Annotated in this window: 126 protein-coding genes, 16 tRNA genes, 2 rRNA genes and 1 other RNA gene (1 of these 145 cut by a window edge); 122 read left to right on the plus strand and 23 right to left on the minus strand. The window is 52.8% G+C overall.

Going from position 1 to position 110,770, the window contains the following annotated elements; all coding sequences use genetic code 11:
- The 17 genes from NFU03_RS11610 to NFU03_RS11690 form a co-directional block, all read left to right on the plus strand.
- Positions 1 to 96, plus strand: a 23S ribosomal RNA gene (locus NFU03_RS11610); the annotation flags it as partial.
- 264 nt (positions 97 to 360) lie between these two features.
- Positions 361 to 476: ribosomal RNA gene (gene rrf, locus NFU03_RS11615) — 5S ribosomal RNA — on the plus strand.
- A 30-nt stretch (positions 477 to 506) separates the two neighbouring features.
- Positions 507 to 581: transfer RNA gene (locus NFU03_RS11620), tRNA-Asn, on the plus strand.
- Positions 582 to 585: 4 nt separating this feature from the next.
- Positions 586 to 677, plus strand: a tRNA-Ser gene (locus NFU03_RS11625).
- 27 nt (positions 678 to 704) lie between these two features.
- Positions 705 to 779 (plus strand) — tRNA-Glu (locus tag NFU03_RS11630).
- Positions 780 to 1,001: 222 nt separating this feature from the next.
- Positions 1,002 to 1,077, plus strand: a tRNA-Val gene (locus NFU03_RS11635).
- Between the two features lie 80 nt (positions 1,078 to 1,157).
- A tRNA-Met gene (locus NFU03_RS11640) sits at positions 1,158 to 1,232 on the plus strand.
- A 3-nt stretch (positions 1,233 to 1,235) separates the two neighbouring features.
- Positions 1,236 to 1,311 (plus strand) — tRNA-Asp (locus NFU03_RS11645).
- Positions 1,312 to 1,330: 19 nt separating this feature from the next.
- A tRNA-Phe gene (locus NFU03_RS11650) sits at positions 1,331 to 1,403 on the plus strand.
- Between the two features lie 11 nt (positions 1,404 to 1,414).
- A tRNA-Thr gene (locus NFU03_RS11655) sits at positions 1,415 to 1,490 on the plus strand.
- A gap of 8 nt (positions 1,491 to 1,498) precedes the next feature.
- A tRNA-Tyr gene (locus tag NFU03_RS11660) sits at positions 1,499 to 1,583 on the plus strand.
- Between the two features lie 8 nt (positions 1,584 to 1,591).
- A tRNA-Trp gene (locus NFU03_RS11665) sits at positions 1,592 to 1,665 on the plus strand.
- 36 nt (positions 1,666 to 1,701) lie between these two features.
- Positions 1,702 to 1,774: transfer RNA gene (locus NFU03_RS11670), tRNA-His, on the plus strand.
- Between the two features lie 14 nt (positions 1,775 to 1,788).
- Positions 1,789 to 1,860, plus strand: a tRNA-Gln gene (locus tag NFU03_RS11675).
- Positions 1,861 to 1,866: 6 nt separating this feature from the next.
- A tRNA-Gly gene (locus tag NFU03_RS11680) sits at positions 1,867 to 1,941 on the plus strand.
- Positions 1,942 to 1,951: 10 nt separating this feature from the next.
- A tRNA-Cys gene (locus NFU03_RS11685) sits at positions 1,952 to 2,025 on the plus strand.
- 34 nt (positions 2,026 to 2,059) lie between these two features.
- Positions 2,060 to 2,140 (plus strand) — tRNA-Leu (locus tag NFU03_RS11690).
- A 146-nt stretch (positions 2,141 to 2,286) separates the two neighbouring features.
- Here NFU03_RS11690 and NFU03_RS11695 read toward each other — a convergent pair.
- From NFU03_RS11695 to NFU03_RS11705, 3 genes are read right to left on the minus strand one after another with little or no spacing between them, the layout of a single operon-like run.
- Entirely contained in the window at positions 2,287 to 3,384 is a 1,098-nt protein-coding gene (locus NFU03_RS11695; RefSeq protein WP_251638863.1) for a tyrosine-type recombinase/integrase, read from the minus strand.
- Between the two features lie 14 nt (positions 3,385 to 3,398).
- Positions 3,399 to 3,863, minus strand: a complete 465-nt coding sequence (locus NFU03_RS11700) for an ImmA/IrrE family metallo-endopeptidase (RefSeq protein ID WP_251638865.1) — start codon at positions 3,861 to 3,863, stop codon at positions 3,399 to 3,401.
- Positions 3,864 to 3,868: 5 nt separating this feature from the next.
- Positions 3,869 to 4,180 carry a helix-turn-helix domain-containing protein gene (locus tag NFU03_RS11705; protein ID WP_251638867.1) on the minus strand — a complete coding sequence of 104 codons (312 nt, stop codon included), beginning with the start codon at positions 4,178 to 4,180 and terminating at the stop codon, positions 3,869 to 3,871.
- A 351-nt stretch (positions 4,181 to 4,531) separates the two neighbouring features.
- Between NFU03_RS11705 and NFU03_RS11710 the strand changes: the two genes are divergently transcribed.
- The 49 genes from NFU03_RS11710 (at position 4,532) to NFU03_RS11950 (ending at position 37,440) form a co-directional block, all read left to right on the plus strand.
- Complete coding sequence (locus NFU03_RS11710; RefSeq protein ID WP_251638869.1) at positions 4,532 to 4,744, plus strand: helix-turn-helix domain-containing protein; 213 nt, start codon at positions 4,532 to 4,534, stop codon at positions 4,742 to 4,744.
- A complete protein-coding gene (locus NFU03_RS11715; RefSeq protein WP_251638871.1) occupies positions 4,732 to 5,055 on the plus strand; it encodes a DUF771 domain-containing protein in 324 nt (107 codons plus the stop codon). Before NFU03_RS11710 ends, NFU03_RS11715 begins: the two co-directional genes overlap by 13 nt.
- A 4-nt stretch (positions 5,056 to 5,059) precedes the next feature.
- On the plus strand, positions 5,060 to 5,203 hold the full coding sequence (locus tag NFU03_RS11720; protein ID WP_251638873.1) for a hypothetical protein: 144 nt from the start codon (positions 5,060 to 5,062) through the stop codon (positions 5,201 to 5,203).
- A 15-nt stretch (positions 5,204 to 5,218) separates the two neighbouring features.
- The gene (locus NFU03_RS11725; RefSeq protein WP_251638875.1) at positions 5,219 to 5,440 is read left to right on the plus strand and encodes a hypothetical protein; all 222 of its coding nucleotides are present in this window, start codon (positions 5,219 to 5,221) and stop codon (positions 5,438 to 5,440) included.
- A complete protein-coding gene (locus NFU03_RS11730) occupies positions 5,437 to 5,619 on the plus strand; it encodes a hypothetical protein (protein WP_251638877.1) in 183 nt (60 codons plus the stop codon). Before NFU03_RS11725 ends, NFU03_RS11730 begins: the two co-directional genes overlap by 4 nt.
- Positions 5,620 to 5,888: 269 nt before the next feature.
- Complete coding sequence (locus tag NFU03_RS11735) at positions 5,889 to 6,074, plus strand: hypothetical protein (protein WP_251638879.1); 186 nt, start codon at positions 5,889 to 5,891, stop codon at positions 6,072 to 6,074.
- Positions 6,075 to 6,089: 15 nt separating this feature from the next.
- The gene (locus tag NFU03_RS11740; RefSeq protein WP_251638881.1) at positions 6,090 to 6,413 is read left to right on the plus strand and encodes a helix-turn-helix domain-containing protein; all 324 of its coding nucleotides are present in this window, start codon (positions 6,090 to 6,092) and stop codon (positions 6,411 to 6,413) included.
- Positions 6,414 to 6,429: 16 nt separating this feature from the next.
- A complete protein-coding gene (locus NFU03_RS11745) occupies positions 6,430 to 6,744 on the plus strand; it encodes a hypothetical protein (RefSeq protein ID WP_251638883.1) in 315 nt (104 codons plus the stop codon).
- A 69-nt stretch (positions 6,745 to 6,813) separates the two neighbouring features.
- On the plus strand, positions 6,814 to 7,266 hold the full coding sequence (locus NFU03_RS11750) for a hypothetical protein (protein ID WP_251638885.1): 453 nt from the start codon (positions 6,814 to 6,816) through the stop codon (positions 7,264 to 7,266).
- Complete coding sequence (locus NFU03_RS11755) at positions 7,266 to 7,745, plus strand: siphovirus Gp157 family protein (protein ID WP_251638887.1); 480 nt, start codon at positions 7,266 to 7,268, stop codon at positions 7,743 to 7,745. The genes NFU03_RS11750 and NFU03_RS11755 overlap by 1 nt, the downstream gene beginning before the upstream one ends.
- 16 nt (positions 7,746 to 7,761) lie before the next feature.
- Positions 7,762 to 8,118, plus strand: coding sequence for an organic solvent tolerance protein OstA (locus NFU03_RS11760; RefSeq protein WP_251638889.1), 357 nt, complete (start codon positions 7,762 to 7,764; stop codon positions 8,116 to 8,118).
- 15 nt (positions 8,119 to 8,133) lie between these two features.
- The gene (locus NFU03_RS11765) at positions 8,134 to 8,835 is read left to right on the plus strand and encodes an AAA family ATPase (RefSeq protein ID WP_251638892.1); all 702 of its coding nucleotides are present in this window, start codon (positions 8,134 to 8,136) and stop codon (positions 8,833 to 8,835) included.
- The gene (locus tag NFU03_RS11770; protein WP_251638894.1) at positions 8,832 to 9,290 is read left to right on the plus strand and encodes a DUF669 domain-containing protein; all 459 of its coding nucleotides are present in this window, start codon (positions 8,832 to 8,834) and stop codon (positions 9,288 to 9,290) included. The genes NFU03_RS11765 and NFU03_RS11770 overlap by 4 nt, the downstream gene beginning before the upstream one ends.
- Before the next feature lie 69 nt (positions 9,291 to 9,359).
- A complete protein-coding gene (locus NFU03_RS11775; RefSeq protein ID WP_251638896.1) occupies positions 9,360 to 9,710 on the plus strand; it encodes a hypothetical protein in 351 nt (116 codons plus the stop codon).
- Positions 9,707 to 10,093 carry a MazG-like family protein gene (locus NFU03_RS11780; protein WP_483882473.1) on the plus strand — a complete coding sequence of 129 codons (387 nt, stop codon included), beginning with the start codon at positions 9,707 to 9,709 and terminating at the stop codon, positions 10,091 to 10,093. Before NFU03_RS11775 ends, NFU03_RS11780 begins: the two co-directional genes overlap by 4 nt.
- A 16-nt stretch (positions 10,094 to 10,109) precedes the next feature.
- Positions 10,110 to 10,490, plus strand: coding sequence for a zinc-finger-containing protein (locus NFU03_RS11785; RefSeq protein WP_251638898.1), 381 nt, complete (start codon positions 10,110 to 10,112; stop codon positions 10,488 to 10,490).
- The gene (locus NFU03_RS11790; RefSeq protein ID WP_251638900.1) at positions 10,487 to 12,817 is read left to right on the plus strand and encodes a phage/plasmid primase, P4 family; all 2,331 of its coding nucleotides are present in this window, start codon (positions 10,487 to 10,489) and stop codon (positions 12,815 to 12,817) included. The genes NFU03_RS11785 and NFU03_RS11790 overlap by 4 nt, the downstream gene beginning before the upstream one ends.
- 298 nt (positions 12,818 to 13,115) lie before the next feature.
- Complete coding sequence (locus tag NFU03_RS11795) at positions 13,116 to 13,358, plus strand: primase-like DNA-binding domain-containing protein (RefSeq protein WP_251638902.1); 243 nt, start codon at positions 13,116 to 13,118, stop codon at positions 13,356 to 13,358.
- Positions 13,355 to 13,795 carry a hypothetical protein gene (locus NFU03_RS11800; protein WP_251638904.1) on the plus strand — a complete coding sequence of 147 codons (441 nt, stop codon included), beginning with the start codon at positions 13,355 to 13,357 and terminating at the stop codon, positions 13,793 to 13,795. The genes NFU03_RS11795 and NFU03_RS11800 overlap by 4 nt, the downstream gene beginning before the upstream one ends.
- 1 nt (position 13,796) lies before the next feature.
- On the plus strand, positions 13,797 to 14,225 hold the full coding sequence (locus NFU03_RS11805; protein ID WP_251638906.1) for a YopX family protein: 429 nt from the start codon (positions 13,797 to 13,799) through the stop codon (positions 14,223 to 14,225).
- A complete protein-coding gene (locus tag NFU03_RS11810) occupies positions 14,222 to 14,761 on the plus strand; it encodes an ERCC4 domain-containing protein (protein ID WP_251638908.1) in 540 nt (179 codons plus the stop codon). Before NFU03_RS11805 ends, NFU03_RS11810 begins: the two co-directional genes overlap by 4 nt.
- Before the next feature lie 33 nt (positions 14,762 to 14,794).
- Entirely contained in the window at positions 14,795 to 14,995 is a 201-nt protein-coding gene (locus NFU03_RS11815; RefSeq protein WP_251638910.1) for a hypothetical protein, read from the plus strand.
- Positions 14,996 to 15,044: 49 nt separating this feature from the next.
- Entirely contained in the window at positions 15,045 to 15,440 is a 396-nt protein-coding gene (locus tag NFU03_RS11820) for a hypothetical protein (RefSeq protein ID WP_251638912.1), read from the plus strand.
- Between the two features lie 215 nt (positions 15,441 to 15,655).
- Entirely contained in the window at positions 15,656 to 15,946 is a 291-nt protein-coding gene (locus NFU03_RS11825; RefSeq protein WP_251638914.1) for a hypothetical protein, read from the plus strand.
- 53 nt (positions 15,947 to 15,999) lie between these two features.
- Positions 16,000 to 16,527, plus strand: a complete 528-nt coding sequence (locus NFU03_RS11830; protein WP_251638916.1) for a hypothetical protein — start codon at positions 16,000 to 16,002, stop codon at positions 16,525 to 16,527.
- A 374-nt stretch (positions 16,528 to 16,901) separates the two neighbouring features.
- A complete protein-coding gene (locus NFU03_RS11835) occupies positions 16,902 to 17,222 on the plus strand; it encodes an HNH endonuclease (protein ID WP_251638918.1) in 321 nt (106 codons plus the stop codon).
- A gap of 58 nt (positions 17,223 to 17,280) precedes the next feature.
- On the plus strand, positions 17,281 to 17,670 hold the full coding sequence (locus NFU03_RS11840; RefSeq protein ID WP_251638920.1) for a P27 family phage terminase small subunit: 390 nt from the start codon (positions 17,281 to 17,283) through the stop codon (positions 17,668 to 17,670).
- Entirely contained in the window at positions 17,667 to 19,418 is a 1,752-nt protein-coding gene (locus NFU03_RS11845) for a terminase large subunit (RefSeq protein WP_251638922.1), read from the plus strand. The genes NFU03_RS11840 and NFU03_RS11845 overlap by 4 nt, the downstream gene beginning before the upstream one ends.
- A 13-nt stretch (positions 19,419 to 19,431) precedes the next feature.
- A complete protein-coding gene (locus NFU03_RS11850) occupies positions 19,432 to 20,637 on the plus strand; it encodes a phage portal protein (RefSeq protein WP_251638923.1) in 1,206 nt (401 codons plus the stop codon).
- Positions 20,630 to 21,211 carry an HK97 family phage prohead protease gene (locus NFU03_RS11855; protein WP_251638925.1) on the plus strand — a complete coding sequence of 194 codons (582 nt, stop codon included), beginning with the start codon at positions 20,630 to 20,632 and terminating at the stop codon, positions 21,209 to 21,211. The genes NFU03_RS11850 and NFU03_RS11855 overlap by 8 nt, the downstream gene beginning before the upstream one ends.
- Positions 21,201 to 22,514 (plus strand): phage major capsid protein, encoded by a 1,314-nt coding sequence (locus NFU03_RS11860; RefSeq protein ID WP_251638927.1) that lies wholly within the window; start codon positions 21,201 to 21,203, stop codon positions 22,512 to 22,514. The genes NFU03_RS11855 and NFU03_RS11860 overlap by 11 nt, the downstream gene beginning before the upstream one ends.
- A 19-nt stretch (positions 22,515 to 22,533) precedes the next feature.
- Entirely contained in the window at positions 22,534 to 22,779 is a 246-nt protein-coding gene (locus NFU03_RS11865) for a hypothetical protein (RefSeq protein WP_251638930.1), read from the plus strand.
- Positions 22,757 to 23,089 (plus strand): hypothetical protein, encoded by a 333-nt coding sequence (locus NFU03_RS11870; protein WP_251638932.1) that lies wholly within the window; start codon positions 22,757 to 22,759, stop codon positions 23,087 to 23,089. The genes NFU03_RS11865 and NFU03_RS11870 overlap by 23 nt, the downstream gene beginning before the upstream one ends.
- A complete protein-coding gene (locus NFU03_RS11875) occupies positions 23,076 to 23,384 on the plus strand; it encodes a phage head closure protein (RefSeq protein WP_251638934.1) in 309 nt (102 codons plus the stop codon). Before NFU03_RS11870 ends, NFU03_RS11875 begins: the two co-directional genes overlap by 14 nt.
- Complete coding sequence (locus NFU03_RS11880; RefSeq protein WP_251638936.1) at positions 23,371 to 23,733, plus strand: HK97 gp10 family phage protein; 363 nt, start codon at positions 23,371 to 23,373, stop codon at positions 23,731 to 23,733. Before NFU03_RS11875 ends, NFU03_RS11880 begins: the two co-directional genes overlap by 14 nt.
- Positions 23,730 to 24,044: a hypothetical protein gene (locus NFU03_RS11885; protein ID WP_251638938.1), complete on the plus strand. Its 315-nt coding sequence runs from the start codon at positions 23,730 to 23,732 to the stop codon at positions 24,042 to 24,044. The genes NFU03_RS11880 and NFU03_RS11885 overlap by 4 nt, the downstream gene beginning before the upstream one ends.
- 1 nt (position 24,045) lies before the next feature.
- Positions 24,046 to 24,621 carry a major tail protein gene (locus NFU03_RS11890; RefSeq protein WP_251638940.1) on the plus strand — a complete coding sequence of 192 codons (576 nt, stop codon included), beginning with the start codon at positions 24,046 to 24,048 and terminating at the stop codon, positions 24,619 to 24,621.
- Positions 24,622 to 24,639: 18 nt separating this feature from the next.
- On the plus strand, positions 24,640 to 24,987 hold the full coding sequence (locus NFU03_RS11895) for a hypothetical protein (protein ID WP_251638942.1): 348 nt from the start codon (positions 24,640 to 24,642) through the stop codon (positions 24,985 to 24,987).
- 227 nt (positions 24,988 to 25,214) lie between these two features.
- Positions 25,215 to 29,633 carry a phage tail tape measure protein gene (locus NFU03_RS11900; protein ID WP_251638944.1) on the plus strand — a complete coding sequence of 1,473 codons (4,419 nt, stop codon included), beginning with the start codon at positions 25,215 to 25,217 and terminating at the stop codon, positions 29,631 to 29,633.
- Positions 29,634 to 29,646: 13 nt separating this feature from the next.
- A complete protein-coding gene (locus NFU03_RS11905; RefSeq protein WP_251638945.1) occupies positions 29,647 to 30,516 on the plus strand; it encodes a phage tail family protein in 870 nt (289 codons plus the stop codon).
- 11 nt (positions 30,517 to 30,527) lie between these two features.
- Entirely contained in the window at positions 30,528 to 32,825 is a 2,298-nt protein-coding gene (locus NFU03_RS11910) for a hypothetical protein (protein ID WP_251638947.1), read from the plus strand.
- On the plus strand, positions 32,825 to 33,028 hold the full coding sequence (locus NFU03_RS11915) for a hypothetical protein (RefSeq protein ID WP_251638949.1): 204 nt from the start codon (positions 32,825 to 32,827) through the stop codon (positions 33,026 to 33,028). Before NFU03_RS11910 ends, NFU03_RS11915 begins: the two co-directional genes overlap by 1 nt.
- Entirely contained in the window at positions 33,018 to 33,155 is a 138-nt protein-coding gene (locus NFU03_RS11920; protein ID WP_251638951.1) for an XkdX family protein, read from the plus strand. Before NFU03_RS11915 ends, NFU03_RS11920 begins: the two co-directional genes overlap by 11 nt.
- Before the next feature lie 44 nt (positions 33,156 to 33,199).
- On the plus strand, positions 33,200 to 34,360 hold the full coding sequence (locus NFU03_RS11925) for a siphovirus ReqiPepy6 Gp37-like family protein (protein ID WP_251638955.1): 1,161 nt from the start codon (positions 33,200 to 33,202) through the stop codon (positions 34,358 to 34,360).
- Positions 34,361 to 34,437: 77 nt separating this feature from the next.
- Positions 34,438 to 35,235: a hypothetical protein gene (locus NFU03_RS11930; RefSeq protein WP_251638957.1), complete on the plus strand. Its 798-nt coding sequence runs from the start codon at positions 34,438 to 34,440 to the stop codon at positions 35,233 to 35,235.
- Positions 35,236 to 35,706: a Panacea domain-containing protein gene (locus tag NFU03_RS11935; RefSeq protein WP_251638958.1), complete on the plus strand. Its 471-nt coding sequence runs from the start codon at positions 35,236 to 35,238 to the stop codon at positions 35,704 to 35,706.
- A 131-nt stretch (positions 35,707 to 35,837) separates the two neighbouring features.
- A complete protein-coding gene (locus tag NFU03_RS11940; protein WP_251638960.1) occupies positions 35,838 to 36,374 on the plus strand; it encodes a phage holin family protein in 537 nt (178 codons plus the stop codon).
- Positions 36,371 to 36,637, plus strand: coding sequence for a holin (locus tag NFU03_RS11945; protein WP_251638962.1), 267 nt, complete (start codon positions 36,371 to 36,373; stop codon positions 36,635 to 36,637). Before NFU03_RS11940 ends, NFU03_RS11945 begins: the two co-directional genes overlap by 4 nt.
- A gap of 2 nt (positions 36,638 to 36,639) precedes the next feature.
- Positions 36,640 to 37,440 (plus strand): N-acetylmuramoyl-L-alanine amidase family protein, encoded by an 801-nt coding sequence (locus tag NFU03_RS11950; protein ID WP_251638964.1) that lies wholly within the window; start codon positions 36,640 to 36,642, stop codon positions 37,438 to 37,440.
- A 149-nt stretch (positions 37,441 to 37,589) separates the two neighbouring features.
- Here NFU03_RS11950 and NFU03_RS11955 read toward each other — a convergent pair whose 3' ends face one another.
- A complete protein-coding gene (locus tag NFU03_RS11955) occupies positions 37,590 to 37,799 on the minus strand; it encodes a helix-turn-helix domain-containing protein (protein ID WP_251638966.1) in 210 nt (69 codons plus the stop codon).
- A gap of 172 nt (positions 37,800 to 37,971) precedes the next feature.
- On the opposite strand from NFU03_RS11955, the gene NFU03_RS11960 reads away from it, so the two are divergent.
- On the plus strand, positions 37,972 to 38,823 hold the full coding sequence (locus tag NFU03_RS11960; RefSeq protein WP_251639213.1) for a helix-turn-helix domain-containing protein: 852 nt from the start codon (positions 37,972 to 37,974) through the stop codon (positions 38,821 to 38,823).
- Between the two features lie 233 nt (positions 38,824 to 39,056).
- On the opposite strand, the gene NFU03_RS11965 is transcribed toward NFU03_RS11960, so the two are convergent.
- On the minus strand, positions 39,057 to 39,776 hold the full coding sequence (locus NFU03_RS11965; protein ID WP_251638968.1) for a B3/B4 domain-containing protein: 720 nt from the start codon (positions 39,774 to 39,776) through the stop codon (positions 39,057 to 39,059).
- A 55-nt stretch (positions 39,777 to 39,831) separates the two neighbouring features.
- Here NFU03_RS11965 and queG point away from each other — a divergent pair, with 55 nt between their 5' ends.
- The 3 genes from queG (at position 39,832) to NFU03_RS11980 (ending at position 42,598) form a co-directional block, all read left to right on the plus strand.
- Entirely contained in the window at positions 39,832 to 40,986 is a 1,155-nt protein-coding gene (gene queG / locus NFU03_RS11970; protein WP_251638970.1) for a tRNA epoxyqueuosine(34) reductase QueG, read from the plus strand.
- Positions 40,986 to 41,459, plus strand: a complete 474-nt coding sequence (gene trmL / locus NFU03_RS11975) for a tRNA (uridine(34)/cytosine(34)/5-carboxymethylaminomethyluridine(34)-2'-O)-methyltransferase TrmL (RefSeq protein WP_251638972.1) — start codon at positions 40,986 to 40,988, stop codon at positions 41,457 to 41,459. Before queG ends, trmL begins: the two co-directional genes overlap by 1 nt.
- Positions 41,460 to 41,767: 308 nt before the next feature.
- Complete coding sequence (locus NFU03_RS11980; RefSeq protein WP_251638974.1) at positions 41,768 to 42,598, plus strand: aldo/keto reductase; 831 nt, start codon at positions 41,768 to 41,770, stop codon at positions 42,596 to 42,598.
- 41 nt (positions 42,599 to 42,639) lie between these two features.
- Here NFU03_RS11980 and NFU03_RS11985 read toward each other — a convergent pair whose 3' ends face one another.
- Genes NFU03_RS11985 through NFU03_RS11995 form a run of 3 tightly spaced genes read right to left on the minus strand, consistent with a single transcriptional unit; the run spans position 42,640 to position 44,407 of the window.
- A complete protein-coding gene (locus tag NFU03_RS11985; RefSeq protein WP_251638976.1) occupies positions 42,640 to 43,482 on the minus strand; it encodes an RluA family pseudouridine synthase in 843 nt (280 codons plus the stop codon).
- A gap of 23 nt (positions 43,483 to 43,505) precedes the next feature.
- On the minus strand, positions 43,506 to 43,979 hold the full coding sequence (locus tag NFU03_RS11990) for a thioredoxin family protein (protein WP_251638978.1): 474 nt from the start codon (positions 43,977 to 43,979) through the stop codon (positions 43,506 to 43,508).
- A gap of 2 nt (positions 43,980 to 43,981) precedes the next feature.
- Positions 43,982 to 44,407, minus strand: a complete 426-nt coding sequence (locus tag NFU03_RS11995) for a disulfide oxidoreductase (protein ID WP_251638980.1) — start codon at positions 44,405 to 44,407, stop codon at positions 43,982 to 43,984.
- A gap of 116 nt (positions 44,408 to 44,523) precedes the next feature.
- On the opposite strand from NFU03_RS11995, the gene NFU03_RS12000 reads away from it, so the two are divergent.
- Positions 44,524 to 46,083 carry a carbon-nitrogen hydrolase family protein gene (locus NFU03_RS12000; RefSeq protein ID WP_251638982.1) on the plus strand — a complete coding sequence of 520 codons (1,560 nt, stop codon included), beginning with the start codon at positions 44,524 to 44,526 and terminating at the stop codon, positions 46,081 to 46,083.
- Between the two features lie 50 nt (positions 46,084 to 46,133).
- Here the strand turns inward: NFU03_RS12000 and NFU03_RS12005 are convergent, their stop codons facing one another.
- Positions 46,134 to 47,489 (minus strand): hemolysin family protein, encoded by a 1,356-nt coding sequence (locus tag NFU03_RS12005; RefSeq protein ID WP_251638984.1) that lies wholly within the window; start codon positions 47,487 to 47,489, stop codon positions 46,134 to 46,136.
- A gap of 546 nt (positions 47,490 to 48,035) precedes the next feature.
- On the opposite strand from NFU03_RS12005, the gene NFU03_RS12010 reads away from it, so the two are divergent.
- From NFU03_RS12010 to NFU03_RS12020, 3 genes are all read left to right on the plus strand, one after another.
- Positions 48,036 to 49,778 (plus strand): ABC transporter ATP-binding protein, encoded by a 1,743-nt coding sequence (locus tag NFU03_RS12010; protein ID WP_251638986.1) that lies wholly within the window; start codon positions 48,036 to 48,038, stop codon positions 49,776 to 49,778.
- Complete coding sequence (locus NFU03_RS12015) at positions 49,775 to 51,520, plus strand: ABC transporter ATP-binding protein (RefSeq protein WP_251638990.1); 1,746 nt, start codon at positions 49,775 to 49,777, stop codon at positions 51,518 to 51,520. The genes NFU03_RS12010 and NFU03_RS12015 overlap by 4 nt, the downstream gene beginning before the upstream one ends.
- A 173-nt stretch (positions 51,521 to 51,693) precedes the next feature.
- On the plus strand, positions 51,694 to 52,953 hold the full coding sequence (locus NFU03_RS12020) for an MFS transporter (RefSeq protein ID WP_251638991.1): 1,260 nt from the start codon (positions 51,694 to 51,696) through the stop codon (positions 52,951 to 52,953).
- A 63-nt stretch (positions 52,954 to 53,016) separates the two neighbouring features.
- Here the strand turns inward: NFU03_RS12020 and NFU03_RS12025 are convergent, their stop codons facing one another.
- Together NFU03_RS12025 and NFU03_RS12030 are read right to left on the minus strand one after the other, a co-directional pair.
- Complete coding sequence (locus NFU03_RS12025; RefSeq protein ID WP_251638992.1) at positions 53,017 to 53,160, minus strand: hypothetical protein; 144 nt, start codon at positions 53,158 to 53,160, stop codon at positions 53,017 to 53,019.
- Between the two features lie 54 nt (positions 53,161 to 53,214).
- Positions 53,215 to 53,418, minus strand: coding sequence for a YheE family protein (locus tag NFU03_RS12030; RefSeq protein ID WP_251638993.1), 204 nt, complete (start codon positions 53,416 to 53,418; stop codon positions 53,215 to 53,217).
- A 72-nt stretch (positions 53,419 to 53,490) separates the two neighbouring features.
- On the opposite strand from NFU03_RS12030, the gene NFU03_RS12035 reads away from it, so the two are divergent.
- The gene (locus NFU03_RS12035) at positions 53,491 to 53,883 is read left to right on the plus strand and encodes a ferritin-like domain-containing protein (protein WP_251638994.1); all 393 of its coding nucleotides are present in this window, start codon (positions 53,491 to 53,493) and stop codon (positions 53,881 to 53,883) included.
- A gap of 281 nt (positions 53,884 to 54,164) precedes the next feature.
- Here NFU03_RS12035 and NFU03_RS12040 read toward each other — a convergent pair whose 3' ends face one another.
- Positions 54,165 to 54,974, minus strand: a complete 810-nt coding sequence (locus NFU03_RS12040) for an ABC transporter substrate-binding protein (protein WP_251638996.1) — start codon at positions 54,972 to 54,974, stop codon at positions 54,165 to 54,167.
- A 160-nt stretch (positions 54,975 to 55,134) separates the two neighbouring features.
- Between NFU03_RS12040 and NFU03_RS12045 the strand changes: the two genes are divergently transcribed.
- The 5 genes from NFU03_RS12045 to NFU03_RS12065 all read left to right on the plus strand — a co-directional run bounded on the left by NFU03_RS12045 (position 55,135) and on the right by NFU03_RS12065 (position 60,086).
- Positions 55,135 to 56,283, plus strand: a complete 1,149-nt coding sequence (locus tag NFU03_RS12045) for a DUF445 domain-containing protein (protein ID WP_251638998.1) — start codon at positions 55,135 to 55,137, stop codon at positions 56,281 to 56,283.
- Between the two features lie 18 nt (positions 56,284 to 56,301).
- The gene (locus NFU03_RS12050) at positions 56,302 to 56,652 is read left to right on the plus strand and encodes a YlbF/YmcA family competence regulator (RefSeq protein WP_251639000.1); all 351 of its coding nucleotides are present in this window, start codon (positions 56,302 to 56,304) and stop codon (positions 56,650 to 56,652) included.
- 102 nt (positions 56,653 to 56,754) lie between these two features.
- Positions 56,755 to 58,260, plus strand: coding sequence for a coproporphyrinogen III oxidase (locus NFU03_RS12055; protein ID WP_251639002.1), 1,506 nt, complete (start codon positions 56,755 to 56,757; stop codon positions 58,258 to 58,260).
- Positions 58,261 to 58,346: 86 nt separating this feature from the next.
- Positions 58,347 to 59,126, plus strand: coding sequence for an enoyl-CoA hydratase (locus NFU03_RS12060; RefSeq protein ID WP_251639003.1), 780 nt, complete (start codon positions 58,347 to 58,349; stop codon positions 59,124 to 59,126).
- Positions 59,127 to 59,267: 141 nt separating this feature from the next.
- Complete coding sequence (locus NFU03_RS12065) at positions 59,268 to 60,086, plus strand: STAS domain-containing protein (protein WP_251639004.1); 819 nt, start codon at positions 59,268 to 59,270, stop codon at positions 60,084 to 60,086.
- A 21-nt stretch (positions 60,087 to 60,107) separates the two neighbouring features.
- Here NFU03_RS12065 and mgsA read toward each other — a convergent pair whose 3' ends face one another.
- Both mgsA and NFU03_RS12075 read right to left on the minus strand, forming a co-directional pair.
- Positions 60,108 to 60,542, minus strand: a complete 435-nt coding sequence (mgsA, locus tag NFU03_RS12070; protein WP_251639005.1) for a methylglyoxal synthase — start codon at positions 60,540 to 60,542, stop codon at positions 60,108 to 60,110.
- Between the two features lie 56 nt (positions 60,543 to 60,598).
- The gene (locus tag NFU03_RS12075; RefSeq protein WP_251639006.1) at positions 60,599 to 60,784 is read right to left on the minus strand and encodes a YhzD family protein; all 186 of its coding nucleotides are present in this window, start codon (positions 60,782 to 60,784) and stop codon (positions 60,599 to 60,601) included.
- A gap of 184 nt (positions 60,785 to 60,968) precedes the next feature.
- Here NFU03_RS12075 and NFU03_RS12080 point away from each other — a divergent pair, with 184 nt between their 5' ends.
- The 8 genes from NFU03_RS12080 to yhaM all read left to right on the plus strand — a co-directional run bounded on the left by NFU03_RS12080 (position 60,969) and on the right by yhaM (position 69,203).
- Complete coding sequence (locus NFU03_RS12080; protein WP_251639215.1) at positions 60,969 to 61,166, plus strand: helix-turn-helix transcriptional regulator; 198 nt, start codon at positions 60,969 to 60,971, stop codon at positions 61,164 to 61,166.
- A 2-nt stretch (positions 61,167 to 61,168) separates the two neighbouring features.
- Positions 61,169 to 61,480, plus strand: a complete 312-nt coding sequence (locus tag NFU03_RS12085; protein WP_251639007.1) for a DUF2178 domain-containing protein — start codon at positions 61,169 to 61,171, stop codon at positions 61,478 to 61,480.
- Positions 61,481 to 61,493: 13 nt separating this feature from the next.
- A complete protein-coding gene (locus NFU03_RS12090; RefSeq protein WP_251639008.1) occupies positions 61,494 to 61,796 on the plus strand; it encodes a DUF2178 domain-containing protein in 303 nt (100 codons plus the stop codon).
- A gap of 57 nt (positions 61,797 to 61,853) precedes the next feature.
- On the plus strand, positions 61,854 to 62,753 hold the full coding sequence (locus NFU03_RS12095) for an ABC transporter ATP-binding protein (protein WP_251639009.1): 900 nt from the start codon (positions 61,854 to 61,856) through the stop codon (positions 62,751 to 62,753).
- Positions 62,746 to 64,005 (plus strand): ABC transporter permease, encoded by a 1,260-nt coding sequence (locus NFU03_RS12100; RefSeq protein WP_251639010.1) that lies wholly within the window; start codon positions 62,746 to 62,748, stop codon positions 64,003 to 64,005. The genes NFU03_RS12095 and NFU03_RS12100 overlap by 8 nt, the downstream gene beginning before the upstream one ends.
- 146 nt (positions 64,006 to 64,151) lie before the next feature.
- On the plus strand, positions 64,152 to 65,351 hold the full coding sequence (locus NFU03_RS12105) for a metallophosphoesterase family protein (RefSeq protein WP_251639011.1): 1,200 nt from the start codon (positions 64,152 to 64,154) through the stop codon (positions 65,349 to 65,351).
- 13 nt (positions 65,352 to 65,364) lie between these two features.
- Positions 65,365 to 68,265, plus strand: a complete 2,901-nt coding sequence (locus tag NFU03_RS12110; RefSeq protein ID WP_251639013.1) for an ATP-binding protein — start codon at positions 65,365 to 65,367, stop codon at positions 68,263 to 68,265.
- The gene (gene yhaM, locus NFU03_RS12115; RefSeq protein ID WP_251639015.1) at positions 68,262 to 69,203 is read left to right on the plus strand and encodes a 3'-5' exoribonuclease YhaM; all 942 of its coding nucleotides are present in this window, start codon (positions 68,262 to 68,264) and stop codon (positions 69,201 to 69,203) included. The genes NFU03_RS12110 and yhaM overlap by 4 nt, the downstream gene beginning before the upstream one ends.
- Before the next feature lie 335 nt (positions 69,204 to 69,538).
- On the opposite strand, the gene NFU03_RS12120 is transcribed toward yhaM, so the two are convergent.
- Positions 69,539 to 70,474 carry a peptidylprolyl isomerase gene (locus tag NFU03_RS12120; RefSeq protein WP_251639016.1) on the minus strand — a complete coding sequence of 312 codons (936 nt, stop codon included), beginning with the start codon at positions 70,472 to 70,474 and terminating at the stop codon, positions 69,539 to 69,541.
- A gap of 143 nt (positions 70,475 to 70,617) precedes the next feature.
- On the opposite strand from NFU03_RS12120, the gene NFU03_RS12125 reads away from it, so the two are divergent.
- Positions 70,618 to 70,719 (plus strand): YjcZ family sporulation protein, encoded by a 102-nt coding sequence (locus NFU03_RS12125; protein ID WP_116020236.1) that lies wholly within the window; start codon positions 70,618 to 70,620, stop codon positions 70,717 to 70,719.
- A 48-nt stretch (positions 70,720 to 70,767) separates the two neighbouring features.
- On the opposite strand, the gene NFU03_RS12130 is transcribed toward NFU03_RS12125, so the two are convergent.
- The 4 genes from NFU03_RS12130 to NFU03_RS12145 all read right to left on the minus strand — a co-directional run bounded on the left by NFU03_RS12130 (position 70,768) and on the right by NFU03_RS12145 (position 72,585).
- Positions 70,768 to 70,959 (minus strand): hypothetical protein, encoded by a 192-nt coding sequence (locus tag NFU03_RS12130; RefSeq protein ID WP_398290311.1) that lies wholly within the window; start codon positions 70,957 to 70,959, stop codon positions 70,768 to 70,770.
- Between the two features lie 53 nt (positions 70,960 to 71,012).
- Positions 71,013 to 71,600 (minus strand): HTH-type transcriptional regulator Hpr, encoded by a 588-nt coding sequence (locus NFU03_RS12135; protein WP_251639026.1) that lies wholly within the window; start codon positions 71,598 to 71,600, stop codon positions 71,013 to 71,015.
- A gap of 138 nt (positions 71,601 to 71,738) precedes the next feature.
- Entirely contained in the window at positions 71,739 to 72,095 is a 357-nt protein-coding gene (locus tag NFU03_RS12140) for a YtxH domain-containing protein (RefSeq protein WP_251639028.1), read from the minus strand.
- A 67-nt stretch (positions 72,096 to 72,162) separates the two neighbouring features.
- On the minus strand, positions 72,163 to 72,585 hold the full coding sequence (locus NFU03_RS12145) for an HIT family protein (protein WP_251639030.1): 423 nt from the start codon (positions 72,583 to 72,585) through the stop codon (positions 72,163 to 72,165).
- Positions 72,586 to 72,705: 120 nt separating this feature from the next.
- On the opposite strand from NFU03_RS12145, the gene NFU03_RS12150 reads away from it, so the two are divergent.
- The 18 genes from NFU03_RS12150 (at position 72,706) to NFU03_RS12235 (ending at position 91,820) form a co-directional block, all read left to right on the plus strand.
- On the plus strand, positions 72,706 to 73,455 hold the full coding sequence (locus tag NFU03_RS12150) for an ABC transporter ATP-binding protein (protein WP_251639032.1): 750 nt from the start codon (positions 72,706 to 72,708) through the stop codon (positions 73,453 to 73,455).
- The gene (locus tag NFU03_RS12155; RefSeq protein WP_251639034.1) at positions 73,439 to 74,647 is read left to right on the plus strand and encodes an ABC transporter permease; all 1,209 of its coding nucleotides are present in this window, start codon (positions 73,439 to 73,441) and stop codon (positions 74,645 to 74,647) included. The genes NFU03_RS12150 and NFU03_RS12155 overlap by 17 nt, the downstream gene beginning before the upstream one ends.
- 76 nt (positions 74,648 to 74,723) lie before the next feature.
- Positions 74,724 to 74,957, plus strand: coding sequence for an IDEAL domain-containing protein (locus NFU03_RS12160; protein ID WP_251639036.1), 234 nt, complete (start codon positions 74,724 to 74,726; stop codon positions 74,955 to 74,957).
- 130 nt (positions 74,958 to 75,087) lie between these two features.
- Complete coding sequence (gene uvrB, locus NFU03_RS12165; protein WP_251639038.1) at positions 75,088 to 77,070, plus strand: excinuclease ABC subunit UvrB; 1,983 nt, start codon at positions 75,088 to 75,090, stop codon at positions 77,068 to 77,070.
- Positions 77,071 to 77,076: 6 nt separating this feature from the next.
- Positions 77,077 to 79,950, plus strand: coding sequence for an excinuclease ABC subunit UvrA (uvrA, locus tag NFU03_RS12170; protein WP_251639040.1), 2,874 nt, complete (start codon positions 77,077 to 77,079; stop codon positions 79,948 to 79,950).
- 72 nt (positions 79,951 to 80,022) lie between these two features.
- On the plus strand, positions 80,023 to 81,282 hold the full coding sequence (locus NFU03_RS12175; RefSeq protein WP_251639042.1) for a DUF4097 family beta strand repeat-containing protein: 1,260 nt from the start codon (positions 80,023 to 80,025) through the stop codon (positions 81,280 to 81,282).
- Positions 81,283 to 81,459: 177 nt separating this feature from the next.
- Complete coding sequence (gene hprK / locus NFU03_RS12180; RefSeq protein ID WP_251639044.1) at positions 81,460 to 82,413, plus strand: HPr(Ser) kinase/phosphatase; 954 nt, start codon at positions 81,460 to 81,462, stop codon at positions 82,411 to 82,413.
- A 1-nt stretch (position 82,414) separates the two neighbouring features.
- Positions 82,415 to 83,221, plus strand: a complete 807-nt coding sequence (gene lgt / locus NFU03_RS12185) for a prolipoprotein diacylglyceryl transferase (RefSeq protein ID WP_251639046.1) — start codon at positions 82,415 to 82,417, stop codon at positions 83,219 to 83,221.
- Positions 83,211 to 84,176 (plus strand): nucleoside recognition domain-containing protein, encoded by a 966-nt coding sequence (locus NFU03_RS12190; protein ID WP_251639048.1) that lies wholly within the window; start codon positions 83,211 to 83,213, stop codon positions 84,174 to 84,176. Before lgt ends, NFU03_RS12190 begins: the two co-directional genes overlap by 11 nt.
- A complete protein-coding gene (gene ppaX / locus NFU03_RS12195; protein WP_251639050.1) occupies positions 84,169 to 84,822 on the plus strand; it encodes a pyrophosphatase PpaX in 654 nt (217 codons plus the stop codon). Before NFU03_RS12190 ends, ppaX begins: the two co-directional genes overlap by 8 nt.
- Complete coding sequence (locus NFU03_RS12200) at positions 84,819 to 85,343, plus strand: acyltransferase (protein WP_251639052.1); 525 nt, start codon at positions 84,819 to 84,821, stop codon at positions 85,341 to 85,343. The genes ppaX and NFU03_RS12200 overlap by 4 nt, the downstream gene beginning before the upstream one ends.
- A gap of 92 nt (positions 85,344 to 85,435) precedes the next feature.
- A complete protein-coding gene (locus NFU03_RS12205) occupies positions 85,436 to 86,962 on the plus strand; it encodes a tetratricopeptide repeat protein (RefSeq protein WP_251639054.1) in 1,527 nt (508 codons plus the stop codon).
- A gap of 105 nt (positions 86,963 to 87,067) precedes the next feature.
- Positions 87,068 to 88,024: a thioredoxin-disulfide reductase gene (trxB, locus tag NFU03_RS12210; protein WP_251639056.1), complete on the plus strand. Its 957-nt coding sequence runs from the start codon at positions 87,068 to 87,070 to the stop codon at positions 88,022 to 88,024.
- A gap of 197 nt (positions 88,025 to 88,221) precedes the next feature.
- The gene (locus NFU03_RS12215) at positions 88,222 to 88,689 is read left to right on the plus strand and encodes an 8-oxo-dGTP diphosphatase (protein WP_251639058.1); all 468 of its coding nucleotides are present in this window, start codon (positions 88,222 to 88,224) and stop codon (positions 88,687 to 88,689) included.
- Positions 88,690 to 88,697: 8 nt separating this feature from the next.
- A complete protein-coding gene (rapZ, locus tag NFU03_RS12220; protein WP_251639060.1) occupies positions 88,698 to 89,585 on the plus strand; it encodes an RNase adapter RapZ in 888 nt (295 codons plus the stop codon).
- 4 nt (positions 89,586 to 89,589) lie between these two features.
- Positions 89,590 to 90,576: a gluconeogenesis factor YvcK family protein gene (locus NFU03_RS12225; protein ID WP_251639063.1), complete on the plus strand. Its 987-nt coding sequence runs from the start codon at positions 89,590 to 89,592 to the stop codon at positions 90,574 to 90,576.
- 25 nt (positions 90,577 to 90,601) lie between these two features.
- Positions 90,602 to 91,546 carry a DNA-binding protein WhiA gene (whiA, locus tag NFU03_RS12230; protein ID WP_251639065.1) on the plus strand — a complete coding sequence of 315 codons (945 nt, stop codon included), beginning with the start codon at positions 90,602 to 90,604 and terminating at the stop codon, positions 91,544 to 91,546.
- 16 nt (positions 91,547 to 91,562) lie between these two features.
- Complete coding sequence (locus tag NFU03_RS12235; protein WP_251639067.1) at positions 91,563 to 91,820, plus strand: HPr family phosphocarrier protein; 258 nt, start codon at positions 91,563 to 91,565, stop codon at positions 91,818 to 91,820.
- A gap of 43 nt (positions 91,821 to 91,863) precedes the next feature.
- Here the strand turns inward: NFU03_RS12235 and clpP are convergent, their stop codons facing one another.
- Complete coding sequence (gene clpP, locus NFU03_RS12240; RefSeq protein ID WP_251639069.1) at positions 91,864 to 92,469, minus strand: ATP-dependent Clp endopeptidase proteolytic subunit ClpP; 606 nt, start codon at positions 92,467 to 92,469, stop codon at positions 91,864 to 91,866.
- 182 nt (positions 92,470 to 92,651) lie between these two features.
- On the opposite strand from clpP, the gene NFU03_RS12245 reads away from it, so the two are divergent.
- From NFU03_RS12245 to ssrA, 15 genes are all read left to right on the plus strand, one after another.
- Positions 92,652 to 92,723: transfer RNA gene (locus NFU03_RS12245), tRNA-Arg, on the plus strand.
- Positions 92,724 to 92,904: 181 nt separating this feature from the next.
- A complete protein-coding gene (locus NFU03_RS12250; protein WP_251639071.1) occupies positions 92,905 to 93,480 on the plus strand; it encodes a LemA family protein in 576 nt (191 codons plus the stop codon).
- The gene (locus NFU03_RS15735; protein ID WP_285835444.1) at positions 93,480 to 94,304 is read left to right on the plus strand and encodes a TPM domain-containing protein; all 825 of its coding nucleotides are present in this window, start codon (positions 93,480 to 93,482) and stop codon (positions 94,302 to 94,304) included. The genes NFU03_RS12250 and NFU03_RS15735 overlap by 1 nt, the downstream gene beginning before the upstream one ends.
- A gap of 84 nt (positions 94,305 to 94,388) precedes the next feature.
- On the plus strand, positions 94,389 to 94,622 hold the full coding sequence (locus tag NFU03_RS12260) for a glutaredoxin family protein (protein ID WP_251639072.1): 234 nt from the start codon (positions 94,389 to 94,391) through the stop codon (positions 94,620 to 94,622).
- Positions 94,623 to 94,747: 125 nt separating this feature from the next.
- Complete coding sequence (locus tag NFU03_RS12265) at positions 94,748 to 95,806, plus strand: sugar-binding transcriptional regulator (protein WP_251639074.1); 1,059 nt, start codon at positions 94,748 to 94,750, stop codon at positions 95,804 to 95,806.
- A 77-nt stretch (positions 95,807 to 95,883) separates the two neighbouring features.
- Entirely contained in the window at positions 95,884 to 96,891 is a 1,008-nt protein-coding gene (gene gap, locus NFU03_RS12270; RefSeq protein ID WP_251639075.1) for a type I glyceraldehyde-3-phosphate dehydrogenase, read from the plus strand.
- 145 nt (positions 96,892 to 97,036) lie between these two features.
- Positions 97,037 to 98,224, plus strand: coding sequence for a phosphoglycerate kinase (locus tag NFU03_RS12275; RefSeq protein WP_251639076.1), 1,188 nt, complete (start codon positions 97,037 to 97,039; stop codon positions 98,222 to 98,224).
- Between the two features lie 12 nt (positions 98,225 to 98,236).
- Positions 98,237 to 98,998, plus strand: coding sequence for a triose-phosphate isomerase (gene tpiA / locus NFU03_RS12280; RefSeq protein WP_251639077.1), 762 nt, complete (start codon positions 98,237 to 98,239; stop codon positions 98,996 to 98,998).
- Positions 98,991 to 100,511 carry a 2,3-bisphosphoglycerate-independent phosphoglycerate mutase gene (gene gpmI / locus NFU03_RS12285; protein ID WP_251639078.1) on the plus strand — a complete coding sequence of 507 codons (1,521 nt, stop codon included), beginning with the start codon at positions 98,991 to 98,993 and terminating at the stop codon, positions 100,509 to 100,511. The genes tpiA and gpmI overlap by 8 nt, the downstream gene beginning before the upstream one ends.
- A gap of 18 nt (positions 100,512 to 100,529) precedes the next feature.
- The gene (eno, locus tag NFU03_RS12290) at positions 100,530 to 101,822 is read left to right on the plus strand and encodes a phosphopyruvate hydratase (protein WP_251639079.1); all 1,293 of its coding nucleotides are present in this window, start codon (positions 100,530 to 100,532) and stop codon (positions 101,820 to 101,822) included.
- Between the two features lie 107 nt (positions 101,823 to 101,929).
- Positions 101,930 to 102,157: a preprotein translocase subunit SecG gene (gene secG, locus NFU03_RS12295; protein WP_251639080.1), complete on the plus strand. Its 228-nt coding sequence runs from the start codon at positions 101,930 to 101,932 to the stop codon at positions 102,155 to 102,157.
- A 363-nt stretch (positions 102,158 to 102,520) separates the two neighbouring features.
- Complete coding sequence (locus tag NFU03_RS12300; protein ID WP_251639082.1) at positions 102,521 to 103,267, plus strand: alpha/beta hydrolase; 747 nt, start codon at positions 102,521 to 102,523, stop codon at positions 103,265 to 103,267.
- 44 nt (positions 103,268 to 103,311) lie between these two features.
- Positions 103,312 to 105,687: a ribonuclease R gene (gene rnr, locus NFU03_RS12305; protein ID WP_285835446.1), complete on the plus strand. Its 2,376-nt coding sequence runs from the start codon at positions 103,312 to 103,314 to the stop codon at positions 105,685 to 105,687.
- 46 nt (positions 105,688 to 105,733) lie between these two features.
- Positions 105,734 to 106,201, plus strand: coding sequence for an SsrA-binding protein SmpB (smpB, locus tag NFU03_RS12310; RefSeq protein ID WP_251639084.1), 468 nt, complete (start codon positions 105,734 to 105,736; stop codon positions 106,199 to 106,201).
- Positions 106,202 to 106,309: 108 nt separating this feature from the next.
- Positions 106,310 to 106,669, plus strand: a transfer-messenger RNA (tmRNA) gene (gene ssrA, locus NFU03_RS12315).
- A gap of 294 nt (positions 106,670 to 106,963) precedes the next feature.
- Here ssrA and NFU03_RS12320 read toward each other — a convergent pair.
- From NFU03_RS12320 to arr, 3 genes are all read right to left on the minus strand, one after another.
- Positions 106,964 to 108,439, minus strand: coding sequence for an amidase (locus NFU03_RS12320; RefSeq protein ID WP_251639086.1), 1,476 nt, complete (start codon positions 108,437 to 108,439; stop codon positions 106,964 to 106,966).
- 207 nt (positions 108,440 to 108,646) lie between these two features.
- Positions 108,647 to 110,062 carry a M1 family metallopeptidase gene (locus NFU03_RS12325; RefSeq protein ID WP_251639087.1) on the minus strand — a complete coding sequence of 472 codons (1,416 nt, stop codon included), beginning with the start codon at positions 110,060 to 110,062 and terminating at the stop codon, positions 108,647 to 108,649.
- A 444-nt stretch (positions 110,063 to 110,506) separates the two neighbouring features.
- A protein-coding gene (gene arr / locus NFU03_RS12330) for an NAD(+)--rifampin ADP-ribosyltransferase (RefSeq protein ID WP_251639089.1) crosses the window boundary here: on the minus strand, positions 110,507 to 110,770 show its 3' portion. Its footprint extends 153 nt past the window's final position; the window shows 264 of its 417 coding nt (coding positions 154–417); its start codon lies off the right edge, out of view; its stop codon occupies positions 110,507 to 110,509.

Consider the following 110,770-nt stretch of genomic DNA (forward strand, 5'->3'; position numbering starts at 1 on the left):
TAAGATCCCTCAAAGATGATGAGGTGGATAGGTCTGGTGTGGAAGCGTGGCGACACGTGGAGCTGACAGATACTAATCGATCGAGGACTTAACCTATAAAGCGGAAACGCCTGCTTAGCTGCGACAAGCATAAGACGGCTCGTCGGAGTGGCGCTTTTTGCCACGCAGTCGAGATGGCTTATGACCTCGAGCAGCTAGGCGTTGGAGCTGGATTACGCGAACGAAAGCGCCGTAAGGTGGTCTTGATGATATTCAATGTTGGTTTTATCCAGTTTTGAGTGATTAATTTAAAAGAAATTAAATTAACACTTGCACTTACAACTCCAGTGTGTTATAATAATACTTGTGTTGTGAAAAATGTCTGGTGATGATGGCGAAGAGGTCACACCCGTTCCCATACCGAACACGGAAGTTAAGTTCTTCAGCGCCGATGGTAGTAGGGGGCTTCCCCCTGTGAGAGTAGGACGTCGCCAGGCTGTCGCTTTTAAAGCGAAAGATATGATTTTTCCGCAGTAGCTCAGTGGTAGAGCAATCGGCTGTTAACCGATCGGTCGTAGGTTCGAGTCCTACCTGCGGAGCCATAATGGAGAGCTGTCCGAGTGGCCGAAGGAGCACGATTGGAAATCGTGTAGACGGTTAACGCTGTCTCAAGGGTTCAAATCCCTTGCTCTCCGCCATTTACCTTTCCTTATTAAAACAAGTACGGCCCCTTGGTCAAGCGGTTAAGACACCGCCCTTTCACGGCGGTAACACGGGTTCGAATCCCGTAGGGGTCACCATCTTTCAAAATGCAGTGTCAGGAAGGAGCGTACTCACGTACGTGACTGACTGAGCGAATGCAGCTGACGCAACAATGCGAAGCTTATCACGACTTCCGTAAAATTGGGAGAAGCGAGCAGTGCAAGGAAGCAATTGAGAGAAGGAAGGAGCGTACTCAGGTACGTGACTGACTGAGCGAATGCAGCTGACGCAGCAATGCGAAGCTTATCGCAATTTTACACGGAGGATTAGCTCAGCTGGGAGAGCACCTGCCTTACAAGCAGGGGGTCGGCGGTTCGAACCCGTCATCCTCCACCATAACACTTCTACTGCAAGAGCATCTTGCATAGCATTAAACAACGAGCGTGAAAGCTCGGTTGCGGAAGTATTAACATTATCGCGGGGTGGAGCAGTGGCAGCTCGTCGGGCTCATAACCCGAAGGTCGCAGGTTCAAATCCTGCCCCCGCAACCAAATGGTCCCGTGGTGTAGCGGTTAACATGCCTGCCTGTCACGCAGGAGATCGCCGGTTCGATCCCGGTCGGGACCGCCATTTTTCTTATAACCTGTATGGTTCAGTAGCTCAGTCGGTAGAGCAAAGGACTGAAAATCCTTGTGTCGGCGGTTCGATTCCGTCCTGAACCATCTTACATAATGCCGGTGTAGCTCAATTGGTAGAGCAACTGACTTGTAATCAGTAGGTTGAGGGTTCAATTCCTTTCGCCGGCACCATACCCTTTGGTGGGGTAGCGAAGTGGCTAAACGCGGCGGACTGTAAATCCGCTCCCTCCGGGTTCGGCGGTTCGAATCCGTCCCCCACCACCATTCTTTACAGGGGCATAGTTTAACGGTAGAATAGAGGTCTCCAAAACCTTTGGTGTGGGTTCGATTCCTACTGCCCCTGCCAATATTCTCTGGTCTGGCAACTTAATACTTTATTATGGCGGTCGTGGCGAAGTGGTTAACGCATCGGATTGTGGTTCCGACATTCGGGGGTTCGATTCCCCTCGGTCGCCCCTTTTTTTACTTTTGGGGTATAGCCAAGCGGTAAGGCAACGGACTTTGACTCCGTCACTCGTTGGTTCGAATCCAGCTACCCCAGTTTTAAGCGGAAGTAGTTCAGTGGTAGAATACGACCTTGCCAAGGTCGGGGTCGCGGGTTCGAATCCCGTCTTCCGCTCCACTTTTTCTACGGCGGCATAGCCAAGCGGTAAGGCACGGGTCTGCAACACCCTTACCACCGGTTCGATTCCGGTTGCCGCCTCCAATCTATGTGATCCGTTATCTTTGAACTTATTTATGCCCGAGTGGTGGAATGGCAGACACGTCGCACTCAAAATGCGATGCCGCGAGGCGTGCCGGTTCAAGTCCGGCCTCGGGTATCACCTAGTCATTATTGGATGGCTTTAATGGCTACCAAAAACCCTGTGAATGTTGTTAACTCAACGTTTGCAGGGTTTTTTCTATTTTCGAGGATGGCTTTGAATAATGTAGGATGTGAAAAGTTTTTACACATATTTTACACACGCTACACAGCCATGCTTTCGAAAATAGAAACGGTTGCCTGCTCGTCCTGTTCCCGCATTTCTTCGAGGATGTGGGAATACGTCTTCCAAGTGGTCTCCACGTCTTTATGGCCGAGACGCTCGCTGACGTAGTTCATGGACACTTTCTGATACAGCAGCACGCTGGCATGGGTATGTCGGAGACCGTGCATGTTGACTTTCTTGATACCGAGATCCGTGAGCGTCTTGCCCAGCAGTTTGTTCGCGTTCGCATTGCTGATCACTTTGTATTTCGATGCCTGGCTGAAGAAGACAAGCTGATGGATGTTTGTGGGCAGCCTCTTAAATAATTTCTTGAAGCAATCCATCGTGAACTGATTCACTTTCAGGACCCGGATCGATTCCTCATTCTTTGTCGGGCCGAAGCCTTCCGGTGAATTCTTCGAGTAGCCCCAAGTTTTGTCGATGTTGATCGTGCATTCTTCAAAATCGAAGTCCTTCCTGGTCAATCCGACTAACTCCCCGAATCTCAATCCTGTGGACAGCCCCAGCAGCAGGAGATAATAGCCGAGACCGGTGTCCAGACGCACCACGAGCTCCTGGAACAGGGCTTTGCTATCGTTGTAACCCAGATGCTTATCCTCCGACCTCTTGGCCTTCACCGTGTACGTTAGATGGACTTTACGGGTGAAGTCAAAGGGGATGATCATATCTTCCACAGCGTCCCGTACACACGCCCTGCAGTGATAGTTCAGCTTGTCCACCGTCTCTTTGCTCCTGGTGCTGCCGTATGCGTTGATGAACGCCTGGTAATCATGACGGGTAATGCGCTGTAGCGGGGTATCTCCGAAATAGTCCTCCACAACCTTTAGGGACCGGCTGTAATGATACATGGTCTGTCCTGAGATATTCATCTTGTAAAGATCGATCCACTTCTTGAAATAGTCCGCGAAGGCTACTTCCCGCAAAGTCGGGATGATGCCGCGCTGCAGATTCATTTCCACTTCAGCAGCGGCTACCTGCGCTTCCTTCTTCGTTGCAAATCCACCTTTGCGGATAGGCTTGCCTTTGTTGCTCACCGTGTACTGCCACGTCTTCCCGCGCTTCGTAAATGATGCCACTTAAATGACTCCCTTCAATAATGGAATTTCTCTAATACAGCCAGCGGCTCAAAATAGACCACACAACCTTCTGTTGCTTTGAAGAGACCATACTCTTCTTTGTAACGATCCAGTGTCTCTTCTAAAAAAGATTCGGTCACGCCCAAGAAGAAAGCCAGTTCATACCGATTTCGAATGCCAATCTTACTTGCCTCTATAATTTTTGACAGAGGAATCAGTCGTTTGTATGCCCAGTTTCGGGCTCGTTTCTCCTGTTTTCGATTCAGCAGTTTCGACTGGTCAATGATGTCTCCGCTACTCGTATGGTGATGGCCAAGTTCTTCAGCCAGCACACAACCTTTTTCTATAGAGGTAGGCAGGTACTTGTTGATCTGAATAATTTTGTCCCCGTACAAACCTTTTATTCTTCCTTTGAGTGGCTTCTCATACACTTCCACTTCCAACTCAAACGCTTCGTGCAGTAATTCTTCATACAGCAAATAAATCACTCCCGGTCTTTTCGCTTCATCCGGACAAATTCCTTAAAGCGTTCGATTTCCTCGCGTTCTTCATCAGTCCACTCTTCGCCATCGTGGTGAGCGGCAATGGTTTCGATATATGGCTCTTCCGTTCGGCCAATCAGATAGTCCACAGACACATCGAAAAAGTCTGCAACTTTACGGACGTTCTCCGTCTTAGGAGAAGATACATCCCATCTCCTAATCTGTCCGTTCGAGATCCCTGTTTTTCTTTCAATCTCAGCAAATGTTACTTTCCTGGCATCGCTCAACGATTTTATCCTGTCGACTAAACTCACTCATATCAACCTTTCGTGAGCTTATGCAAACATATTTTAGCTTTCGCGCTATTTATCTATTGACTTATAGCGTATACGCTACTATACTGTGTTCATAAGCTACTTTATTCGCTAAAAAGAGTGCAAAAAAGACAACCACATAAAATGACATTTAACGTTGGGGAACGGGCAAATGTTGTATTTGTAGGCTTTTTGAAGTCTTATTTAGCTATGCATTGATAATAGCATTTACGCTAATTGGCGTCAATAGAATTAGCGAATAATTTAGCTTTACCAATTCGACGATGCGCTGTGACACCGAGCCAATGACGGTGTAATCAATTCCAATAGCAAAGGAGAGGAGTGGAAAGCATGCCGCAAGATCTGAGCATCATGGTTCGTTCTGAACTGTACAAGAAAAAAATGAGCCAGAGAGAGTTGGCGCAGATGCTCGGGATTTCAAGCCCGTATCTGTCCGACATCATCAACGGCCGAAAAGACGGTCCGAAAGCGCAGGAGCATATCAAGCACATCCGCAAGATCCTGAATATCTTAGAAGGGAGGGAGGATGTATGCAGCAGCTGAATGTTAGTCTGTCCATTCCGATTCCGGCCGATCAGGTGCTGATCAGCAAGATTGAATTGGAGGAACTGCGCAAGCAAGAACTGTCCGGCGTCTACTGGAACATGAAGGACCTGGAGAAACGGACGAACAAAGGCCAGCAATGGCTGAAAGAAAATCTGCTGTACAAGCCACGGTTTAAAAAGGAACTCGATTGTAAGTCCGGTGGGTTCGTGTACTATCCGGAAGTTCGCGGGGAGACATGGAGTTTCCATGCTGGCAAGATGGCGAAGTTTCTGGACAAGAATTTTCATCTGATTTTTAACGGGAGGTAACTGCATGAACGACTTCGACAAACACTTCAAACGCACTGGAAAGTTGATCGGCTTCATCTTCATTGCGCAGGCAGTAATGGCACTGGCGATTCTATCCGGCATCACTTACGTCGCTTATCTGCTGCTTAAGCACTTCGGAATTCTATAAGAAAGGGGAAACGGCATGACGACATTCATCGGCGTCTTCGGCAGCCATGACACACTGTCCGACCGCTACCAGCCGATCAGCGCAGCAACGGAAGCGGCCGCCGCAGAATTTATGGACCAGGCGCACGGCAAGAAATACTACCGCATCTATACAGTCGCTGAATTCATCCAGGAACGGAAAGCCGAGAAGTTCGGCGACATCCGCCCGCTGCCATGGATCGGGGAGGGATACAGTTGAAACTTACGCCATTCGAAATCTTTGAAACTCGTTTCGACGACATCGTCACCAGCCTGGTCGAACATATACGATCCACACGGCTGCAGGTGCTGCTGTCTGACATGCAGGACTACTACGATGGCCGGCCGACTTATAGGGCGCGTCAACTCATGAAGCTGATCGAGAGCGAGCTATGCTGACATGGCGAGATAAGGCAGTTGGATGGGCAGCACTCTTCACAGTCTCCGCGCTGATCCTGTGGATGATTCTCACAGTAGTCGTCAGACCCATCGTCTACGTGCTGGAAATTCTCTTGATCACTATTTTCTGCAGGGGGTGACGAGGTGAATAAGAAACGCCGCAAGCGCTGGATCCGGAATCGGCAAAAAGACTACCGGCGGACGAAGTTTGTACAGGCTTTCCGTGAGCATTTTGTTCGGAGAGGAATTCTGTGAAGGGAGGCGAGGTAATGAAATCGCTAAGTCCATATCTAACTAAGAAATTGCTGGCTGATTTGGAGCAGCTGGCAGTCGAAGCTGAACAGGAAAAAGACCAGGTCAAAGATGAGCATATGAAGTCTGTCTATCATGGCATAGCGGTAGGGTATCGGATGGCTGCAGAACGGCTGAAAGATGCTGTGAGCAAGAATTTTTGAAAGGAAGTGGAGTTTATGAGTCAGAATTATTTTGGTGAACGGATACGTGAGCTGAGAAAAGCAAAGGGTCTAACGTTGACGGAGTTAGGAGATTTGGCTGGTTGTTCAAATCCTTATTTATCTCAAATAGAAACCGGCTATCGAAATGCTCCTGCTTCTCCAGAGTTTCTGACTAAGCTGTCCGGAGCTTTGGGTGTCTCAAAAATTTATCTATATCGGATAGCGGGGCTTCTCGAAGAAACTGACATCCTCGAATTAGTAGACGAAAACAAACGACTACGTGAGGCGCTACAAAATGCGTGTAATTCACTTGGCGCCGACATTGAAGATTATCTATGAAGGGAGGTGAGCACAGATGAAGATTACCAATCCAGAAGATATGCGAAAAATATCCGTAGATGGGCAGATGGAATATGAAAAAAGTGTAATGGAGGGGCCGTTGTTCAAAAGCATTATGGCGGAAATGGAGCAAGCAGCGCTTGAAGGATACAGCGGCTTCAATCAAACCATTACGGATAGCGCCGATCTCCGCGATTACTATGTTATCCAAAAGGCTTTCACGGATGCCGGCTACAAATGTGAAATTGAAATCGAACGCAGAAAAGGTCTTATGAATATCCCTTACGTCATTCGAAAGTTTTTCGTGTCTTGGGATAACGACAAAAAATGACCGTCCGGCAAGACGGCCAATTGAAAAACTTATCAAACTCAATATATCACAAAACGGGAGGAAATATTCATGAAACCCATTTTATATACTGACGGTTCCGCTTTGGAAGTCGTCGGCATCAATTTCTATGCAGGTGAAGTGTCCAGTGTTTCCGTCAGAAATGAAGACGGCAAATTTGTCACTTACGACGATACGGAAAACGGGTCATATACAAGTAATCCGCTGAAGACAAATCTGAAAGAAGCGCTCGTCTTCCCGGAAATTCAGGAAACCATCGAGAAAAAATTCGATGATCTCATAGCTCATCTTGACCAAATGTATGCCAGTGAGAATGATGATTTGGTCGGTATTGCGATCGACGCAATGGAAGACAGAGAACAAGTTCCGTTCGCCGAGCTATCTCTGCTCGAGCAGCAGAAAAAATACAAGCTAGCCCAGCAGCGCGTCTTTGGGATCCTAGACACCATCGAAGAAGTCAAGGCACATCACGAAGGCTTCTATAACAAAAAGGAGGAAAACTGATGGCTACTTTATACGAACTGCAGGGGATGTATGCCCAGCTGCAACAACTGATCGAGGATGGCGGCGAGGGCCTGGAAGACACTCTGGAATCTGTGGAGGGCGCGCTGGAAGAAAAGCTGGAATCCTACGCCATGGTGATCCGGAACATTGAAAGTGATGTGGATGGTCTGAAGGCGGAAGAAAAGCGTCTGGCCGATCGTCGCAAGTCAATGGAAAACGGAATCAAGCGGATGAAAACGGCCATGCAGGATGCCATGTCTTCCACAGGAGAACGGAAGATCAAAGGTGAAAAATTCACGTTCACGATCCAGAAGAATCCTCCGTCGCTCAAAGTCTTGGATGAATCGGTTATCCCTTCAGAGTTCTTCATCCCTGCTGCTCCGTCGCTAGATAAGAAAGCCGTTATGGAATTGCTGAAATCAGGTCAAGAAGTCGCAGGCACACAAATCACACAAGGCGAATCCCTTCGGATTCGATAAAAAGGAGACTACCAAAATGACAAAAGAACAGTTGAATCAAAAAGAACAGCACTATGCAGGCACTCGTGAGGAAGCAGAAGAAATCGTACTGGCGGCCAAGGATAATATTTACCTCACCATGCACAAAATCGCTGAAAAGCATAACAAGTTCGGCACGTACTTCCTCGTCGATCTGACGTACAGCTACAATGTGCCGCGCGACATCATGGAGGGTGAAGCAGACCGCGGCCTGGAAGACGAGGGACCGGCTCACGAGGGCGTGAAGGTCACGACGAATGGTGATGGCACCTATCAGGTGGATCCTAATCAAACGACCATTGACGACTTCGAGGAGACGCCAGAAGAAGCGGAAGACGGCAGCGTGCCATTTTAATAGGGGGATAGGGCCATGCAAATTACAAACGGTGCAGACGTGAAGCGCAGTGCGAAAGCCAAGATTATTATCTACTCCAAGCCGGGTGACGGTAAGTCGACAGTCGCCGGCCTGCTGCCTGGTAAGACGCTTGTGTTGGACATAGACGGGACAAGCCAGGTGCTCGAAGGATATGCCAATGTGGACATCGCCAAGATTGATCCGGAGAACGTCCATGACAGCATCTTGCAGTTTTATGCGCACGCCAAGGCGAACATCAGCAACTACGACAATATTTTTGTCGATAACCTGACTCATTATCAGAAACTCTGGCTCGTGAATAAGGGAGAAAAAACGAAAAGCGGCATGCCCGAACTGAAGGACTATGCACTGTACGACAACCATCTTCTAAAGCTGATCGAGGTATTCAATGCTCTGGATGCCAACGTCATCTATACGGCATGGGAAACGACACGCAGCATCATTCACGATGACGGCCAGCAGTACAATCAGTTCGTTCCGGACATCCGTGACAAGATCGTGAATCACGTCATGGGCATTGTCCATGTCGTCGGCCGGCTCGTCAGGAAAGCAGATGGCACCCGTGGTTTTATCTTGGAAGGTACACAAAGCATTTTCGCCAAGAACCACCTGGACAACCGGAAGGGTTGCAAGCAAGAGGATCTGATCTTGTCCTCCACACCAACAACACAATCAGAAGGAGACGATAAACAATGAGTTTTTTCAAAATGGATGAAGTCGAAGAAGTAAAAGGGTTCCAGCTGCCGAAGCCAGGGAAGTACGAAGCGGTGATCATCAATGCCGTTGCGAAAAAGACGCAGGCCGGAAAAGATATGCTCGTAGCGGACTTTGAAATCCGTTCCGACGTGCCGCAGGAGTCACAGGGGGCCAAGGTGCTCTACAACAATTTCACGTTCGAGCATCCGACAGCTCGGGGGATCGCTAAGTCACTTTGTGTGGCGGCCGGCTACCCACCGAATCACAATTTCTCTTCTTGCGAAGAAATGGCGAACGGGTTGATCAATCGAAATCTGGAAATCGGCGTGAAGCATGAAAAGGGCAATGACGGAAATGTCTATGCCAAGTCCAGCTATTACAATCCGTCTACTGCCAATCCACCTGCGCAGCCATCCCAGTCATTTGAAGTGAATGACGACGACCTGCCTTTCTGATAACAAAAGCATAGAGAAGTCTATTTCGGTGGACTTCTCTTTTTTATACCCAAAAAGGAGTTGTGAGTGATGGTTACCGAGACAAATACAGAGCGGTTGCAGCGGATAAAAAGCGTACTGCCTCCTCTGCATGACGTAAATAACAATTTAATTGTGCAGCACGAAGATTGGGAATGGCTTATCCGACGAGCTGACTTACTTGAACAGGCGGGGGAAGCTGCTAGGTTTTCACACAACTTGCAAGCTGAGCGCATCGGCGTTCTACAATCAGAAAACGCTCGTCTTCAGAAAGAAATCCAAACCATGCGCCACCACATTCTCACCGTCTGTAATAACGTCGGCGCATTTCCGAAAGCGACCGTGAAAGGTTATGTGCACGGTGTGTTCGCAGACTACCTACCGAAAGGAGAACCGAAATGAATCCAAAATACAAACAGCTCTCCCAGGAGACTAAGCAAAATGCACTTGATGAAGCATTCGCAATGATGACGGCTCCTGACCTGCAGGATACAACAGACCGTATTCGTACTTGGGCGATTGTCCGGGAACTGGATGCAGCCGATCCATTCAAGCAAATGCTGAAACTGATGGAGGAAGTCGGGGAGATTGCTGCAGCACTCGCCCGGGGAGATATGGCAGCAGTCAAAGATGGCATTGGTGATGTCCATGTCGTTCAAACGATTTTGTCCATGCAGCTAGGAACGAGCATCGAAGAATGCGCCGGCCTGGCCTATGACGAAATCAAAGACCGGAAAGGCAAGATGGTCGATGGCGTTTTCATCAAGGAAGAAGATTTGCAGTAAATTTAGGAGGACAGCCATGAGTGCTATAAAAAATTGCCACAACTGTGGCTCCGAAAATGTGAAAAAAGAAAGCAATTCTATTATCTATGGGCGGGAGTATGGGAACGGAAAATGCTACTACTGCCATTCCTGTAGGGCAAGTGTCGGCACGCACGACAGCGGAAAGCCACTCGGCACATTGGCGACAAAGGATGTCCAGATCTTGCGAAAAGCCTGTCACGATATTTTTGACAAGCTATGGCGCTATGAGCGCATTGCAAGCCGCGGCCAACTTTATCAAGATCTTGCACGCCGGTTAGGAATCACCGGTCGAGAATGCCATTTCGGCATATTTCAGCGTGAGCGCTGCTTACAGGCTCTTTCCATTATCACGGAAGAAAAATGGTGGAATTCATGAAAGAAAACTACGATTTCAACAGTATTCCATCTGAACTGAAGGCACTCCCTCAATGGATCCTGTGGAAATCAGAGAAGAAAAGCGGTCGGTATACAAAAGTGCCGTACCAGGTCGACGGGGAAATGGCGCAAGCCAATAACCGTCGTACCTGGTCCACCTTTGCGACAGCCGTGAAATTCTATCTGCAGGGCGACTATGACGGCATAGGCTTTGTCTTCAGCCGGCAGGACAATTACATCGGGATCGACATCGACAATTGTGTTGTGGATGAAAAGCCGAATAGCTTTGCTACGGAAATCATCGACACGCTTGACAGCTACACGGAATTTTCTCCAAGCGGCAAGGGGCTGCACATCATCATCAAAGGCGGTCTTCCACAAAATGTCATGGGAACCGGTCGGAAGAATACACAGCACGGTCTGGAAATTTACTCATACGGCCGGTATTTCACTTTCACTGGTAATCGGGAAAATTCCAATGACGTGTACGATCGGACCGACGAGCTGGCCGAGGTGTTCGAAAAGTATTTCGACGACAGCGACATACAAGGACGCGTCAATCTGGCCGACTTTGAGAAAGACGAAATCAAGATTTCAAACGAGACACTTTGGGAAAGAATGTTCCGCTCGAAAAGCGGTGACGAGATCCGCAGCCTGTACAACGGCGATCTGATCAACGGTGACCATTCTGCCAGCGACATGGCCTTGTGCAACTACCTGGCCTTCTGGACCGGTAAGTCGGCCACTCGAATGGACGCCATGTTCCGGGAAACCGGCCTGCTGCGTGACAAATGGGACGTTATCCACTTCCGAGAGACCAATGAGACGTATGGTGAGCGGACGATCGCAGAAGCCATCTCCTCCACGTCCTCCACAATTTTAGACCAACAGCAGTACGATGAATTTTCTTTCGACTTCCTGGAGGGTGAGACGGATGCTGCAGATAAGCCGAAAAAGAAATTCCGTCTCACCGAACTCGGGAATGCCGAGCGGATCGCCTACGAATACGGCCACACGATCAAATACGTCGGTGACATGGGCTGGCTGATCTGGGACGGCAAGCGGTGGAGGATCGACACGAAAAAGGAAATTGAGCGGATCACCAATAAAGTGCTGCGCGGCCTGTACAAGTCAGAAGACGAGATGGAGGTCAAATGGGCGCGTATGTGCGAGCGCCGCAATATCCGGATGAATAGCATCAAGGACCTCATGCCGCTGGTCCCCGGAGAGCGTGAAGACTTCGACCGTCACAAATTCCTCTTCAATCTGGAAAATGGCATCCTGAATCTTAAAACGGGCAAGCTGCAGCCGCACGATCGGGAGCTGAACCTGACCAAGATCACCAATGTAGAATACGACGAAAAAGCCGAGTGTTCTGTCTGGAAAAACTTCCTGAATCAGATTTTCAAAGGTGACGCCGCGTTGGTCGATTACATGCAGCGGCTGGTCGGCTATTCCATGACAGGTGACACGTCGGAGCAATCCATGTACTTCCTCGTCGGTGGTGGATCGAATGGTAAGTCCACATTCGTCAACACGATCAAAAAACTAATGGGCGATTACGGTCTGCAGACGAATTCCGACACGTTTATCAAGAAAAAGAACGACGGAGCCAACAACGACATCGCCAGGCTTGCCAGCTCCCGCTTTGTTTCCGCTGTAGAGTCGGAGGAAGGGGAGAAGCTGCAAGAGTCGCTCGTCAAGACTATAACGGGCGGTGAGGCCATTCTCGCGCGTTTCCTGCGTCAGGAGTTCTTCGAGTTCATTCCTGAGTTTAAAGTTTTCTTTACGACGAATCACAAGCCGATCATCGGTGGTGTGGATGAGGGGATCTGGCGACGGGTCAAGATCATTCCGTTCACGCTCAGTCTCAAGCCGCACGAACGCGATAAAAAGCTGGAAGAGAAATTGTCCCTTGAAATGCCTGGCATCCTAAATTGGGCCATTGAGGGTTGTCTGAAGTGGCAGCAGTCAGGGTTGAAAGAACCGACCATCGTGACGGACGCAACTGGCAGCTATAAAGAGGACATGGATATTCTCGCTCCGTTCCTGAATGAAATCTGCTACATCGATGAGCCGAAGAATGAAGCCATCCAGATTGAAGCTAAGGAATTGTACAACGTCTATGACAACTGGTGCTTCAAATCCGGTGAGCGCACGCTGGGGAACCGGTCGTTCTACCGTATGCTCGAGACAAAAGGGTTCGGAAAAACGAAGGGAACCGGAAATAAGACGTTTTTGACAGGTATAACCATAAAAGAACGTCGTCCAGTTACTGAAGGAGTTACTGATAATGGGTCTAAAGGCTTCTTTAAGCTCACCCAGTAACTTCTAAAAAAGCTTTAGTAATTGTAAGATTTTTTAACAAACCCAGTGTTATCAAGGGTTTAACTTACTATATTTTTTTGTTGTTATTGTAGTTATCAACAAAAACAATAAATATAAATATCATTACTATTTAAAACACCTAAATCGTAAAGTAGTCAGCTTGATGACAATACCTGATAACCTCAGTAAAAAAACATCAATAAACAGCGTGGTTAAGCAGTTTTAAAGGGTTTTGCTTAATAACTCACGTTACTGAGCAGGGGTTCTCATAAAGTTTGATAACTAGGAGGTGCATCAAATGGAGATTTATGCAAAGCCATATGTCAAACACCGGATATCGATGTTTACTGGCAATAGAGTGTTAAAACGTGAAGGCTTTAAATGCCAGGGGATGGAGATTTATAACGCCTATAAAGAATGGTGTAGGAAATCAAACACGTTACCGTATCCGAAAAATAAGTTGTATTCGACGCTTGAAAAGAAGTATAGGAAAACCAAGCTCAACGGAAGAATTTATTTCTTGGATGTGGAAGTGTTATGACTGAAAAACTTAGGGTGCTTTCTCTGATCTGGAAGTCCGGTGCTGAAATTTACCGCGATCCATCAGACGGTCGTCTGGCGTTGAAAAATGCCAGTCAGATCCCGCCGGCTGTCCTGCAGGCTGCAGAACCGATCTTCGGTCAGATTGATAAATGGTACAAGTCATGGGAAAGTGCGGTCGGTCCGGACGTGACAATCCGGAAAGCACTTCATTTGTTCTGCGGCTGGCAGACGAATGAGAAAATGAGTGACTGGCTTTGTAAGGATGAAGAGTCCTTGTCCATTCTTTATGACTGGACCGTGGCACTCACGTTGAACGATTGGCTGGATATCTACGAAGATTACCGGCTGTATGAAAATGAAAAGTCGAATGAGCTAAAAGCCAGGTTTTATGAACGGGCTGTTTCATGGTCCAGTAAATCAAAGGGAGGTCAATAAATTGAGAGAGATTAAGTTTCGAGGTTATTTAAAAACGGAGAAGAAAATGCTTCCGGTATGTGATTTGAATTTCAACGGTGTTGATCAATATGCTGTCGGACTATCCACTTGTGGTCGTCTGGATTGTGGTTTGTGTGAAGATTACTATGAAAGCATAGATGTAGAAGTTATGCAGTACACCGGCCTGAAAGACAAGAACGGCGTGGAGATTTATGAGGGGGATGTGCTCTCGTATTGCATCGAAGAATATCCCGGTGGTCACTATCGCGAACGACAAGAGACGCGTGTAGTTGCTTTCTCAGACGGTTGCTACTGGCTCATAAGCGATAAAGGTGATGATGCTTTATTTTTTGTACATGAAGTGGATTGTGAGATTGAAATCATCGGCAACATTCACGACAACCCAGAGCTGCTAGGTGTTGCAGAATGATCCGTTACCATTACACAGAAAACGAACTGAACAAACTGCTGAAGACCATGACCATAGTTGTCGACACGCGCGAAAACGTGAATGGCCATATTCTCGACTATCTGCGCAGCAAGAAAATACCCGTCAAAATACAGGCGCTGAAGACAGGTGACTATTCCGCCATGCTGCCGGCCAATCCGGATCTTGGCATTCATCGTGATCTCTATTTGAATAGCTGCCTGGAACGCAAGGCGCACATAGACGAGATCACGGGGAACCTTCAGAAGGACACACGGACGGCATTCGAAAATGAATTGATCCGGGCCAGTCAAAATCCGTTTGTCCTGATTGTGGAAGACAAGGATGGCTATGAAAAAATGCTGAAAGGGCAGTACCGGTCCAAGTACGATCCGAAAGCGTTGCTCGGCACGCTGAAGACGTTCGAAGCTCGTTACAATTTCTCGATCGTGTTCCTGGACAAGCTGTATTCCGGTAATTACATCTACCATCATTTTTATTATCAGATGAGAGAGCACCTAAAGCGTGGGGCGTTTTAGACGGAGAATATGTAAACGGAAAGGGAGATGAAAATGCCTAAATACAGCATCTACGGCGTTGTAATAGGAACAAAATATATCGGTGAATTTGAGGCTGATAGCAAAGAGGAAGCGGAAGAAATGGCGTGGGAGCACGACAATGCTAGCGTTTCACTTTGTCATCACTGCGCAGGAAAAGAAATTGATGAGCCGGAAATTGACAGGCTAGTAGTGGAAGAAAGCGAAGTCGAATGACGTATTCCGAAGATACAGCGAAGCAAAGAAAAGGCAGGTGGGACATGCAGTGTATGAATGGTTGAAAGACTATCGCAAGTTAGAAGACGAGATTGCCTACATTGAATTCAATCTTGAACGGTCGGAAAGGGAATTGAAACGGTGGGAATCGGGCGATCTATCCGGTGTGAAATTGACTGCTGAATCGGACGGCGCTCAATTAGAGGAATCGATCGAGCGCATTAAGAAAGAGCTGCTGCATAAAAGGGCCGATCTCCAAAGCTTGATCAGTCTCATCGGGACATTTCGAGGACTGGAGAACAAAATCCTTTATAAGAAGTACATCGAGGGAAAGACACTGGTCTCCATCGCTGATGAATTGAACAGGAGTCCCAACTACATCTATAACAAGCACGCCCAGATGATGCGCATGATGGAATATGCACATGAATACAGGTTAACATGATGTCAAGTTGTGCAAACACGATAGAATACCTTGTAAATCCGCGATATAGTAAGAGCATAAAGAACTGAGCCAGGTTCTTTATATTCCCCCTGAATAGCCACCTTCGCGATAACTAACCAATGTGTTATGTCCATCGTGTAGGTGGTTTTTGTTTAAGGAACATTTGTTCTTCTTTTGTGGTATAATGCAAGCACCACATTCTCGGGGGGATTAATATGATCGATAATGATTCATATTTTGAGGAACTTGAAAAGTTCGCCGGTAGTCAAGATTATAGAAAATTGCCAAACGATATCAAATTGACGATAACTTACGTCACAGGCGAAAAAGAAGTATTCAATGTCTCGATTAATTTCTGGGCCAATTCCTTGCTGGCTACAAAGAGGAGATTGAAATATTTCTATATCAACTCTGTCATTATTAATCTGGATCATGTAGTCAAGATGGAGTACGTTGGTCTTGAAAAATACCACAGTAAGATGCGTAAAGGTTCTTCTCATGAATAATCCATTTTCTTTTCCTGCTCAATTGGTTATGATTAGGAGCAGGGGGGATTGACTTGAAACGTATATTATTACTGACAGCTATTATCCTATTACTTGTTGGGTGTGTTCGGTACAAGGATGGTAAGCCGGTGAATGAACCTGAGAAAAAGGAAGAGCCGGTTGCCATAGAAGAGCCGAAGGAGACTCCGGAAGAAAAAACCAATAAGGCGTTGAAAGAAAACAAATACGCAGACGTCATTAGCGTAAATGGTCAGTTCGAGGCCGAACCATACACCGTACATGTAGAGTTGCAGGGACAAGAGAGTCTCACGACGAACATGACGGTGAAGAGCATGAAGCTGGCTATTCGCGAAGTGCTGTACTCTGTGAAGGGTCTTGATCTGAAGTTCAGTAACGTCGGTGTCAGTGTTAAGTATCCGTTGACGGATCAGTACGGTAACAGCAACGATGAGTTCGTTATCAAATCAAACTTCGGTGCTGAAACTATTGGCAAGATGAACAAAGATAAGAATAAGCTGGACGCTGACAACCTGCCTGTCATCGCTGATGAATGGTGGGAGCATCCGGCTCTATCCAAATAAACCTGAAGGCATCCGAGTAATCGGGTGTCTTTTTGTGTGGAGAGATATAGATGATCACAGTCGGTATATTCATGACGCTATTCATTACGTTGCCCTTAATCGCCTTGGCAATCATGATTAAGAAAAGGAGATGAGCACAATGCCGAGTCTGAACAAATTAGTATTGGACCTAGACACTTCTCGTCTGCAGCAGAAGCTCCGTGCAATGAGCAAACACTTCGGTGCATTGGCCGATGAGCTGGCAGACATCGAAGCAAGGAAGTGCAGTGAGTGTGGAGGCAGCAACCTTGAAGTTGAAGAGCTGGTAACCGACAACATGTTACTGTCCCGATCAATCAGATGCCGATCATGCGGTCACGAAGAGAGCGAGTCCTTTGGTTAATCCATTCTACAAGTCATCACGCTGGCTAAAGAAACGGGACCGCGCGCTCCGTCGGGATCATTATGAATGCCAGGAATGCAAACGCTACGGCAAGGCGACGCCAGCGACGACTGTCCATCATATTCTCCCTGTGCAAGACTATCCTCAGTATCGTCTGCTCCTGGCGAACCTGCTCAGTCTCTGCAGCACCTGTCACAACCAGATGCACGATCGAGTGACTGATGCTTTGACGGAAAAGGGGATCCGGTGGCAGGAAAGAACAGTACTCCCCCCTCCCATTGTGTGTAATTCAGACACAACTCTGGACCGGTGAGGGGAGCTTTTTCCAATAGAGCGACTTATTTTATTTCAAAAGGGGGTGTGCCAGCATCTTGGCAAAGCTACCTTCAAGAAAACAGTTGAAAAAAAGCGTGATTGATAACATGAAACACTTGGGTGTTTACCGGGAAAATTTCGATCACACGATTGATGTCTATGTCGGGATGCTGGCACAGTACCAGGCTTTTGAGAAACAATTCGAGGAATCTGGTTATCAGATTACCGTCGAATATACGAACAAAGCCGGCGCCACGAACGACCGGAAGACGCCGACCTATTCGGCGATGGAATCGCTCAGAAAAGACCTGGCGACCTACTCGAATTTGCTCTGTATCAATCCAAAAGCATTTGAAAGCATCAAAAAACGTGAGGTTCCAGTCCGGAAAAAGGAAACGGAAAAACCTCAATCCAAGTTAGTTCAGGCATTAGGTGAGGATCCGTGAGCAAATTTCTAAATCAAGATATCGTCTTTGACTACGCCTCCTCAATTGTGGAGGGCAAAAAGGTCGCGTGCCGTGAGACCAAGCAGATGTGCGAACGGTTCTTCCGTGATCTCGAGAATCCTCTGTACGATTTCAATCCGAAAAACGCTGAATTTGTAATCAGGATCATCGAAAAAACATTCGTTCATCAAAAAGGCGAGGACATGGACGGCTATCCTCTCCGAGGGAAGCCGTTTTTACTGCAGCCATGGCAAAAGTTTACGGTCTACAGCCTGCTTAGTTTTTTTCACAAAGGCACGATTCTCCGGAAGTACAAAGAAGCCTTCATCATGCTCACTCGGAAGCAGGGGAAGACGCCTTTCATGTCTGCGCTTGCCTGGGGCCTCGGTCTTCTGGAAAGAAAGTCCGGCGCTGAAATCATTGTTGTCGGAGCGCAGCTGAAACAGGCCATGCAGAGTTTCAACTTCCTCCTCTACAATCTGAAGGAAATGGGAGAGGCGGAAAATTTCCGAATCCTCGACAACAACCAGGAGCACAGCATCAGCGGCAACCTCGGGGATGGCTACATGAGGATTGAGACGATCGCCGGAAACAGCGATCGAATGGACAGTTTGAACACTCTCATTCAAATTTTGGACGAGCTGCATCTCTATAAGAATGCCAGCCAGTACAATACCATCCGGGAATCCGGTAAGGCTTACCGGAATAGTCTTTGCATCGGCATCACGACGGCCGGCGACAATCCGAACAGTTTTTGCTTCAATCGGATGAAATACTGCCAGAAGGTTTTGGATGGCACGTCGAAAGACGAGCAGCTTTTTGTCTTCATCACGAAAGCAGATGAGGATGAAAACGGTGATGTTGATTATACGAATGCAATCGAACACGAAAAAGCCAATCCGAATTATAACGTATCCGTCTCCGCTGCCGAATTGATGAACGATGCGATTGAAGCGCAGAATGACCCGCAGCAGCGGAAATCATTTTTGGCAAAGTCGTTGAATATCTACACTTCTGCCATGAAAGCATATTTCAATCCTGATGAATTCATCGCGTCAAACAAGAAAATTGAAGAGCAGTTGAAATTGACTGACATGACCACTGATCAGAGACTGAAAGCTCTGACCAAGTTGCCTATCGAGTGGTACGGCGGGGCCGACTTGTCCAAGCGTCATGACCTGACAGCGACGGCCATCTACGGCCACTACAAAGGCATCGATATCGTCATTCCACACGCCTTCTTCCCGGTTGTCGCAGCAACAGAAAAAGCGGACGTAGACAATATTCCTCTGTTCGGCTGGCGGGATGACGGCTGGCTGACGATGTCGAACAATCCGATTGTGGATTACCAGGAAGTCGTGAAGTGGTTCATGCAAATGAAGAAGCTCGGCTTCAAAATCAAGCAAGTTGGATTTGATCGGAAGTTCGGTCGGGAATTTTTCCTCACGATGAAAAAAGAGGGCTTCCGGATCGAAGACACGCCGCAACTGTTCTATCTGAAATCAGAAGGCTTCCGGCGAATTGAAACCAAGGCGAAGGACGGGAATTTTTATTATCTCGGTTCCGAAGCCTTTTTATATTGCCTGCAGAACGTCCGGGGCATCGAACAGACGGATGACGCAATCAAGTATGAAAAGGTGCTAGACACGCAGCGCATCGACGTGTTCGATGCAGCCGTTTTTTCGTGCATGCAGATGCTGAAAAATCTGGAGCGCGCCGGCACGGCCAGCAAATGGCTGAACAGCTGAAGGGGGTGAATGTATGAAATGGACAGAGCGTTTAGGATTTCGCAGAAAAGAGACACGGGCAGCGCCGGCAGAGGATGCGGCCAGGAGCTGGTTCCTCTCGCAGGATGCCTATGACACATTATGCGTACCGGGCTATACCCGTCTTTCGGACAATCCGGAAGTGCGAATCGCTGTCGACAAGATTGCTGATCTGGTTTCCTCCATGACGATCCATCTGATGCAGAATACTGATGACGGTGATATCCGGGTGAGAAATGAGCTGGCCCGTAAAGTGGACATCAATCCTTATAGCCTGATGACCCGCAAAGCCTGGATGTACAACATTGTCCGGACGCTCCTCCTCGAAGGGGACGGCAATTCTATCGTCTATCCGAAAATGGAGGCCGGTTTGTTGGATGAACTGATTCCGCTGGCACCGTCGAAAGTGACATTTCACACGACAGAGACGGCATATAACGTCCGGTACAACAATCGTCTGTACAGCTATGACGAGGTCCTCCATTTTGTCGTCAATCCGGATCCGGATAAACCGTGGATGGGAACCGGCTATCGGATTCCGCTGAAAGAAATCACGAAAAACCTGAAGCAGGCGACAGCTACGAAAAACTCATTCATGGCTGGGAAATACATGCCGACCCTAGTGGTAAAAGTTGATGCGATGAGTGAGGAGCTGTCCACACCTGAGGGGAAAAAGGCAGTCTATGAAAAATACATGGCAGCCCATGAAGCGGGCGCACCGTGGATCATTCCGGCCGAGCTGCTGGACATCGAGCAAGTCAAACCGCTTACACTCGAAGACTTGGCCATCAACGACGCTGTCGAATTGGACAAGAAGACTGTCGCCGGAATTATCGGCGTCCCCGCCTTCTTCCTCGGTGTGGGTAAGTTTGACGCGAAAGAATATAACAGCTGGATCAATTCCAAAATTCTCCCGCTCGCCAAAAGTATTGAGCAGGAGTTGACCCGGAAGTTGTTATATAGCCCGGACTTGTATTTTAAGTTCAACCCACGCTCCCTGTATGCCTACGATTTGAAAGAGCTAACAGACGTAGGTGTTGTACTGTACCGAAACGGTTTAGCACCAGGAAATGAAGCAAGAGATTTGATTGGCCTTCCTCCTAAAGAAGGGTTGGACGAGCTTGTGATTTTGGAGAACTTTATACCGGTGGACAAAATCGGAGATCAAGGAAAGCTGAAAGGCGGTGAGAAAAATGATTGACCGTGAAATGCAAAGGCAAACTCGCAGCCTTTCTACCGATCTGCAGACACGTGCAGAAGAGGACGAGATGGTCATCGAGGGGTATTTTGCTGTGTTTGGCAGCGAGACAACTCTGTGGCCGGGCGCCTTCGAAGAAATCGCGCCAGGCGCGTTTGACAAGACACTGAGTAATGACGTGCGCGCCCTGATCGATCATGAGACCCGTGCCGTCCTCGGCCGGACCAAGTCGAACACATTGACGCTGAAAGTCGACAGCCGTGGCCTATGGGGATCCATCCGCATCAATCCGGATGACTCGGATGCTGTCAACCTGTACCAGCGTGTAAAGCGCGGCGACGTGGACCAGTGTTCATTCGGTTTCAATATCGTTTCTGAGACAACGGACTGGCGAGAAGACGGCACTGTCAAATGGATCATTGAAGAAGTTGATCTGCATGAAGTTTCCGTCGTCACATTCCCTGCGTACTCCGACACCGGCGTACAGGCGCGGAAGCAGGAAGTCGAGCAGCACGATAAGCGCATGTTCGAGCAACGAAAAAACAAACTGAAGGAGAGATTGAAGCATGGCTCTTAAACAAATTTTACTCGCCCGCAAGATTGAACAGCGGAAAGCACTCCTCACCTCGCTGGCCGAGCGTGACGCCGATTTTAAAAAGCGCTCCGCTGATTTGGAAGCGGCGATCAATGAAGCGGACACGGACGAGGACCTGGCAGCTGTGGAAGAAGAGGCGGACAAACTGGACACCGAAAAGGCTGCCCACGATGAAGAAAAGACGACTCTGGAAAGCGAGATCACTGAGCTGGAAAATGAGCTTTCTGATATGAATGCGAATGCGCCGACCAATACGGACGATCAGCGCGGCCAGGCACCTACCCACCACACCCGCAAGGCGGAAGGAGAGACAAGAATGAAAGTGAACAAATACGAGACGCGTTCCGAAATGCTGGATCGCCTGAACATCCAGGAAGTTCGTGACTTCTACTCAAAAGTGTCGGAGGCTGCGAAAAACAAGCGAGCTCTGACAGAAACAAATCTGCTCATCCCTGAGCAGGTCATCAACATGATCCAGACTCGCCTGGGCGACTACTCCACGCTCTACAAAGAGGTCACGGTTCAGACGCTGAACGGTACGGCACGGATCATCATGGACGGCGCTATTCCGGAAGCCATCTGGACGGAAATGTGTGATCCGGTAGAAGAACTCGCGACTTCGTTCAGCCAGACGGAATTGGACGGTTTCAAAGTCGGCGGCTTTATTCCGGTCTGTAACGCGGTTCTCGAAGACAGCATGATCAACCTGGCGAACTTCATCGAGGAACGGCTGGCTATGGCAATTGCAAAGTCCCTCGATAAAGCCATCCTCATTGGCGAAGGTGCAACACAGAAACAACCTACTGGAATTGTCACTGCTCTGGCTGCAGTAGGCCAGGAAGCTCGAAATACGAAGTCAGACGGCCAACTAGGTGATATTGTCGGCAATATGGCGTTGCTTGACACTGGGAATGACGGGGCCGCAATTGGTGAAGTCATCGCAGTCATGAAGCGCAGCACCTACTATGCAAAACTGGCTCCTCAGACGTTCCTGCCGACTGCTGACGGCCGTCTGGTTGTTCAGACGGCACAAGCACCGCGGCTGCCGGATGGCACGCGAATCGTCTTCTCCCAGTACGCTCCGGAGGACAAAATTGTCATGGGAGACTTCAAGAAGTATCTCCTCGGTGAGCGCGCAGGCGTGAAGCTGGCTGTTTCTACTGACGTCCGTTTCATTCAAGATCAGACCGTCTTCAAAGGAACTGCCCGTTATGATGGCAAGCCGATTTACACAGACGCATTTGTTGTGATCTCCATCGAGGAAGCTGTCGTTCCTGTACCTTAAAAATGAGAGGATGATTGAAATGAAATTTGTTGTATTGGAAGACTTCAAAGAGCGGTTCGATCACAATCGAATTTATGAAAAAGACGGGGAATATCCTGTTGGTGGATTCGAGCCTACAGAAGAGCGCATCAAAGAGCTATCGACCAAAAAGAACGACTACGGCCGACCCTTCATCAAAGCGTTGAAAGCTGACAAAAAGAACGCCCAGAAACCTGAAGGGGAAGAGGGCGACGGCAAAGTAGATGAAAAAGATGACAGAGGATGAATTCCTCACCGCTGCATTGACTCTGGCAAAAGCGCGTCTCGGCATCACGTCTTCTGTTCGGGATGCGCTTTTGAAAAATGCCGTGGAGTCGGTTGTGGAGGAGTTGGAAAGCGAGAAGGGACTGACCCTCGACTTTTCCAGCGCCCTGCAGCTGGATTTTGTGAAAGACTATGCAGTCTGGCGTTATCAGTCGGTCGGAGATTCGCAGCTGTCCGCTGCCCGTGTTCCGCTTGCCATGCCACGCCACCTGCAGTTCCGTCTGCATAATCTCATCATCAGTCAGGCAGGTGGTCAGCATGTACGACCATGAGCTTGTCCTGCTGTCCGGCGGCTACACGGAGGATGACCTGGGCAACCAGGTCCCTTCAGTGATCCGGCGGACAGTCCTTTGCAAAAAGGAATCTGTCGGCCGAAACGAATTCTATTCTGCCGCTGCAGCTGATCTGCGGCCGGAACTCACGCTCATCATCCATCAATACGAGTATGAGGACGAGAGCAAGGTGGAATTCGAAGGCCAGCAGTATTCTGTGATCCGTACGTATAAGACCGGTATCGAAGAAATCGAGCTGACTTGCGAGAGGGTGGGCGCCGATGTCAAGAGTTGATATTGACGGTCTGTCAGATGCCATCACGCAGGCGCTGCAGGAGTTCACGACCGAGGTCGAGGATGGTCTTGAGAAAGCGAAGGAAAAGGCGGCCAAGGACGGTGCCAAGACATTGCGTGCGTCCAGTCCGAAGCGATACGGCAACTATGCGAAAGGCTGGACGGCCAAGCTGGAAGGCAAGGCGTGGGTCATCCACAATGCAAAACGTGGTCAGATTACGCATCTGCTCGAAAAAGGGCATGCCAAGCGCGGCGGCGGTCGAGTGCCTGCCCGGGTCCATATCGCCCCTGTGGAAGAACAGGCCATCAAGCAATTCGAAGATGAAGTGAAGAAGGTGATTCGCGGATGACGCTCGCCGAATTGAAAAAGTTACTTGATGCTACCGGCTATCCGGTGGCTTATTCGCATTTCATGGAACCAAAACCCGTTCCGTTCATCTGCTACCGCGTTGCCTATTCGCCGAACTTCCAAGCGGACAACAGGACATATCACAAGATCGATTCCGTCGACATTGAACTGTACACGGATAAGAAAGATCTGGTTGCAGAGGCCGCGCTGGAAGCTGTTCTGGATGCCAATGAAATTCCCTATGATTCTGATGAAACGTTCATCGAATCTGAAAAGCTGTTCCAAAAAATATATGAAGTGAGGTTGATTTGACATGGCAGGAAACAAAGTAAACTACGGACTGAAAAACGTCCATTTCGCCACTATCACGGAAGGGGACGGAGCGCTCACTTATGGCACGCCCGTCCGGATCCCGGGTGCTGTATCGCTCTCCCTGGAGCCGCGTGGCGACATGGTGGAATTCTACGCGGACAACATGCTCTACTACTCGGCATCGTCCAATGATGGATATGACGGGACGCTGGAAATCGCCAACATCCCTGAACAGTTTGCCATCGATGCGCTCGGGGAGGAAAAGGATACAGATGACGCTGTCCTGACTGAGAAATCGGACGCCAAGCAAAAGCCGTTCGCTTTGCTCTTCGAGTTTGACGGTGATCAGAAGGCGACGCGGCACGTTCTATATAGCTGCTCGGCCAGCCGTCCGACTGTCAGCGGTGAGACGACGACCAACTCGAAGGAACCGAAGCCGAACGAACTGTCCTTCATCGCGTCGCCGCGGTCTACCGACTACGCAGTCAAGACGAAAACTACTGCTGAAACAAAAGCCGGCGTCTACGATGCTTGGTACTCGAAAGTCTACGAAAAAGCTGTCATCCCTGGACCTTAATAGAGGAGGAATTCACACATGGAAAAAGTAATCACAATTGACGGCCGCGACGTACGATTCAAGTCGACGGCCGCAACACCACTCCGGTACAAAGCACAGTTTCAGTCAGATTTCTTCGTGGACTTAATGGCGATGAGCGCGCTATCCCGATTGCAAAAGAAAAATGGTGAACTCGATATGGCGACACTGAAGAACCTCGATTTCGACGTCTTCTATAACTTGTTGTGGGTATTTGCGAAGACGGCCGACAAGGACCTGCCGGATCCGATGACCTGGCTGGATGGTTTCGAGGAATTTCCTGTTTTCGAGATAGTGCAGGACATTCAGGAACTCATTGAAAAGAACCTGCAAAGTAAAAAAAAATAAGTGAAGACACAGGAGAGGATTCTGGTGACGAGCTCACCACGGATTCTTTCCTTTTTATTTGCAAAAAAACCGGTCTCGCTTTGGAGGACATGGAGATCATGACGATCGGCATGTGCCTGGACTACGCAGATGAGTATTACGAGCAGCACGATCCGGATAAGCCGAAACGGGCGAAAAAAGCGACGCAGAAAGACTTTGACGAGTTTTGACGGAAAGGGTGAGGATGAATGGCTAGTCGTATCAAGGGAATTACAATTGAACTGGATGGCGACACGAAGGGACTAGACAAGGCCTTATCCGACGTCAACAGTCGGTCAAGTCAGCTGCAGAAAGAATTGCGGGACGTCAACCGGCTTCTGAAATTCAATCCGGGGAATGCCGAGCTGATTGCTCAAAAACAAAAGTTGCTGGCTGAACAAGTTGAGAATACGCGTGAAAAATTGAAGCGGCTCCAGGCGGCCCAGGCGGACGTGGACCGGCAATTTGCAGAAGGCAAAATCAATGAAGAACAGTACCGGGCGTTCCAGCGTGAATTGACGGAGACGGAATCCAAGCTGAAACACCTTGAAGGACAGCTTGCTCAGACGCAATCCAAGTTTACCGAGTTTGGAGAAAAGGCAACAGCAGCTGGCGAAAAGATGAAAAAAGTCGGCGGCCACATGACATCAGCAGGCAAGGAACTGACGACAAAGGTCACTCTTCCACTCGTTGGTCTTGCGGCGGCGGCTGTAAAAGTCGGTACCTCTTTTGAACAAAGTATGTCCAATGTGGCAGCCATTTCAGGGGCCACTGGCAAGGATTTTCAGCTGCTTGAAAGCAAGGCAAGGGAAATGGGCGCGACGACCAACAAAAGCGCCACAGAAGCCGCAGACGCGATGTCCTACATGGCACTTGCCGGCTGGGACACGCAGCAGATCATCGGCGGAATCGAACCGATTCTGAAATTATCCGCTGCCGGTAATATCGACCTTGCTCGTACTTCCGATCTGGTCACGGACTCCATGGCAGCCATGCAGCTCCAAGTAAGCGATCTACCGGGGTTCCTGGATATGGTGGCCCGTGCATCGCAGAAGTCCAACACCGACATCGACAAGCTGATGGAAGCCTTCCTGGTTGCGGGCGGTACCATGGCGTCGTTCAATGTGCCTCTTGAAGAATCTACCGCGGTGCTTGGCATACTAGCAAACCGAGGGTTCAAAGGTGCTGAAGCAGGAACGGCGATGAACGCCATCTTTACCAACCTCACAAGCGGTCTAGGGAATTCCGGAAAGGCAATGAAGGAACTCGGTATCTCTGCCTTTGATTCGAATGGTAAGTTCAAAGGACTTGAAGCCGTCCTGATGGAAGTCAAAAATAAGACTGAGGACATGACTGATAAGCAAAAAGCACAGTACATTTCCATGATTGCCGGTAAAGAGCACTTGAAGTCGTTTAACGCCATCCTCGCTGGTCTTGGCGATGAATATGGTGATCTAAAAGGTGAAGTCTCGAACGCCTCCGGTGCTTTGCAAGAAATGTATGAAGTCATGACCGATAATCTGAAAGGCCGGTGGGATGAATTCACGTCTGCGATGGAAGAGGCGGGGATTTCTATCTTCAAAAATCTGCAGCCGGCACTTGAAAGTTTGCTCGGTTTCCTGCAGAACCTCACCGACATGTTCAATAATCTATCTCCGAAAGTACAAAATACAATTGTTATTTTAGCCGGTATCGCGGCAGCTATCGGACCGATCCTTGTCGTAGTCGGTACGTTGATCGGTGCTGCCGGATCCCTTCTCATAGCCTTCGGCACCATTAGCAGTGCGATCGGTGTCGTCACGACCGGCGTGGCCGCGGCTACTCCGGCAGTCGGCGCTCTTGCATCCATCTTTGCATTTATTACAGGACCGATCGGATTGGCTATTGCGGCCATTGTCGGAATTGGTATCGCCATGGTCGCAGCCTATGCAAAATTCGAAGGCTTCCGGGAAGTCGTGCAAAATGTCTTCTCTGCCGTGAAGTCGGCAATCATGACGGCGCTCGATGCGGTAGTCGCCTTTATCCAGGAGAAACTGGCGTATATCCAGCAATTCTGGACAGAGAACGGGGCGCAAATCAAAGAAGCAGCCATGAATGTATGGAATGGCATCTTGGCGTTCATACAGTATGTCATGCCGGCCATTGAGCAGGTCATCTCCCTTGTGTGGATGGCCATCCAGATAGTCGTCATGTCCATCTGGGAGAACATCAAAGGTGTCATCAGCGGGGCGCTGGATATCATTCTTGGACTGGTCCAGACGTTTGGGGCATTGTTCACCGGTAACTGGTCTGGTGTCTGGGACGGAGTCAAGCTGCTCTTCAGCGGGGCAGTTGAATTCTTGTGGAACCTCGTCCAGCTTATGCTCTGGGGCAAGCTGTTGAAAGGTGTCGCCGTCTTTGCGGGGACATTCCGGACAGCGGTCACCGGTATGTGGACGGCCATCAAGGGAGCGTTCACGTCGTCCATTAATGCGATCAAAACGTTCTTCACTGCCGGCTTTGATGCCATGAAGGCAAGCGGAACGACGATCATGAATGCGATCAAGACAGTCATTTCGACAGTGTGGGCAGCCATTAAGACGGTGTTCTCCGTGACGGTCAATGCGGTCAAATCCCTCTTCACCAATGGATTCAACGCCATCAAATCGGCTGGCCAGTCCATCATGAATGGGCTAAAGAACGTCATTTCGACCGTTTGGAATGCTATCAAATCGGTTTTCGTCAGCACCATCAACGCAGTGAAGAATACAGTGGTTTCCGGATTCAACTTGATTCGAAGCACTATTTCTTCCGTGATGAACGGTATTCGGTCTGTCATTTCCTCCATCTGGAATGGCATCCTTTCTACAATCAGCGGCGTGGTCAATAGTATCAAGTCGGCCGTCAGTTCCGGCTTTTCCGGTGTCGCCAGTGCGATCCGTACCAAGATGGCCGAAGCGGTCCGGACGGTCGCCACAAAGATGACTGAAATGCTTGGCAAAGTAACCGGTGCAGCTGGCAAGTTCCTGAGTGCCGGTAAGGATCTGATTCGTGGGTTGATCAATGGTATCAAACAGATGGGCGCACAGGCCGTTGCGGCGATTACCGGCGTAGTGGACAGTGTGGTCAACAAGGCCAAGTCCTTGCTCGGCATCAAGTCGCCGTCCCGTGTGTTCAAGGCGATCGGTGAGTTTACCGTCGAGGGATTGGCCGTCGGTATTGCCAGCACGCAGAGCAAAGCAAATGATGCCATCAACGGCGTGCTGCAGGCGTTGAATAAGACTGCAAAGGATAACGCCAAGGAAGTCACCAAGATTGCCACGGACGCCGAGAAACAGCGTACGGCCGTCCAGAAGGAATATGCCCAGAAGCGCGCCGAGCTGGCGAAGAAGACAGACGAGTCGGCCATCGCGGCTATCAAGAAGACGAAGAATAAGAAAGGCCAGATCATCGTCACCGGTACGCAGAAGGCGCAGAAGATCCGTTCCGACGCATCTGCCAAGTTGATTAAGCTGCAGGAAGATGAGCATAAGAAACTGTCGTCCATCAATAACAAGGCGTCGTCTGACATGCAGAAAAAGGAGGCGGAGTTGGCCAAGTCTCGTCTTGAAACCGTGAAGAGTTTCGTCGAGGAGAAGAAATCCGTTGAGCAGCTATCCCTGATCGATGAAGTCAACATTTGGCGTCGGTCCATCTCCTTCTTTGCTGACGGCACTAAGGAGAAAATCGAAGCCCAGAAAAACTACAAGAATGCGATTGAGGCGGTCAATAAGGAAATCACGTCCATCAATAAAGAGTACGAAGACGAGATGCAGAAGATCAATGAGAACCTTATCAAAGGCATCGATGACGTCAGCAAGGCGTACCAGGACGCGGAGGACAAGCGCACGCAGTCCCTTCAGTCGTTCGCGGGTATATTCGATTCATTCTCCTGGGAAGTCGAAAAGTCCGGTGAAGAGCTGACGCAGAATCTGCAGTCGCAGGTTGAAGGCTTCAAGACGTGGCAGGTGGAAATTGAAAAGCTAGCATCGAAGGCTGTGGATGATGGTCTGATTGCCGAACTGCGTGAGATGGGGCCGAAAGCCTTGCCGCAGTTGCTGGCGCTGAACGCCCTCACGGATGAGCAGCTGACAGCCTACTCGGATTTGTATCGAGAAAAGATGGCACTCGCTCGTCAGCAGGCGCAAGGTGAGTTGATCGGTATGAAAGCCGATACCGAGAACCAGATTGCCGAGATGCGGAAAGCGGCCAATGAGAAACTCGGCGCGCTGCAGGCGGACTGGGCAGCCCGTGTGAAGGCCATCACGAAGAAGACAGATGATGAGTTTAAAACGCTCACCGGCATCGGTAAGCAGGCGGGGCAGAACCTCCTGGACGGTCTGGCGAGTATGGAGTCCAGTCTTGTCGCGAAAGCCCAGTCGATCGCTGCAGCCGTCAACGCAGCCCTGCAGAGTACCCTTGGCGGATCTGCGAACATCAGCATCCCGACTGTTCCGCAAGCCCGGAGCTTGAGCTCGAATGGCGTCACGAACAACACGACGAATAACAGCCCGACTGTCGTCAACAACTACTACCAGCCAGTCGACCGACCGTCCGAGTTGGCCCGCAAGCAGACGCAGACCATGCGAGACCTGGCTGCCCAATGGTGAGTGAGGTGAAAACGTGAGAATAGCAACCTATACAAATGCACGAGGCGACTCCCTGACATTCCGTCCGGGGTCGCCTTTTACGTTGTCCGACGTACAGGGCCTAGGCGACGTAGACGCGACAGTCCAGCTGCAGCAGGCGCCCTACCAGGACGGCGGCAGCTACATCGACAGTCTACTGTCCCCGCGAGCGATCAGCTTCCGAGTATGGATAGACGGCACGGACGACTCGGACATTTCCCGGAAGAGGTCGCAGCTGTCGGCTCTATTTAATCCGAAGTTAGGACCCGGCGTCTTCCGGTACCAGTATGGTGACCAAGTCAGGCAAATCGCCGCAGTCGCCGAGCATGTCCCGTCATTCCCCACAGGCTTCGACAGCAGAGGGAGACGGCATCAGGTGGCTGTGGTCGACTTGCTCTGTCCGGACCCCTACTGGCGGAGTCTAACCGTGACGGAGGAGCCGATGGCCGCGTTCGTCGAACTGTTCGATTTTCCGTCTGATCATTGGGAAGTCGGAGCGGACGGAGATCTGTATTTCGAAATGGGCATCGAGGGACATACCCGGACCTTTATGAATAACGGGGATGCTGAAATGCCGATCAAGATCACCATCCGCGGCCCGGCCGTCAATCCGAAGCTGACTAACCTAACGACCGGAGAGTTCATCCGGATACGGCGCACGCTTACCGCTTCAGACGTTTTGGTCATCGACACGGAAGACAGCAGCGTCCAGCTGAATGGAGAGGATGCCTTCCCGTGGATCGATCTGTCTTCAGCATTCTGGAAGCTAGCGATCGGCTCGAATGACGTGCAATATACGGCGGATGCCGGGCAGGAAAACGCCACGCTTACGATCGAGTGGCAGGAAAGATACAACGCAGTATAGGAGGCGATACCGTGGCAGAACGCTATTTATTTTTCAACAGCACGCTGAATGACCGGAGACGATACCAGGCGTCCGACATGGCTGACTACTGGGAGTCCTTTTTATCCTCCGGGCTGGTTCATGAAAATGGACAGCCGCAGTTGGCCGTTAATGCAAACGGCCTGAATCGAAATGTGACGATCCCAGTCGGCCGCGCTGTCATGCAAGGCCACCTGTATATCAATGATGCTGATCTGCATAAGCGCATTAGCGATCCGGATTCTTTACTTGATCGGATCGACCGGGTGATTCTGCGCTATGACAACGCATTGGAAACTAGAAGTATTAAATCATTCGTATTAGAAGGGGATGCCTCCCCGAGCCCCGAGCCACCCGCATTGACCCGAGAAGGGGATGTCTACGAGATTTCCCTAGCTCAAATCCGCGTGGTGGCCGGGAAGTCGTTTATTGAGCAGTCGGACATTCTGGATGAACGCCTAGATGAATCTGTTTGTGGCTTGGCGTCCTCGCTCGTCAGCGTCCCCACGGATATATTTTTCAAGGAATGGAATGATTGGTTTTCTGCAATCAAAGACAGCACGTACGTAACGACTGGGGAATTCAAGAAGTCGGAGAGGGCGCTACAGAAGGAAGTATCCAACTTGAATCTGCAAATGGAAGCAGCACAGCGCATTAAGAGTGGTTTGACGTTCGGCACGGACTTTGATACGTCGTTCGGCATGGACATCGATTTCACGCGTTCCATCACGACCACTGTACTGGAACCTGGACAGACAAATTTGCATGTTGAAATCGCAGAAGGGTTTGACGTCGGTCAAGAGGTGTCCATCTATGATGATGTGCATCTGGAAAGACGGACGATCGTGGAAATCCGGAATCAAAATCTCATCATTGACCGGCCGTTGACGCACTCATACAAGGTGGAAACCAACGTCGCTCGTAGCATGGCGGTCGTTGACAAATTCAGTAAGTCGCTCAAGTTCGGTGTGTGGGGTGTTTACGAGCCGGCAAGCTTTGAGTCGAAATTTTCTACATTAGGAAACGTCATAAAATCTAATGTAACCGACCGCCCGTTCGAAATTGCGAACGGAAAGATGATGTGCATGGGTCGCAGAGATGCAACGAACATGTCTATACACACCAAGTCTATTGACCAAGATAATGAGGCTCCTTGGAAAGAAGTTTTTGCTCGACCGACATCCAACGACGTAAACTGTCGTTTCGTATTTTTGCCCTATAAGAAATCAGTTATCTCCTTTACGAGAACTGGTATCACGGACATCATCGTTCATGAAATAGGGGTAGATGGAAACCTTACCGTTCTGGCAAATCTACGCACTACCTATGCTATATTCTCTTTGAAAGTGTTGGAAAAAGACGGTGTGTTTTATATTTTTACATGCTTGGGAAACCAGAACTACGACGCACGCCAGACGTTCATGTATAAGATCACCTATGACGAAATGAAGCAGACCAATGGGGCAAACACATTGCTGGCGACCCCCGAGAATATCCTGACGTCCCAGACATTAGCCCAGGTATTAAATGCCGGTTTCTGTGGCGACACAATCTTTGTTCAGGTCGGGGGTAGGTTCTTCTTTAGAAAAACCAGTGGTGTATGGGAAGAGATTGTTGGCGTGGCTGCTGCTCGTCAACGTGTTGTAGGGACAGGCATTTTCGGAGATAAAGTGTATGTGCTATTGGAAAAGGACACAAGTCCGTTCGATTTGTACTCCTGCTACATCCAACCAAACGGCTTCAAATCCATTCCGAAACTAGTCGCGGAAACTGAAAAAGGGTTTGCCATCGAGCAAGTCCAAAGCACAGTGGATTTGCTAGGGAATTGCAGATTTTACTACTCTCGCGGGAACAACTCTGTGTTCCAGCGCTATATAATAGTGAACCCGGCTACGGATACCATCTCAGAAAGTTTGCTCAATCCGCTTGACTCCCGTCTTTATTACCATTCAAGCGACCGGATGGAAATGAAAACGCCAGTCCGCATAGAACTCACCACCCTCAAAGGCAGTTGGATTTACGGGAAAGGCAAACCGTTGACCGAGAACGATATCCGTTTCCGGTTCAAAGAAACGAATGAAGCAGTCGCGTGGATCGAGCATTCCAATTCTGTGTCTGTGACTGCGGGTAAGTTCGGACCGTATCCGATGGACGTCACGTCTGTTCCGGGTGAAAGCCAGCTCGTTGGTCACGACGTTATGACAAAGCACCCAGAACTCATGCTGACGATGACCCGGCCGTCTGTTGATACGGATGCAGAGGTTACAAAAATATTAGGAGGTGTCGAGTGATGCCCGTGCAGTATATAGACATCAATAATTCTCAAGTTGAATTTGTGAATGGAGAGAAGGATCCAGCCAAGAAAGCGGAAGCTCTCGAAGCAGAAAACGCGGATCTCTGGTTCCAGACCATGTCATTGGAAAGCAAGATGGATGAAGAAACAGCAGCAATCTGGTTCGAACTTATGAAAGGTGGAATGGAAGATGTGGTATGAACGAATCAAACGGTTTTATGATGCAGACTTGTGGACGCTGGACATGGTAGCGGAGGGCGTACGCTGCCGGAAGATTACCGAACAGGAATTCAAGACCATTACCGGCCAAGATTACGCGGCAGTCTGACACCCATTGAGGTGTATTTTTTATGCCAGAAATGAGGTGATCCAATGGCGAACATGCCACTCCGCATCATGACAGACGACTTCCAACTGCTGGACGAAATCACGCAATACGGCTCCCTGCAGCTGGTCCGATCCTGGACCGGTATCGGTTCAATCGAACTCCGAATAAACCGGTATCTGAAAGGAGCCGACAAGCTGCAGCGCGGTCATATCATCTTCCCACAGGCCCATCTGAACAAAGCCTTCCAGATTCGGCATAAGGAAATCGAACTCGACGAAAACGGCAAGGCCACGGAAAACTGGATCATCCGTGCGCCGGCGCTGAAGTCTTGGTTTAGCGATCGGCTCACCATCCCGCCTGCAGGTAAGTCGCATGACAGCATCAAGGCGGATGCCGAGTCCGTCATGTACCATTACGCTGACACACAGGCTATCCACACAGCTGACCCATCAGATTCCCTGCCGGTCATTGCCGGCGTCAGCCAGCAACGCGGGGAAGTAGTAGACTGGCAATCCCGTTACAGAGATCTGGCCGAGGAGATGGCAGCCATCGGACAACTGTCCGGCCTTGGTTGGAATATCGGCATTGACTACGACGCGCAGGCTTTCCGCTTTGACGTGCTGCTGGGGAGGGATCTGACTGCCGGCCAGTCCGTCAATCCTCCTGCCATCTTCAGCACGGAATTTGGCACGCTTCAGAGCCTTTCTTATATGGAATCCGATCTCGACTTCAAAAACGTCGCTGTCGTGGCCGGCCAGGGTGAGGGCGTCGATCGCCGGATCGTCACAGTAGGCGACCTGACCGCGACCGGATTAGACCGCCGAGTGCTGTTTGTGGATGCCCGGGACGTTGCCGAGGAGACAGAAGACGAGACACCGGTTCCGCGTCCCGTAGCCGACATTATTCGGGATCTCGAAAACCGGGGGGTGCAGAAACTGGCCGAGCATCAGCAGGAAATCTTCCTGGAAGGCCAGGCGCTGCCGGTCTCCCGTCTGGTGTACGGTAAGGACTACGACCTGGGCGACCTGGTCACGTTGCAAAACAAAGAATGGGGCGTCACGATGGATGCGCGCATCACGGAGATCAAGGAAATCTATGAGCCGGGCAAGACGGGGATTGAGCTGATGTTCGACAATAGCCGGCCGACGCTCGTCTCGAAGATTAAGCAGGAGTTGGCTGGGGTGAGGAATGAGATTGTGAGGTAGATTTTGAATTAATGGTAGATTTATGAAGGTATTTCCCGTAATATAGCGAATTAGAGAGTATGCGGGAGGTACTTACTTTGAAAAAAAGTGGAATGCTCAAGAGGATAGGGAGTACTTTAAGATTTTTATCGGAAGTTAAGAATCTCAAATATTATTGGAGTCAAGTTATAATTGTTATAATCCCAATAATACTTGTTATTTTCCCTAACTTACCAAGTGTTATCAAAAAATCTTGGGTTTCTGTCTCTATATTTATCATAGCAATGGGAATTACAGTAATATTTTCTTTGAAAATCCCTGAAAATTATTCAAAGAAAGAAAAAATAATAAGTGATTATGAAAATGAAATAGCTGGTTTGCGCTCTTTTTTGGAGAGTACTCCCGAACGAGTGATTAAGTCAATATTTAACTACTTAGGTTTTGGTTATGGTGAAAGGATAACTGTCTATAGATACGAAAGTGCATATTTTGTGCCCGTGGGCAGGTATTCTAAAAATCTAGAGTTCAAAAAATTAGGGAGAGACCGATATGATTATACAGAAGGTTTCATTGGATTAGCATGGCAACAGGGTGAAATAGTTGTAGAAAATTTACCTGATCCAGAGAAACAAGCAAAGGGTTATATTAGAGAAGTTAATACCCAATGTAAAATTGAAGAGGAAACTTTGAGCAGTATGTCAATGAAAAGCAGGAGTTATTATTGTATAAACCTCGATGATAATCATGAACCAATAGCTGTAATAGTTTTTGAATCAATGAAACACGTACTGCCGAAAAATATAGACGAGATAAAAAAACTTATGGAGAGTTCAATTGGAAAATTAATAGTCGACGTAATAAACATGAATATACCACCAGGAAAGGAGGGGGAGTAAGTGGTAAGAGTAAAATATATTCTTAGGTATTTTGCATCGTATTATCCTTATAAATCTGAGTTATCTAAAGCTAGAATAACTAAAATGGTTTATTTGGCAGATTGGTATTCTGCCAAGAAGTACGGTAAACAATTAACTAAGATAAATTGGTATTTTGACCACTATGGCCCCTTTGTTTCTGATGTCTATGAGGAAGCTTTGAAAGATAAAGAATTAATAGTCAAAAAAGAACTCACAGCTTTCGGAAGTCCTAAAGAGACCATTTATCTTAAAACAAATTCAGTAGACGATCTTAAACTTAATCGTATCTCGGAGAAAGAAGTAAAAATACTTAACGAGGTGATAGAGGACACGAAAATGTTTAATTGGTCAGAGTTTATTGACTATGTTTATAACACGGAGCCAATTAAAAATTACAAGAGATATAACTATTTAGATTTAGAAAGGATAGCTAGTAAACTTGAACATTAATATTCACTGTTACAAGTAAAACATGAAAAACAAAAATACTATTTCATTCAAGACCATCTGAGGGCACTTGCGCGTGCTCTTTTTTAATACAGACAAAAGGGGAGTGGCAACAATGAAGGGAGTTGAGGAAGGTGACGCGTTTGCAGGTGACCGGCTTTAAAAGTATCGGCGCATTAGTCGCCAGTTTTGCCATGTACATGCTGAACGTCATCAACGAGGCGGTCGTCGTTCTGTTTTTCTTCATGCTGTTGGACGTCATTACCGGTCTTTTGCGGTCCTATATCACTAAGTCGTGGGACAGCACGATCGGTTTCGCCGGTGTCGTGAAGAAGCTGGGCGTCTTTGTAATGATTGGCATGGCCGCGGCCATTGAATTCATGGTGATGTCGGTCGGCCAGGATTCGCACGGATTGGTGCTGCTCGGCGTCACGTCTTTCTTCATCGTGAATGAAGGTATCAGCATACTTGAAAATTGCGCACAGTTTGGGCTGCCGATTCCGGCGGTCCTTTTTAATGCGCTCGAAAAGATGCACCGGGATCCGTCCGGCAAAGAGCAGCGGCTGATTCGTCATCCCATGCTGGACCGAATCGACAAGAAAGAGTTGCTGAAGGAGAACGAAGCGCTGCTCAACAAATTGAATCAGAAAGAGGAGGAGAAAGAGGAATGACAGATGTATTGATTTTTGCCACCATCCTGGCGCCCATCATCCTGGCCGTCACGGAGCTTTTCAAACGCACACTCGACCTGCCGAAGAAGGTGATCCCTGCGATCGCTTTTGCGGTAGGTCTTTTCATTGGATTCGCAGCATCGCCGTTTACGGACTTGGATATCGTCCTCCGGCTATGGTCCGGCGGATTGGCCGGCCTGGCAGCAACGGGACTCTTCGAACTTGGCACACCAACTGAAGGTACTACGAAAGGGGATAAATAATCATGGCTAAAATTTTCATTGATCCAGGACACGGCGCACACGACCCGGGAGCGATCGGCAAGAAATCGAAGGAGAAAGACAACGTACTGAAAGTCGGCCTGCGTCTGAAAACACTGCTCGAAGCTGCTGGCCATATCGTCAAGATGTCGCGATCGACAGACGTCTTCATTCCGCTGTCTACCCGCGCCAGCATGGCGAACAGCTGGGGCGCCGACTACTTTGTCAGCCTGCACAACAACTCGGCTACAGCTGCGGCGTCGGGCTTCGAGACGTTCATCCACAGCGGCCCTGTCCAATCTAAGACGTCCGGTTTCCAAGCTGCCATCCACAAGGCGATCGCTGCCCATATCAGCATCAAGGACCGCGGCCAGAAGCGTGCCAACTACGCTGTCCTCCGGGAGACACGAATGCCGGCCGTCCTGATTGAGTATGCGTTCATTTCAAATTCATCGGACGAGGACATCCTCATCAATAAAGTCGAGCAGCTGGCACAGTGGACGGCAGAGGGTATCACGGCTTATGCCGGCGGATCTGTTAAGCCTGCAGCCACAAAGCCGATACCGGCCAAGCCTGCTCCTGCAGCACCGCAGACATCGGCTGCAGAGGAACTGTACAAGCCGTCAGCTTCTGCCATGGTCAATTCGACTGCTACTGTCTTGCGCCGGCTGGAAAACAAAGCTGATCAGCCGCTGGATCCTGTGTGGAGGGAGAAGCTGCTGGCAGGTGAGATGACCGTCTCGGATGCCATTGGTGCCATCTATGTCGCGCTAGATCGCGGCCATATCGTCGGCAAACCTGAATAACGGAAAAGCCCTCCTATCCATTGCGGACGGGAGGGCTTTTTTTGTTGCGCAATAAACAGTCATCTATTGTATAGGATCATGATTAACCAAAACAGAAGGAAATAAACCGAAAGGCGACTTCTCCTAATTGAGCGGTCGTTTTTTGATGATTAAAATTTGCGTCCATCCTCTAATACAAAGTGCGCTTCGTATTTGGCTCCAAGCGATTCAGCGATATCCTTAAGTTCATTTTCACTGAAATTGTCGCGTTTCAATTTGTTCGAGAGATTGGATTGTGAAGTTCCAATCATCTCAGCAAGTTTTGAAGCAGTTACTTCACGTTCAACCATTAACAACTTTATCTTCTTCGCCATTCCCATACGTTCAACACCACCTTATATGTTATATTATCACTATTATACACCTTGCTTTCACTAAAACAAACAACAATTACACTATAAAGTGAATTTATTGTTTACAATATCACTTATTCAATGTATATTGTTGTTAACGGGTGAAAATATTTCACTGAAAAGTGTAAGCGAGGTGAAAATGATGGCGTTTGAATACTTGGCAGCATACAAGACGTTTGAAAGCGTAGCAGAGATGGACAAGAGTGTGGAGGACCATATTTCCGCACATTACTATGACCTAACAGATTCAGAGCGCGCCGTTGTTTTCACAATCGCTTCCCGTTCGCTCATGTATCCAGGTGCAAGCCACCTGAAGGCAGCTACTATTGCCGAAACATTGGAGATCAGCACCAAGACAGTCTACCGATCCATTAAGCGGCTGGCCGAGCTGGGTATCATCGAGAAGGTCCCTGGAACAAAGTTGAACGGCATCAAGGGGGCAAGCATTTACAAGATTCTACCTTTCGATTGTAATGTCCCAACGGAAGTGTCTCAACGGGTAACAGAGGATGAAGCCAGCAACGACGCGGCCCATCCTCCACAATCCGAAAACCAATCATTTAGTTCTTTTAATCACTTAAGTTCTAAACAAGCAAGTAATATTATAAGCGCCGGGGAAGAATTGGTTTTAAAGGCTGAAAAGAAAAAGGAATTCATGAATGAGTTGCAAGTTATGTTGTTCGACTTCCTCCACAGTTTGCCGATGTGCGATGAGCTGAAGGACCAATTGCATAATGTAGTATTGGCGTCTCGCCTGAATGACACCAGAGATTTTGTACGCGCTAAAAATGTCATGCTGAATATCGTGCGTGATATTCATGACGGCGTGCTTACGGTGACCAGCACGTTACGTGCAGTCTTCTCAGGAGCGTTCAGCAAAGCGGAAGAGCGCGCAGGCAGTTTGGTATCCGGCAGGTACGTCAGCGTAGTAGACAAGCCGCGAGCTGTAAAACCGGCACCGTTTTATAACTGGCTGGAGGATCGCGGGTAAGCTAAATAGAAGAAAACAAAAAAGAGAGCGCAAGGCTCTCTTCATACACAGGGTAAGTCTTTACACAAATTTTACACAAGGGGATTCCAAACCCTTGATATGACAAGGCTGAACAAGGTATAATCGAAACCGGCCTCGGGTATCTACGAAAGGACAACTTCGGTTGTTCTTTTTTTGTTTCGTCCGCCGATCTTCAAAAACCCATCTGCTCGTCAGAACAGATGGGGCGTCAGTCAGTCGGTCAGCTGCTGGCTTGATGACACCGGCAGTTGGATAGAAGGGTCTGCCGCTTCCAGAACATACGCGGCAGCGTCCCCTCCGTTTATACTGGTGAACATGCTGCCGCATGCTTCCGTCAGACGCTTCGCCTCGTCAACCGGCAGGGAAGGGCGCAGGTAGAGGACGTGCAGGATCTCTTTCGTCTCCTCTGTAATTGCGCTCCGTACCGAGTCGACATACGGACTGCCGAACGGGCTGTACTGGTCTTTCAGGATGAGCAGTCCGTTCAGTGAGTTATAGCGGCCGTTCAGTCCATCGTATCCTTCCTCAGGCCGGCTGATGGTCACCTGGACATCCCCGACGAGTTTGCTGGCGTCATACATGCCGGTCGGAATGCCGTATTGCAGGCTGAATAGCGTGTTCAGGTCAATGGCGCTTGAGTGACTTTCCAAGTACTCCTGTTTTCGGATCCGACGATACAGGGATTCGACAGAGGAGCGATAACGACCTGGATCGGCACCGAAGGCTTTCCAGATGGCCCGCCATTCCTGTATGCCCTGGATGTCCGTCAGCTGCCGTTCCTCCAGTTCGAAGAAGAGCTGCTCCTGGAAGAGCTGGAGACGGCCTTTCAGCATCTGGGGAGATTCCGATACGGTTGTTTTGTTATAATGGATGATACCTAATTTAAAGTCGGGAATCGCGTCAATGATGGGCGCGGTCAGTTCGATTTTCATGGAATCACCTTGTTCCTATTTTTTCTCAAGCTTATCATAAGGGAGGCGGCAACTGGTGAATATCGCTCAACTGCAGCGTGACGTAGTCGCATATGCATCTGACATCGGCATCGATAAAATCGGGTTTACGACGGCCGCCCCTTTCCTCGAATTGAAAAACCGTCTGAAGCGGCAGCAGGAACTGCGCTATCAGTCGGGATTCGAGGAGCCGGACCTCGACAAGCGGACGACTCCGGCGCTGCTGCTGGACCGGGCAGAGAGCATCATTTCGATTGCCATCGCCTATCCTTCCAAAATGCAGGATGCACCGAAAGGGAAGAGGGGGGAACGGCGCGGTATGTTCTGCCGGGCTTCTTGGGGAACTGACTACCATACTGTCTTACGGGAAAAGCTGGCACTGCTTGAAACCTTCCTGTTGGAACGTGTTCCTGATGCGAAGATGCGATCGATGGTGGATACCGGTGAATTGGCGGACCGGGCTGTCGCAGAACGTGCCGGAATCGGCTGGTCGGCAAAGAATTGTTCAATCATCACACCGGAATTCGGTTCGTATGTCTACCTGGGTGAGATGATCACCAACGTGCCGTTCGCACCTGACGTACCGATGGAAGATCAATGCGGCGATTGTACGCTCTGTCTCGACGCCTGCCCGACAGGCGCGCTGATCCAGGGCGGCCAGCTGAACGCCCAGCGCTGTATCGCATTCCTAACGCAGTCGAAGCAGCCCATGCCGGATGAGTTCCGGAAAGAGATCGGCAACCGGGTCTACGGCTGTGATACATGCCAGACCGTCTGTCCGAAGAACAAACGTAAGTACAACCTGGAACAGCCTGCCTTCACGCCTGAACCGGAACTCGTGAAACCGCTCCTCCAGCCGCTTTTGAAATTGTCGAACCGGCAGTTCAAGGAAACATTCGGGCATATGTCCGGTTCCTGGCGAGGGAAGAATCCGATCCAGCGCAATGCGATCCTGGCACTGGCGCATTTCAAAGAAACCGAAGCAGTTCCGGAACTTGCTGAATTGCTGAATTCAGATCCGCGCCCGATGATCCGCGGGACGGCTGCCTGGGCGCTTGGTGAGATTGGCACAGTTGCAGGGCGCGAGGCGCTCAGACAGGCGCTTGCAGCGGAAACTGATACGGAAGTTAAGGCGGAAATTGTGAAGGCGTCCGGGAAACTGGATGGAACTACTGAAAAGGAAGTGGACTAATGACGATACACGTTGCATTATTTGAACCGCTCATACCTGCGAACACCGGCAATATTGCCCGTACATGTGCGGGAACCGGAACGAAACTCCATCTGATCGAGCCACTCGGGTTCTCGACAGACGATAAGATGCTGAAGAGGGCCGGCCTGGATTACTGGGAGCATGTCGACATTACATACCACGCCTCCATCGATGCGATGTTCGGGAAGTATGAGGATGCTGAATTTTATTTCATCACGAAATTCGGCAAGCAGACGTACTCCGACTTCGATTTTGCGGACAGCGCGAAAGACATCTTTTTCGTGTTCGGGAAAGAGACGACCGGACTGCCGGACGACGTGACGGCAGCCCATCCGGATACGTGTCTGCGCATCCCGATGAACGACCATATCCGGTCGCTGAACCTCTCCAATACGGCGGCGATCCTCGTTTACGAGGCACTCCGCCAGCAGGGATTTCCGGCGTTACACTAAAAAAAGATGCAGCCCGCGGGCTGCATCTTTTTTTAGTATTATTTTTTCACTTTGCCCGGCTTGTCTTCATAACCGCCAGTGAAGATTGCGGAAAGGAATGCGAAGCAGACACCCATGATTAAGATGAGTCTCATTAGATACCCTCCTGTTGAATCACTTGTACTTTCCTCATTATACCGGAACAGCGGGCAAAAAGAAATGACCGGCTTAATTATTTGTGACATGATACCGACAAATCGCCGGCATAATCGTTTTCAGGCAGCGCCTTCAATGGTAGCATATGGAGGAGACGATAAGGAGGAATGATGATGTCATCGATCTATACAGGAACGAAACAGCTGAAGAATGGCGTGGAGATGCCGCGCTTCGGACTCGGTGTCTACAAGATGACTGACCCGGAACAAACTGTCGAGGCGATTACGTACGCGCTCCGTAACGGCTACCGCGCCATCGACACTGCTGCCATTTATGAGAACGAAGCAGAAACCGGGGAAGCGATCCGGATGTCCGGTCTGGACAGAAGTGAACTGTTCATCACCTCGAAAGTGTGGAACACCGACCAAGGCTACGATCAGACATTGCGGGCATTTGAGACGTCCCTCAAGAAACTGGGGCTCGATTACTTGGATCTATACTTGACGCATTGGCCGATGCCGGGAACGTTCGCGGACACGTACCGGGCGATCGAGCGCCTTTACGATGAAAAACTGATCCGGGTGCCGGGTGTCTCCAACCACCATATCCATCATCTGGAGGAGCTTGCCGTGACTGCGAACGTTGCCCCGATGGTGAACCAGGTGGAACTTCACCCGCTGCTGACACAAGTGCCGCTGCGGGATTACTGCCTCGACCATGGCATTGCTGTTACGTCGTGGTCGCCGCTCGCGAGAGGGCAGCTGCTCGACAATACGGTGCTGACTGAAATCGGTGAAGCACACGGGAAGACGGCGGCACAGGTGATCATCCGCTGGCATCTGCAGCATGACCTGATCGTCATTCCGAAGTCGGTCACACCGGAACGGATCCTCGAAAACAGCCAAGTCGGCGATTTCCAGCTGACTGATGAAGAAATGGTGAAGATCGACGGACTGAACCGCAACGAACGGACAGGCACCGATCCGGACACGATCGGACGATAAAAAAAGCGGCATGGATCGATATCCATGCCGCTTTTGTCTGTTCATTCAGCTGTGATCGTCACTTTCTCGCCGGTGAATGGGTGGACGAACGACGTTTCCGCCGCTGTCAGACGGTACGATCCGTCCGGCAGCGCCTGTGCTCCGTACAAGTTGTCACCGACAACCGGGTGTCCGAGGTGAGCCATGTGTACACGGATCTGATGGGTGCGCCCTGTGTCGAGTGTCGCTTCGATGTTAGTCGATTCCTCTGTCCGTCCGGTTACGGTGAAATGTGTCACCGCCGACTGGCCGGACATGGAGATCCGTCTGCGCGATGCATGATGGCGGTCGCGGCCGATCGGCAGGTTGACCATGCCGCGCGTCTTTTTCAGACGGCCTTCGAGCTCGGCACGGTAGACCCGGCGGATATCGTTTGAAGCAAGCATCCGGTCGAACATCGCTTTGGCCATCGGATGCTTCGCGATGAGGACGATGCCGGCTGTCCCTTTGTCAAGACGCTGGATATGCTCCGCATATTCACCGCCGTCAGCCCGGACGTGTGCGATGACAGCATTCATCAGAGTCGGTTCACTGCTCGCGCCGTCGGGGTGGACCGGGATGCCGGCCGGCTTGAACGCCGCCAGGTAATGGTCGTCCTCCTGCAGCACCCGCACACCGGGGACGTCTTTCGATTCATAGTCGGATTGCGCTGCGGGAAGGGTGAACGTCAGCACAGTTCCTTCCCCGAGCGGCAGGCGCCAGGAAACCGGCTCACCCGTTTCACCGGTGACGCCGTCGGCCATCCGCAGTTCGTGGATATTTTTCTTGCCGGCCTGCCATTCATCACGCAGCAGCTGCTCGAGTGTCTGGCTGCCGTCTTGGACGGTGTATTTGAAAGTTGTCATAGTCTGTCCTCTTTTCCGATCTGTCACTTACCGTAATACGTATTGAAGAATTCGTGGATGTTCTCTTCCGGCTGAAGCCCGACGAGACGGCCGACTTCTTGGCCGTTTTCGTACTGGACGAGCGCAGGCCAGGCGTCGATGCCGTACTTCTCTTTTGCCTGATCACCGAATTCCAGCATGTTGAACTGGTTCACTTTCACGCCTTCTTCCTTCGCGATCGGCATGAGGATCGGTGTCATCTGCATGCAGTAATGGCATTCCGGATGGAAATAATAGACCGTCGTCGGCTCACCCGACTCAATTTTCTTGAATACGGCATCCGGCAGTACGATGCTGTCATAATTTTCGTTGCCGATCAGGTCGACCGTCGATTTCGCCAAGTCATCTGTCCCGTACGGGTTGTCTTTCAGTTTGCTTTTGTTCGAGGCATTGGTGAGAGCGATGATCGCGACAAAAAATACGACGACGATCCCGCCGATAATGAGCAGTTTCTTCAATTTCAGTTCCTCTCCTTCGGGTGCATAAGCATAAGGATGCTTGCTATCAGTATAAAGATGAATGCCGTCAACGCCATGAATGGGATCGTGATGAATCCAAGATAATTCACGTATTGGGCTGTGCACGGCACTTCTCCGCACGTGCCTGCATGATTTTGCAGGAGGTTCACTTTCTGCAGTGCATAATGGTAGCCGGACAGCAGGACGCCGATTCCGCTGAAAACAGCTGTCGTCACAGCAATTCGGCTGTTCTTCTGGATCAGGGCAACCCCTGCAATCAGTATGATCGGATACATGAGGATCCGCTGGTACCAGCAGTACAGACAAGGAACGTACCCTTTCACTTCGGAATAGTAGAGCGATCCGGCAGTGGCGACCAGCGCGACCGTCCAGATGAACACTAAAAGATTTTCTTGCCGTTTTTCCATTTGCCTGCTCCTCTCAGCTGGGTTCGCTCCCCATTATAAAGGGTAAACCACTTTTTCGCTATTGTTCGGCATATTCGCCTGGAAAGTGGGTATACAAGGTTACGAGGTGATTTTTGTTGAGTGAGGAATTCGATTTATCATCATTTGAAACGAGCATGGTCGTCCGTCAGATGCAGTTGTCGGACATACCGGAAATACTGGAAATGCAGATAGCCTGCTTCCCTGGCATGGAACCTTGGGAGAAGGAGCATCTGGAGAGCCACTTGGCGATTTTCCCCGAGGGGCAGTTTGTCGCGGAACTCGACGGGCGGATCATCGGCTCCTGTTCAAGCCTGATCGTCAACTTCGCAGAATACGACGACCGCCATACGTGGGATGACATTTCAGACAACGGTTACATAACGAACCATAACCCCGAAGGCTACAACTTATACGGCATCGAAGTGATGGTGCATCCCGGATACCGCCGCATGCGGGTCGGCGAGCGGCTGTATGAAGCCCGGAAAGAGCTGGCCCGGCAGCTGAACCTGAAGTCGATCATCATCGGCGGACGCATCCCGAATTACCATAAGTTTGCGGACGAAATGTCGCCGCGCGAGTATGTCGATGCTGTGGCGCGCCACCGCATCTATGATCCGGTCCTGACCTTCCAGATCATGAATGACTTCACCCTGATGCGCATCAATCCGAACTATTTGCCGGATGATAAGGCATCGAAGCGGTATGCGACACTTATGGAATGGAACAATATCGACTACCGGGCCGTCACGAAACGGCATTACAAGACGAGCTACCCGGTGCGTATTTGTGTCGTCCAGTATCTGATGCGCAAGATCTCCTGCTTCGACGAACTCGCGTCACAAGTGGAGTATTTCGTCCGCGTCGCGGCGGATGCGAACTCGGATTTCGTCGTCTTCCCGGAAATCTTCACGACACAGCTCATGTCGTTCCTGGATGAGCCGTCCGCAAGCCAGGCTGTCCGGAAGATCGCGACGGAGTATACGGAAGACTATATCGAGCTGTTCAACAGCCTGTCCGTACGCTACAACGTCAATATCATCGGCGGCTCCCACTTCGTCGAGGAAGAGGATGAAGAGATCTACAATATCTCCTACCTGTTCAGACGGGACGGATCGATCGACAAGCAGTACAAGCTGCATATCACCCCGAACGAGAAGAAGTATTGGGGGATCAGCGCAGGGGATTCCGTCCGCGTTTTCGATACGGACTGCGGAAAGATCGCCATCCAGGTCTGCTATGACATCGAGTTCCCGGAGCTTGCCCGTATCGCGACCGACAAAGGGGCGAACATCATCTTCACTCCGTTCTGTACGGAAGATCGGCAAGGCTATTTACGTGTGCGCTATTGTGCGCAGGCGCGGGCCGTGGAAAACCAGATCTACACGGTCATTTCCGGAACGGTCGGGAACTTGCCGCAGGCGGTCAATATGGATATCCAGTATGCCCAGTCCGCCATCTTCGCACCTTCCGATTTCGAGTTTGCGCGTGACGGCATCGTCGGCGAGACGAATGCGAATCTTGAAACGGTGCTGATCGGCGATGTCGATCTGGAGATTCTGAAGCGCCAGCGTCAGGAAGGGACGGTCAAGCAGCTGAAAGACCGCCGGCATGATGTGTACAAAGTGGAATACTTCTCAAAGAACCCGGGACAATGAAAAGACGGCTGCAGAGTGTAAGCTCTGCAGCCGTCTTTTTCTAATGCGGATCAGTCGTCCGCTTCTTCCTGTGTCAGATCGGAGCCGTCCGGGACGAGTTTCTCCGCTTCCAAGTAGAGGATATGATGACCTTCCACGTCTTTCACGGAGAACTCATAACCCTGTTCGATGATCTTTTCACCGGGGATGGCCTCGAACCGCTGGGACATGATCCAGCCGCCGATCGTATCGATATCCTCTTCATCGATGTCGATGCCGAGAGTCGTGTTGACGTTCTCGATCAGCATTTTCGCGTCGAGGATATAATGGTTCTCCCCGATCACCTGGACATCCGGCAGTTCATCTTTGTCGAATTCATCCTGGATCTCGCCGACGATCTCCTCGAGGATGTCTTCGATGGTCACCAGCCCGGAAGTACCGCCGTATTCGTCCATTAGGATCGCCATATGGATCCGTTCCCGCTGGATCTTCAGCAGCAGATCCCCGATGGCCATCGTTTCGATGACACGGATGATCGGCTGCATATATGCAGCAACGGGCAGTTCGCCGTTTTTCGGATTCTTGATGTATGCCGTCAGCAAGTTCTTCATATTGATGAGCCCGATGACATGGTCTTTGTCCCCGTCCGTGACAGGGTACCGTGTGAATTGCTCCACACCTTCCATATTGAACAGTTCTTTCGACGTCATTTCCTTACTGATGGATATCATTTCAGTCCGCGGCACCATGATCTCTTTTGCGACCCGGTCGTCGAACTCGAAGATCTTGTTCACGTACTTGTATTCGGACTGGTTGATCTCCCCGCTTTTCAGACTGTCGGAGAGGATCATCCGGAGCTCTTCCTCCGTATGGGCGACGTCCGCTTCCGACATCGGCCGGAAGCCGAACATCCGGGTGACGAAGCGTGCACTGATGTTCATGAGCTTGATGATCGGATACATCGTACGGAAAAACAGAATGAGCGGCTTGGCGAGGGACAGTGTGATACGCTCCGCTTTCTGGATGGCGATCGTCTTCGGCGCAAGTTCCCCGACAACTACATGCAGGAACGTCACGATGATCAGCGCGATGGCGAATGACAGAAAAGCGGTCAGGCTCTGCGACAGATCCAAGCGGTAGAATACCGGCTCGAACAAGAGGGCGACCGTCGGCTCCCCGAGCATCCCGAGGCCGAGTGCTGTAATGGTGATGCCGAGCTGGCAGGCGGACAGGTAATCATCCAGATTCGTCACGACGCGCTGAGCGTCGATCGCTTTCTTATTACCTTCCAATGCGAGCTGGTCGATCCTCGTCATCCGAACTTTCACTATTGCAAACTCAGCTGCCACGAAAAAGGCAGTGAGGGCGATTAAGGCAGCAAATGCTGCCAAGCGTATGGGAATATCCAAATAGGTGCTTTGTTCCATGCCGCACGCGGGAGAAACAAAGCGTACACCTCCTGTAGTTTTAAAATAGGGTAGATGATTCAATGATAAGGTAAAAACAGCGGAAATTCAATGATTTTTCCTCGGTGTGTCCATCCGTGCCGCTTGGAGAACCAATTTTCGAAAGATTGCAAGAAAGTGTTGACAATATTCAAAAGAGCATGCTAATCTGGAATTATTCGAAACTCGAAAGAAAGGAGTGCTTGACATGACTGCAGCTGGAAAAAAAACAAACCGACAATTTCAAGCACTCCCTTTTGAATAGGCGATTTCTGGCTGCACGGCAGCGGAACGCTTGAACGGAAGGGACACGTCCCCGTTTCAGACACACACTTCTGAATAGGAGCGTGTGTCTTTTTTTCTGTTTTTGAAATGGATGTCTTCACGCTTCTGCGTGCTGCATAGAGATGAATGGGAAAGGGGCGTTATCGATGTGATGAAACCAATCGGGCAAGTGAAGAGTACGGGGAAAAAGGAGACAGGTGATGGCGGATAGCCAGCCGTCTCCAGGAAAGGTCGTAGAAAAGTATGTTTTCGGTTTTAGGGAAATTAAGTTGGTTTTTTAAGGAGAATAAAACACGGTACACTGTTGCACTGCTGCTGCTCATGCTGACAAGCGTGCTCGCAATCGTACCGCCATGGATCATCGGGAAGGCGATCGACGGGATCCACCTGAACACGATGACCTCAGAAACGCTCTGGACGTACATCGGGATCATGCTGCTCATCATCGTGGTCGGCTATGTCGGGGACTTCGTCTGGCAGTACCAGCTGTTCGGCGGCGCCAACGTCATCGAACGGAAATTGCGCGGCAATCTCATGCGCCACTTCCTGAAGATGACACCGTCGTTCTACCAGCGCAACAAGACCGGTGATCTGATGGCCCGCTCGACGAACGACTTGCAGGCGATTTCAGAGACAGCCGGCTTCGGGATCATGACACTGATCGATTCGACTGTATATTTGTCCACGCTGATCGTCATGATGGGCTTCCTCGTATCATGGAAGCTGACATTGGCGGCGATCCTGCCGCTTCCGATCCTCGCGTACCTCATGCAGGTGCTCGGCAAGCGGATCCATCTGAAATTCGTCACAGCCCAGCGCGCGTTCGGTGATCTGAACGACGATGTGCTCGAAGCGGTGGCAGGGGTGCGCGTTGTCCGTGCCTACGTCCAGGAGCGTGCCGAAGAAGGGCGTTTCGCGGAGGCGACGGAAGACGTCTATCAGAAAAATATGGACGTCGAGCGGATCGATGCACTGTTCACACCGATTTCGAAGATCATGACATCACTGTCGTATATGATCGGACTCGGCTACGGAGCCTATCTCGTGTCGGTGGAGGAAATGACGCTCGGAGGACTCGTGACATTCAACGTATATCTCGGCATGATCGTCTGGCCGATGTTCGCAATCGGCGAACTCATCAACGTCATGCAGCGCGGCAATGCGTCGCTCGACCGTGTCCAGGAAACGCTGGACGCAGCCGAAGATGTGCGCGATCCGTCCATGCCCGTGCAGATGGAACGGCCGGGGATGCTCGGTTTCGACGAAGTGAGCTTCAGCTATCCGACGTCGCACCGTAAAAACCTGGACAGTATCCAGCTGAAACTCGGCGGCGGCCAGACACTCGGCATCGTCGGGAAGACGGGAAGCGGGAAGACGACATTCGTCAAGCAGCTGCTGCGTGAATATCCTGCGGGTGAAGGTCTGCTGACATTCGACGGCAGGCGGCTCGACGACATGACGAAAGAACAGGTCCGCAGCTGGGTCGGCTACGTCCCGCAGGATCATGTCCTGTTCTCCCGTTCCGTGCGGGATAATATCCTGTTCGGTAAACCGGATGCGACGGACGCAGACATCGCAGAAGCGATCCGCCTCGCGCATTTCGAAAAGGATCTGGAAATGCTTCCGGAAGGGCTTGCGACGCTCGTCGGCGAAAAAGGTGTCGCGCTGTCCGGCGGGCAGAAACAGCGCATTTCGATTGCCCGAGCCATCGTGAAAAATCCGGAGATCCTCGTGCTGGACGACTCGCTTTCCGCAGTCGATGCGAAGACGGAAACGAGGATCATCGAAAATATCCAGAATGAGCGGAGCGGGAAGACGACAATCATCACGACCCACCGATTGTCCGCCGTCCAGCACGCCGACTGGATACTTGTCCTCGAAGACGGCCGTGTCATCGAGGAAGGGACACATGAAGACCTGCTGGCAGCAAACGGCTGGTACAAAGAACAATATGACCGTCAGCAGATTGGAGGTGACGAGTCATGACCACAGGTAAACGTCTCGTCAATTATGCACTGCAATTCAAAGGTTATTTCATCGGCGGCATGGCACTCCTTGCTGTCGCTGTCGGTGCCGACCTGCTCGGCCCAATCATTGCGAAACAGATCATCGACAACCATATCGCAGGAGCGGAAACCGGCGGGATCGACTTCACTCCGATTGCGAAACTGCTGGCGATCTTCTTCGCACTCGCCGTCGTGACGGCCATCTTCCGTTACGGCCAGTATATTATGCTGCAGGCGACTGCGAACCGGATTGTCCAGAAAATGCGGAATGAGCTGTACCAGCATATCCAGACGCTGCCGATCAGCTATTTCGACAACTTGCCGGCCGGTAAAGTCGTCGCGCGGGTGACGAACGATACAGAGGCCATCCGCCATCTATACGTCACCGTCGTTTCACAGTTCGCGATCAGCGGCATGTACATCATCGGGATCTATATCGCGCTGTTCAGCCTTGATCCGAAAATGGGGGCTATCCTGCTGTTCGTCCTGCCGCTGCTCTATATATGGATGATCCTCTACCGCAGATTCGCGTCGAAAGTGAATCATGTCATCCGCTCGAAAGTGAGTGACATGAACGGGATGATCAACGAATCCATCAACGGGATGACGATCATCCAGGCGTTCGGACGGGAAAAGCAGATGGAGGAAGAATTCGAAGAACTGAACACGACCCATTACGAATATCAGACGAAACTGCTGAAAGTGGAAGCGGCGACGTCACACAACCTGGTCAACTCGATCCGGTCGCTGACATTCGTCATTTTCATCTGGTATTTCGCAGGGGCTTCGTTCGATGCGGAAAGCGTCATTTCCGTCGGGATGCTCTACGCATTCGTCGACTACATCACCCGTCTGTTCAACCCGGTGACAGGGATCGTCAACCAGTTCGCACGTCTCGAGCACTCACTCGTCGCAGCGGAACGGGTCTTCCAGCTGATGGATCGCGAAGGCGAGCCTGTCAGCGATGACCGGATGGAGCGCTACGAAGGGAATGTGGAATTCAAAGACGTCTGGTTCGCTTACAAAGAAGAGGAGTACGTGCTGAAGGACATCACATTCGAAGCGAAGCGCGGAGAGACGGTCGCCCTCGTCGGCCATACCGGCTCTGGGAAAAGTTCGATCATGAACTTGCTGTTCCGGTTCTATGATCCGGTGAAGGGGAAGATCCTGATCGACGGGCAGGACATCATGTCGCTGCCGCGTCAGACGATCCGCAGCCATATGGGCATCGTCCTGCAGGATCCGTACTTGTTCACAGGGACGGTCGAATCCAATATCAGCCTGAGCGACCCGCGTATTTCACGGGAAACGGTGCAGGCGGCTCTGGAGGCTGTCGGCGGGGAGCGGGTGCTCGAACACCTGCCGGGCGGCGTCGACGAGCCTGTCGTGGAAAAAGGCAGCACGCTGTCGAGCGGCCAGCGCCAGCTCATCTCGTTCGCGCGGGCGCTTGCGTTCGACCCCGCAATCCTCATTTTGGATGAAGCCACGTCGAACATCGACACGGAAACGGAAGAGATCATCCAGCACGCCATGGATGTCCTGAAAAAAGGGCGTACGACATTTATCATCGCCCACCGTCTGTCGACCATCAAGAACGCCGACCGCATCCTCGTCCTCGACCGCGGGGAGATTGCGGAAAGCGGCACGCACGACGAACTGGTCGCACTCGACGGCCAGTATGCACAAATGTACAAACTGCAGTCAGGCATGTCGGTTTCCTGATTCCCGACTGCTGCGGCCTTAGTGCCCGGGACCTCCAGCTGGAGCGTCCCGGGCACTTTTTCATGCCTGCTTTCCAGGATGATGAAAAATCACCGGCAAAATGATTGCCTGGCGGCTGAAAAACACATATATTTAGAGTATCGAAATGTTTAGAAAAGAAAGTGGGGCATCACGTGACTCTCCTGAGAGACTGGAAACAGACCATTCTGTCATATAACCGCAATATAAAATACTTCCTGCTCGCCAATGTGTTCATCCAGATCGGGCTCGGTGTGTTCATGGTCATGTACAACCTATATATCCGGGAACTCGGCATGCCGGAGACGGTCAACGGGAAAGTCATTTCGATGACGGCGCTTGCGACAGCCGTCATGCTCGTGCCGGCTGGGTACTTGAGTGACCGGTTCGGCCGGAAGTGGATGATCGCGGGCGGAGCGGCTGTTGCGATGGTGACGCTGTTCCTGCGGAGTGCCGCCGTCCTGGAAGGGCCGATCGTCTACATGTCGCTGCTGACCGGTGTATTCATGGCCTTCGTGCAAGTATCAGGGATCCCGTTCCTGGCGGAGAACTCCTCGCCGTCCGAGCGGGTCAAGCTGTTCAGCATCCAGTTCGCACTGGTGACGGTCGCCCAAGTGTTCGGCAGCCTCGCAGGAGGACTGCTTGCGGATGCATTCGAAGCGCTGTTCCGCATGGCGACAGTGGACGCGATCCGGTGGTCACTCTATGTCGGAGCGGGCGTCTTTGCCCTCGGCCTGCCGCCGCTGCTCGTACTGCGGGATCAGCCGCCGGTTCCTGTGCAAGTGAGGGGGACGGCTGCAGCGCCCGACGGGGACCCGGCGGACAGCAGTTTCAGAAGGAACTTCACACTGATCCTCCATTTCTCGTTCGCCGGCCTGCTGATCGGGCTCGGTTCCGGTCTCGTCGTCCCGTATTTGAACTTGTACTTCGCGAACCGCTTCGGGGCATCCAACTCGACGATCGGCCTCGTCCTGTCGCTCGGTTCCGCGATGACGGCGGTCGCCGTGATGATCGGACCGCTGCTCGTCAAGAAAGTCGGGAAAGTCAAGGCGCTCATCATCTTCCAGCTGCTGTCGATCCCATTCCTGCTGCTGACGGCATTCACGCACTCCCTGCTGCTCGCGTCGCTCGGATTCCTGCTGCGCCAAGCGCTCATGAACGCCGGGAATCCGATCCAGAGTGCCATTGCGATGGAACTCGTGACGGACAAGTACAGAGGGCTTGCCAATTCCATGAACCAGACCGTGTTCCAGCTCGGCTGGGCATCGATGGGTCCGATCGCCACAGGCCTTGTCGTCGCGCAAGGGTTCTACTGGGGCTATGCGGTCGCCTTCACGATCACCGCTGCCCTGTACATCGTGTCATCGGTCTACTATTACATCGTGATCGGCAGGCAGAAGCTGTCCGCTGAATGACAAAAACGGCCCGGCATGTCATCATCGACATGCCGGGCCGCTTTTTTCAATGAACACCATGTGTCACCGCTTCGGCTGTGTTTCCTTCCAGGCGTTCTGCTCTTCCGGAACGCGGCTCTTGTCCTCGAAGACATTCTCGGTCTTCTGGTCCTCCACGCGGAGCTGCGCTTGTTCCTTCTTCAATTGTTCAGGAGTTTTCCCGTCCATCCGTCATCCCTCCGCATTCTGTGATCACATCTAGTGTGCTCGCCAGCTTGGGGATTATTCATACACATGGAAGGTCATCAGTTCGTGGATCATCCGTTTGACCTCTTCTTCGTCAGCAGGCGGTGCGGATGTCCAGCGGATCGTACCGTCTGGCATGTAATCACCCGTACAGCGCGCAGAACTTATGTAAAACGAGAACGTCCAGCCCGGCAGCTGGCCCCCGGCGAACATCGGCTGAACCTTGAAATGCTGCAGCATATGCTTCGTCTCCTTTCATGTTTCCTGCAGGTCCCGCATACAATCGCTGTAAACGATACGGGAGGGCAAGAAGTGTTTGTCTCCAAGCTGAAACAGGCTATCCAGGATGAATACCAGGCATATTTCCTCTATAAGTCGCTCGAGCAGCAAGTGGAAAAGCCAATGTGGAAAGATTTCATCCGCCATATATATGAAGACGAAAAAAGTCATTATGAAATGTTCCAGCAGCTCCATTATATGCTGACGGGCAGCTACGTTGCCAACCCAAAGCGCCTGGCGCCGTGCTATGACGTGAAGTCATGCGTCCAGAAAGCCCTGCTCGACGAACTGGAAGGTGTCGAGACGTATAAGGAGATGCTGCTGTCCGTCCCGATCCAGGAGGCCTACAATCCGCTCTTCATCGCCATGCAGGATGAGATGGAGCATGCGATCCGGCTGTCGGTCATTTACAACGGCCTCCCCTGAAACGAAAAACCACCGGCCGCATGACGCAGCAGGTGGTTTCTTCAAGAACTATATAGAAGGCAAAAATGAATTCCTGAGGCCAATCAGAAACACATCATGTGTAAGACAGCATGCTGTCAATGTAGTGCACGCAGAATGCATCGGGGAGATCAGTACCACGGTTCGTTACTAAAAGCCCTGTAAAACGTCACCGCTGCATGATAAAAGATCTGCCGACTGAATTACTATAGCACTAAAAAGGAGTTGTGTAAATATGGAGGCGAAAGGAAAAAAACGGTAAGTCATTCCCGCCGCTGAGACAGTTCCTGAGACAGGCGGGAGAAGGTCTTCTCGAAGTACGGCACGGCCTCAAGCATCCTCGGACCGTACCAGAACATCTCCCCGTCGACCGGCACGATCTGTGCAGTAGGCAGCAGTTCTTGGAACTCATCTATATGCTTCTCCTTGAAAGGATACGGTTCCGACGCTAAAAGGACTAGGGACGAGTCCGCGTTTTGAATGTCTATCGGCTCAAGTGCAGGATAGCGGCCGTCGAACGGTGCGGATGCATTCGTGAAGCCGAGATGGGCGAGGACCGAGTCGATATATGTCTTGTTCCCCGCGGCCATATACGGTTTTTTCCAGATCATATATAAGACGCTCCCTGATGAAATGCCTTCGATTGCACGGAATCCGGTTTCGATCTGCCGGACGAGTGCAGCCGCCTCGCTGCCGCGAGCAGTCACGTCGCCGAGTGCTGTCATCATTCCGTATGCTTCACCGACTGTCTGGACTTCGGCCACATAGACAGGGACATGCGATGCGAGCGTATCGACCATCTCCTTCGTATTCTCTTCCTTTTCCGCGATGACCAGGTCGGGCTGCAGCTGAAGGATCTGATCGAGCTTCATGTCTTTGGTCCCTGCGACAGCCGGGATATCAAGGACTTCCGGCAAGGGATGGATACAGAACCGGGTGCGACCGGCGATTTCGTCTTTCAGGCCGAGTGCAAGCAGTGTGTCTGTGATGCCCGGACAGAGGGAGATGATGCGTTTGGGCGGATACGAATAGGTGACCGTCCGGCCAAGTGTGTCTAGTACAGTGCGTTTCATCGGAATCATCCTTTCCTGCGGTTAGTTCCACTTCTTCCATCCTACATGAAAGCGGTTGGGAAATCTGCAGCTCTGCCTGTTGGAGCCGGCCCTAATCGTTGGGCGGCGTCCGCTGTTCTGGTATACTGGGAAAGAAATCGAACAGGAAAAGGTGAGGCGAATGGATTTTTTGTGGACACTGCTGTTTATGGCGCTGATCGGGGCTCTCATCGGGGGCTTCACGAACCACCTGGCGATAAAAATGCTGTTCCGTCCGCATGAAGCAAAATACATCGGCAAGTGGCGTGTGCCGTTCACACCGGGGCTCATCCCGAAACGCCGTGACGAACTGGCCGTCCAGCTCGGGAGGACGGTGACGAATTACCTGCTGACACCGGACACATTCCGGAAGCGCCTGCTGACGCCCGACATGGCGGCGAAAGCGGAAGCGTTCGTGCAGGGGAAGCTGGAAAAGGAGATCCTGATGTCGGACCGCACGCTCGCCGAATGGCTGGCGCTTGGCGGAGTCCATGACCTGGATGCTGTCATTGACAGGAAGGCCGGCGAACTGATCGACGAGCGGTTCCAGTCCTTCAGACAGTCCATCCTGTCCGGCACAGTGGAGGAGACGGTCCCGGAGAAATGGCTCGAGCAGGCGGAGCAGCATATCCCGACACTCACTGCCTACGTGTTGGGCAGGGCAGACGGCTTCGTCGATTCGTACGAAGGCAAGGTCATGTTCCAGCGGCTGATCACAGACTTCCTGGAATCGAAAGGCACGCTCGGCGGCATGGTGAAAATGCTGTTCGGCGACTCGACGTCGCTCGTAGAGAAAGTGCAGCGTGAAGCGAAGAAGTTCATCGCAGCTCCTGGAACTGCTCAGCTGGTCGAGACGATGCTTGCAACGGAATGGGGGAAACTGAAACGGCGGCCGATGGCGGAACTCGCCGGCGGATTCGACTGGGACGGACTCCAACTTGCACTTCGTACGTATGCGCTTCACGAACTGGACACCGCAGGCCGGCTGGCGCAGCCGATCCGCCACTATTGGAAGGACGGCGCAGCCTGGACTGCCGAGCACCTGACACCGCAGCTCATCGAGTTTACGTTCTCCCAGGCGGAAGTCCAGCTGGAACAGTCGCTGAAGAAACTGAAGCTCGACCAGATCGTCAAGGAACAGGTCGATACATTCCCGGTATCCGTCCTGGAAGACCTCGTGCTCGGCATTTCGAAGCGCGAGTTCAAGATGATCACCGTCCTCGGCGCACTCCTCGGAGGTATCATTGGAATTGTGCAGGGACTCATTGTATACTTTACCAATCTGACGTAACTTAGGAGGAACATACACATGGCAGTCAACATTTACGACGACATTAACAAACTGGAAGAATCCCTTCGCGCGACCGAGGAATTCGCGGGCGTCAAAGAAGCGATCGCAGACGTGAAGGCAGATCCGGAAGCACTGGAACTGTTCCGCAGTTTCCGTGAAGTGCAGATGAGACTTCAACAGAAACAGATGGCAGGCGAGGAAATCCAGCCGGACGAGCTGGAACACGCGCAAAAGACCGCCCAGCTTTCCCAGCAGAACCCGAAAATCATGGGAATGCTCGAAGCGGAGATGAAGCTCAGCGGCATCATCGATGAAATCAACCGCATCCTCATGAAACCGGTGCAGGATCTTTACGAAACGATGAACTGATCACAAAAACCAGCCGGACAGGCTGGTTTTTTGTTTTCCGGATTTGTTATACTGGGGAGCAGAGAAGACCGGCGCAGATGACCGGAGAAAGTTGGGCTTACCATGAAAATGATCGCGCTGCACGGCGATTTCAAAGAAGATTGGAACCGGATGTTCATCCACTTGGCGAATCTGTTTTTCGAAGAAACGCACGTTTGCAAAGCAGGGGAAACCGGCGACTTGGTCTTACGATTCGAGGAACGGAACGATGAGGGACAGCTGACCGTCGAAGGGACGCTGACCGCGGAAGGCAATACGTATCAGGCATCCTTCATGGAAACTGCCGAAGACGGGACGGAAAAAGAACGGAACCGCCAATGGAAGCGGCTCTATTCGCACGTCTTCCTCGAGTTGCTGGAAAACTGCACAGGCATGACACAGGAATGGGGCATCCTGACGGGGATCCGGCCGACGAAACTGTATCACAAGTACCGCCAGCAGGGAATGGAGCCGGATGAAGTCAAACAGCTCCTCATGACGAAACACCGGGTGTCGAGAAGAAAAGCCGATCTGCTGGAAACGATCGCCGACATTCAGCTGACCGCTGTGCCGGATCTGTACCAGCTGCAGAACGAAGTGAGCATCTACATCGGCATTCCGTTCTGCCCGACGAAATGCGCATACTGCACATTCCCCGCGTATGCGATCCACCGGAAGAACGGCCGCGTGGAAACGTTCCTCGACGGGCTGCACGAAGAGATCCGCCAGCTCGGTGAATGGCTGCAGGACCGCGGGATCCGGGTGACGACAATCTATTTCGGCGGCGGCACCCCGACGTCGATCGAAGCGGAAGAGATGGACGCGCTGTATGAAGTGATGGCGCAATCGTTCCCATTCATGGAACACGTCCGGGAAGTGACCGTCGAAGCCGGCCGACCTGACACGATCACGCCGGTCAAGATCGACGTCCTCAAAAAATGGGGCATCGACCGGATCAGCGTCAACCCGCAGTCGTATACGGATGAAACACTAAAAGCGATCGGGCGTCATCATACCGTCCAGGAGACGATCGACAAGTTTAAGCTGTCCCGCTCGATGGGTATGCGCAACATCAACATGGATCTGATCATCGGCCTGCCGAACGAAGGGCTTGACGAATTCCGTCATTCGCTCGCGGAAACGGAGAAGCTGCAGCCGGAATCGCTGACGATCCATACGCTGTCATTCAAACGGGCGTCCGAGATGACCCGCAACAAGAAGAAATACGAAGTGGCGGACCGGCCGACCGCTGAACAGATGATGAAACTCGGGGAAGAGTGGACACAAGAGAACGGCTACGTCCCATACTACTTGTACCGGCAGAAAAACATACTCGGCAACTTGGAGAATGTCGGCTACTCGAAACCCGGCGAAGAAAGTATCTACAATATCATGATCATGGAAGAAGTCCAGCCGATCATCGGCATCGGCTGCGGGGCGTCAAGTAAATTCCGGGATCCGGAAACCGGACGGATCACACAGTATCATAATCCGAAAGATCCAGCCGCCTATATTTTGTCGTATCAGGAGTCGATTGAGAAGAAACTCGCCCTGCTCGACGAAATATTTCCGGAAACCATCTTGAAATAAAGGGAATCAGCCGTTTATCCCGAATAGGAAATGAACGGCTGTTCACTTGTAGCTGTTCATCTGAGATCGAGCTAGGAGGAAATGGAATGTATGAAACGATAGAATTGAGGAAAGACGGCAGGAAGGCAGTGCTGACACTGAACCGGCCGGCGTCCATGAATGCGATGGATGATGTCATGATGAAAGAACTGGCGGAAGCGCTCGAGTCGCTGAAAGGCGATTCAGGTACGCAGGTGCTGATCATCAAAGGAGAGGGACGCACGTTCTCCGCAGGCGGCGACATCAAGAAGATGGCGGATCCGGAAGCCCCGCTCGACATGACGGAAATGATGCAGTACATCACCCGTCTGTCCAAAGCGATCTACTTCCTTCCGCAGATCACAATCGCTTCGATCCACGGCTCGGCAGCGGGTCTCGGCTTCACACTGGCGCTCGCCTGTGACATCATCATTGCGGAAGAAGACAGCAAACTGGCCATGAACTTCATCGGAATCGGCCTTGTCCCTGACGGCGGCGGTCATTTCTTCCTTCAGGAACGGATCGGCTCCGTGAATGCGAAGAAGATGATCTGGGGCGGCGAAGTGCTCGATGCGAAAACGGCGAACGCGGCAGGTCTCGTGGACGATCTCGTGCCGAACGGCCAGGCGGACCGGGCGGCGGACGAAATTGCGTCTTCCCTGCTCCATGCTCCGGTGTCAGCGATGATTGCGACGAAACACATTCTCCACGAAAGCAAACGGGCTGAACTGGAAGCGGTGCTGAGTCATGAGGCCGACGCGCAAATTGCGATGCGTCAGACTAACGACCATCAGGAAGGGATCCGGGCGTTCATCGAAAAACGGCAGCCGGAGTTCAAAGGTAACTGACAGGACAGCAGCGGCACCCCGGAAGCGGAATACTTCTTTTCGTGGATGAGCAAAATATAGGTTTGTTTATCAGGAAAGAGGGTATATTAATCGTGTTTGCTATGAACACATACAGATTAGCGGAATTTAGGGGGGCTCATTGTGGGTAATGGGGTAATTCAGCCGGAAATTAAACAATTCATCGATGACCATCACCAGGAGTTCGAACAGCAGTTACTGATACATGCGGTTACGGTGAATGACAAAATAGAAGAAATCTTGAGGATCGGCAATATCGATCTCATTAATAATGCGCATAAGCTGGTGACCTTCGTCAGCAAAGCGCAAAAAGAAGAACTGCTTTCGTTCGCCCGAGTGGAAGGGATCGCATGGGCGAAGCATTCACTGACGCTCGCATTCAAACTCGAGTGGGTGTCGGCAATCCGCCGTACAATGTGGGATTTCATCAAACAGTATATCGAGGACACGGGCAATTTGTTCACCGACCAGGAATTCTTTGAGCTTGAAAAGAAAGTGAATTCCCGTCTCGATGTATTTCTGAACGAATTCTTCCTCAGTTATTCATCTTTCAAAGATGAACAGATCAGCATGCAGCGGGCGCTTGTGGAAGACTTATCTGTTCCGATCATCCCGGTGACCGAGACGACGAGCATCCTGCCGCTGATCGGCAAGCTGGATTATTACCGGACGACGGTCATCCAGGAAAAGGTGCTGTTCGAAATCAGCAGGCTCCACATCCAGACGCTCATCCTCGATATGTCGGGGATCGTAGAGATGGAGGAAGAAGTGATCGATAATCTTGGCAAAGTGATTGACAGCACGCGGCTCATGGGCTGTGAAGTGGTCATCACCGGGCTCCGGCCGGATGTCGTTCGCAAGATGGCGAATTTCGGCCGCGGGTTTGACAGCCAGACGAAAACGTACGGCACGCTGCAACGGGCCATCCAGTGGTATTTGTAATCGGAAAAAACGAAAAGACGCTTATCCGCGATCAAAGCGGGCAAGCGTCTTTTGTTTGTATTTATCTGCCGTTGTGCGCCATTCGAAATAGCCTTTTTCGACAGCGCGGATGAGCAGCTCCGCAGTGGCGATGTTCGTCGCGAGCGGGATTGCATAGACATCGCACAGACGGAGCAGGGCGCTGACGTCCGGCTCATGGGGCTGGGCAGTGAGCGGATCCCGGAAGAACAGGATCAGATCGAGTTCACCCGTTGCTATCATGGCACCGATCTGCTGGTCGCCGCCGAGCGGTCCGGAATTCAGGCGGTGTACGTCCAGATCCGTTTCGTCCATGATCCGCTGGCCGGTCGTTCCAGTTGCATACAGCTTGAATCTCTCGAAGATCGATTCATAGGCAATTGCGAAATTCACCATTTCGTCCTTCTTCTCGTCGTGCGCAATCAGTGCGATTTTCATCAGCATTGCCTCCTATTCCGTTCCCCGTTAGAATAGCACATTTTCTTCTGTACGTCTTACACGTGGAACAGCAGCAGCTTTCCGGCGGGTGAGGCGAGACGGTGTGTCTGATCGGACAGGTTCTGGTCCTCGATCATCTCACGGCCGATGATTTTTGCAGCCTCGTCCGTTTCCGCTGTGAATGTCTCGTCCGTGATCAGCTTGCCGTTTTTCTCATAGGCGGTCAATTTATAAGTTCTCATTCCATCAGTCCTCCCTGCATCTTTTCTTTAGTATACTACGAAACATTAAAAAGTGAACAGTCGTTCAGTTCGAAAGAGTGTAAAAGGAGCTTGACATGCGCACGCGGGGTAAAGTATCCTTTACGTAAAGCAAGCTTAACGTAAAGGTAAGTTTACTTCTCACTGGAAAAGGGAGGGTATTGATCTGGAGAACAGTATCAGGGAAAGACGGACCGGCCGTGGATGGACCCAAGATGACCTTGCGGAAAAGCTGGACGTTTCCAGACAGACGATCATATCGCTGGAAAAGGGCAGGTATAATCCGTCGCTCGTGCTTGCATTCAAGATCGCAAAACTATTCGACTGCCGAATCGAGGATATTTTCACACCTGAGGAGGAATGACAATGTACGAAGGGTTTAACACGTGGGTGTTTTTAGCAGGACTGCCACTGGGACTGCTGGTTGCAGGCGGTGTCTTGCTTCTCACAAGAAGAAAGATGAAAAAGGAACGGGCCTTCGATGAGCGCTATCGGACGATCCAGCACAATGCCCGGTCCTTTTCATGGATGGCAACGACTGCTGCCATCTTGGCTGCCTGGATGATCGTACTGATTGTTCAAGGACCAAAACTCGCATTCTTCTTGTTGACAGGGGTTTGGGTCGTTCATATGCTTTCCTATATGATTGGCGCCGTCTCCTCAGCCAGCCGGAACTGAAAGGGGATAAATTATGGATATATCGATGGAAACGATTGCTGGTTTTTTCACTGGTGGCGGTGTCAGCCTGCTCCTGCTGTATCTGTACTTTAGAAAGGGCAAGAAAGATCGGCGGTTCGACGAGCGGTATCAGCAAGTCCATTCATTGGCTAGAAACGTATCGTGGTCGGTAACGCTGGTTGTCCTGACCGCGATGTGGATCACGCTCTTGCTGCTGGATGGGCCGAAACTCGCATTCTATCTTGTCCTTTCAGCATATGGTGTCTTGCTGGTATCCTATCTGATCAGTGTATTTTTCCTGAACAGAAGATTATGAAACGGATCCGAGGGTGAATCGTAAAGAATAGAGACCAACTGGAAAAGGGGAGTTTGGATGACACTGAAAATTGAACACGTCACGAAACGGTTCGGTGACTTCACTGCCGTTAATGACTTATCGCTGACTGTGGAAGAGGGGACGATGTATGGGTTCCTCGGCGCGAACGGAGCCGGAAAGACGACGACATTCCGCATGATCCTCGGCCTGCTGACGCCGAACGAAGGGCGCATCACTTGGAACGGCAAACCGGTCAACTATTCAACAAGTCCGCAGATCGGCTATTTGCCAGAGGAACGGGGACTCTACCCGAAGATGAAAGTCGAAGACCAGCTGCTGTTTCTGGCAGAACTTCGCGGCATGAAGCGGGCGGACGCGAAACGCGAGCTCGGCGCCTGGCTCGATCGTTTCGACGTGCCGCAGTACTTGAACAAAAAAGTGGAGGAACTGTCGAAAGGGAACCAGCAGAAGATCCAAGTGATCGCCGCACTGCTGCACAAACCGAAGCTGATCATTCTGGATGAACCCTTCTCAGGACTCGACCCCGTCAATGTGGAAATGCTGAAACAGGCGATCCTCGACATCCGCAACAGCGGCGCGACGATCATCTTCTCGAGCCACCGCATGGACCACGTTGAAGAACTGTGCGAGCAGTTCAGCATCATCGATCACGGCAAACAGATTGTCAGCGGGACACTCAAGGACGTCAAACGGTCATTCGGCCAGCAGAACGTCCGGATCCGTTCCGATTATCCGCTCGATGCACTGTCGGCTGTCCCGGGTGTGCTGTCCGCCACAGCGACCGTCGAAGGCGCCGTCTACCAGGTGGAGTCCGATGAAACGGCGGAGCTTCTGCTGACGGAGGCGCTGAAATCAGGTCCTGTGCGTCAATTCGAAATCGAGGAACCGACGCTTCAGGACATCTTCATAGCAAAGGTGGGGAAAGAGCATGCGTGAATTCTGGATCATCTTCAAACAGGCATTCCTGACGAAGGCACGGACGAAATCATTCGCCATCACGACAGTCCTCGTCATCGCAGGCATTTTCCTGCTGTCCAACCTGCCGCGCATCCTGGACGCCTTCGACGGAATGGGCGGAGAAGCGGAAATGCTGAAGGTCGTGGATGAAAGCGGAAAGCTCTTCGATCCGCTCGCTGCGGTCCTGAAAGCGAACGACCCGGATTCCGAACTGTCCGTGGAGCAGACGAACGACTCGGCTGCTGACCTTGAAAAACAGGTGCGCTCGGAAGATATCGACTCGTTCCTGACGCTCTCCCTTGACGGCACGAACACGATCCAGGCGACCTACACGACACTCAGCAGCATCGACACAACACTGCCGGACGATGTGAAAAACGCGCTGCAGACTGTCCAGGCCGGCATCAAAGCGGATGAACTGTCTCTGTCGTCCGAACAGGTCGACTCGCTGTTCAAGCAAGTCCATGTCGAGACGAATAACATCTCCGCCACCGCCAAATCGGAAGATGAACTGAACCAGGCACGGATCCTCGTCTATGTTCTGATGTTCGTCATCTATTTCGCCGTCATCCTCTACTCCGGAATGATTGCGACGGAAGTGGCGACCGAGAAGTCATCACGCGTCATGGAGATCCTCATTTCAAGCGTGTCGCCTGTAAAGCACATGTTCGCTAAGGTGCTCGGCATCGGCACACTCGGCATCGTACAGATCATCGTCTACGGCATTGCCGGGTTCATCGCCTTCAAGACATCGGCCTCCGAAGCGACGGAAGGCATTGCAAGTTTCTTCAGCCTGTCGGACATCAACCCGATGACGCTCGTCTATGCCGTCATCTTCTTCCTGCTCGGCTACTTCCTGTACGCGACACTCGCCGCGCTGCTCGGCTCGCTCGTCAGCCGGACGGAAGATGTCCAGCAGATGATCATGCCGATGACCCTGCTGATCGTCGCAGCCTTCATCTTGGCGGCATCCGGTCTCGGCAATCCGGAGCTCGGCTATTTGAAATACGCATCATTCTTCCCGTTCTTCACGCCGCTCGTCATGTTCCTGCGGGTCGGCATGCTCGATCTGCCGGTGTGGGAGCCGCTGCTCGGCATCGCGATCATGCTCGTGACGATTTTCGTGCTCGGCTGGTTCGGCGCCCGTGTCTACCGCGGAGGCGTCCTCATGTACGGCCCGTCCCGCTCACTGAAGGACATTAAGAAAGCGATCCAGCTCGGGAAGGAATAAGTCAGTCAATCCACAAGGCAGAGGGGCAAATGCACCCTCTGCCTTTCTCTTTTTTCAGATGAAAGACTTGCACCGGGCCGGTCGCACACCGCCTGGAACTATGGTAAAATTAGAACAAATATTCGTCCGGAAGGGGACCGTCACCAATGATCCGTTTCTTGCATGCAGCCGATCTGCATCTCGACAGCCCGTTCAAGGGAATCACCGATATGCCTGCAGCGCGCCTCGCCGAACTGCGGGAGAGCACATTTGCAGCCTACCAATCATTCATCACGTATGCCGTCCGCGAACAGCCCGATTTCATCCTCCTCGCAGGGGACATCTACGACGGGGAGGACCGGAGTCTCCGCGCCCAAATGCGTTTCATCAGCGGGCTTGAACAGCTCCGGGAGGCGGGCATCCCGGTCTTCCTGTTGTACGGCAACCATGACCATCTCGCAGGCAGCTGGGCCCGTTTCAAGGTGCCGGACAATGTCACCGTGTTCGGTCCTGACGTCGAGTCGCATGAATTCACAGTCAGAGGGCAGCGGGTGGCGGTCCACGGGTTCAGCTATCCGGAACGCCATGTCAGCGAAGCGATGATCGCACGATACCCGGAAGCGTCCGGCGGCACCCTGCATATCGGCATGCTCCACGGAAGCATCGCCGGGGACGATACGCATGCTGTCTATGCTCCCTTTACGATGAAGGAACTGCTGCAGAAGAAGTATGACTACTGGGCGCTCGGCCATATACATAAGCGGCAGCTGCTGCACGAGGGACCCCCCGTCGTCTATCCGGGCAATCTGCAGGGGCGGCACAGGAACGAAGCGGGTGTCAAAGGGTTCTATGATGTAGTGCTCGACGACGGGGACGCGCAGCTGACGTTCGTTCCGACGTCGGTGGTCCGGTTCGAAGAGATACAGGTCGACTGCAGCGATATCCGCCATGCGAATGACTGGCTCGCGAAATGCAGGGAGCAGGCGGAAGAGGCTGCAGGGCGGAGCGGTTCAGCGATCGTCCGTGTCGTCAACCGCAGGATCGGGGAAGAAGCACGGGAGCTCTTTGCAGGGGCGCCGGCCGAAGAATGGCTCGATATTTTGCGGGAAACCGCCGACAGCCGGATCTGGTTCTCCGGGCTGGCGTTCGAAGCGTCAGCCCTGACTGGTGCAGCCGGCAGCTCGCCGCTGATCCGATCGGTGATCGAACGGCTCGACGGCTGGACGGACGGCGACTGGAAAGAAGTGCTGCAGGACGTGTACCAGCATGCGCGGTCCGCTCCGTTCCTCGATACGCTCGATGACCGAACGAAGCAGCAGGTCAAGGAGTCGGCAGGCAGCCTGCTGACGGACGAACTGACATCGTGAAGGAGGGGTGCAAATGAAGATCGAACAGCTCACAATTTACGGCTTCGGCCGCCACCAGGATGTAACGATCCGAATCGGAGAGCGCATCACCGTCTTCTGCGGGAAGAATGAGGCGGGCAAGACGACGATCTATCAGTTCATCCTCCATATCCTTTTCGGCTTCCCGCCGAAGAACAGCGCCCTGCTGCGCTATGAACCGAAAAACGGTGCCCCTTATGGCGGCAGGCTGTCCCTAATCGACGACCGTCTCGGCCTCATCGAAGTGGAGCGCATCCGCGGCAAGTCCGCAGGCGACGTCACAATCCGTTTCGAAGACGGTACGACCGCAGGTGAGGAAAAGCTGGCGGAACTGCTCCGGCAGTATGACCGGACAGCCTTCGAATCGATCTTTTCGTTCTCCCTGTTCCAGCTGCAAGGACTCGACCAAATGGACGCCGACGAATTGAGCCGTACGCTGCTGTCATCCGGAACGACGGGGATCGACCTGTTGATGCAACTGGAAAAACGACTGGAGAAGGAAAAGGCCGACCTGTTCAAGAAATCAGGAAAGAACCCGCACATGAACGTGCTGCTGAAGGAATTGCGAGAACTCGAAGCCGTGCTGAAAGAACAGCGGGCGCGAGTGGACGAATACGAGCCATCGATGATCCGGCTGCGGGAAACCGAACAGGCGATCACTGAAAAACGGCAGGAGCTTGAACGCTTGAGAGCAGAAGACGAACAGCTGCAGAACGGTAAAATCCGCCTGCCGATCGAAGCGAACCGCGAGCGTCTCCTGGAAGAAATCGAGAGGCTTGGCGATACGGACTTCCCGCCGAACGGCATCCGTGAACAGGAAATGCTGGAAGGGAAGCGCCATGAGACGGAAGCTGTCCTGTCCCGCTCCCGCCACCAGCTTGACGACCTGGACGATCAGCTGGCGAGGGAGGCCGATTCTGGCCGGCTCGGCCGGCTGGAGGAACTTCTTGCGAAAGAGCCGGACTGGCATGCTCTCCTGCAGGAAAAGATCCGTCTTTCATCCGCTATTGAACAGGCTTCAACGGAACGACAGCGCCTGCTAGACCGGCTCGGCGCGAACGATCCGGATGCGGAAGAGGCGCTCCTGCAGGCAGACAGTTCACTGGCATCCGAACAATACGTGCAGGAACTGGCATCCCGTGTCCAGCAGACCACCCGGGACATGCAGTCGTGTAAGGCGGACTGCCAGCGGGCGGCGGAACTTACCGCGCGTGCGGAAGAACAGCTCTCCCGCCACGGTGCTGCCGCCCCTTCGGATGAGGACCTGGCACAGGCGCAGCAGTGGCCGTCCATACGGCAGCGCCTCGCTGAAGCGAAAGCCTATATGGCGTTCGCCGGCACATCACAAGCTAATACCGCGTCATCAGGGAACTGGCTCCTGCTGGCAGTTGCCGTGGCGGCCGCCGTATATGGCCTGGCCGCCCGGCAGTGGTCTGTGGTTGCGATCGGTGTTGTCATTGCAGCGATCGGAGCAGCTGCGCTGTTCAGGAAACAGCCGGAGCAACCGCAGCAGGACTGCAGGAAAGACGACATGGCAGCACTGCTGAAAGCATATGAAGGAAGAGAAGAAGATTACGAGCGGCTTTGCAGACAAGTTGGGGACTATACGCGGAAAGAGGAACAGCTGACCCTTGCCGCAGAGCAGCATTCCCGCAATCATCAGGCGCTCACCGCAGAACTGGCACGCCGGCAGGAGGAAAGCCGGTCCGCATCCTCCCGTCTTGAAGAAGCGCTCAGGAACCTCGGACTTCCAGGAACCGCCGCTCCCGGTGCCGTTCCAGAATTGTTCCGGATGATGAACGAACTGCAGGGGAACCGCCGCCGGCAGGAGGAACTGACCGGACGGCTCGGCGAAGTGCGCGCATCCCTGCAGGCGCAGCGTCAGGCAGCGGAATCATTCCTCGGACGTGAACTCCCGGAAACGGACCTGTATACTAGTATCAGGCAGGAAACGCAGACGCTGCGCGAACGGCATGCCGCTCTGGAAGCGGAACAGCAGCAGCGGAACCGGCTGAAGCGCCTGATCGGTGAAAAACAACTGGAACTGCAAGCCTATGAGCAGCAGGAACAGCACTTGTTCCGGCAGGCGTCTGCGGCGGACAAAGCTTCGTTCTACGGAGCCTATGACCGCCATCAGCATACCGAGACGCTCCGGCTGCAGGTGAAAAGTATGGAGGACCAATTGCGTCTGCTCCCGTCGGCCGAGGACATCGGTCTGTCGGAAGACAGATTGGCACGGCGCGCAGCAGAACTGGAAGAACGCCGTACGTCCGCGGAAACAGAACTCTCTCAGCTGACGGACGAACGCGCCGCCCTCCTCCACAAGACGAACGCCTTGCTGGAAGAGGAGGCGCACCTGCTGACATCTCAGCTGTTCGAAAGCAAAAAAGCCGAGTTCAACGAGCTTGCTCTGAAATGGGCAGGCCGGCAGACAGCGGCGGAAGCGATCCGCCAGACGATGGCCGACCTGAAAGAGAAAAAACTGCCGTCCGTCCTGGAACGCGCCAACCGGATGTTCCGCAGCGTGACGGACGGCGCCTACGAGTCGCTGATCATTGACGAACAGGGCCGCTTCCGCGCGAAACGCAAGGACGGTCAGGCATTCTCGATCGCCGAACTGAGTCAGGCGACGAAAGAGCAGGCCTACTTGGTGCTCCGGCTCTCGCTCGCCGGGGAATTGAAGAACGAAGCGCCGTTCCCGATCCTCATGGATGACCCATTCGTCCATTTCGACGGAGAACGGCTGGCACGCATGACCGCCGCATTATCCGGCCTGTCATCAGACCACCAGCTGATCGTGTTCACCTGTCACGAAGAGCTGCTCACCCAGTGGACGAACGCAGAAATCATTAACGTGTCCGACATCAGAAACAGCCAGGAGGCAGTGAAAGCATGAAAAAATTATTGGATCATAAGGTAGGCGAACCCGTCGACCTCTTCTTGTTCATCAAACAATCGACGAAAGGCATCACACAGCAGGGAAGCCCCTTCATGTCGCTCGTCCTGCAGGATAAGAGCGGCGACCTCGAAGCGAAATTGTGGGATACCGGTGAAGAACAGGCGCGTCTTTACGCGGCGGGCGGCATCGTCCGTATCGGCGGGGAAGTCCACGAATACCGCGGCAAGAACCAGCTGCGGGTCAAGAGCATCCGGCCGGCGCGCGAGGAAGAAGGCGTGACACTTTCCGATCTCGTCCCGTCCGCTGACAAAAGCAAGGAAGCGCTCATGGAAGAATTGCTGCAATTCTTCTTCGAAATGGAGAACCCGCAAATCCAGCGCATCACCCGCCACCTCATCAAGAAGCATCAGGAGGCGTTCATGACCTACCCTGCTGCGACACGCAATCACCACGACTACGTATCCGGCCTGCTTGACCACGTCGTGTCGATGCTGAAACTGGCGAAGGCGGTCGCGGACCTGTACCCGACCCTAAATAAGGATCTGCTGTATTCAGGTGTCATCCTGCATGATATCGGCAAAGTCGTCGAGCTCTCCGGCGCCGTCGCTCCGCATTACACTGTCGAAGGAAACCTCCTCGGCCACATCAGCATCATGGTGACCGAAATCTCGAAGACGGCTGATGAGCTTGACGTCAGCGGCGAAGAAGTCATGCTGCTGCAGCATATGGTGCTCGCTCACCACGGTAAAGAAGAATGGGGCAGCCCGAAACGCCCGATGCTCCCCGAAGCCGAGATGCTGCACTACATCGACAACATCGACGCGAAGATGAACATGCTGAACCGGGCGATGAGCAAAACCGAACCCGGCACCTTCTCCGAACGCATCTTCCCGCTCGAAAACCGTTCGTTCTATAAACCATCATTTGAAGAATGAAAAAAAGGAGCGTTCCCCTCGCGGGGAACGCTCCTTTTAACATGTGTTATGGAGATATCACTCGTTAATTATGGGGCATGCTCATAAAACATGGGGAACGCTCATAAATCGTGGGTAACGCTCATAAAAAAGGAAAACCGCTCATAAATCCCAGGAACCGCTCATAAAACAGGAAAAACGCTCATAAATCTCAGAAACCGCTCATAAAAAAGGAAAACCGCTCATAAATCTCGGGAACCGCTCATAAAACAGGAAAACCGCTCATAAATCTCGGGAACCGCTCATAAAACAGGAAAAACGCCGGCCCCCAAAAAGGGGCCGGCGCACAACTCAACTTACTTTTCTCCGTCTGTCTCTGTTTCCGTATCGGCAGGGGCTTTCTCGCCGTCAGCCGGTGCTGCCTGGCTCTGGTTGAACAGATCCAAAGCAGACTTCAGTTCTTTGTCTTTAACTTTCACGTCTGCATCTTTGACGAGTTTGGATACTTTGTCGACGAGTGAGCTTGTGTCGGCTTTTTCCATCTTCAGCTCATCAGCAGCTTTTTTGCGTTCTTCTTTCGAAGGTTTTTTGTCATCGCCGGTCTTTTTGTCTTCCAGTTTGATGATGTGGAAACCGTGCTCCGACTGGACTGGTCCGCTGACTTCGCCTTTTTTGAGAGCGGCAGCGCCTTTCCAGAATTCTTCGACCATGTCACCTTTTTTGAACCAGCCGAGTTCTCCCCCGGTTTCCTGTGCAGCTTCTTCCGTCGAGTACTCTTTCGCCAGTTTTGCGAAGTCCTCGCCAGCGTCCACTTTCTTCTTCACTTCATTCGCTTTTTCTTCTGTATCGAGCAGGATGTGGCTTGCTTTCAGTTCGGTATTCTTTTCTTCCAGATACTTATCCACATCTTCATCGCTCACTTTGATGCCGTCCGTCAAGGCAGCTTCCTGCAGTTTGTTGAGCTTGATGGACTTTTTGAAGCCGGCATCGGTCTGACCGTTGGATGCCAGGTACTGATCGTAGTTATCGCCAAGCTGTTTCTTCACATCGTCGTATTCAGCCTGCACCTCTTTGTCGGAGACATCATATTTTGATTCGAGGACCTTTTCAATCACCATCATCTGGATCGCTTGTTCCCCGACAGAGTCTTTCATTTCCTTGTAGAAATCACTTTTCGTAATATCTCCGTCTTTTGAAGTCACGATGGCTTCATCGTCGGAGCCGCTGCCGGAACAGGCGGAAAGTGCAAGTACGGATGCTGCCAGCGTAAAGGATAGAACTGTTTTTTTCATAAATTGATACTCCTCTGTAAATGTAATTGAACAAGTGACACTATACCATACAAACGATTTGAGTACAAAAAAGTTCCCCCGCTTGAGCCCAGACGTTGAAAAGGGAATCGCATAGACTGTTAGAGAAGAGAGGGGGTGCTTCAATGGGTGGATATGCTGGAGGTACTGGAGCAGGATCTGGATTCGCTTTGTTGGTCGTCCTGTTCATCTTGCTGATCATTGTAGGCGCAGCTTACTTGTACTGATGACATGAAAAAAGCCCATCCCGCACAGGGGATGGGCTTTTCCTACGGTTACACCTTCATGAAGACTTCCACATACAGTGACAGCATCAGGATGGTGATGAGGATATTGACCGTCGCATATATTTTATTTTGTTTTTCTTCAGGGATTTCACGGGATTCACAAAGAGCAAATGTCATTTTGTTGATTTGGAATAAGTAAAATAGCGAAAAGAGAACGGTTATTATCAAAATCACGTACATACCCCCTTTGGACATCTCCCCTTATCATAGCAGACTGCTGCGCTGTTTGGGAACTAATTATTCTCCCCGGAGGCAAGTTTCAATTCAGGGGAGGTCGGAGTGAGGCGCCCGTCCTGTTCGTTGAAGGACTGTCCGAGGCTGTCGAACCCTTTCTCGAAAATCTCCATGAAGTCCTCGCCGTAAATGTTGCGGATGACAGACATGACCTCAAGGAATTCCGGAAATTTGCCGTACAGATTTTTGATGGGCTGTGAACCTTCCAGAATCGAGTGAGAAGAATCGAAATAGTTCTTAGTCATTTCATCCAGCAGCTGTTTCCCGTCTTCCGTCACGAGGACGTATGTATTCCGCCGGTCTTCCTCCCGCTTGAAAAACTCCAAGTAGCTGCGCTGTTCCAATTTCTTGGAAAAGTTGAAGGCGGTGGAGACATGCATGACACCGAACTTGGCGATATCGGAAATCGTCGCTCCCTGTAAATGATAGGCGATCCAGAGTATATGGTGTTCGTTAATATTCAAGTCATAAGGTTTTAACCACTGCTGCCAATCTTTTTCGACGGCTTTCCATAACGCTTTCGACATCTGTGCAAGACGCTGACTGTAAATCATCGCTTCTTTCAGGGAGTATTCTTGTTCGGACATGCAAGCACCTGCTTCCTGTTTTTCTATAGATAGTTTCATTATAGCAGGAAAGCAACAAATAAAAAAGTTAGAATTTAAAAATAATTCAATTCGTTCGTCTGCAGAGAAAAACACCCTCACTCGGAGGGTGTTCACGTGTCAGGAATGGTGCTGCGCGGCGACCGACCGCTCGAGTTCGGCGATGGCGTCCTGGATTTCCTGGATTTCGCTTTCGAGACGGTTCCGCGATCCTTCGTCAGCCGTTCTCCAGCCTCCGATTGAATCTTTGACGCCGTCGATGGCAGGCTGGACCGTTTCGCTGGTGAAGTCTGCAACGGAGCCCTTCAGATCATCGACTTTGCCTTTCACGTCTTTCAGTTTCGCACGCAAATCTGCCGAAGCGGTTTTCACGGATGACCGCATATCGCTTCCTGTCTGCGGAGTCGAGTAAAGGACAGTCACTGCGGCGGCGACTGCACCTACGCTGAGTCCTGCTAAGAATGTTGAAGTTTTCATAATTGCCCACTCCTTCCTTTTGGTGTTATTTCCTTGACTGGCGCGCTTAAAACCCCGATGTCCGGGGTCAGGCGAGCTGCTGCCGGATATCCGCGGCGAGCTGCTGGATGCGCTCGCTCGGGAACTCATCCGTCTTTTGGTCCCATGTCGGCCGGTAGCCGTCGGTTTCGTCGTAGCGGGGGACGAAATGCAGGTGGAAGTGGAACACGGCCTGGCCTGCTGCCGCCCCGTTATTCTGCACAAGGTTCATGCCCGCCGGTTCGAACGTCTCTTTCAGCGCATTGGCAATCTTCGGCGCTGCTGCGAAAAGATGGGACGCTTCATCTGCTGTCATCTCATAGATGTTTTCCCGGTGTGTTTTCGGGATCAGCAGGACGTGGCCTTTCGTGACAGGCATAATGTCCATGAACGCGACAGAATGCTCATCTTCGTAAATGATTTCTCCCGGAAGCTCTCCGGCAGCGATCTTGCAGAAAATACAAGAGGACATTTGAACACTTCCTTTCATGAATGTCCTCAGTGTAGCATATTTTCAGATAATCGGCATGAGCTGGACAAGGCATTGTTGTCCGCGATTTGGTAAACTGGATACAAGAATGGAGGAAGACGCATGGCAATACTTGACCTACAGGACGTGACAGGCGGCTATACCCGGAAACCTGTCCTCCGCGATGTATCATTCGATATCCGGGAAGGGGAGCTGATCGGCCTTATCGGCCTAAACGGCGCCGGTAAAAGTACGACCATCAAACACGTGATCGGGCTGATGAACCCTCAGGGCGGCACGATCCGCATCAACGGCGTCACATTCAGCGAAGACCCGGAACTATACAGGAAGTCGTTCAGTTACATACCGGAGACACCGGTGCTGTATGAGGAATTGACGCTTCGCGAGCATCTGGAGCTGACGGCGATGGCGTACGGCATTCCGCAGGACATATTCGAAGCCCGTTCACTTGAGCTTCTGAAGGAATTCCGCATGGAGAAACGGCTGAAATGGTATCCGTCCCATTTCTCGAAGGGTATGCGGCAGAAAGTGATGATCATGTGCGCGTTCCTCGCCGAACCGTCCCTCTATATCATCGACGAACCGTTCGTCGGGCTGGACCCGCTCGGCATCCGCTCACTCCTCGATCAGCTGACGGAACGGACGGCAGACGGAGCGGCGGTGCTCATGTCCACCCACGTACTCGCGACTGCAGAAAAGCATTGCGACCGGATTATTCTGCTGCACGAAGGCCAGGTTCGCGCAGCGGGGACGATGTCGGACTTACGGAAAGCATTCGGCCGGCCGGATGCCTCGCTGGATGATCTTTACATTGCGATGACAGAGGAAGCGGCACATGAACGGCTTACGTGACCTGTGGGGGAGCCGATTCGGCAAATACGTTGCGGAGCTGCAGCGGTATTTGCAGTATGTCTTCACGGGACACCTGGCGATTGTCCTGCTGTTTTCGATCGGTGCCGCAGGCTATGCATACAGTGAATGGCTGAAAGACGTGCCGGAAGGGCTGCCGGCGGCCTGGATTGCGGCCGTGCTCATAGCAGGTGCGATGGCAGTCGCAACCCCTGTGACCTTACTTAAACCGGCGGATTCCGTCTACCTGCTCCCGCTTGAGAAGGAGCTGCCCGTCTATACAGGCAGGGCGCTGACGTGGACGTTCTTTTCCAAACTGCCGCTGCCGGTCCTGCTGTTCATCGTCGCGCTGCCAATGCTCAGTGCGTACGGATTCGGCAGCAGACCGCTGTACGGCGTCCTTCTTGCTGTCATCATCGCAGCAGAATGGCTCAATGTCCGGACGGAATTCGCGTTCCGGAAAGCGGAGGAAGGCCACGGGGTCTGGATGGACAGGACCATCCGTTTTGCAGCTGGGGTGCTCGTCCTCTGGGGGATCCTGGCCGGTTCCTGGCTCATCACGGCTGTCGCGGCTGCCGCCTTTGCTGCCTATTATCTCTTTTGGACGAAGAGGGCCGGTGAAAAGCCGTTTTCGTACATCCATTTCATCGAGCTCGAACAGAACCGGATGATGGGCTTCTACCGGTTCGCGAACTATTTCACGGAAGTCCCTCATCTGAAAGGTACTGTCAGTAAGCGTTCCTGGCTCGGCCTGTTCATGCCCGACGCCAATGTAGAACGGACCGATGCACAGCGCTTCCTGCTGCGCCGGACGTTCATCCGGACCGATGAGTCGTTCTGGCTGTGGCTTCGCCTGACGCTGCTCGCTGCAGGGGGCGTGCTGTTCATCCCATTCCCGGTCGTTGCGTTCATCTTTGTCGGGGCGCTGGCGTTCGCGTCGGCGATCCAGACGCTGCAGACACTCCGCGGCGGTGACGAATTCCGGATGGATATGCTGTTCCCGCACGCCGAGGAAACGCGCGGCCGAGAGATTTTCCGCCTGACGGAACGTGTCCAGTGGATCCAGGCTGCCGCAGTCACGGCTGCAGCGTTCATCCCGCATGGATGGTCGCTAACCCCGCTGCTGATGGGTGCAGTGGCACTGATCGTTTCGGAAGCGACAATCCGGCTTACCGGCAATGAGGAAAAGGAGTAGGAATATTCGAAAAAATGCTTGCAATACTTCGTGTGTGTTCGGTACAATGGTAAAAAGAGTTCCGAGGTGAAGAAGGATGGAGAATAAGTATTCATATGCCGAGTTCCTCAAAGCCGTAGGGAAAAACAGCTCCTCCATGCACGCGGAAAAATTGCTGAATGACATCTACATCGACTTGTTCCTGAGCCATATCCACCGGGAACAGACCCGCACGCGCCTGCTTGAAGAGATAGACACGGCGCTCGACAGGCACGACAAACCGGCATTTCTTACACTCACCGGTTCACTGCTGTCGCTGGACGCAACTTAATACACTCCGAACTGCACGCATTCGCCGCGTGCAGTTTTTTTGTGAAAAAACGTACGTTCGCTTTTTGCTTTGGAGAAGAGAGGGAATGTGATAAACTAAAAGGAAGAGGAATACTAGGGAGTGACGTTAAGTGAAAGAGACATTCAGCCTTCAGGCGCCCTATACGCCGCAGGGGGACCAGCCTTCCGCCATCAAGCAATTGGTCGAAGGAGTGGAAAAAGGCGTTAAGCATCAGACGCTGCTGGGGGCAACCGGAACAGGCAAGACGTTCACGGTCTCCAACGTCGTGAAAGAGATCAACCGCCCGACATTGGTCATCGCCCATAATAAGACGCTCGCAGGGCAGCTGTACAGTGAGTTCAAGGAGTTCTTCCCAGATAATGCGGTGGAATACTTCGTCAGCTTCTACGACTACTACCAGCCGGAAGCTTACGTGCCGCAGACGGATACTTATATAGAAAAAGACTCGGCCATCAACGATGAGATCGATAAACTCCGGCACTCCGCCACGGCGGCTTTGTTCGAGCGGAACGACGTCCTGATAGTCGCTTCGGTCTCGTGCATCTACGGTCTCGGTTCGCCGGAAGAATACGGTTCGCATATGATCTCACTCCGTCCTGGTATGGAAATCGACCGGAATCAGCTGCTCCGCAGGTTCGTCGACAACCTGTACGAACGGAACGACGTCGCTTTCACCCGCGGTACATTCCGCGTGCGCGGCGATGTCGTCGAGATCTTCCCGGCATCACAGGACGAACGGTGCATCCGCATCGAGTTCTTCGGCGATGAAATCGACCGGCTGCGGGAGATCGATGCGCTGACCGGTGAAGTGGTCGGCGAACGGGATCACGTCGCCATCTTCCCGAATTCCCACTTTGTCACCGGTGAAGCGAAGATGGAGAAAGCGATCGTACGCATTGAACAGGAGCTGGAGGAACAGCTCAAAATCATGCGGGGGAACGACAAACTGCTCGAAGCACAGCGGCTTGAGCAGCGGACACGCTATGATCTCGAAATGATGCGGGAAATGGGCTTCTGTTCGGGTATCGAGAACTATTCGCGTCATCTGTCGCTGCGTGCAGCAGGTGAGACGCCGTACACGCTGATCGACTACTTCCCGGATGATTTCCTGATCGTAGCCGACGAAAGCCACGTAACGCTGCCGCAGATTCGCGGCATGTACAACGGCGACCAGGCGCGGAAGAAAGTGCTGGTCGAACACGGTTTCCGGCTGCCGTCCGCACTCGACAACCGTCCGCTCATGTTCGAGGAGTTCGAAAAGCATATCCACCAGGCGATCTACGTTTCCGCGACGCCCGGTCCGTACGAAATCGAGCATACACCGGAAATGGTGGAGCAGATCATCCGGCCGACGGGGCTCCTCGACCCGATCATCGAAGTACGGCCGATCGAAGGGCAGATCGACGACCTCCTCGATCAGATCCACGAACGGGCGGCACGCAACGAACGTGTCCTCGTCACGACACTGACAAAAAAGATGTCGGAAGACTTGACGGATTATCTGAAAGAAGCAGGCGTGAAAGTCAACTACCTCCACTCGGAGATCAAAACACTCGAACGGATCGAAATCATCCGGGAACTCCGGCTCGGTACGTATGACGTCCTCATCGGCATCAACCTGCTGAGGGAAGGTCTCGACATTCCGGAAGTGTCCCTTGTCGCGATTCTGGATGCGGACAAAGAAGGGTTCCTGCGATCCGAACGGGCGCTCATCCAGACGATCGGGCGGGCGGCACGGAACTCGGAAGGCCGCGTCATCATGTATGCTGACCGCTATACGGATTCCATGAAAAAAGCGATCGAGGAAACACAGCGCCGCCGGGAAATCCAGATGGCCTACAACGAAGAGCACGGCATCACGCCGAAGACCATCCAGAAAGGCATCCGCGACGTCATCAAAGCGACACAGGCGGCGGACGAAACCGTTTCCTACGTCGAGAAAGTGACGGAAGGAAAGGCGCTCAGCAAGGAAGAGAAGACCGCGCTGCTTGCATCGCTTGAAAAAGAGATGAAAGATGCAGCGAAAGCGCTCGACTTCGAACGGGCGGCAGAGCTGCGGGATACGATCCTTGAACTGAAAGCAGAAGGGTGAGGAATCATGAAAAACACTGAAATCTATATTCAGGGCGCACGCGCGCATAACTTGAAGAACATCGACGTCACAATCCCCCGAGACGAACTCGTCGTCATGACCGGCCTTTCGGGTTCAGGGAAATCCTCCCTCGCTTTCGATACGATCTACGCCGAAGGTCAGCGCCGCTACGTCGAGTCGCTGTCTGCCTATGCACGTCAGTTCCTCGGCCAGATGGACAAGCCGGACGTCGACCTGATCGAAGGGCTGTCACCTGCGATCTCCATCGACCAGAAGACGACGAGCCGAAATCCGCGCTCGACCGTCGGAACCGTTACCGAAATCTATGACTATCTACGTCTGCTCTACGCGCGTGTCGGGAAACCGATCTGTCCGATCCACGGCATCGAAATCACGTCGCAGACGGTCGAACAGATGACGGACCGCGTGCTTGAACTGGAAGAACGGACACGGATCCAAGTGCTCGCCCCGATCATCTCAGGGCGCAAAGGCACGCACGTCAAACTGCTCGAAGACTTGAAGAAACAAGGGTATGTTCGTGTCCGGATCGACGGGGAGACATATGACCTCGATGACAATATCGACCTGAACAAGAACAAGAAGCATACGATCGAAGTCGTCGTCGACCGGATCGTCATGAAGGAAGGAATCGCCGGACGGCTCAGCGACTCCCTGGAAGCGGCGCTCCGCCTGTCTGAAGGGACAGTGGTCGTCGATATCCTCGATGGGGAGGAACTGCTGTTCAGCGAACACCATGCCTGTCCAATCTGCGGATTCTCGATCGGAGAACTCGAACCGCGCATGTTCTCCTTCAACAGCCCGTTCGGTGCCTGTCCGGACTGTGACGGCCTCGGGGCGAAACTCGAAGTCGATCCTGAACTCGTCATCCCGGATCCGTCCCTTTCACTGAAGGACAACGCGATCGTCCCCTGGATCCCGACGAGCTCCCAGTACTATCCCGAGCTGCTGAAGACTGTCGCGAAGCATTACGGCATTTCAATGGACTGTCCTGTCAGCGAACTGGCGGAAGAGGACCTGGACAAGATCCTCCTCGGCTCGCGGGACGAAAAAATCCGCTTCCGCTATACGAACGAATTCGGCCAGACCCGTGATAACTCCATTTACTTCGAAGGCGTCCTCGCCAATGTCGAACGCCGTTTCCGGGAGACTTCTTCCGATTATGTACGCGAACAGATGGAAAAGTACATGGCGCAGCGGCCATGCCCGTCATGTGCCGGGTACCGTCTGAAGCCGGAATCCCTTGCTGTCAAAGTCGACGGGATCCATATCGGTGAAGTGACGGAAAAATCGATCGTGGAAGCGCTCGGATTCTTCAGCGCACTGAACTTGTCCGAAAAGGACGCCCAAATCGCTGAACTCATCCTGCGCGAAATCCGGGAGCGTCTCGGATTCCTCGAAAACGTCGGACTCGACTATTTGACGCTGTCCCGCTCGGCAGGCACATTATCCGGCGGGGAAGCACAGCGGATCCGCCTTGCGACCCAGATCGGTTCGCGGCTGACGGGCGTGCTCTATATTCTGGATGAACCGTCCATAGGCCTCCATCAGCGGGACAATGACCGGCTCATCAACACGCTGAAGAGCATGCGGGACATCGGCAATACGCTGATCGTCGTCGAACACGATGAGGACACGATGATGGAAGCGGATTACCTAATCGACATCGGGCCGGGTGCCGGGGTTGATGGCGGACGGATCGTGTCGGCGGGGACACCGCAGGAAGTGATGGACGATCCGAACTCGCTGACCGGCCAGTACTTGAGCGGCCGGAAGTTCATCCCGCTCCCGACAGAACGGCGGCAGTCGGACGGCCGGAAAGTGACGATCAAAGGCGCAGCGGCAAACAACTTGAAAAAAGTCGATGCCGAGTTCCCGCTCGGGGAATTCATCGCAGTCACGGGTGTTTCCGGTTCCGGAAAAAGTACGCTCATCAACGAAGTGCTGTACAAAATACTCGCTCAGAAACTGAACCGGGCGAAAGTGCGGCCCGGTGAGTATAAAAGCGTATCCGGCCTGGAAGAATTAGAAAAGGTCATCGAAATCGATCAGTCGCCGATCGGTCGGACACCGCGGTCGAACCCGGCGACCTATACAGGTGTCTTCGATGATGTGCGTGACGTGTTCGCCATGACGAACGAAGCGAAAGTCCGCGGCTATAAGAAAGGCCGGTTCAGCTTCAACGTCAAAGGGGGACGCTGCGAGGCTTGCCGCGGGGACGGCATCCTGAAGATCGAGATGCACTTCCTGCCGGATGTCTATGTGCCGTGTGATGTGTGCCACGGCAAACGGTACAACCGGGAGACGCTTGAAGTGACCTACAAAGGGAAGAATATTGCGGATGTGCTGGAAATGACCGTTGAAACGGCTGCCGAATTCTTCGAGAACATCCCGAAGATCCAGCGTAAACTCCAGACGATCGTCGACGTCGGGCTCGGCTATGTGCAGCTCGGCCAGCCGGCCACCACTTTGTCCGGCGGGGAAGCACAGCGCGTCAAGCTTGCATCGGAACTGCACAAGCGGTCGAACGGCAAGTCCTTCTATATCCTGGATGAACCGACGACGGGTCTCCATGTCCACGATATCGCCAAGCTGCTGAAAGTGCTGGAACGGCTCGTCGATACCGGGAATACGGTCCTCGTCATCGAACACAATCTCGACGTCATCAAGACCGTGGATCACATTATCGACCTTGGACCCGAAGGCGGAGACAAAGGCGGTCAGATCATCGCGACCGGGACGCCGGAACAAGTGGCTCAAAACAAGAAGTCCTATACGGGCAAGTATTTGAAGCCGATTCTGGCACGGGACCGGGCGCGGATGGCAGAGCGATTGGAACAAGCGGAAAATCCAGTGACGTGAAACTTTTACCCCTGCCGCTTCGTATAGATAGACAGAATTCACGCAACATCATTCCACAAGGAGGCGGAAAAAATGCAAAACGAACGCAAACGCATTTTGAATATGCTCGAAAATGGAACGATTTCAACGGACGAAGCACTGACATTGCTCGAAGCCCTCTCGCAGCAGGACACGCATAAGCAGCAGGACACCCAGCCGGCTGCAGCCGGACAATCCGGACACCAATCCGGGCACCAATCGGAAAGCCAGTCGGAGAGCGCATCGGCCATCCCATTCGGCGGAAACTCGGAACAGACGGAATCCGGAAGCGGCGAGTCCGGGCAGGAAGGGACGGAAAGTAAGAAGTCGTCATCCAAGCGCAATTGGTCAGGTGCATCCGCAGACGAATTCATGGAAGACTTGCGGAAAGACCTGACGCAGGCAGGAGAACAGTTCATGCAGTTCATGCAGACGGCTGTCCAGAAAGTGAAGCAGTTTGATATGGAAAATCCGTTCGGCAATGCAGTGACGTTCGAGCATTCGGATAAGATCGACGGCAAGAACATCGAGGAACTCATCTTGGATATCGACAACGGCAAATGCTCGATCATCCCAGGTGAGGGCGACGAAATCACCGCCGCCTTCTCTGTCAAGACTTTCACGAACCAATCGGAAGAGGACGCCAAACGGGAATTCCTCGAAAGACTCGTCTTCACTTCAGATGCCCAGTCGCTGCACATTTCAAGCAATTCGAAAACCGTGCAGGTGAATGCTGTCCTGACGGTTCCGAAGAAGACGTATACGAAAATTTCTGCACGCCTGCTGAACGGCGGATTTGACATGCGCAACATGGAAGCGGATACCGTCCGAGTGAAAACAGCGAACGGCAAAGTGAACATGAGCTATGTGAAGTCGCGTGACGCGAACCTCGAGACACTGAACGGCGAGATCCGTCTGCTGAGCGTCGAGGCGAACCAGCTCGATGCGCAGACCGTCAACGGACTGATCTACATCGACGGAAAAGTGAAGGAGACGATGGCGCGTACGTTGAACGGCTCCATCTCCGTGACTACATCACACGAGAAAGCCGATAAGATCGATGTGAAGAGTGTCGGCGGCAACATTGAGCTGTATGTCCCGAACGATCATTCACTCGTCGGTGATGTGAAATCCGCAATCGGCAGCATCAGTGTCAAGCTGCCGGATGTCGAGAAGACGTCCAATCAGGAACAGCTTCTCCACCGGTCGATGATGTTCAAGAAAGACGTGGAGGACTCACCGACTGTCCTGCATTCGTTCGCTGAGTCGAAGACCGGTTCGATCCTCGTCTGCTACAGCAACGAATCCAAATGATCCTTATATGACCCGGGCTGTCTCCTTGCAAAGTCATTCAGTGACTTTGCAAGGGGGCAGCTTTTTTTTCGGGGAATACAGCAAGCTGCGAAAGATCTGATGAAATTGCATTCACTTCTTTGCATACAATGGTAGAATGATGCTTAGACAACAATTGTTTTTGGAGGTGGCTGTCAGATGGGCGGCGTAACAGTGAGAGAGATGCAGGAGCGGTTCGATTTGGACATACTGACAGACAACAGCGGCATCGACCGCGAAATTGACTTGAGTGATATTTCAAGACCCGGTCTGGAAATGGCCGGGTACTTCGATTTTTATCCGCGGACACGGATCCAGCTGCTGGGCAAAACGGAAATCTCGTTTTTTGAGAAGCTGCCTGAACAGGACCGGATCTCGCGGATGCGGATGCTGTGCACACCGGAGACGCCGGCAGTCGTGCTGGCACATGGTGTCCACATGCCGCCGGAACTGAAAGAAGCTGCCGGACAGGCAGGCGTGCCCGTCCTCGGTGCAGATATCCCGACGACCCGGCTATCCGGCATGCTGACCAATTATCTGGCCGGCCGCCTCGCTCCGATGGAGACCGTCCACGGAGTGCTGGTCGATATTTACGGTGTCGGTGTGATGATCATGGGAAAAAGCGGCGTCGGAAAAAGTGAGACAGCCCTGGAGCTCGTCAAACGGGGGCACCGACTCGTCGCGGACGATTCCGTCGAAATCCGGGAAGTCGCCAAAAATATCCTGATCGGCAATCCGCCGCCGCTCCTCCGGCATATGCTTGAGATCCGAGGGGTCGGCATCATCGACATTATGACGCTGTTCGGCGCAAGTGCGGTGAAAGACGACAAGCGGATCGTCCTCGTCATCGAGCTGGAACTGTGGGACCCGGACAAGATGTACGACCGGCTCGGCATCGACGAAGACAAACTGAGAATCATGGACTCCGAAGTGACGAAACTCGTCGTGCCGGTCCGTCCTGGCAGGAATCTGTCCGTCATCATCGAAGTCGCTGCGATGGACTATCGGCTGAAGCGGCTTGGGATCAACGCCGCGGAAGAGTTCACGAACAAATTGGATGCAGTGATCCGGCAGAAGTCCGCTGCTGCAGAGGGAAAGAAGGGTACCTATTAACATGAATACATTATTAGCGATCGATCCGGTCGCATTCTCGCTCGGCCCGATCGACGTGCGCTGGTACGGCATTCTCATCGCTAGCGGCATCGTCCTTGCGTTCCTGCTTGTGCAGAAAGAGATGGTGCGGCAGCATATGCACCCCGACCTGCTGACGGATATGCTCATCTGGGCAGTGCCGATCTCGATCATTTCCGCAAGGATCTACTATGTCATCTTCTCGTGGGAGTTCTACAAGGACCATCCTGCGGACATCATCAAGATCTGGGAAGGCGGCATTGCAATCCACGGCGCACTGATCGGAGCCATCATCACAGCCGTCATCTTCACGAAAAAACGGGGCGTGTCGTTCTGGAAAGTGGCGGACATCACCGCTCCCGGACTGCTGATCGGCCAGATCATCGGGCGCTGGGGCAACTTCATGAACCAGGAAGCGCACGGGGGGCCGGTTTCCCAATCGTTCCTCGATAACACGATCATCCCCGACTGGATCATGAACCAGATGACGATCGACGGGGTCACCTACCATCCGACGTTCCTGTATGAATCGATGTGGAACCTCGTCGGTCTGGCATTGATCCTCGTCCTCCGCCGGGTGAACTTGAAGCGAGGCGAAATCTTCTTCTTCTATGTAACATGGTATTCGATCGGCCGGTACTTCATCGAAGGGATGCGGACGGACAGTCTGTATGGCGGCGGTCTGCGGGCAGCCCAGGTCGTCTCGATCCTCGGCGTTCTGATCGGCGTCGGCCTCTTCATCTACCGCCGGTTCATCATGAAAACGGATGTGAGGTACAATGACAACTAATACGTGGAAAGATACGGTCAGGAACGGCCTGAAAGCAGGAGGGAAGACGACGTGGTCTCTCGGCAAGATCATCTTCCCGATCACGATACTGGTCGTGATTCTTCAGCACACGCCGATTCTGCCATGGATCGTCAAACTGATTTCGCCGCTCATGAGCCTGTTCGGACTGAGCGGGGAAGCGGCGATCCCGCTCGTCCTCGGCAATGCATTGAACTTATACGCCGGCATCGCCGGCATCCTGTCGCTCGACCTGACCGTGAAGGAAGTGTTCATCCTCGCGATCATGATGAGCTTTGCGCACAATCTGTTCATCGAAACAGGGGTTGCGCTGAAAGTCGGCGTGAAGCTGTGGATCGTCCTCGTCGTCCGGCTCGGGCTGGCGGCAGTATCCGGCATCGTCATCAACCTCGTCTGGAGGGGCGGCGGTGAACTTGCGAAATACGGCATTTCACCTGAAGTGACAACCGCTCCTGACGGGTGGCTGGAGATCTTCCTGCTCGGCCTGCAGAAGGCATCGTTCGGTGTCCTGCAGCTTGCGCTGATCGTTATCCCGCTCATGCTCGCAGTCCAGTTTCTGAAAGACAACCACTATTTGGAGAAATTCTCCGCGAAAGTCGCACCGGTGACAAGGCTGATCGGTGTCCAGCCGAACGCGTCGATGACATTGGCGGCTGGCCTGATCATCGGTCTGGCTTACGGGGCGGGCGTCATGATCCAGGCTGTCGAGGAAGACGGTGTCAGCAATCGGGATGCCACGCTGTCGTTCATCTTCCTTGTGGCGTGCCACGCGGTCATTGAAGATACCTTGCTGTTCGTACCGCTCGGTATTCCGGTCTGGCCGCTGCTCGTCATCCGGATCATCACAGCATTCGTCCTGACGATCGCTGTCGCGTTTTTCTGGCGGAACCGCATGCTGACGGAATTGGAGAAGGAAAGGGATGCTATTCATGGATAAACCGATTACAACAATACTTTTCGATTTCGACGGGACGCTTCTCGATACGAACGAGCTCATCCTCCAGTCGTTCGAACAGCTGCTGGAAGTCCATTATCCGGGCCGTTATACACGTACTGACATACTGCCGTTCATGGGGCCGACACTTGCGGAATCGTTCAACAGCATCGATCCTGCAAAGACGGAGCAGTTCATCGGCGAATACAGGGAATGGAATCTCGCCAACCATGACAGGCTTGCCGTTGAATTTGACGGGGTGACAGAAGTGCTCACCCGTCTGGCAGCTCATGGCGTCCGCATGGCGATCGTTTCGACAAAGCGCAATGACATGGTGCAGAAAGGGCTCGACCTGATCGGCATCGGGCATCTGTTCGAGACGGTTGTCGGGCTGGATGACGTCACGAACGCCAAACCGGATCCGGAACCGCTGCTGCTGGCGATGGAGCGGCTCGGTGCTGCAAAAGACGAAGTGCTCATGGTCGGGGATAACTTCCATGATATCGAAGGCGGCAAGAACGCAGGCGTCCGTACAGCGGGCGTCGCATGGTCGGCGAAAGGGCCTGAATTCCTGTGGAACTACGGACCTGATTATATGCTGACCCACATTTCAGACCTGTATGCCATCACGGGAGTGCCCGCCGAATGAGGAAAACCGAGCGGTATCCGGTGAAGTGGGAAGGGAACTCGCTGTGGAACCTGTACAGGACAGTCTCCTTCTTCAAGGTGGCGAAAAACTTCGCCGTCATCCAGGCCGCCCGCTACACCCCTTTTTTCACGATGAAAAACTGGCTGTACCGGGCGTTCCTGCGGATGGAGGTCGGTCCGCGCACCGCTTTCGCTCTCATGGTGTTCCCGGATGTCATGTTTCCGGAACGGATCCGTGTCGGCCGTGATACGATCATCGGCTTCAACACGACGATCCTGGCGCACGAATACTTGGTGGACGAGTACCGGGTCGGCGATGTCACGATCGGTGACCGGGTCATGATCGGCGCGAACACGACGATCCTGCCCGGGGTGACGATCGGCGATGGGGCAGTCGTCTCGGCTGCATCACTCGTCAATAAGGACATCCCGGCCGGCGCCATGGCCGGCGGCAACCCGGTCCGCATCATCTACACTGCAGAAGAGGCCACCCGGAGGAAAGCGGGCAGCCGTGAGGTTTAGCAAAGCGGGAAAGAAGATATGGTATACTGTAGAGACATATTGCAAGAAGGGGCGTCTGTTGCGTTCCTTCTTGTTTTTTCGGAGGAATCTGTTTGGATAAAAACTTGCAACATAAATCGACTAAAATAATCCCATTTGTCCCGGATGGTGCTTTCTACTTCGCCCGGGCGCTCACTGAGATCCAGAAAGAGCAGTTCCAGGGTGCGCTCAAATACTTGAAACGCGCTGCCGAACTGAGCCCGGACGACCATCGGATCCTTACCCAATACGGGGTGATGGTGATGGAAGAGGGACGCTTCGAGGAGGCGCTCGATCTGCTGATGCAGGCGTTCGAACTGGCGCCGGCGGATGAGGAAGTCATCTATTATCTGGCGGAAGTCCATGCCCACCTCGGAATGCTCCGGGAAGCGAAGCTGTTTGCGGAAAGTTACGCCGATCGCGCACCGGAAGGGGAACTTTACGAAGAGGCGAAGGAAATCATCGAATTCGCCGAACAGGAGACCGCGTTCCTGGCGGAGGAAGAACCGATGGATGAGGAAGTCCGCATGCTGCAGGAGAAAGCGCGGCGTCTCATGGAGTCAGGTGAGTTCGACAAGGCGGTCCGTGTCCTGGAGGATATCGTCGCCGATCATCCCGATTCGTGGTCGACGCTCAACAACTTGGCGCTCGCCTATTTCTACCGGGGCGACACGCAGGAGGCACGGGAGCTGCTGTATGAGATTCTCGAGAACGACCGCGGCAATGTCCACGCCCTCTGCAATTTGGCGGTCTTCTATTATTATGAAGGGGACCAGGTCAAACTGCAGCCGCTGATCGAGCTGCTGAAGAAGATCCGGCCGTACCAGTTCGAACATCGGTACAAGCTCGGGGCTACCTTCGCGCTCATCGGCTGTCATCAGGAAGCCTACCACTGGCTCCGCAGCATCCAGAAAAAGGGCTTTGAAGGGGATGAAGGCTTCTTCTTCTGGCTCGCCCATGCAGCTTTCTTCGCGGGACACCGCAAACAGGCGGAGGAAGCATTCGCACGTCTCGTCGAGCTCGATCCCTCGAAAGCCGGTCTGGAGCCTTGGCTTGAAGCGGACATGCCGGAGGCGGATGATGATTCCCAGTACACGCATGACAAACAGTTCTTGCTCGACAAGATCAGCAACCCATACAGCAGCGAGCGGATGTTCGGCTTTTTCCTGCTCGGCAAATCGATCCATAAGCAGGAGATCATCGCTCATCCCGCCTACATTGACGTGGAAAAGCTGACCGATGTAGAGAAGCTGGTGCTCGCGGGAAGCCTCGACTACCAGCTGGTGGAAGACTCACCGGCGGACAAAGCTTTCAACCGGGCGATGGAAGCGGCTGAACTGTTGTACACGCACAACAGACCGCTCGATCAGCAGGGGACGCACCTGTTCCAAATGTGGTTCACCCTGTTTGAAATCGGTCTGGAAAAAGAATACCCGTTCCGCAACCCGTCTGCCATCGCGGCAGCGGCGGATTACATGTTCTGTTCATCGCGCAACCGCAAAGTGACGAAAACGGGTATGGCGGCACAGTACGGTATCAGCACACAGACGCTGACCAAATATGTCGGCGAACTGTTTGAATTCCTGCCTCATTTCTCTTGAAAACCGGGACTACGCCAAAAAGATGTGACAGGCAGATTAGTTGAAGGAACGTGAAAAAACTTATACGATTTGGACAGAAGAAGGAATACTGGAGGAGGAACTTGAATGTCAGCTGAAACAATTTACGACGTAGTGATTATCGGAGCAGGACCTGCAGGCATGACGGCAGCGGTCTACACTGCACGTGCGAATATGACGACACTCATGCTTGAGCGCGGTGTGCCGGGCGGTCAGATGGCCAGCACGGAAGAAATCGAAAACTATCCAGGATTCGAGTCGATTCTCGGACCGGACCTGTCCACTAAAATGTTCGATCACGCGAAACGCTTCGGCGCGGAGTATGCGTATGGCGATGTCAGTAAAATCCAGGACGGCAAAGAATACAAGACGATCACTGCCGGCGGGAAAGAATATAAAGCGAAAAGCATCATCATCACTACCGGTGCGGAATACCGTAAGATGGGCATTCCGGGAGAGACTGAACTGACTGGACGCGGCGTCAGCTACTGTGCGGTCTGTGACGGAGCATTCTTCAAAAACAAAGAAATCATCGTCGTCGGCGGCGGGGACTCTGCAGTGGAAGAAGGGACATACTTGACCCGCTTCGCGAGCAAAGTGACGATCATCCACCGCCGGGATGCACTGCGCGCGCAGAAAATCCTGCAGGAGCGTGCATTTGCGAACGATAAGATCGACTTCATCTGGAACACGACCGTGAAAGAAGTGCACGGCAAAGACGGCAAGATCGATTCCGTGACACTGATCTCGACAGAAGACGGATCCGAACGCGAATTCAAAGCGGAAGGGATGTTCATCTACATCGGGCTCGATCCGATAACGGCACCTTTCAAAGACCTCGGAATCCTCGATCAGAACGGCTACATTAAGACGAACGAAGTGATGGAGACAGAAATCCCAGGCATCTTCGCAGCCGGCGATGTGCGCGAAAAACTGCTGCGCCAAGTCGTTACGGCAACGGGCGACGGCAGTATCGCAGCCCAGTCCTGCCAGAAATATGTGGAAGAACTGAACGAATCTCTCGAAGCGAAAGTGCAGGGATAATTTAACACAACCTTAACGCAACTGTAACGCAGCTGAAACAGTAGTCGGTTATACTAAGAGTGTTGATTGACCCCCTATTTTTTTATAGACTTGAAGGCTGTCGGAAAGTATGTTGCCGGCAGCTTCTTTTTGTGTCGTTTTCCGGTATAATCGATTATACTTAAGACTATGTAAACAAAAGAAGTGAGGCACCGCGTATGCAAAGAATTGTAAACCTGCTAGTTGAGAAAGACGGAAACGTGCTCTTATTAAAAAAGCCGAGGAGGGGCTGGTACGTTGCTCCCGGCGGCAAGATGGATGCCGGCGAGTCGATCCTCGAGACGGCGATCCGTGAATTCACGGAAGAGACCGGGGCAATTCCGGTCGATCCCTATTTGAAAGGCGTCTATACAATGGTGATCCGGAACGGAGAGGACACGGTGGACGAATGGATGCTGTTCACCTTCGCTGCCCGGGACTACACCGGAACGCCGATGACAGATACAGTGGAAGGCAAGCTGGAGTGGCATCCGGTCGAATCGCTCAAGACGCTGGCGATGGCGGAAGGCGACCGGACGAATCTGCTGTTTGCCATGTCTGGGGAAGGGATCCAATACGGCACATTCACGTATACGGAGGACTTCGAACTGCTTGACGAAAAGATCCAACATCCAAACGGAAGGTGATGGGGCCGATGGAAACAGATGCACATACGGAAGAACTCGAACTGGTGATCATAACGGGGATGTCAGGAGCCGGCAAGTCGGTTGCGATGCAGAGTTTCGAAGATATGGGCTACTATTGCATCGACAATCTCCCGCCTGAGCTGCTGCAGACATTCCTCGACCTGATGCTCGCGTCTGCTGACAAGAAATCCAAAATCGCCGCGGTCATCGACACGAGGGGCGGCGGCCTGTTCGATGCTCTGCTGGATGCGCTCGACAGCGTCAATCGGATGGATAACGTAACAACCCGGATCCTGTTCCTGGAGGCGGATGACGAAACGCTCGTCAGCCGCTACAAAGAATCGAGGAGATCCCACCCGCTCGCCGGCGGAAGGCAGCCGCTCGCCGGCATCCAGAAAGAACGAGGCCTCCTGAGTGATATAAAAGGACGCGCAAAGTCGATCTACAACACGTCGGAGATGAAACCGAAAGAGCTGCGTGACCGGATCATCCAGGAGTTTTCCGCAGGCGAAGGCGAAAACTTCACACTGAACTTCATCTCGTTCGGGTTCAAGCATGCGATGCCGATCGACGCCGATGTCGTGTTCGACGTGCGCTTCCTGCCGAATCCGTATTATATCGAAGCGATGCGGCCGCAGACCGGGCTCGACCGGGAAGTGTATGAGTATGTCCTGAAATGGGACGATACCCAGACACTCATCAGCAAGCTGACAGACCTGTTCAAGTTCCTCATTCCCCAGTATAAGAATGAAGGGAAATCGCAAGTCGTCATCGCATTCGGCTGCACAGGCGGCCAGCACCGTTCCGTGACGCTCGCCGAGTATTTCGGAAGCCTGTTCAAGGACGAATATACGACTTATGTGACACATCAGCATATCGAAAAAAGAAAGGGCTGACGCTATGAAGCCTTCAGCACTACGCAAGAAAGTCGTGGTTTTCGGCGGCGGTACCGGCCTGTCGACGCTGCTGCGCGGCCTGAAGAAGTATCCGGTCGATGTAACAGCGGTCGTCACAGTGGCAGATGACGGAGGAAGTTCTGGAAGATTACTGGATCAGTATGACATCCCGCCTCCGGGTGATGTCAGGAAGGTGATGGCAGCGCTTTCAGATGTGGAACCGCTTATCGAACAGCTGTTCCAGTACCGATTCAAGGCGCAGGACGGCCTTAACGGCCATTCGCTCGGCAATCTGATGCTCGCTGCCATGACAGACATTACCGGTGATTTCGCCAGCGCCGTCCGTAAGATGGGACAGGTGCTCAACATCAAAGGGAAAGTGCTGCCGGCGGCGAACCAGCGCATCACTCTCCATGCGGAACTCGAGGACGGCACGATCGTCACAGGCGAATCCAAGATCCCGATGTATGCCCGCAAAATCCGCCGTGTCTACCTATCGCCCCAGGACGCCGAGCCGCTTCCAGAGACGACGGCTGCGATCCGCCAGGCGGACCTGATCATCATCGGTCCCGGCAGCCTGTATACGAGCATCCTGCCGTCGCTCCTCGTCCAGGATATCCGGAAAGAGGTGCTATCGAGCAAGGCGCGTAAAGTGTACGTCGGCAACCTGACGACCCAAAAAGGAGAGACATACCGGTACACCGCCTCGGAGCATGTTGCCGCACTGTACGACCACGTCGAAAAACCGTTCCTCGACGCGGTGCTGCTGAACAGCAAGGACATCCTGCCGCTTCTGAGCGAAGCGGGGCAGACTGTCACGTCCTGGCCGGTCGAACGCGATCTGGACAGGCTGCGGGAACTGGTGCCGCATATCTATCAGGAAGATATCGCACTGGCCGTGGACGGGCGTGTCCTTCACGACGCGGAAAAAGTGGCGGAATGGTTCATGGACTACATAGCGGGCGAAGCAGCGAGTACTGAACAGGCGTGATCGCCACCGGGAAAGGGGGAAGTTCATGTCTTTCGCATCTGAAACAAAGAAAGAACTGACACAAATCGAATCTGAAGATTGCTGTACAAAGGCGGAAATCGCGGCGTTCATCCGCATGAACGGGGTTGTGTCGTTCTCCAACAAATCGCTCACGCTCGACGTGCAGACAGAGAATGCTGCGATTGCCAGGCGCCTGTACTCCAATCTCAAGAAATTATATACATTCAAAGTGGAACTGCTCGTCCGGCGCAAAATGCGTCTCAAGAAAAACAACGTCTATATATGCCGGGTGCGCGAAGAGGCCCGTGAACTGCTGGACGATCTCGATATCCTGTCGAATACGTTCCAGTCCAATCAGAGCATAACGGACCGCATCATCCCGAATGACTGCTGCAAGCGTGCATATCTGCGGGGGGCGTTCCTCGCAGGCGGATCAGTCAACAATCCGGAAACGTCGTCATATCATCTCGAAATCTTTTCGCTGTATCAGGAGCACTCCGACGCGCTTGTCAGCCTGATGAACGACTATCAGCTGAATGCGAAATCGATCGAACGGAAGAAAGGGTTCGTCGCCTACCTGAAAGAAGCGGAGAAGATTGCGGACTTCCTGAGCATCATCGGCGCGCACGTCGCGCTCATGCGGTTCGAGGACATCCGGATCGTCCGGGATATGAGGAACAGCGTCAACCGGCTCGTCAACTGTGAAACGGCGAATCTCAACAAGACGATCAGCGCCGCCCAGCGGCAAGTCGAGAATATCAAACTGATCCAGTCGACAGTCGGTCTCGACTCCCTGCCGGACAGGCTCCAGGAAATTGCGCATCTGCGTGTCGAGTATCAGGACGTGACGCTGAAGGAACTCGGGGAAATGCTGTCAGGCGGCCCGGTGAGCAAATCAGGCGTCAACCACCGTCTCCGCAAGATCGACGAAATCGCAGAAAGAGTGCGGGTCGGCGGGATCACCAAATGAGAAGGAGGGAAAGGGTATGATTGAAAAGGCAGTGGAAGTCAAAATCAAGCCCGGTCTGCAGGCAAGGCAGGCCGCGCTGTTCGTCCAGGAGGCGAACCGGTACAACTCGGACATCTATGTAAAACGGGAAGACCGTCAAGTGAACGCCAAAAGCATCATGGGGATCATGAGCCTCGCAATCGCGCAGGGCAGCACGGTCACCCTGATGGCGGACGGTTCGGATGAGGAACAGGCGGCGCAGTCGCTGGCAGCCTTCATAGAAGGGGAATCGTGAACAGAAAAAAACGTCCCGTGTGACGGGACGCCTGTCTGTTCACTTATTTGTTTTCGGACTCTTTCATGTCGCTGCGCGTGATGATGTGGTCGATGAGACCATATTCCTTCGCACGTTCCGCTGTCATGAAGTTATCGCGGTCCGTATCTTTTTCGATGATTTCGATCGGCTGTCCCGTACGCTCGGACAGGATCTTGTTCAGCTTCTCACGGATGAAGAGGATATGTTTCGCGGCGATTTCAATTTCCGTCGCCTGCCCCTGTGCGCCGCCGAGCGGCTGGTGGATCATCACTTCTGCGTTCGGCAATGCATAGCGTTTGCCTTCTGTTCCGGCTGCGAGCAGGAACGAGCCCATGGAAGCGGCCATGCCGATACAGATTGTCTGGATGTTCGGCTTGATGTACTGCATCGTGTCATAGATGGCCATACCGGCTGTGATGCTGCCGCCAGGGCTGTTGATGTAGATGGAGATGTCTTTGTCCGGATCTTCCGACTCCAGGAACAGCAGCTGCGCTACAATGGAGTTCGCGACGTTGTCGTCGATCGCGCTGCCGAGCATGATGATGCGGTCTTTCAGCAAGCGGGAATAAATATCATACGCACGCTCTCCGCGGTTTGTCTGTTCGATAACTGTAGGAATTAGATTCATGTTTCGTTCCTCCCTTGGAATGTCAAAATGGTCGTATGTTAAGACGGTGCCCCGCTTAACCATGACTTAATCATACATAGTATGGTCAACAAAGGTCAAATATTACGCTTTCAAAATTCCTGTTGCATTTTCCGTCCACAGCAAGTATACTATTATTTGTCCGCTAAACCTAACAAAACAGCGTCCTCGTGGTGCAATGGATAGCACGTAAGCCTCCGAAGCTTAAAATGTGGGTTCGACTCCCGCCGAGGACATCAGAAACGTACTTGTAAACTCCCCAGCTGTGAAGGTCTCCCTTCGCAGCTGGGGAGTTTTTTTGTCCAATCGGAAACTTTTCAGGCTGCCAGCCGTATAAACAATCATACCGAACGTTTGGGGTGCCTTTCATTACGGGTAAACTCCCCAAAGGAAATGATAATTTAGGGGGCATGACAGATGAAGAAATTATTAGGACCGATTGCAGTAATCATCGGGATCATCGTAGTGCTGGCAATCATATTAGTGCCGAGCTACAACAAATTCGTGACATCCGAAGAGAACGTCGATCAGGCGTATTCCCAAATTGAAACGCAGCTTCAGCGCCGGGTGGACCTCATCCCGAACTTGGTGAACACGGCAAAAGGCTATGCGAAGCATGAGAAGGAAGTGTTCACGAATATCGCGGACGCCCGTTCGAAATTGGCTGGTGCAAGAACTCCGGAAGACCAGGCGACTGCCAACAACGAGCTGACCGGAGCATTGAGCCGGCTGCTCGTCGTCGCGGAAAATTATCCGGAATTAAAAGCTGACAAGCAGTTCACCCAGCTGATGGACGAATTGGCAGGCACGGAAAACCGGATTGCGGTTTCACGGAAAGACTACAACACGGAAGTCGCTTCGTACAATAAGCAAGTGCAGCGTTTCCCGGGCAAACTCGTTGCATCGGTGTTCGGCTTCGACAAGAAAGAGTACTTCAAAGCAGCTCCGGGATCTGAAGAAGCGCCATCCGTCGACTTCGGGGACGATGCGTAATGAAACGGACAGCTGCCCGGGCATTTGCCCTGCTCGGCATGCTACTTTTGTTTTTGACGGTCCTGCAGCCCGGAGCTGAAGCGCGAGGTGTTTCGATAGTTCATGACGAATCCGGTATCCTATCAGATTCGCAGAAACAGGAGTTGGAGGATTATGCGCTCCGACTCTACCAGGCGACCGGTGCTGAATTTGCGGTGCTGATCGTTGACGATACAGGCGGGGAAGACTATCAGGACTACGCACTGAAAAAGTTCAGGGAGTTCAAATTGGGCGACGCAAAAGAAGAGAACGGTGCACTGCTGTTTGCCAAGACGGGAGGCCCGAAAGGTACTCGTGATTTCCGGCTGGTTACCGGTTATGGGCTTGAAGGTGCACTTCCCGACGGCAAGGTCGGCCGGATCATCGACGAAGTGTCTATACCTTTTTTACAAGCTGAACAGCCCGACCAGGCTGTTATGCAGGCCTACAAAGCATTTTATAATGAAATCGCAAAAGAATACGGACTGGATGGCGATCAGCTGCCCGTCTATACACAAGGCGGCCAGGATTATACGAGTGACGAAGGCGGCGGTCTCCCGATTGTGCCGATCATCGTCATTGCCTTCATCCTCATCCAGATCTTCGCCAATTCAGGAAGAGGCGGTGGAGGCGGACGCGGCGGCGGTCCGGGCGGCAGACGGCGCAGTGTCGGTCCGATCTTCTTCCCTGGCTCGTTCGGCGGCGGTTCCGGCGGCGGCTTCGGAGGCTCTGGTGGGGGAGGAGGCTTCGGCGGCTTCGGCGGCGGCGGCTCCTCAGGAGGCGGCGGCGCAGGCCGCAGCTGGTAACTACATTAAGCGGTGTGTGCAGCGAACTTGTTGCACACGCCGCTTTTTGCTTTTACACTGATACTATAAGTAGGAGGGATCCAGATGCACGTGACATTTTACACGAAACCCGGCTGTGCGCTCTGTGACGAAGCTGAACAGATGATGCGGCTCGTCAGCGAAGACTATCCGCTCACATGGACAGCCGTCAATATTGAGGATGACGACTCGAAGCATGAGCAGTATGTGTTCATGATCCCAGTCGTTGAGCGGGACGGCGAAGTGCTCTGCTATGGCACTATCGGGTACGCTGATCTCGTGCTTCTTCTGGAGACGTGATGTTTAGATTTGTGCTTGGCGGGAATAGGTTGTATACTTGGAGTATCAAGCTATTCTATTTTTTTGACTTCTATGGGACACTTTTTAGCCATAGAGGACGAAAAGAGTCCTAAGCAAGCGAGCACATGAAAGGGGGGATCCACCTGAGACCGGTCATTGTGGAAGCGCAGGAAAAACTCGTCCCGGAAATGATGGCCGCCCTGCAGCAGCGATACCTCGTACTGAAGCTTATCAAGACATCCGGTCCAATCGGAAGGCGCCCTCTTGCGGAGACGGCCGGACTGACTGAGCGGGAAACACGCTCCGTCATGGAAGCGCTCCGCGACCAGCATCTGATCCTTGTTGCGAAAGAAGGAGCGCGGGTCACGTCAGAGGGGGAACGGGTGCTGTATCAGCTCGAGCCGCTCATCGAATTGCAGTATGAGCGGAACTCCCTTGCGAAGCGTATCCGCCAGCAATTCGGCATCAAAGACGTACACATCGTCAAAGGGGACAGTTCGGAAACCGGCGCATCGAACGAGCTTCTCGGTGCAGAAGCGGCTTCCGTCTTCGCTGGCCGGATCGGCAGCGGCCGGATCGTCGCCGTCACAGGCGGCAGTACAATGGCCGCGATTCCGAAGCATCTGAGCTGTTACCCGGGAGCCGAGAACACGCTGTTCATTCCCGCGAGGGGCGGTGTCGGGGAAGACATCGGCCTGCAGGCGAACGTCATCGCGGCGACGTTCGCACAGACGTGTAATGCTTCCTATAAGTCGCTCTATTACCCGGAATCGCTCAGTGAAGCGGCGCATGCCGTCTTCCTGAAAGAACCGAGCGCGCGGAAGATGCTCGAGCTGTACGAAACGACCGACTGCCTCATGCACGGCATCGGTGACGCGAAAAGAATGGCGATCATGCGGGAATCGGATGACGATGAACGCAGGCTGCTTGCCTCCAACGGCGCAAAAGGCGAAGCGTTCGGCTACTATTTCAATCGCGACGGTGACATCGTGCACCGCTTGCGGACTGTCGGGATCCAGACCGAGCATCTCGACAGGATTCCGCTCATCCTTGCAGTGGCGGGCGGTTCCGAAAAATCGGAAGCGATCCTGTCCTACTTGCACGCAGCGGCGAAACAGACAGTGCTGATCACGGATGAAGGTGCAGCAAGGGAAATTGTAAACCTTATGAATGAAAACGGGTAAACGGTTAACAATTGGTTCTGTATGACTCATATGCAGATTCCAACTACTATACATTTAAAAATTTGGAGGGATTCATGATGACAGTAAAAATGGCGATTAACGGATTTGGACGTATTGGACGTATTGTAATGCGGGACTCTTTGGCACATGACGAGCTGGAAGTAGTGGCGGTCAATGACTTGACGGACGCGCCGATGCTCGCACACTTGCTGAAATACGACTCTGTCCACGGAATTCTGGATGCGGATGTCACTTCTGACGAAAACCATATTATCGTGAACGGCAAAAAGATCCGTGTCTACGCAGAAAAAGATCCATCGAACCTTCCTTGGAAAGAGCTCGGCATCGATGTTGTCGTCGAAAGTACCGGCGTCTTCCGCGATGCGGCCGGTCTCCAGAAGCACATTGACGCAGGCGCGAAGAAAGTCATCTTGTCCGCTCCTGCACAAGGCGATGTAAAAACACTCGTCATGGGTGTTAACGAACAGGAATACGACGCGAAGAACGACCAGTACGTATCGAATGCGTCTTGTACGACGAACTGCCTGGCGCCAATCGTCAAAGTGCTGAACGACAAGTTCGGCGTCCAGCGCGGCATGATGACAACGATCCACTCGTATACGAATGACCAGCGCATCCTTGACTTGCCGCACTCCGACTACCGCCGTGCACGTGCGGCTGCAGAGTCGATGATCCCGACAACGACAGGCGCCGCTTCTGCGGTGACGAAAGTTATTCCTGAACTGAAAGGAAGACTCGACGGCATGGCTGTCCGCGTACCGACTCCGAACGTATCCCTCGTCGATTTCGTCGCGGAACTGGATAAAAACGTAACGGTCGAAGACGTGAACAATGCGCTGAAGGAAGCTTCCGAGAACGGACTGAAAGGGTACCTGTTCTACAGTGACCTGCCGCTCGTTTCGAAAGACTACAATGGTTCACACGCATCTTCCACTGTCGACGCCCTGTCGACGATGGTGCTGCAGGACAACATGGTGAAAGTGATCAGCTGGTATGACAACGAGCAGGGTTATGCTGCACGATGCATCGACCTCGCGCTCTACATGAACGAGCAAGGGCTGTAAACCGCTGCAAATCACCCATCGGCGGGCACATAATATCTGGCTTATCGGATTGTGACCGACTATACTGAATAGATGGGCAGGAGGAACGGTATCGCCCGTTCCTCCTTTTTTTTACAACTATAACTGCCGCGAAGGAGTGCTACTCATGAACCCGAAAATGACGATGAAGGATGTCGACCTGAAAGGGAAACGTGTCTTCTGCCGTGTCGATTTCAATGTACCGATGGAAGAGGGAAAGGTGACGGATGATACACGGATCCGTGCAGCACTGCCGACGATCGAATACTTGTCAGGACAAGGTGCGAAAGTGATTCTTGCCAGCCATCTCGGCCGTCCGAAAGGCCAGGTGAATGAAGAATTCCGTCTGACGGAAGCCGGGAAACGGCTCGGGGAACTGCTCGGGAAACCGGTGCTGAAACTGGATGAATCGACGGGTGCCGATGTGGAAGCCCGCATTGCGGAACTTTCGGACGGCGATATCGTGCTGCTCGAGAACGTCCGCTTCCACCCGGGAGAAGAGAAGAACGATCCGGAGCTCGCGAAACAGTTCGCAGCGCTCGCCGACATATTCGTTAATGACGCGTTCGGCGCAGCTCACCGCGCACATGCGACGACTGCAGGCATCGCGGAATACTTACCGAGCGTCCAAGGATTCCTTCTGGAAAAAGAGCTCGATGTCCTTGGCAAGGCACTTTCCGATCCGGAGCGCCCGTTCACAGCCATCATCGGCGGAGCGAAAGTGAAAGACAAGATCGGCGTCATCGACCACCTGCTCGACAAGGTGGACAACCTGCTGATCGGCGGCGGCCTGTCGTACACATTCACACGCGCACAAGGTCATGAAACAGGGGATTCCCTCGTTGAAGAGGATAAGATCGCGCTCGCTGCTTCGTTCATCCAGAAAGCGAAGGAAAAAGGGGTCAACCTGTATTTGCCGATCGATGCGAAAGTGGCCAGCGCTTTCTCCGAGAGTGCCGACACGAAAGTCGTCTCCATCGACAGCATCGAGCCAGGCTGGATGGGTCTTGACATCGGGCCGAAGACAGCGGACCAATACGCGGACGTCATCGCCGATTCGAAGCTCGTCATCTGGAACGGACCGATGGGTGTGTTCGAAATGGCACCGTTCGCTGACGGTACGAAACGCGTCGCTCAGGCGATGGCGGAGACGGAAGCCTTCACGATCATCGGCGGCGGCGACTCGGCTGCTGCTGTGGAGAAATTCGAAGTCGCGGACCGGATGGATCACATCTCGACAGGCGGCGGCGCATCCCTTGAGTTCATGGAAGGGAAAGAACTGCCGGGTGTCAGCGCACTGAACGACCGACTTTAAGGAGGGACAGTCATGAGAAAACCGATCATTGCAGGAAACTGGAAGATGTACAAAACGATGCAGGAAGCGACCAGCTTCATGGAAGAATTGACTGGGAAACTGGACCGCTCAGTACAAGCGGACGTCGTCATCTGCCCGCCCGCCCCGTACTTGGCTGTGCTCGTTGAGAAATCAGAGGGGACACCTGTCCAAATAGGGGCACAGACGATGCACGAAGAGGACGAAGGGGCGTTCACGGGAGAAGTGAGCCCGCGCATGCTGCAGAGCATCGGAGTCGGACTCGTCATCCTCGGCCACTCCGAGCGCCGGCAGTATTACAACGAAACCGACGAAAGCGTCAACCGCAAAGTGAAAGCGGCATTCGCACATGAGCTGACGCCGATCGTCTGTGTCGGTGAAACGCTTGAACAGCGGGAAGCGGAGCAGACTGCGGAAATCGTCGGCAGCCAGGTAAAGAAAGCGTTCGACGGAATCAGTGAAGAGGACGCCAAGCGGGCTGTTGTCGCATACGAACCGGTCTGGGCGATCGGTACAGGGCGCACGGCGACAGCAAGTGACGCCAACGAAGTATGTGCACATATCCGTTCTGTACTGAAAGACCTTTATTTAGATGAAACCGCACAAGCTGTCCGTATCCAGTATGGCGGCAGTGTGAAACCGGCCAATATCGGTGAACTGCTTGCGGAAAGTGACATCGACGGCGCTTTGGTCGGCGGGGCAAGCTTGGATCCGGACTCGTTTGCCGCACTTGCGGAGGCGGGATCCCATGAGTAATGGACCCGTCGGACTCATTATCATGGACGGCTTCGGCCTGCGCGGCGAAACTTCCGGAAATGCAGTCGCACACGCGAGCAAACCGAACTATGACCGTCTGTGGAACGAGTATCCGCATTCGACGCTGACTGCATGCGGCGAGGCGGTCGGACTGCCGCCGGGCCAGATGGGCAACTCCGAAGTGGGCCACTTGAACATCGGCGCCGGACGGATCGTCTACCAGAGCCTCACGCGCATCAACAAATCGATCCGTGAACGGGACTTCTTCGACAACGAAGTGCTTGTGTCTGCCGTGAACCACGCGAAATCCCACGGCAGTGCGCTGCACGTCATGGGGCTGCTGTCGGATGGCGGCGTGCACAGCCACTTCGAGCATCTCTTCGCGCTGCTCGAACTCGCATCGATGCACGGTCTGCACGACGTCTATGTCCATGCATTCCTCGACGGACGCGATGTCGGACCGACGACGGCGCTCGCTTTCCTGCAGCGTACCGAAGAAGTGATGAAGAAAGCCGGCGTCGGCAAGATCGCCACCGTGTCCGGACGCTATTATGCGATGGACCGGGACAAGCGGTGGGAGCGTGTGCAGCTCGCATACGACGTCATGGTCAACGACAAAGGGCCGCGTTATGGAACTGCTGAAGAAGGGGTCCAGGCTTCCTATGATGCCGGTGTGACGGATGAATTCGTTGTGCCGTTCATCGTCCAGAAGGAAGGGGAGCCTGCGGTGAAAGTGTCCGAAGGCGATGCAGTCGTCTTCTTCAACTTCCGTCCCGACCGGGCGATCCAGCTGTCGCGTGCCTTCACGCAGAATGGGTTCGACGGCTTCCATGTGACGCCGTTCACCGACTTGAAATTCGTCACCTTCACTGAATACAGTGACGAAGTGGCGTCCGAAGTCGTGTATCCGAGCCAGAACTTGAAAAACACGATCGGCGAAGTGCTGTCGGCGAACCATATCCGGCAGCTGCGCATCGCGGAGACGGAGAAATACCCGCACGTGACGTTCTTCATGAGCGGCGGCCGGGAAGAGGAGTTCGACGGCGAAAAGCGCATTCTGATCGCTTCACCGAAAGTCGCAACCTACGACTTGAAGCCGGAGATGAGCGCCTACGAAGTGACGGATGCTTTGATCGACGAGATCGAGAACGACCGGATCGATGCGTTCATCTTGAATCTTGCGAACCCTGACATGGTGGGCCACAGCGGTATGCTCGAGCCGACCGTGAAGGCGGTCGAGACGACGGACGCATGTGTCGGCCGGATCATCCGGCTGCTGGAAGAAAAGGGCGGCGCAGCGATCATCACGGCCGACCACGGCAATGCGGATGAAGTGATCACGCCGGAAGGCAATCCGATGACGGCCCATACGACCAATCCGGTGCCGGTCATCGTCACGAAAAAGGGAATCACGCTCCGCGAGGGCGGGATTCTCGCAGACTTGGCCCCGACCATGCTAAGATTGCTAGGAATCGAACAGCCTGAAGAAATGACAGGTTCATCATTATTTTAACTAAAGGGAGAGATTTGCATGCCGGTTATTAGTATTGTACAAGCGAGAGAAGTACTCGACTCACGAGGCAATCCGACAGTCGAAGTGGAAGTGTTCACGGAAAGCGGCGCATTCGGCCGTGCCATCGTCCCATCCGGCGCATCGACCGGTGAATACGAAGCGGTCGAACTCCGCGACGGCGACAAAGACCGCTATCTCGGCAAAGGCGTCCTCAAAGCGGTCGATCATGTGAACGAAGTGATCGCCGACGCGCTTGAAGACAACTACTCCGTACTGGATCAGGTCGTCATCGACAAAGCCCTCATCGAACTCGATGGGACGGAAAACAAAGGCAAGCTCGGTGCGAACGCGATTCTTGGTGTGTCGATGGCAGTCGCGCACGCTGCGGCAGACTACTTGGACATCCCGCTCTATCAGTACATCGGCGGCGTCAACGCAAAACAGCTTCCTGTCCCGATGATGAACATCGTCAACGGCGGCGAGCATGCCGACAACAACGTCGACATCCAGGAATTCATGATCATGCCGGTCGGTGCGGAATCATTCCGCCATGCTCTCCGGATGGGTGCAGAAATTTTCCACAGCCTGAAATCGGTCTTGAAGGACAAAGGACTGAACACGGCAGTCGGCGACGAAGGCGGCTTCGCTCCGAACCTGTCGTCGAACGAAGACGCGCTGTCAACAATCGTCGAAGCGATCGAAAAAGCAGGTTACAAGCCGGGCGAGGACATCATGCTCGCAATGGATGCGGCTGCTTCTGAGTTTTACAACAAGGAAGAAGGCAAATACAAACTGGCGGGGGAAGGCATCGAGAAGACGTCTGAAGAGATGGTCGACTGGTACGAATCCCTCGTCAACAAGTACCCAATCATTTCGATCGAGGACGGCTTGGATGAAAACGACTGGGCAGGTACGAAGCTGCTGACGGAACGCCTCGGCAACCGTGTTCAGCTCGTCGGCGATGACCTCTTCGTCACGAATACGAAGAAACTGAAGCGCGGCATCGAAGAGGGCGTCGGCAACTCGATCCTCATCAAAGTGAACCAGATCGGTACGCTGACGGAAACGATGGATGCGATCGAAATGGCGAAGCGCGCAGGCTACACTGCTGTCATTTCGCACCGGTCAGGCGAGACGGAAGATACGACGATCGCAGACTTGGCGGTAGCGACGAACGCCGGACAGATCAAGACCGGTGCACCGTCCCGTACGGACCGCGTGGCGAAGTACAACCAGCTGCTGCGCATCGATGACCAGCTCGATGAGACAGCTCAGTACCTCGGAAAAGAGACGTTCTACAACTTGAAATGAGTTATTTTACAAGCATTCAGACAACTGTTGCAATCAGCGGTTGTCTGATGCTGTAGAATTTGGTAAACTAGTAGAGCAGTTGAGCTAGTTTCAGGAGGTGCAAGAATATGCATGCGTTATTAATGACATTGCTCGTGATCGTCTCACTTTCACTGATTGTCGTTGTTCTGCTGCAATCGGGGAAGAGTGCAGGTCTGTCAGGAGCCATCTCCGGCGGGGCTGAACAGTTATTCGGAAAACAGAAGGCACGCGGTCTGGACCTGGTCCTGCAGCGCGTGACGGTCGTTCTTTCGGTATTGTTCTTTGTATTGGCGATTGCAATTATGAAAATATAAACGAACAGCAATTTCCGCCTGGCCATCTGTACGGCTGGGCTTTTTTATTTGTGATGAAGCGAGTTAGGCTATTGGCAAGGGCTGGCATACGTTCCGGGCGGACGCGGGCCTGCAGGAGGCAGGTCATGCAACCGTTGCGGCAGGACGCCGCGGTCTTAGGTTGTTTCATGCGCTGATCCCGGGCCACCAGGACGGTGGTCATGCAGCCGTTGCCGCAGGACGCGGCGATCTTAGGCTGCCCAGGAGTCGCCGCCCTGCACTTCTGCCAGCTGTCGTAGTGGCAAAGGAATCAGTATACTATCTAGGGTGGAGCCACTAGAGGCCTGTACTGTGAAATAATGAAAAATGAAAGGGTCGTTTTGGATGAGGATTGGACAGGCGAAGCCGTTTTTCTTTGAGCATGGGAAGCGGGCGGTACTGCTGCTGCATGGGTTTACCGGGACGTCGGCGGATGTGCGGATGCTCGGACGGTTTTTGGAGAAGAAAGGGTATACGTCGCTCGCGCCGCATTATAAGGGGCATGGGGTTGACCCAGAGGAACTGATCCATACCGGACCGGATGAGTGGTGGCAGGATGTCGTGGGTGCGTATGAGCAGCTGAAGAGTGCCGGATATGACCAGATCGCGGTTGCCGGATTGTCGCTCGGAGGCGTGTTTTCATTGAAAGTAGGGAAACATATGCCAGTGAAGGGCATTGTAACGATGAACGCGCCGATGTCGATGCGTTCGACGGATCTCATGTATGAGGGCGTGCTCCGCTATGCGCGCGAGTACAAGAAAATAGAAGGAAAAAGCGAGGCGCAGATCGAAGAGGAAGTGGAAGCGCTGCGCGGGCAGTCGATGCCGTCGCTCGCCGATCTGCAGCAGCTCGTGAAAGACGTCCGCAGCGGGCTCGATATGGTCTACGCTCCGGCACTCGTCGTGCAGTCCGTGCATGACGAAGTGATCGATCCGGACTCGGCGAAGGTCATCTATGACACGATCGAGTCGACGGACAAGACGATCTCCTGGTACGAACACTCGGGTCACGTCATTACGCTTGGCAAGGAGAAGGAACAGCTCCACGAAGAGGTTTTCGAGTTTCTCGAGTCTCTGGACTGGGAAGAGTAAACGAGGGACGTTCAGGCAACACTAAATGTAAGGAGGGATGCTGATTGGATTCATTTGAACAGCAGTTAGAACAACAGATTTTGTCACTCATGAAAGAAGAGGCATATAAGCCCCTGACTGTGCAGGAGATCCAGGAACTGCTCGGCATGGAACAGGCGGCGGAATTCAAGGAACTCGTCAAGATGCTCGTCCATCTGGAACAGAAAGGCGCGGTCATCCGTTCGCGGACGGACCGTTACGGCCTGCCGGAACGCATGAACCTCGTGCGCGGGAAGTTCATCGGCCACGCGAAGGGCTTCGGCTTTGTCACGCCGGAAACCGAAGGCATGGATGACATCTTCATACCGCCGACGGAAGTGAACAGCGCCATGAACGGCGATATCGTCCTCGTTCGGGTCTCAAGCAGCTCGCACGGCGACCGCCGGGAAGGCAGCATCATCCGCATCGCGGAACGGAAGACGACGAAAGTGGTCGGCACGTACCAGGATAACCGCGGCTTCGGCTTCGTCATTCCGGATGACAAGAAACTGCCGATGGATATCTTCATCGCAAAAGGCGATAACTTAGGTGCGATCGAAGGGCACAAAGTCGTCGTCGAGATCACCGAATTCCCGAGCGACCGCAAGTCGGCGACAGGGAAAGTGATCCAGCTCCTCGGTCACAAAAACGACCCGGGCGTCGATATCCTGTCAATCATCTACAAGCACGGCATCGAAATCGAGTTCCCGGACGAAGTCATGAAACAGACCGATAACGTGCCGGCGGAAATCCAGGAGAAGGACTGGTTCAAACGGACTGACATGCGTGACGTGCTGACGATCACGATCGACGGCGCGGACGCGAAGGACCTGGATGACGCGATTTCGCTCGAAAAGAACGGCGACGGCACCCATACGCTGTCCGTCCACATTTCGGACGTCAGCTACTACGTGACGGAGCACTCGCCGCTCGATAACGAAGCGTACGAGCGCGGGACGAGTGTTTATTTGACGGACCGCGTTATCCCGATGCTGCCGCACAAACTCTCGAACGGAATCTGCTCGCTGCACCCTCACGTCGACCGGCTGACGCTGACGTGCCGGATGACAGTCGACCATAACGGCAAAGTGACGCATCACGAAATCTTCCCGAGTGTCATCAATTCTGATTACCGGATGACGTACCACGACGTATTCAAGATCGTCGATGAGCAGGACGAAGCACTGCGCGAAGAATACAAGGAAATCGTGCCGATGCTGACCAGTATGGCTGAACTGATGAAAATCCTGCGTCAGAAGCGCGAAGACCGCGGCGCAATCGACTTCGACTTCAAGGAATCGAAGATCATTGTTGACGACGAAGGATGGCCCGTCGACATCAAGATCATGGAGCGTACGATCGCCGAGCGCATGATCGAAGAATTCATGCTGCTTGCGAACGAAACTGTGGCGGAGCACTTCCACTGGATGCAGGTGCCGTTCATGTACCGGATCCACGAAGACCCGAAAACGGAGAAACTGCAGCGGCTGTTCGAGTTCCTGACGAACTTCGGGATCGTCGTCAAAGGCGCCGGCAACAAGATCCATCCGCGTGCCCTGCAGGAGATCACTGAGTCGGTTGCAGGACTGCCGGAAGAGACCGTCATTTCGACGATGCTCCTTCGCTCGATGCAGCAGGCGAAGTATTTCCAGGCAAGCCTCGGACACTTCGGGCTGTCGACGGATTACTATACACACTTCACGTCGCCGATCCGACGGTATCCGGACCTGATCGTCCACCGGCTGATCCGCACGTATATGTTCGAAAAAGACGTCTCACAGAAAACGATCGCACACTGGGATGCAGAATTGCCGGAAATCGCCCAGCATGCATCCGAGATGGAGCGCCGCGCTGTCGATGCGGAACGCGACACCGACGCGCTGAAGAAAGCCCAGTTCATGGTCGATAAAGTCGGCGAGGAATTCGACGGAGTCATTTCTTCCGTCACGAACTTCGGTTTGTTCGTCGAACTCGAGAATACGATCGAAGGGCTCGTCCACGTCAGCTACATGACGGATGACTACTACCGCTTCGACGACCGCGCCATGATGATGATCGGCGAGCATACCGGCAAACAGTACCGCATCGGAGACGAAGTGACGGTCAAAGTGGCGGCTGTGAAACCGGAAGAGGCATCCATCGACTTCGAAATCGCCGACATGAAGAAGACGTTCCACCGGACGCGCAAGGAAACGCCGAAAGTGATCCACGCCCGCGGCAAGTCGTCCGGCGACAGCAAGTCCGGAAAACCGGGCAAACCAGGGCAATCCGGAAAATCCGGCGGTGCATCCAAGGAAGGCGGACGCCCGGCAGGCAAGAAAAGCGGCGGCAGCCAGAAGAAACGGTTCTACGAAAGCGTCGCAAAAAACAACAAGAAACAGAAACCAAGAAAGAAAAAGTGAGCGGAATGGCCCTCATGCCATTTCCGTTCACGGGAGGTGAATGGCCATGGCGAAAGGTAAAGGGAAAGTGCTCGCAGTGAACAAGAAAGCGAATTTCGACTTTGCCATCGAAGAGACGATCGAAGCGGGCATCGTCCTCGAAGGCACGGAAATCAAGTCGATCCGGAACGGCAAAGTGCAGCTGCGCGATGCGTTCGTCCTGATCCGCAACAACGAAGCGTGGATCTCCAACATGCACATCAGCCCATACGAGCAGGGGAACCGGTACAACCACGACCCTGTCCGTTCGCGCAAGCTGCTGATGCACCGCAAACAGATCGCGTCACTCGTCGGACAGACGAAAGAAAAAGGGACGGCCATCGTTCCCCTCAAAATGTACATTAAAGACGGATTCGCCAAGGTCCTGATCGGCGTAGGCCGCGGGAAAAAGCTTTACGACAAGCGCGCCGACCTGAAGAAGAAGGAAGCGAAGCGCGAAATGGAGCGGGCGTTCAAAGACAAGCAGAACTATTGATTGCAGCCGGTATTTTTGCTATACTAGCTGTAGTAAGTCAGTTCCGAAGTCTCGGGATCAGCAGAAGGCTGCTGTGACCCTAAGACGTTTCCCGGACATCCCTTTAACGGGGACGTTACGGATTCGACAGGGGTGGTCTGAGCGTGAGCTGCGCGTCGGAGGCTCGTCTCCGTCAGAAACGGACCTTAATAATAACAGGCAAAACAAACAACAACCTAGCATTCGCAGCGTAAGCTGTTGAATCTGCCTTGCGGTTCCATCGCCCATGTGGCGCTGTAAGGCTCAACCTATAGTGGGATACGCTGGCGGCCGCTTCTCGAAGCCGTCCAGAAGAGATTTCCGAGATAGCGCCCCTGACGCCTCGTCTTTCGGCATACGGGTGCGCGAACCTAAATAGAAAGACTACACGCGTAGACGTTTACGTATTAGAGCCTCTGGACGTGGGTTCGACTCCCACCGTCTCCATAGTGATATGGCAAAACACCACCCTCGGCGGGTGGTGTTTTTGATTTGGATGGTGTTTTGGGGCTAAGTGATCATAAAAACGGGAAACCGCTCATAAAAACTATATAACGCTCATAAATCCCTGAAACCGCTCATAAAACTCAAAAATCGCTCATAAATCGGGAAAACCGCTCATAAAACTCAGGAACCGCTCATAAATTTGGGAAACCGCTCATAAAACTCTAAAGTCGCTCATAAAACAGAAAAAACTCCCCATATATCATGACTCTGCAACAAAAAGTCAACGCATTTTTACATCTAAACGCTAGTACTCAACTTATCTTCCACTAAACTCCTTCGATAGCCGCCAAACTCTCTCTCCAACAACTCGCCAACCTCAAACAACAACTCTTCATTCCCATTCTTACTCATCAGCTGCACACTGATCGGCATATTGTTCTCATCTCTCCCGACCGGAATGACAAGCGACGGCAAGCCCCAGACATTCGCGTAGCCGGTGAACGGCATGTATTTCAGGAACCCTTTTTGAAGGGAGAAGATTTCCTTATACATCCGGCCGTGCAGCGGGGCGGCAGTATGGTAGACAGGGAACACGAGAATGCGGTCAGCCAAATAGCTGTCGAGTTCGCGGTCTCCCTGTTCGATGATCGTCTCAATGTCCGCCCGCCGTTTGGCAGAGGGACGGAACAAAGTGGCACCTATCATGGCCCATGATAGATACGGGTGAATTGATGCACGTTTGCCGAGTTTCTCTTTCACAAATTCCTTTAATGCGTTCGTCCCTTTCTCGGGAAGGGCGATGTCCCGCATGCCGGCTGCTCCATCGAACGACATCATTTCCTGCCACAACTGTGCGCTGTCCCGGAAGTATGGGGGCTCTTTGCGGACGACAGGGAAGTCACGCTTTAGGCATGCCGCCACTTCATTGAGAATGTCGGCCGTTTTCCCAGAGATCGGATAGGGGCCTGCCGGCGGAAGCACATCGATGTACAGTCTGTCAGCCGGCCGTTTTTCAGGCGGTTGTTCGGCGATGAGGCGATATAGCAGGCGCATGTCGCGGACGGATTTCCCCATCGGACCGAAACCGATCATCCGCTGCTGTATTGGTACGTCGCCAGCAGGGAACGAACCTTCGCCTGATACTTGGAATTTGCCGCTCTTGAAACCGACGACGCCGTTGAAGTGACTCGGGAAGCGGATCGATCCGCCGATATCGGACCCGATACCGACTGCGGCACCTCCTGCAGCGAGGAGGGCGCCTTCGCCTCCGCTTGAGCCGCCGGCGGTGCGGGCGAGGTCCCATGGGTTGTTCGTCCGGCCGTACAGCTTGTTGTCGGTTTCCTGGCAGAAGCACAATTCGGGTGTATTCGTCTTGCCGAGGATGATGGCGCCGGCCTGTTTCAGCCGCCGGACGATTTCCGCGTCCTTTTCTGCAATTTCGTTTCGGCGGTGCAGCAGCCCGCCCGTTGTCTTCATGTCGGCTGTGTCGAATGCTTCTTTCACGCTGATCGGGACGCCGAACAGTTCGCCGGCGGCTGTCCCGGATGCGAGCTGCCGGTCTTTCTTTTGTGCTTCCTCGATTGCTTCTGAGAACCTGTCTTCGACGAGCGCATTGATGGCCGGGTTGACTTGACGGAGATGATCGATATAAGTGCCTACGGCTTCCGCACAGGTCAGCTGCCGTTCCCGGATAGCCGTTGCTGTTTCCATTGCATCCATATGGAGGATAGAAGTTTCCGTATGCGATGAACTAACGGTTCCTTGCCCAATCATTGATATCCCTCTTTTCCAGCTGCCGACAGGTGATAGAAACAGCTTCAGTGAAAACTGGTCATGATCTGTAAGTATACCATTAATCGTCTGAATAATCTTAACTAAGTGAAAGAAGTGCGAAGCCCATTTGTGGGAGAGAGCTGTTTCGTCGATGAATGCTCCATAAAAAATTAGCTGCGCCAGAAAACTTCCCGGCACAGCTGTTTTTTAGTATAGGGTTTCATCGATAAACAGCTGGTGCCCCTCAAAGAACGGCTTCAGGTTTTCGTCTGTCGCTTCCTGCATCACTCGTAAGAAGTCGGCGGTCGTTGCAATCTTATATTTCCGATCAACGGCATAGGCGCGCAGGGCGTTCCAGAACGCATGGTCGCCGAGTTCGCCGTGGAGGTAGCTGAGCATCTTCGCGCCGCCATCATACATGATGTCGCCGTAGCGGTCGTAGTCGTCTTCTTCAAAATCGTCGACGGACGACGTTAGGGAGTAGTCATCTGCGACCGTTTCGATCCAGTCGAAATCGGTTGTGTCGTAATAGGCAGCATAGGAGGCGAACGTCGTCAGCGATTCGTCGAGCCACGGTTCGCGGTATGGATTGCTGCCGACGAGGCTGTAGAACCACTGATGGGCGATTTCGTGAGCGGCTGTCACGCCAAGCTCTTCGTCGTCTTCGATGTGCGGCGTGTTGACGGTGACGAGGCGGGGGTATTCCATGCCGCCGTCGAAGTCGCTTGAATAGTCAGCGCTCGCAATCGTCAGTGTCTCCCACGGATAATGACCGAACCATGATTCGTAGCGGGGGATGACGTCACGTGCCGTCTCCATCATCGTTTGGGCGGCGGCGTCCTCTCCGTCCCGGTAGGCAACGGTCACCTCAATGCCGCCGATCTGTTCCTGGATTGTGTGGTACGGCGTGTTCAGGAGGATGAAGAAGTCGCGTACATCGTCAGCTGTGAAATGGACGGTTTGCGTGCTGCCGTCTTCGGTCCGCGACTGTTCGCCGCCCGTCGCGAGGATTTCGAGGTCGGCGGGCGCGCTGAACGTGACGTCGAAAGTACCTGTCACGGAGTAGAACGATTCGCCGTACGGGAAGTAAGGCGGCGTGTTCCATCCGTGGTTGTCGTGCACGGCGAGGGTCGGGAACCAGCTGCCGAGCGACGTTTGCCGGTACGACCAGCCGAACCGGTCATGCTGTTCGGGCACCTTGACGGTGAATTCCAGTTCTGCTTCTGCCGTCGCGCCTTCCGCGATTGACACGCCGGACACGGTAAGCACGGTGCCTTCAAGGGAAGCTTCAGCGGGCTGCCCGTCGACCCGGACATCGCGGACGTCCGCACCGGCGCCGCCGAACTCATCTGCGTTCGGCCACACATTAAACAGCACCTCGTCCAGCGGTTCACCGAGATTGTTTACGAAGGTGACGGTCATCCGGCCGGTCACTGTATGGGTGGTTTCATCGTAATTGGCCTCGATTGTATAGTACGGCGCAGCCGGTCCATAGACGATCGTGCTGGTGCCGAGCTCATCGGCTGTGTAGGAATCGGCAGTTGGCGGCGTTGCTGGTTCGGATTTATCCGTGCAGCCGGCCAATGTAATGATGAGAAGGAGGGGAACGAGACGTTTCAGCATGGGGGAAGGGCTCCTTTCCGGATGGACCTGTATGGTGGATGAACCTTCATTACCTGAAGCATCCGATGGTTTATCCAGTATAACGCATTTACCTGCGGAGACTGTATTCGTTGTGTGGCAGTCTGTGCGAAATACGGTGCTCGACGCTGCCAGCGGCTCGGAGTTGTGCCTGTTTGCCGATTAACTCCGTGATGTGGCCGATTGTCAGGCTGATTTGGCCGATTCATGCGCTCATGTGTCCGATTCCAACCACGATTCGGCCGAAACCATCGGCCATTTGTCCGATTCCCCGCACGGGCTGCCGCACGGACGAGCGATAATGGAGCTGTCCATGATGAACGACGAAAAAACGGACCGAGCACGAAGCCTGGTCCGTTTTCTTTCATATCATTTTTGCACAAGGCCGGCGCCTTTTGTTTATCCTTCGTTCCGATAGCGGAAAGCTCAGTCGTAAATGACGTCTTTCCCTTCCTCACGCAGCGTTTGCAGGGCGTTCTGCATCTGGCGGATTTCCTCGTCGGTATGCCGCTTCCATTTACCGAGTTCAGCGATGACCCGAAGAGGCGCCTGGGAACGATACGATCGTGTCGGGTTGCCGGGGAAGCGTTTGTCGGTCACATTTGGATCGTCTTCAAATTCACCGGTCGGTTCCACGAGATAGATGTGTTCGGCTGCTCCGTTCACAGCAAGTTCAGCACCCCATTTTGC

The sequence above is a fragment of the Sporosarcina sp. NCCP-2716 genome (assembly GCF_023707985.1).
Classification (GTDB): Bacteria; Bacillota; Bacilli; order Bacillales_A; family Planococcaceae; genus Sporosarcina.

What these genes read in the sequence shown, in the direction of transcription:
- NFU03_RS11710 (WP_251638869.1), top strand. Translation starts at nt 4,532, where the DNA reads ATGCCGCAAGATCTGAGCATCATGGTTCGTTCTGAACTGTACAAGAAA.
- NFU03_RS11715 (WP_251638871.1), top strand. Translation starts at nt 4,732, where the DNA reads ATGCAGCAGCTGAATGTTAGTCTGTCCATTCCGATTCCGGCCGATCAG.
- NFU03_RS11720 (WP_251638873.1), top strand. Translation starts at nt 5,060, where the DNA reads ATGAACGACTTCGACAAACACTTCAAACGCACTGGAAAGTTGATCGGC.
- NFU03_RS11725 (WP_251638875.1), top strand. Translation starts at nt 5,219, where the DNA reads ATGACGACATTCATCGGCGTCTTCGGCAGCCATGACACACTGTCCGAC.
- NFU03_RS11735 (WP_251638879.1), top strand. Translation starts at nt 5,889, where the DNA reads ATGAAATCGCTAAGTCCATATCTAACTAAGAAATTGCTGGCTGATTTG.
- NFU03_RS11740 (WP_251638881.1), top strand. Translation starts at nt 6,090, where the DNA reads ATGAGTCAGAATTATTTTGGTGAACGGATACGTGAGCTGAGAAAAGCA.
- NFU03_RS11745 (WP_251638883.1), top strand. Translation starts at nt 6,430, where the DNA reads ATGAAGATTACCAATCCAGAAGATATGCGAAAAATATCCGTAGATGGG.
- NFU03_RS11750 (WP_251638885.1), top strand. Translation starts at nt 6,814, where the DNA reads ATGAAACCCATTTTATATACTGACGGTTCCGCTTTGGAAGTCGTCGGC.
- NFU03_RS11755 (WP_251638887.1), top strand. Translation starts at nt 7,266, where the DNA reads ATGGCTACTTTATACGAACTGCAGGGGATGTATGCCCAGCTGCAACAA.
- NFU03_RS11760 (WP_251638889.1), top strand. Translation starts at nt 7,762, where the DNA reads ATGACAAAAGAACAGTTGAATCAAAAAGAACAGCACTATGCAGGCACT.
- NFU03_RS11765 (WP_251638892.1), top strand. Translation starts at nt 8,134, where the DNA reads ATGCAAATTACAAACGGTGCAGACGTGAAGCGCAGTGCGAAAGCCAAG.
- NFU03_RS11770 (WP_251638894.1), top strand. Translation starts at nt 8,832, where the DNA reads ATGAGTTTTTTCAAAATGGATGAAGTCGAAGAAGTAAAAGGGTTCCAG.
- NFU03_RS11775 (WP_251638896.1), top strand. Translation starts at nt 9,360, where the DNA reads ATGGTTACCGAGACAAATACAGAGCGGTTGCAGCGGATAAAAAGCGTA.
- NFU03_RS11780 (WP_483882473.1), top strand. Translation starts at nt 9,707, where the DNA reads ATGAATCCAAAATACAAACAGCTCTCCCAGGAGACTAAGCAAAATGCA.
- NFU03_RS11785 (WP_251638898.1), top strand. Translation starts at nt 10,110, where the DNA reads ATGAGTGCTATAAAAAATTGCCACAACTGTGGCTCCGAAAATGTGAAA.
- NFU03_RS11790 (WP_251638900.1), top strand. Translation starts at nt 10,487, where the DNA reads ATGAAAGAAAACTACGATTTCAACAGTATTCCATCTGAACTGAAGGCA.
- NFU03_RS11795 (WP_251638902.1), top strand. Translation starts at nt 13,116, where the DNA reads ATGGAGATTTATGCAAAGCCATATGTCAAACACCGGATATCGATGTTT.
- NFU03_RS11800 (WP_251638904.1), top strand. Translation starts at nt 13,355, where the DNA reads ATGACTGAAAAACTTAGGGTGCTTTCTCTGATCTGGAAGTCCGGTGCT.
- NFU03_RS11810 (WP_251638908.1), top strand. Translation starts at nt 14,222, where the DNA reads ATGATCCGTTACCATTACACAGAAAACGAACTGAACAAACTGCTGAAG.
- NFU03_RS11815 (WP_251638910.1), top strand. Translation starts at nt 14,795, where the DNA reads ATGCCTAAATACAGCATCTACGGCGTTGTAATAGGAACAAAATATATC.
- NFU03_RS11825 (WP_251638914.1), top strand. Translation starts at nt 15,656, where the DNA reads ATGATCGATAATGATTCATATTTTGAGGAACTTGAAAAGTTCGCCGGT.
- NFU03_RS11850 (WP_251638923.1), top strand. Translation starts at nt 19,432, where the DNA reads ATGAAATGGACAGAGCGTTTAGGATTTCGCAGAAAAGAGACACGGGCA.
- NFU03_RS11855 (WP_251638925.1), top strand. Translation starts at nt 20,630, where the DNA reads ATGATTGACCGTGAAATGCAAAGGCAAACTCGCAGCCTTTCTACCGAT.
- NFU03_RS11860 (WP_251638927.1), top strand. Translation starts at nt 21,201, where the DNA reads ATGGCTCTTAAACAAATTTTACTCGCCCGCAAGATTGAACAGCGGAAA.
- NFU03_RS11865 (WP_251638930.1), top strand. Translation starts at nt 22,534, where the DNA reads ATGAAATTTGTTGTATTGGAAGACTTCAAAGAGCGGTTCGATCACAAT.
- NFU03_RS11870 (WP_251638932.1), top strand. Translation starts at nt 22,757, where the DNA reads ATGAAAAAGATGACAGAGGATGAATTCCTCACCGCTGCATTGACTCTG.
- NFU03_RS11875 (WP_251638934.1), top strand. Translation starts at nt 23,076, where the DNA reads ATGTACGACCATGAGCTTGTCCTGCTGTCCGGCGGCTACACGGAGGAT.
- NFU03_RS11880 (WP_251638936.1), top strand. Translation starts at nt 23,371, where the DNA reads ATGTCAAGAGTTGATATTGACGGTCTGTCAGATGCCATCACGCAGGCG.
- NFU03_RS11885 (WP_251638938.1), top strand. Translation starts at nt 23,730, where the DNA reads ATGACGCTCGCCGAATTGAAAAAGTTACTTGATGCTACCGGCTATCCG.
- NFU03_RS11890 (WP_251638940.1), top strand. Translation starts at nt 24,046, where the DNA reads ATGGCAGGAAACAAAGTAAACTACGGACTGAAAAACGTCCATTTCGCC.
- NFU03_RS11895 (WP_251638942.1), top strand. Translation starts at nt 24,640, where the DNA reads ATGGAAAAAGTAATCACAATTGACGGCCGCGACGTACGATTCAAGTCG.
- NFU03_RS11900 (WP_251638944.1), top strand. Translation starts at nt 25,215, where the DNA reads ATGGCTAGTCGTATCAAGGGAATTACAATTGAACTGGATGGCGACACG.
- NFU03_RS11915 (WP_251638949.1), top strand. Translation starts at nt 32,825, where the DNA reads ATGCCCGTGCAGTATATAGACATCAATAATTCTCAAGTTGAATTTGTG.
- NFU03_RS11920 (WP_251638951.1), top strand. Translation starts at nt 33,018, where the DNA reads ATGTGGTATGAACGAATCAAACGGTTTTATGATGCAGACTTGTGGACG.
- NFU03_RS11925 (WP_251638955.1), top strand. Translation starts at nt 33,200, where the DNA reads ATGGCGAACATGCCACTCCGCATCATGACAGACGACTTCCAACTGCTG.
- NFU03_RS11945 (WP_251638962.1), top strand. Translation starts at nt 36,371, where the DNA reads ATGACAGATGTATTGATTTTTGCCACCATCCTGGCGCCCATCATCCTG.
- NFU03_RS11950 (WP_251638964.1), top strand. Translation starts at nt 36,640, where the DNA reads ATGGCTAAAATTTTCATTGATCCAGGACACGGCGCACACGACCCGGGA.
- NFU03_RS11955 (WP_251638966.1), bottom strand. Translation starts at nt 37,799, where the DNA reads ATGGGAATGGCGAAGAAGATAAAGTTGTTAATGGTTGAACGTGAAGTA.
- NFU03_RS11960 (WP_251639213.1), top strand. Translation starts at nt 37,972, where the DNA reads ATGATGGCGTTTGAATACTTGGCAGCATACAAGACGTTTGAAAGCGTA.
- NFU03_RS11965 (WP_251638968.1), bottom strand. Translation starts at nt 39,776, where the DNA reads ATGAAAATCGAACTGACCGCGCCCATCATTGACGCGATTCCCGACTTT.
- trmL (WP_251638972.1), top strand. Translation starts at nt 40,986, where the DNA reads ATGACGATACACGTTGCATTATTTGAACCGCTCATACCTGCGAACACC.
- NFU03_RS11980 (WP_251638974.1), top strand. Translation starts at nt 41,768, where the DNA reads ATGTCATCGATCTATACAGGAACGAAACAGCTGAAGAATGGCGTGGAG.
- NFU03_RS11985 (WP_251638976.1), bottom strand. Translation starts at nt 43,482, where the DNA reads ATGACAACTTTCAAATACACCGTCCAAGACGGCAGCCAGACACTCGAG.
- NFU03_RS11995 (WP_251638980.1), bottom strand. Translation starts at nt 44,407, where the DNA reads ATGGAAAAACGGCAAGAAAATCTTTTAGTGTTCATCTGGACGGTCGCG.
- NFU03_RS12005 (WP_251638984.1), bottom strand. Translation starts at nt 47,489, where the DNA reads ATGGAACAAAGCACCTATTTGGATATTCCCATACGCTTGGCAGCATTT.
- NFU03_RS12010 (WP_251638986.1), top strand. Translation starts at nt 48,036, where the DNA reads ATGTTTTCGGTTTTAGGGAAATTAAGTTGGTTTTTTAAGGAGAATAAA.
- NFU03_RS12015 (WP_251638990.1), top strand. Translation starts at nt 49,775, where the DNA reads ATGACCACAGGTAAACGTCTCGTCAATTATGCACTGCAATTCAAAGGT.
- NFU03_RS12025 (WP_251638992.1), bottom strand. Translation starts at nt 53,160, where the DNA reads ATGGACGGGAAAACTCCTGAACAATTGAAGAAGGAACAAGCGCAGCTC.
- NFU03_RS12030 (WP_251638993.1), bottom strand. Translation starts at nt 53,418, where the DNA reads ATGCTGCAGCATTTCAAGGTTCAGCCGATGTTCGCCGGGGGCCAGCTG.
- NFU03_RS12040 (WP_251638996.1), bottom strand. Translation starts at nt 54,974, where the DNA reads ATGAAACGCACTGTACTAGACACACTTGGCCGGACGGTCACCTATTCG.
- NFU03_RS12045 (WP_251638998.1), top strand. Translation starts at nt 55,135, where the DNA reads ATGGATTTTTTGTGGACACTGCTGTTTATGGCGCTGATCGGGGCTCTC.
- NFU03_RS12050 (WP_251639000.1), top strand. Translation starts at nt 56,302, where the DNA reads ATGGCAGTCAACATTTACGACGACATTAACAAACTGGAAGAATCCCTT.
- NFU03_RS12055 (WP_251639002.1), top strand. Translation starts at nt 56,755, where the DNA reads ATGAAAATGATCGCGCTGCACGGCGATTTCAAAGAAGATTGGAACCGG.
- NFU03_RS12060 (WP_251639003.1), top strand. Translation starts at nt 58,347, where the DNA reads ATGTATGAAACGATAGAATTGAGGAAAGACGGCAGGAAGGCAGTGCTG.
- mgsA (WP_251639005.1), bottom strand. Translation starts at nt 60,542, where the DNA reads ATGAAAATCGCACTGATTGCGCACGACGAGAAGAAGGACGAAATGGTG.
- NFU03_RS12075 (WP_251639006.1), bottom strand. Translation starts at nt 60,784, where the DNA reads ATGAGAACTTATAAATTGACCGCCTATGAGAAAAACGGCAAGCTGATC.
- NFU03_RS12085 (WP_251639007.1), top strand. Translation starts at nt 61,169, where the DNA reads ATGTACGAAGGGTTTAACACGTGGGTGTTTTTAGCAGGACTGCCACTG.
- NFU03_RS12090 (WP_251639008.1), top strand. Translation starts at nt 61,494, where the DNA reads ATGGATATATCGATGGAAACGATTGCTGGTTTTTTCACTGGTGGCGGT.
- NFU03_RS12095 (WP_251639009.1), top strand. Translation starts at nt 61,854, where the DNA reads ATGACACTGAAAATTGAACACGTCACGAAACGGTTCGGTGACTTCACT.
- NFU03_RS12100 (WP_251639010.1), top strand. Translation starts at nt 62,746, where the DNA reads ATGCGTGAATTCTGGATCATCTTCAAACAGGCATTCCTGACGAAGGCA.
- NFU03_RS12105 (WP_251639011.1), top strand. Translation starts at nt 64,152, where the DNA reads ATGATCCGTTTCTTGCATGCAGCCGATCTGCATCTCGACAGCCCGTTC.
- NFU03_RS12110 (WP_251639013.1), top strand. Translation starts at nt 65,365, where the DNA reads ATGAAGATCGAACAGCTCACAATTTACGGCTTCGGCCGCCACCAGGAT.
- yhaM (WP_251639015.1), top strand. Translation starts at nt 68,262, where the DNA reads ATGAAAAAATTATTGGATCATAAGGTAGGCGAACCCGTCGACCTCTTC.
- NFU03_RS12120 (WP_251639016.1), bottom strand. Translation starts at nt 70,474, where the DNA reads ATGAAAAAAACAGTTCTATCCTTTACGCTGGCAGCATCCGTACTTGCA.
- NFU03_RS12125 (WP_116020236.1), top strand. Translation starts at nt 70,618, where the DNA reads ATGGGTGGATATGCTGGAGGTACTGGAGCAGGATCTGGATTCGCTTTG.
- NFU03_RS12130 (WP_398290311.1), bottom strand. Translation starts at nt 70,959, where the DNA reads ATGTACGTGATTTTGATAATAACCGTTCTCTTTTCGCTATTTTACTTA.
- NFU03_RS12135 (WP_251639026.1), bottom strand. Translation starts at nt 71,600, where the DNA reads ATGTCCGAACAAGAATACTCCCTGAAAGAAGCGATGATTTACAGTCAG.
- NFU03_RS12140 (WP_251639028.1), bottom strand. Translation starts at nt 72,095, where the DNA reads ATGAAAACTTCAACATTCTTAGCAGGACTCAGCGTAGGTGCAGTCGCC.
- NFU03_RS12145 (WP_251639030.1), bottom strand. Translation starts at nt 72,585, where the DNA reads ATGTCCTCTTGTATTTTCTGCAAGATCGCTGCCGGAGAGCTTCCGGGA.
- NFU03_RS12150 (WP_251639032.1), top strand. Translation starts at nt 72,706, where the DNA reads ATGGCAATACTTGACCTACAGGACGTGACAGGCGGCTATACCCGGAAA.
- NFU03_RS12155 (WP_251639034.1), top strand. Translation starts at nt 73,439, where the DNA reads ATGAACGGCTTACGTGACCTGTGGGGGAGCCGATTCGGCAAATACGTT.
- NFU03_RS12160 (WP_251639036.1), top strand. Translation starts at nt 74,724, where the DNA reads ATGGAGAATAAGTATTCATATGCCGAGTTCCTCAAAGCCGTAGGGAAA.
- uvrA (WP_251639040.1), top strand. Translation starts at nt 77,077, where the DNA reads ATGAAAAACACTGAAATCTATATTCAGGGCGCACGCGCGCATAACTTG.
- NFU03_RS12175 (WP_251639042.1), top strand. Translation starts at nt 80,023, where the DNA reads ATGCAAAACGAACGCAAACGCATTTTGAATATGCTCGAAAATGGAACG.
- hprK (WP_251639044.1), top strand. Translation starts at nt 81,460, where the DNA reads ATGGGCGGCGTAACAGTGAGAGAGATGCAGGAGCGGTTCGATTTGGAC.
- lgt (WP_251639046.1), top strand. Translation starts at nt 82,415, where the DNA reads ATGAATACATTATTAGCGATCGATCCGGTCGCATTCTCGCTCGGCCCG.
- NFU03_RS12190 (WP_251639048.1), top strand. Translation starts at nt 83,211, where the DNA reads ATGACAACTAATACGTGGAAAGATACGGTCAGGAACGGCCTGAAAGCA.
- ppaX (WP_251639050.1), top strand. Translation starts at nt 84,169, where the DNA reads ATGGATAAACCGATTACAACAATACTTTTCGATTTCGACGGGACGCTT.
- NFU03_RS12200 (WP_251639052.1), top strand. Translation starts at nt 84,819, where the DNA reads ATGAGGAAAACCGAGCGGTATCCGGTGAAGTGGGAAGGGAACTCGCTG.
- trxB (WP_251639056.1), top strand. Translation starts at nt 87,068, where the DNA reads ATGTCAGCTGAAACAATTTACGACGTAGTGATTATCGGAGCAGGACCT.
- NFU03_RS12215 (WP_251639058.1), top strand. Translation starts at nt 88,222, where the DNA reads ATGCAAAGAATTGTAAACCTGCTAGTTGAGAAAGACGGAAACGTGCTC.
- rapZ (WP_251639060.1), top strand. Translation starts at nt 88,698, where the DNA reads ATGGAAACAGATGCACATACGGAAGAACTCGAACTGGTGATCATAACG.
- NFU03_RS12225 (WP_251639063.1), top strand. Translation starts at nt 89,590, where the DNA reads ATGAAGCCTTCAGCACTACGCAAGAAAGTCGTGGTTTTCGGCGGCGGT.
- whiA (WP_251639065.1), top strand. Translation starts at nt 90,602, where the DNA reads ATGTCTTTCGCATCTGAAACAAAGAAAGAACTGACACAAATCGAATCT.
- NFU03_RS12235 (WP_251639067.1), top strand. Translation starts at nt 91,563, where the DNA reads ATGATTGAAAAGGCAGTGGAAGTCAAAATCAAGCCCGGTCTGCAGGCA.
- clpP (WP_251639069.1), bottom strand. Translation starts at nt 92,469, where the DNA reads ATGAATCTAATTCCTACAGTTATCGAACAGACAAACCGCGGAGAGCGT.
- NFU03_RS12250 (WP_251639071.1), top strand. Translation starts at nt 92,905, where the DNA reads ATGAAGAAATTATTAGGACCGATTGCAGTAATCATCGGGATCATCGTA.
- NFU03_RS15735 (WP_285835444.1), top strand. Translation starts at nt 93,480, where the DNA reads ATGAAACGGACAGCTGCCCGGGCATTTGCCCTGCTCGGCATGCTACTT.
- NFU03_RS12260 (WP_251639072.1), top strand. Translation starts at nt 94,389, where the DNA reads ATGCACGTGACATTTTACACGAAACCCGGCTGTGCGCTCTGTGACGAA.
- NFU03_RS12265 (WP_251639074.1), top strand. Translation starts at nt 94,748, where the DNA reads ATGAAAGGGGGGATCCACCTGAGACCGGTCATTGTGGAAGCGCAGGAA.
- gap (WP_251639075.1), top strand. Translation starts at nt 95,884, where the DNA reads ATGACAGTAAAAATGGCGATTAACGGATTTGGACGTATTGGACGTATT.
- NFU03_RS12275 (WP_251639076.1), top strand. Translation starts at nt 97,037, where the DNA reads ATGAACCCGAAAATGACGATGAAGGATGTCGACCTGAAAGGGAAACGT.
- tpiA (WP_251639077.1), top strand. Translation starts at nt 98,237, where the DNA reads ATGAGAAAACCGATCATTGCAGGAAACTGGAAGATGTACAAAACGATG.
- gpmI (WP_251639078.1), top strand. Translation starts at nt 98,991, where the DNA reads ATGAGTAATGGACCCGTCGGACTCATTATCATGGACGGCTTCGGCCTG.
- eno (WP_251639079.1), top strand. Translation starts at nt 100,530, where the DNA reads ATGCCGGTTATTAGTATTGTACAAGCGAGAGAAGTACTCGACTCACGA.
- secG (WP_251639080.1), top strand. Translation starts at nt 101,930, where the DNA reads ATGCATGCGTTATTAATGACATTGCTCGTGATCGTCTCACTTTCACTG.
- NFU03_RS12300 (WP_251639082.1), top strand. Translation starts at nt 102,521, where the DNA reads ATGAGGATTGGACAGGCGAAGCCGTTTTTCTTTGAGCATGGGAAGCGG.
- smpB (WP_251639084.1), top strand. Translation starts at nt 105,734, where the DNA reads ATGGCGAAAGGTAAAGGGAAAGTGCTCGCAGTGAACAAGAAAGCGAAT.
- NFU03_RS12320 (WP_251639086.1), bottom strand. Translation starts at nt 108,439, where the DNA reads ATGATTGGGCAAGGAACCGTTAGTTCATCGCATACGGAAACTTCTATC.
- NFU03_RS12325 (WP_251639087.1), bottom strand. Translation starts at nt 110,062, where the DNA reads ATGCTGAAACGTCTCGTTCCCCTCCTTCTCATCATTACATTGGCCGGC.